The sequence below is a fragment of the Sorangium sp. So ce367 genome, assembly GCF_051520455.1.
Taxonomy (GTDB): domain Bacteria; phylum Myxococcota_A; class Polyangia; order Polyangiales; family Polyangiaceae; genus Sorangium; species Sorangium cellulosum_B.
In genome coordinates, this window is the sequence record NZ_CP150334.1 from 3647501 (window position 1) to 3762843 (window position 115343).

General features: G+C 71.7%; 81 protein-coding genes, 1 tRNA gene and 1 pseudogene (2 of these 83 running past the window's edge). 42 read left to right on the forward strand and 41 right to left on the reverse strand.

Annotated features, from left to right (window positions below; all coding sequences use genetic code 11):
* On the forward strand, positions 1–1612 hold the 3' portion of the coding sequence (locus WME97_RS14110; RefSeq protein WP_437552413.1) for a transglycosylase domain-containing protein. Its footprint begins 758 nt before the window's first position; only the last 1612 of its 2370 coding nucleotides appear in the window; its start codon lies off the left edge, out of view; the stop codon is at positions 1610–1612.
* Between the two features lie 24 nt (positions 1613–1636).
* Here the strand turns inward: WME97_RS14110 and tadA are convergent, their stop codons facing one another.
* From tadA to WME97_RS14125, 3 genes are all read right to left on the reverse strand, one after another.
* A complete protein-coding gene (tadA, locus tag WME97_RS14115) occupies positions 1637–2170 on the reverse strand; it encodes a tRNA adenosine(34) deaminase TadA (protein ID WP_437552414.1) in 534 nt (177 codons plus the stop codon).
* A 34-nt stretch (positions 2171–2204) separates the two neighbouring features.
* A tRNA-Arg gene (locus WME97_RS14120) sits at positions 2205–2278 on the reverse strand.
* A gap of 657 nt (positions 2279–2935) precedes the next feature.
* A complete protein-coding gene (locus WME97_RS14125; protein ID WP_437552415.1) occupies positions 2936–3565 on the reverse strand; it encodes a hypothetical protein in 630 nt (209 codons plus the stop codon).
* Positions 3566–3589: 24 nt separating this feature from the next.
* Between WME97_RS14125 and WME97_RS14130 the strand changes: the two genes are divergently transcribed.
* The 5 genes from WME97_RS14130 (at position 3590) to WME97_RS14150 (ending at position 11355) form a co-directional block, all read left to right on the forward strand.
* Complete coding sequence (locus tag WME97_RS14130; RefSeq protein WP_437552416.1) at positions 3590–4444, forward strand: redoxin domain-containing protein; 855 nt, start codon at positions 3590–3592, stop codon at positions 4442–4444.
* A gap of 38 nt (positions 4445–4482) precedes the next feature.
* Positions 4483–5886, forward strand: a complete 1404-nt coding sequence (locus WME97_RS14135; protein ID WP_437552417.1) for a VWA domain-containing protein — start codon at positions 4483–4485, stop codon at positions 5884–5886.
* A 16-nt stretch (positions 5887–5902) separates the two neighbouring features.
* On the forward strand, positions 5903–7435 hold the full coding sequence (locus WME97_RS14140) for an acyl-CoA carboxylase subunit beta (protein WP_437552418.1): 1533 nt from the start codon (positions 5903–5905) through the stop codon (positions 7433–7435).
* Between the two features lie 90 nt (positions 7436–7525).
* Positions 7526–9961 (forward strand): S8 family serine peptidase, encoded by a 2436-nt coding sequence (locus WME97_RS14145; protein WP_437552419.1) that lies wholly within the window; start codon positions 7526–7528, stop codon positions 9959–9961.
* Positions 9962–10086: 125 nt separating this feature from the next.
* Positions 10087–11355, forward strand: coding sequence for a pyridoxal phosphate-dependent aminotransferase (locus WME97_RS14150; protein WP_437552420.1), 1269 nt, complete (start codon positions 10087–10089; stop codon positions 11353–11355).
* Here WME97_RS14150 and WME97_RS14155 read toward each other — a convergent pair.
* The 6 genes from WME97_RS14155 to WME97_RS14180 all read right to left on the reverse strand — a co-directional run bounded on the left by WME97_RS14155 (position 11342) and on the right by WME97_RS14180 (position 19143).
* Complete coding sequence (locus WME97_RS14155; RefSeq protein ID WP_437552421.1) at positions 11342–13021, reverse strand: L,D-transpeptidase; 1680 nt, start codon at positions 13019–13021, stop codon at positions 11342–11344. The genes WME97_RS14150 and WME97_RS14155 overlap by 14 nt on opposite strands.
* A gap of 94 nt (positions 13022–13115) precedes the next feature.
* A complete protein-coding gene (locus WME97_RS14160) occupies positions 13116–13274 on the reverse strand; it encodes a hypothetical protein (protein ID WP_157906653.1) in 159 nt (52 codons plus the stop codon).
* A gap of 191 nt (positions 13275–13465) precedes the next feature.
* Positions 13466–14200 carry an AgmX/PglI C-terminal domain-containing protein gene (locus WME97_RS14165; RefSeq protein ID WP_437552422.1) on the reverse strand — a complete coding sequence of 245 codons (735 nt, stop codon included), beginning with the start codon at positions 14198–14200 and terminating at the stop codon, positions 13466–13468.
* Between the two features lie 86 nt (positions 14201–14286).
* The gene (locus WME97_RS14170) at positions 14287–15120 is read right to left on the reverse strand and encodes a metallophosphoesterase family protein (RefSeq protein WP_437552423.1); all 834 of its coding nucleotides are present in this window, start codon (positions 15118–15120) and stop codon (positions 14287–14289) included.
* Between the two features lie 76 nt (positions 15121–15196).
* Positions 15197–17365 carry a DUF1565 domain-containing protein gene (locus WME97_RS14175; RefSeq protein WP_437552424.1) on the reverse strand — a complete coding sequence of 723 codons (2169 nt, stop codon included), beginning with the start codon at positions 17363–17365 and terminating at the stop codon, positions 15197–15199.
* Positions 17366–17448: 83 nt separating this feature from the next.
* Entirely contained in the window at positions 17449–19143 is a 1695-nt protein-coding gene (locus WME97_RS14180; protein ID WP_437552425.1) for a hypothetical protein, read from the reverse strand.
* 254 nt (positions 19144–19397) lie between these two features.
* Here WME97_RS14180 and WME97_RS14185 point away from each other — a divergent pair, with 254 nt between their 5' ends.
* On the forward strand, positions 19398–19769 hold the full coding sequence (locus tag WME97_RS14185; protein ID WP_437552426.1) for a hypothetical protein: 372 nt from the start codon (positions 19398–19400) through the stop codon (positions 19767–19769).
* A gap of 83 nt (positions 19770–19852) precedes the next feature.
* Here WME97_RS14185 and WME97_RS14190 read toward each other — a convergent pair whose 3' ends face one another.
* Together WME97_RS14190 and WME97_RS14195 are read right to left on the reverse strand one after the other, a co-directional pair.
* Positions 19853–20374: a hypothetical protein gene (locus WME97_RS14190; protein ID WP_437552427.1), complete on the reverse strand. Its 522-nt coding sequence runs from the start codon at positions 20372–20374 to the stop codon at positions 19853–19855.
* Between the two features lie 148 nt (positions 20375–20522).
* Complete coding sequence (locus tag WME97_RS14195) at positions 20523–21248, reverse strand: hypothetical protein (protein WP_437552428.1); 726 nt, start codon at positions 21246–21248, stop codon at positions 20523–20525.
* A 112-nt stretch (positions 21249–21360) separates the two neighbouring features.
* Between WME97_RS14195 and WME97_RS14200 the strand changes: the two genes are divergently transcribed.
* From WME97_RS14200 to WME97_RS14210, 3 genes are all read left to right on the forward strand, one after another.
* A complete protein-coding gene (locus WME97_RS14200) occupies positions 21361–22365 on the forward strand; it encodes a beta-ketoacyl-ACP synthase 3 (protein WP_437552429.1) in 1005 nt (334 codons plus the stop codon).
* 170 nt (positions 22366–22535) lie between these two features.
* Entirely contained in the window at positions 22536–24722 is a 2187-nt protein-coding gene (locus tag WME97_RS14205) for a glycoside hydrolase family 3 N-terminal domain-containing protein (protein ID WP_437552430.1), read from the forward strand.
* 204 nt (positions 24723–24926) lie between these two features.
* A complete protein-coding gene (locus WME97_RS14210) occupies positions 24927–28850 on the forward strand; it encodes a DUF2169 domain-containing protein (protein ID WP_437552431.1) in 3924 nt (1307 codons plus the stop codon).
* Positions 28851–28860: 10 nt separating this feature from the next.
* On the opposite strand, the gene WME97_RS14215 is transcribed toward WME97_RS14210, so the two are convergent.
* Genes WME97_RS14215 through WME97_RS14225 form a run of 3 tightly spaced genes read right to left on the reverse strand, consistent with a single transcriptional unit; the run spans position 28861 to position 32109 of the window.
* Complete coding sequence (locus WME97_RS14215) at positions 28861–29271, reverse strand: PAAR-like domain-containing protein (RefSeq protein ID WP_437290455.1); 411 nt, start codon at positions 29269–29271, stop codon at positions 28861–28863.
* Between the two features lie 28 nt (positions 29272–29299).
* Positions 29300–30175, reverse strand: coding sequence for a DUF3540 domain-containing protein (locus WME97_RS14220; RefSeq protein WP_437552432.1), 876 nt, complete (start codon positions 30173–30175; stop codon positions 29300–29302).
* On the reverse strand, positions 30172–32109 hold the full coding sequence (locus WME97_RS14225) for a pentapeptide repeat-containing protein (protein WP_437552433.1): 1938 nt from the start codon (positions 32107–32109) through the stop codon (positions 30172–30174). The genes WME97_RS14220 and WME97_RS14225 overlap by 4 nt, the downstream gene beginning before the upstream one ends.
* A 125-nt stretch (positions 32110–32234) precedes the next feature.
* Between WME97_RS14225 and WME97_RS14230 the strand changes: the two genes are divergently transcribed.
* Entirely contained in the window at positions 32235–32561 is a 327-nt protein-coding gene (locus WME97_RS14230; RefSeq protein WP_437555703.1) for a hypothetical protein, read from the forward strand.
* Between the two features lie 25 nt (positions 32562–32586).
* On the opposite strand, the pseudogene WME97_RS14235 reads toward WME97_RS14230, so the two are convergent.
* Positions 32587–32841 (reverse strand): annotated as a pseudogene (locus WME97_RS14235) (type VI secretion system Vgr family protein); the annotation flags it as partial.
* Positions 32842–33267: 426 nt separating this feature from the next.
* On the opposite strand from WME97_RS14235, the gene WME97_RS14240 reads away from it, so the two are divergent.
* Entirely contained in the window at positions 33268–34128 is an 861-nt protein-coding gene (locus WME97_RS14240; protein WP_437552434.1) for an SDR family NAD(P)-dependent oxidoreductase, read from the forward strand.
* A gap of 59 nt (positions 34129–34187) precedes the next feature.
* Here the strand turns inward: WME97_RS14240 and WME97_RS14245 are convergent, their stop codons facing one another.
* A complete protein-coding gene (locus tag WME97_RS14245) occupies positions 34188–35597 on the reverse strand; it encodes a hypothetical protein (protein ID WP_437552435.1) in 1410 nt (469 codons plus the stop codon).
* A gap of 789 nt (positions 35598–36386) precedes the next feature.
* Between WME97_RS14245 and WME97_RS14250 the strand changes: the two genes are divergently transcribed.
* From WME97_RS14250 to WME97_RS14270, 5 genes are all read left to right on the forward strand, one after another.
* Entirely contained in the window at positions 36387–37217 is an 831-nt protein-coding gene (locus WME97_RS14250; protein ID WP_437552436.1) for a hypothetical protein, read from the forward strand.
* A 209-nt stretch (positions 37218–37426) separates the two neighbouring features.
* The gene (locus WME97_RS14255) at positions 37427–38587 is read left to right on the forward strand and encodes a hypothetical protein (protein ID WP_437552438.1); all 1161 of its coding nucleotides are present in this window, start codon (positions 37427–37429) and stop codon (positions 38585–38587) included.
* A 77-nt stretch (positions 38588–38664) separates the two neighbouring features.
* Positions 38665–38904: a hypothetical protein gene (locus WME97_RS14260; RefSeq protein ID WP_437552439.1), complete on the forward strand. Its 240-nt coding sequence runs from the start codon at positions 38665–38667 to the stop codon at positions 38902–38904.
* A 380-nt stretch (positions 38905–39284) separates the two neighbouring features.
* Positions 39285–40043 (forward strand): SDR family NAD(P)-dependent oxidoreductase, encoded by a 759-nt coding sequence (locus WME97_RS14265; protein WP_437552440.1) that lies wholly within the window; start codon positions 39285–39287, stop codon positions 40041–40043.
* 97 nt (positions 40044–40140) lie between these two features.
* A complete protein-coding gene (locus tag WME97_RS14270; RefSeq protein WP_437552441.1) occupies positions 40141–41136 on the forward strand; it encodes an aldo/keto reductase in 996 nt (331 codons plus the stop codon).
* Here the strand turns inward: WME97_RS14270 and WME97_RS14275 are convergent.
* A complete protein-coding gene (locus WME97_RS14275) occupies positions 41078–41440 on the reverse strand; it encodes a pentapeptide repeat-containing protein (protein ID WP_437552442.1) in 363 nt (120 codons plus the stop codon). The two genes, WME97_RS14270 and WME97_RS14275, sit on opposite strands and share 59 nt — an antisense overlap.
* Before the next feature lie 124 nt (positions 41441–41564).
* On the opposite strand from WME97_RS14275, the gene WME97_RS14280 reads away from it, so the two are divergent.
* On the forward strand, positions 41565–43337 hold the full coding sequence (locus tag WME97_RS14280; RefSeq protein WP_437552443.1) for a hypothetical protein: 1773 nt from the start codon (positions 41565–41567) through the stop codon (positions 43335–43337).
* Positions 43338–43356: 19 nt separating this feature from the next.
* Here the strand turns inward: WME97_RS14280 and tssI are convergent, their stop codons facing one another.
* From tssI to WME97_RS14295, 3 genes are all read right to left on the reverse strand, one after another.
* A complete protein-coding gene (gene tssI / locus WME97_RS14285) occupies positions 43357–46290 on the reverse strand; it encodes a type VI secretion system tip protein TssI/VgrG (protein ID WP_437552444.1) in 2934 nt (977 codons plus the stop codon).
* A 147-nt stretch (positions 46291–46437) separates the two neighbouring features.
* The gene (locus WME97_RS14290; RefSeq protein WP_437552445.1) at positions 46438–47829 is read right to left on the reverse strand and encodes a sigma-70 family RNA polymerase sigma factor; all 1392 of its coding nucleotides are present in this window, start codon (positions 47827–47829) and stop codon (positions 46438–46440) included.
* A 273-nt stretch (positions 47830–48102) separates the two neighbouring features.
* A complete protein-coding gene (locus tag WME97_RS14295; protein ID WP_437552446.1) occupies positions 48103–49746 on the reverse strand; it encodes a ribonuclease J in 1644 nt (547 codons plus the stop codon).
* A gap of 176 nt (positions 49747–49922) precedes the next feature.
* Here WME97_RS14295 and WME97_RS14300 point away from each other — a divergent pair, with 176 nt between their 5' ends.
* The 9 genes from WME97_RS14300 to WME97_RS14340 all read left to right on the forward strand — a co-directional run bounded on the left by WME97_RS14300 (position 49923) and on the right by WME97_RS14340 (position 61818).
* Positions 49923–50465 carry an SPW repeat domain-containing protein gene (locus tag WME97_RS14300; protein WP_437552447.1) on the forward strand — a complete coding sequence of 181 codons (543 nt, stop codon included), beginning with the start codon at positions 49923–49925 and terminating at the stop codon, positions 50463–50465.
* Between the two features lie 373 nt (positions 50466–50838).
* Positions 50839–52920 (forward strand): hypothetical protein, encoded by a 2082-nt coding sequence (locus WME97_RS14305; protein WP_437552448.1) that lies wholly within the window; start codon positions 50839–50841, stop codon positions 52918–52920.
* Positions 52917–53531 carry a hypothetical protein gene (locus WME97_RS14310; protein WP_437552449.1) on the forward strand — a complete coding sequence of 205 codons (615 nt, stop codon included), beginning with the start codon at positions 52917–52919 and terminating at the stop codon, positions 53529–53531. Before WME97_RS14305 ends, WME97_RS14310 begins: the two co-directional genes overlap by 4 nt.
* A 429-nt stretch (positions 53532–53960) precedes the next feature.
* Positions 53961–54338, forward strand: coding sequence for a hypothetical protein (locus WME97_RS14315; RefSeq protein ID WP_012235248.1), 378 nt, complete (start codon positions 53961–53963; stop codon positions 54336–54338).
* 16 nt (positions 54339–54354) lie between these two features.
* Positions 54355–56814, forward strand: a complete 2460-nt coding sequence (locus tag WME97_RS14320) for a SpoIIE family protein phosphatase (protein WP_437552450.1) — start codon at positions 54355–54357, stop codon at positions 56812–56814.
* 240 nt (positions 56815–57054) lie between these two features.
* On the forward strand, positions 57055–58644 hold the full coding sequence (locus tag WME97_RS14325; protein ID WP_437552451.1) for a YifB family Mg chelatase-like AAA ATPase: 1590 nt from the start codon (positions 57055–57057) through the stop codon (positions 58642–58644).
* A 170-nt stretch (positions 58645–58814) separates the two neighbouring features.
* On the forward strand, positions 58815–59852 hold the full coding sequence (gene recA, locus WME97_RS14330; RefSeq protein ID WP_437552452.1) for a recombinase RecA: 1038 nt from the start codon (positions 58815–58817) through the stop codon (positions 59850–59852).
* A gap of 185 nt (positions 59853–60037) precedes the next feature.
* Positions 60038–60517 (forward strand): single-stranded DNA-binding protein, encoded by a 480-nt coding sequence (locus WME97_RS14335; RefSeq protein ID WP_437552454.1) that lies wholly within the window; start codon positions 60038–60040, stop codon positions 60515–60517.
* 575 nt (positions 60518–61092) lie between these two features.
* The gene (locus tag WME97_RS14340; protein ID WP_437552455.1) at positions 61093–61818 is read left to right on the forward strand and encodes a hypothetical protein; all 726 of its coding nucleotides are present in this window, start codon (positions 61093–61095) and stop codon (positions 61816–61818) included.
* A gap of 95 nt (positions 61819–61913) precedes the next feature.
* Here WME97_RS14340 and WME97_RS14345 read toward each other — a convergent pair whose 3' ends face one another.
* On the reverse strand, positions 61914–62756 hold the full coding sequence (locus WME97_RS14345; RefSeq protein WP_437552456.1) for a hypothetical protein: 843 nt from the start codon (positions 62754–62756) through the stop codon (positions 61914–61916).
* Between the two features lie 63 nt (positions 62757–62819).
* Positions 62820–63263: a ferritin-like domain-containing protein gene (locus WME97_RS14350; RefSeq protein ID WP_437552457.1), complete on the reverse strand. Its 444-nt coding sequence runs from the start codon at positions 63261–63263 to the stop codon at positions 62820–62822.
* 303 nt (positions 63264–63566) lie between these two features.
* On the opposite strand from WME97_RS14350, the gene WME97_RS14355 reads away from it, so the two are divergent.
* Positions 63567–63830: a hypothetical protein gene (locus WME97_RS14355; RefSeq protein ID WP_437552458.1), complete on the forward strand. Its 264-nt coding sequence runs from the start codon at positions 63567–63569 to the stop codon at positions 63828–63830.
* A gap of 226 nt (positions 63831–64056) precedes the next feature.
* Here WME97_RS14355 and WME97_RS14360 read toward each other — a convergent pair whose 3' ends face one another.
* From WME97_RS14360 to WME97_RS14385, 6 genes are all read right to left on the reverse strand, one after another.
* Positions 64057–65826: a metallophosphoesterase gene (locus WME97_RS14360; protein ID WP_437552459.1), complete on the reverse strand. Its 1770-nt coding sequence runs from the start codon at positions 65824–65826 to the stop codon at positions 64057–64059.
* A 96-nt stretch (positions 65827–65922) separates the two neighbouring features.
* The gene (gene mfd, locus WME97_RS14365) at positions 65923–69717 is read right to left on the reverse strand and encodes a transcription-repair coupling factor (protein ID WP_437552460.1); all 3795 of its coding nucleotides are present in this window, start codon (positions 69715–69717) and stop codon (positions 65923–65925) included.
* Positions 69718–70002: 285 nt separating this feature from the next.
* The gene (locus WME97_RS14370) at positions 70003–70926 is read right to left on the reverse strand and encodes a transposase (protein WP_437555388.1); all 924 of its coding nucleotides are present in this window, start codon (positions 70924–70926) and stop codon (positions 70003–70005) included.
* Positions 70927–71185: 259 nt separating this feature from the next.
* Complete coding sequence (locus WME97_RS14375; protein WP_437552461.1) at positions 71186–72019, reverse strand: hypothetical protein; 834 nt, start codon at positions 72017–72019, stop codon at positions 71186–71188.
* 35 nt (positions 72020–72054) lie between these two features.
* Positions 72055–72654 (reverse strand): 6-bladed beta-propeller, encoded by a 600-nt coding sequence (locus WME97_RS14380; protein ID WP_437552462.1) that lies wholly within the window; start codon positions 72652–72654, stop codon positions 72055–72057.
* Complete coding sequence (locus tag WME97_RS14385) at positions 72651–72833, reverse strand: hypothetical protein (RefSeq protein ID WP_437552463.1); 183 nt, start codon at positions 72831–72833, stop codon at positions 72651–72653. Before WME97_RS14385 ends, WME97_RS14380 begins: the two co-directional genes overlap by 4 nt.
* A gap of 353 nt (positions 72834–73186) precedes the next feature.
* Between WME97_RS14385 and WME97_RS14390 the strand changes: the two genes are divergently transcribed.
* Together WME97_RS14390 and WME97_RS14395 are read left to right on the forward strand one after the other, a co-directional pair.
* Positions 73187–73984, forward strand: coding sequence for a TetR/AcrR family transcriptional regulator (locus tag WME97_RS14390; RefSeq protein WP_437552465.1), 798 nt, complete (start codon positions 73187–73189; stop codon positions 73982–73984).
* Positions 73985–74253: 269 nt separating this feature from the next.
* Complete coding sequence (locus WME97_RS14395; RefSeq protein ID WP_437552466.1) at positions 74254–78387, forward strand: hypothetical protein; 4134 nt, start codon at positions 74254–74256, stop codon at positions 78385–78387.
* A gap of 24 nt (positions 78388–78411) precedes the next feature.
* On the opposite strand, the gene WME97_RS14400 is transcribed toward WME97_RS14395, so the two are convergent.
* The 6 genes from WME97_RS14400 to WME97_RS14425 all read right to left on the reverse strand — a co-directional run bounded on the left by WME97_RS14400 (position 78412) and on the right by WME97_RS14425 (position 87392).
* Entirely contained in the window at positions 78412–79773 is a 1362-nt protein-coding gene (locus WME97_RS14400; protein ID WP_437552467.1) for a hypothetical protein, read from the reverse strand.
* 228 nt (positions 79774–80001) lie between these two features.
* Positions 80002–81057 carry a hypothetical protein gene (locus WME97_RS14405; RefSeq protein ID WP_437552468.1) on the reverse strand — a complete coding sequence of 352 codons (1056 nt, stop codon included), beginning with the start codon at positions 81055–81057 and terminating at the stop codon, positions 80002–80004.
* A 321-nt stretch (positions 81058–81378) separates the two neighbouring features.
* Positions 81379–82977, reverse strand: a complete 1599-nt coding sequence (locus WME97_RS14410; RefSeq protein WP_437552469.1) for a thrombospondin type 3 repeat-containing protein — start codon at positions 82975–82977, stop codon at positions 81379–81381.
* Between the two features lie 23 nt (positions 82978–83000).
* Entirely contained in the window at positions 83001–84452 is a 1452-nt protein-coding gene (locus WME97_RS14415; protein ID WP_437552470.1) for a hypothetical protein, read from the reverse strand.
* On the reverse strand, positions 84452–85519 hold the full coding sequence (locus WME97_RS14420) for a PEGA domain-containing protein (RefSeq protein ID WP_437552471.1): 1068 nt from the start codon (positions 85517–85519) through the stop codon (positions 84452–84454). Before WME97_RS14420 ends, WME97_RS14415 begins: the two co-directional genes overlap by 1 nt.
* A 220-nt stretch (positions 85520–85739) precedes the next feature.
* Entirely contained in the window at positions 85740–87392 is a 1653-nt protein-coding gene (locus WME97_RS14425) for an FAD-dependent oxidoreductase (RefSeq protein ID WP_437552472.1), read from the reverse strand.
* A gap of 814 nt (positions 87393–88206) precedes the next feature.
* On the opposite strand from WME97_RS14425, the gene WME97_RS14430 reads away from it, so the two are divergent.
* Positions 88207–90039, forward strand: coding sequence for a PE-PGRS family protein (locus WME97_RS14430; RefSeq protein WP_437552473.1), 1833 nt, complete (start codon positions 88207–88209; stop codon positions 90037–90039).
* Positions 90040–90105: 66 nt separating this feature from the next.
* Here WME97_RS14430 and WME97_RS14435 read toward each other — a convergent pair whose 3' ends face one another.
* Entirely contained in the window at positions 90106–90492 is a 387-nt protein-coding gene (locus tag WME97_RS14435; RefSeq protein WP_437552474.1) for a KGG domain-containing protein, read from the reverse strand.
* A gap of 986 nt (positions 90493–91478) precedes the next feature.
* Between WME97_RS14435 and WME97_RS14440 the strand changes: the two genes are divergently transcribed.
* The gene (locus tag WME97_RS14440) at positions 91479–92504 is read left to right on the forward strand and encodes a phosphatase PAP2 family protein (protein ID WP_437552475.1); all 1026 of its coding nucleotides are present in this window, start codon (positions 91479–91481) and stop codon (positions 92502–92504) included.
* Positions 92505–92634: 130 nt separating this feature from the next.
* Here the strand turns inward: WME97_RS14440 and WME97_RS14445 are convergent, their stop codons facing one another.
* The gene (locus tag WME97_RS14445; protein WP_437552476.1) at positions 92635–94608 is read right to left on the reverse strand and encodes an ABC transporter ATP-binding protein; all 1974 of its coding nucleotides are present in this window, start codon (positions 94606–94608) and stop codon (positions 92635–92637) included.
* A 305-nt stretch (positions 94609–94913) separates the two neighbouring features.
* Between WME97_RS14445 and WME97_RS14450 the strand changes: the two genes are divergently transcribed.
* Both WME97_RS14450 and WME97_RS14455 read left to right on the forward strand, forming a co-directional pair.
* Complete coding sequence (locus WME97_RS14450) at positions 94914–98069, forward strand: ATP-binding protein (RefSeq protein ID WP_437552477.1); 3156 nt, start codon at positions 94914–94916, stop codon at positions 98067–98069.
* Positions 98070–98154: 85 nt separating this feature from the next.
* Positions 98155–98535 carry a response regulator gene (locus WME97_RS14455; RefSeq protein WP_437552478.1) on the forward strand — a complete coding sequence of 127 codons (381 nt, stop codon included), beginning with the start codon at positions 98155–98157 and terminating at the stop codon, positions 98533–98535.
* 55 nt (positions 98536–98590) lie between these two features.
* Here the strand turns inward: WME97_RS14455 and WME97_RS14460 are convergent, their stop codons facing one another.
* Positions 98591–101110: a hybrid sensor histidine kinase/response regulator gene (locus WME97_RS14460; protein ID WP_437552479.1), complete on the reverse strand. Its 2520-nt coding sequence runs from the start codon at positions 101108–101110 to the stop codon at positions 98591–98593.
* Positions 101111–101640: 530 nt separating this feature from the next.
* On the opposite strand from WME97_RS14460, the gene WME97_RS14465 reads away from it, so the two are divergent.
* From WME97_RS14465 to cheB, 7 genes are read left to right on the forward strand one after another with little or no spacing between them, the layout of a single operon-like run.
* Positions 101641–102024 carry a response regulator transcription factor gene (locus tag WME97_RS14465; RefSeq protein ID WP_437552480.1) on the forward strand — a complete coding sequence of 128 codons (384 nt, stop codon included), beginning with the start codon at positions 101641–101643 and terminating at the stop codon, positions 102022–102024.
* Positions 102025–102028: 4 nt separating this feature from the next.
* Positions 102029–104203 carry a chemotaxis protein CheA gene (locus WME97_RS14470; RefSeq protein ID WP_437552481.1) on the forward strand — a complete coding sequence of 725 codons (2175 nt, stop codon included), beginning with the start codon at positions 102029–102031 and terminating at the stop codon, positions 104201–104203.
* Entirely contained in the window at positions 104200–104637 is a 438-nt protein-coding gene (locus tag WME97_RS14475; protein ID WP_012235290.1) for a chemotaxis protein CheW, read from the forward strand. The genes WME97_RS14470 and WME97_RS14475 overlap by 4 nt, the downstream gene beginning before the upstream one ends.
* The gene (locus tag WME97_RS14480) at positions 104627–107173 is read left to right on the forward strand and encodes a methyl-accepting chemotaxis protein (protein WP_437552482.1); all 2547 of its coding nucleotides are present in this window, start codon (positions 104627–104629) and stop codon (positions 107171–107173) included. Before WME97_RS14475 ends, WME97_RS14480 begins: the two co-directional genes overlap by 11 nt.
* On the forward strand, positions 107170–109533 hold the full coding sequence (locus WME97_RS14485; protein WP_437552483.1) for a HEAT repeat domain-containing protein: 2364 nt from the start codon (positions 107170–107172) through the stop codon (positions 109531–109533). The genes WME97_RS14480 and WME97_RS14485 overlap by 4 nt, the downstream gene beginning before the upstream one ends.
* Before the next feature lie 10 nt (positions 109534–109543).
* Complete coding sequence (locus WME97_RS14490; protein ID WP_437552485.1) at positions 109544–110374, forward strand: CheR family methyltransferase; 831 nt, start codon at positions 109544–109546, stop codon at positions 110372–110374.
* Positions 110371–111405 carry a chemotaxis-specific protein-glutamate methyltransferase CheB gene (gene cheB, locus WME97_RS14495; RefSeq protein ID WP_437552486.1) on the forward strand — a complete coding sequence of 345 codons (1035 nt, stop codon included), beginning with the start codon at positions 110371–110373 and terminating at the stop codon, positions 111403–111405. Before WME97_RS14490 ends, cheB begins: the two co-directional genes overlap by 4 nt.
* Before the next feature lie 19 nt (positions 111406–111424).
* On the opposite strand, the gene WME97_RS14500 is transcribed toward cheB, so the two are convergent.
* On the reverse strand, positions 111425–112627 hold the full coding sequence (locus WME97_RS14500) for a putative sensor domain DACNV-containing protein (RefSeq protein WP_437552487.1): 1203 nt from the start codon (positions 112625–112627) through the stop codon (positions 111425–111427).
* Positions 112628–112699: 72 nt separating this feature from the next.
* Positions 112700–113674 carry a Ku protein gene (locus tag WME97_RS14505; RefSeq protein WP_437552488.1) on the reverse strand — a complete coding sequence of 325 codons (975 nt, stop codon included), beginning with the start codon at positions 113672–113674 and terminating at the stop codon, positions 112700–112702.
* A 269-nt stretch (positions 113675–113943) separates the two neighbouring features.
* Between WME97_RS14505 and WME97_RS14510 the strand changes: the two genes are divergently transcribed.
* Positions 113944–114543 (forward strand): cysteine hydrolase family protein, encoded by a 600-nt coding sequence (locus WME97_RS14510; protein WP_437552489.1) that lies wholly within the window; start codon positions 113944–113946, stop codon positions 114541–114543.
* A gap of 67 nt (positions 114544–114610) precedes the next feature.
* On the opposite strand, the gene WME97_RS14515 is transcribed toward WME97_RS14510, so the two are convergent.
* Together WME97_RS14515 and WME97_RS14520 are read right to left on the reverse strand one after the other, a co-directional pair.
* The gene (locus tag WME97_RS14515; RefSeq protein WP_437552490.1) at positions 114611–115156 is read right to left on the reverse strand and encodes a DUF3341 domain-containing protein; all 546 of its coding nucleotides are present in this window, start codon (positions 115154–115156) and stop codon (positions 114611–114613) included.
* A 34-nt stretch (positions 115157–115190) separates the two neighbouring features.
* Positions 115191–115343 carry the end of a BON domain-containing protein gene (locus tag WME97_RS14520; protein WP_437552491.1) on the reverse strand. Its footprint extends 288 nt past the window's final position, so 153 of the gene's 441 nt are visible here — the last part of the coding sequence; the start codon falls outside the window, past its right edge; its stop codon occupies positions 115191–115193.

Consider the following 115343-nt stretch of genomic DNA (forward strand, 5'->3'; position numbering starts at 1 on the left):
TGCGGTTCGAGAAGCCCTTCTGCGGGCGGCGCAGGGCATCGATCTGGCGCTCGGCAAGGACGCCAAGGTCGACGTCGCAGGTGTCACCGCGCGCCTCCGGCGCGACGCCGATCACCTCAACCTGGGACCGGGGCACCTCGCCGTGCGGCGCGAAGCAGGCTCGCTCGTGGTGGAGCTCTCGCCTGGAGAGGCCGCGATCGCGGCCGCTGGCGCCGACGCCCAGCAAGCGCTCACCTTTCGCCTTCGCGTGCCGCTCAGCGACGCGAAGGAGACCCCGCAGGAGATCGTCGCCGACGTGCAGGGCGGACCCATCTGGCTCTCCACCCTCGGCGTCCATGAAGGGGACATGGGCCTGTTTGATGTGGCGCGGACGTCGATCGTCAGCCGCGCGCGGGTCGTCCTCTCGGCCGACGGTCAGACGCTTGGCGTCGACGGCGAAGGAAGGTTGAAGAACCTCTCTCTGCGGAGCGCGGCCCTGGCAGACGAGCCCATCGCAGGCCTCGACCTGGCATGGCGAGCGAAGGCGAACGGCAAGCTCGACGGGTCCAAGCTCGTCGCCGAGGACGCCGAGGTCGACCTCGGTGCGCTGAGGCTGATCGCGCGCGGCGAGTACGAGCACGCCGGGAACTCACACCGGGTCCGCGGCACCTTCGAGGTGCCCCTCACGGCTTGCCAGTCGATGCTGGATTCGGTGCCCAAAGGGATCGTGGCGAAGCTCCACGGAATGAGGCTCGCCGGCTCGTTCGGGATCGAAGGGAAGCTCCGGTTCGATACCGCGAACCTCGACCGGAATTTTTTGCTTGACTGGGGCGTCTCCAACACCTGCCGCGTGACGGAGATGCCGCCGGAGCTCAGCGTCGATCGCTTCAAGCGCGCGTTCCGGCGCCTGGTTTACGGGCCCGGGGGCAAGCGCGTCGACATCGAGTCCGGGCCAGGGACCGCCGATTGGGTCCCCTACGAGGACATCTCCCGCTTCATGGAGGTCGCCGTGCTGACCACGGAGGACGGCGCCTTCCACCGGCACCACGGGTTCGACGAGGAAGCCATCAAGAACTCGATCCGCGAGAACCTCCGGAAGAGGAGGTTCGTGCGCGGGGCGAGCACCGTCAGCATGCAGCTCGCCAAGAACCTCTACCTCGAGCGGACCAAGAGCGTGGCGCGCAAGCTCCAGGAAACCTTGCTCACCATGTACCTGGAGCAGGAGCTCACCAAGGAGCAGATCATGGAGCTCTACCTGAACGCGGTGGAGTTCGGGCCGCTGGTCTACGGCATCGGCGCCGCCGCGCGGCACTACTTCAACGCGTCGGCGGCGCAGCTCTCGCTCGGACAGGCGCTGTACATCGCCTCGATCCTTCCAAACCCGAGCGTGCAGCACTTCGATGCGAACGGCGAGGTCACCGCTGCGTGGAGCGGGTACCTGCGCAAGCTCATGCAGATCGCGCACAGGCGCCATCGGATCTCCGACGAGGAGCTGGAGAAGGGGCTCCAGGAGGTCGTGGTGCGAGGCTCCCCTGCGCCTCATCTGGCGCCCCATCAGCCCTCCGAGGACGGCGGTGAGGCCGGCGAGGGTAGAGCGGGAGAGGACGAGGGGGGCGCCTGGGCGGCGCCTTGACGCCCGCCCGCGCGGGCCGGGCCGTCAGCGCTTCGACGCGGCGGTCCGGAGCTTCGCGAAGAACGCGCGAAGCACGCCGGCGCACTCGTCTGCCAGCACGCCCGACGTGACCGCGAAGCGATGGTTGAGCCGGTTGTCGCGCCCGATCGCGAAGAGCGTGTCGACCGCTCCCGCCTTCGGGTCCGGGCAGCCGTAGACGAGCCGCGCAATCCTGGCATTGACGAGCGCGCCGGCGCACATGGGACACGGCTCCAGCGTCGCGTAGACCGTCGCCCCTTCGAGCCGCCAATGACCAAGCCGCCTGGCCGCCGCCCGCAGCGCGTCCACCTCGGCGTGACCGGTCGGATCCTGATCGATCTCGCGACGATTTCGTCCGCGCGCCAGCACCGTCCCCGACGCATCGACGATGAGCGCCCCCACGGGGACGTCACCGGCACCTGCCGCAGCCTCGGCCTCCGCGAGCGCCTCGCGCATCCACAGCGCGTCGACGCTCGCTGGGTCCTCCGGCTGTGCCACAGGGGAGAGGAGCAAATCCGCTCCGTCATCCATGACATCCATGAGAGGCTCAGGACCTTTTACACGACCGATCAGGCGCGCCCAGGAAGATTCGAACTTCCGACCCCCGGCTTCGTAGGCCGATGCTCTATCCAGCTGAGCTATGGGCGCTCTGGTGAAGGCAAGTGCAAGGCGTGGCTACGCCACCGCACTCCCGCGTCGCGCTCGGTTGCGCGAAGTGAGTGCCGGCGTTTATACGCCCCTGAGCGAGCTGTCAAAGGAAAAGTGATCGAGGCCTGAGGGCGCCTGCTCGGAGCGCAGGACAAAAACAGGGCGCGCGGCGACTCCGTCACGGAATGGCCGCGCGCTTTCACACGCTCTCGAAGGGCAAGCGAAGCTCTGAAAGCGCACCACGAGACGAGCAGGCCAAGCTGACGAAACGGGAAGAAGCCGTAAGCCAAGCAGCAGCGGCGCCATGAAGAGGCGGGATGGCGCCCGCTGAACGACCAAGCACAAGCTAGTGAGGCCCGTTACGAGGGGAGGAGGACCGAGACACGCTGCAGCCCACAGCGCAGAACACGGCCAATTCCGCCTGGAGCAGCCTCTGTGCCATCTCGCAGCCTCCTCCTCGGCGCGTCCTCGCGCGCGCGTACGTCCAGCGGAATACTCACGTTTCGCCGCGGTTTCTTGGGCTGTCATGGATCCGTGTCCGACGAGGTGCTCGGGCAGCGGTGTCGCGTGCCATGCCGTGTTTCGCAATCTTTGCGGACCAAGAGCCCGGCCAACGGACGCTGTGACGCGTCGCGCTGTCGAGGGCCACGCGGGCGCCTATCGGGGGCCGCCGAAGAGGTGGTCGTGTGGGGCGTCGGCATGACAGCGCTTGCAGAGGGGCAGGGCGCCGCGGTGGGTGGAGGTGCCCTGGGGCGTGAGGACGAGGTACTCCCAGTTGCCGCCGTCGGGGTCGTAGCCAGCCGGTCGCTTCACCATGGCCAGGAGCGTATCCGGCTCCGATGCGCCCGCCCGGTAGTGGAACTCGACAACGGCCGCGCCAGAGGGGAGAACGCGATCTGGACCGAGCTGCGGGTAGGGCGCAGCGGCCGCGTTGACCCTCACCTCCGCCTCCATCTCGCCGGTGAAGTGCTGGGAGCGAGCCCGACCCGTGACAGGCTGGAAGCTCGCGAGCTGCCCGGCGAGCTCCCACGCCGAGGGCGCCCCGGCCGGAGGTGCAGCGGGCGCCGGGGCGGAGGCACGCCCCTCGGGGACGGAGCTGGAGCCGCGTCCGATCCACTCCGTGGTCTCCGCGATGTGAACGGGGGACGGGGACGGCGGGGGCGGCGCACAGCCCAGGGGCAGGGGGGCCCACCCGGAGCGGACCCGCGCCTCCGTCGAGAGCGTCATCGAGGCGAGCGACGCCGCAGCGAGCGCGCACCACGCAGAGAGGCGGGTTCGGGACCGCACCGGTCGAGATGCTACACTGCCCGGATGTACCTGGCCTCTTCCAGGCGAGGCCGCGCATGGCGCGCCCTCTGGGCCGCCACGCTGGTGTCGCTGTCGGGCGCCGCGCTGCTGGGAGGCGCCCCGCACGCAGCCGCCGAGGAGGCGTCCCGCCGCGCCTGGCTGGGCGTGGAGCTGGAGCCAGGGCCGGCCGGGGGGGTGGTCGCGAAGCACGTCGTCACCAGCTCGCCGGCGGCCAAGGCGGGCATCGTGGACGGGGATCAGGTCATCGCGGCGGATGGCGTCCAGATCGACGAGCCAAAGCAGCTCGTCGCGCGTGTCGCGCTCGCGGGGCCTGGGAACGTGGTGAACCTCCGGATCCGGCGCGGCGGACGAGAGCGAGACGTCGCGCCGACGCTGGTGCCGTTCCCCGGGCACGATCAGATCCTTCGCCTCGACAAGATCGGCACGTTCGCGCCAGCCTGGAAGTCGCTCACCACCGTCGGAGGGACCGTCCCGGCGAACATCGGGACCCTGCGCGGAAACGTGGTGCTGCTCGATTTCTGGGCGACCTGGTGCGGGCCGTGCCGCTTGATGGCCCCGCAGCTCTCGGCGTGGCACGCGGCGTACGCCGCGCAGGGGCTGCGGGTCGTGGGCGTGACGACCGACGACGTGGGCGTCGCGACGAAGACAGCGCAGGCCCTCTCGATGCGCTACGCGGTCGCGGCGGACGTGTCGGAGTCGACCTCCGCGGCCTACGGCGTCAAGGCGCTCCCCACGATGTTCGTGATCGACAAGAAGGGCGTCATCCGGGACGTGGTGGTCGGGTACGACCCGACCCGGCACGCCGAGGTCGAGAAGCTCCTCAAGGCGCTGCTCGCGGAGGCCGCGCCGGCGCCGTAGCCTGCGCGGGCCGCGCGGGCTGGACCGGTACGCTCGCCATGCTCCTCTCCATCGACGAGTTCCTCTGGGCGCTGCGCCGCGACGGCTTCGCCGTCTCGACGGCGCAGGCCATCGATGTCACGCGCGCGTGCGCCCTCGTCGGGTTCGGCGACCGAGGGACGCTGCGCGACGCCATCGGCGCGGTGGTCGTCGAGCGCGCCGCCGATCTCCGCCGGTACCGCGCCTGCTTCGATCGCTTCTTCTCTCCGGCGGGCGCGCACGTCGGCGATCTGTGGGGGCGCCTGCGGGAGCGAGGGTTCTCGGGTGGGGAGCTCTCCGCGCTTCGCGATCTGCTGAGCGCGGCGGCGGAGCGGAGCGGCGCCTCGGGGGACGCGATCGCGTTCCAGGCGCTCGCAGGGACCGCGGGGGAGCTCGACCGCGCGCTCCAGGCGGCCGGGATCGCGCGCGTGCTCGCGCCGATGACGAGCTCGCTCCAGGTCGGGTTCTTCGCGCAGCGGGTGATGGATCAGCTCGGGGTGCCGGCCGTCGCCAGCGCGCTGCGGCGGATCCGGAGCGCGCTCGAGGAGGCGCTCGGCGAGGAGCGGGGGAGGGCCCTCGCGGAGGCGCTCGCCGCCGAGCTGGAGCGGATGCGGCACCGCGTGCGCGAGCACGTGACGCTGTCGCTCCGGCGCGTCGAGGGCGAGGAGCCAGCTGCGCAGGGCCGCATGGATGTCCCGTTCGCTTCGCTCGGCGAGGGCGAGATGGAGGAGGTGCGCCGCGCCGTGAAGGAGCTGTCCGTGCGGCTCCGGGGCGCGGAGCGGCTCCGGAGGCGCCGCGCGCGGCGCGGGAGGATCGATCCCCACCGGACGCTGCGGCGCAGCCTCCAGACCGGCGGCGTGCCGTTCCAGCCGGCGCGTCGAGCGCGGCGGCGCGACAAGCCGCGCCTGATGATCCTGTGCGACGTGTCGGACTCGGTCCGCGTCGCCGCGCGGTTCATGCTCGAGTTCGTCTGCGCGGCGCAGGAGCTCTTCGACCGGACGCGATCGTTCGTCTTCGTGAGCGAGCTCGCCGAGACGACCGAGCTCTTCGAGGCGTTGCCGGCGAGCTCGGCGCTCGAGCGGATCCAGCGCGGCGAGGTGGTGAGCCGGGCGCACAACTCGAATTACGGGCGCGCCCTGCTGGCCTTCGAGGAGCGACACGGGCGTGACGTGGACCGGCGGGTGACCCTGGTGATCCTGGGCGACGGGCGCACGAACTACTTCGCCGACGAGGCGGAGGTCGTGAGGAGGCTCCGTGACCGGGCGCGGGCGCTCCTGTGGCTGTGCCCCGAGGGGCCGGGCGCCTGGGGGACGGGAGACAGCGCGATGCCGCGCTACGCCGCGGCGGCGACGAAGGTGCTGGTCGCCCGGACCGCGCGGGAGCTCGAATCGGCGGCGCGGGAGGTGGTCGCCCGGCGCGCTTAGGGCTATGGGTCGCGCCATGTCGCTCGATCAGAAGCTGCGGGATCTCACGGCGCGCATCGAGAAGGGAGGCGCGCAGAAGTACCACGACAAGAACGCGGAACAGGGCAAGCTGTTCGCGCGGCAACGCGTCGCGCTGCTCGTCGATGAAGGCAGCTTCATCGAGGACGCGGCGCTCGCCAACGCGCTGGATCCCGAGCTGCCGGCCGACGGCGTCATCACGGGCACCGGGACGGTGGGCGGGCGCCCCGTGTGCGTGATGGCGAACGACTCGACCGTGAAGGCCGGCTCGTGGGGGCGCCGCACCGTCGAGAAGATCCTGCGCGTGCAGGAGACCGCGCGGCGCCTCCGGTGCCCGCTGCTGTACCTCGTCGACTCCGCGGGGGCGCGCATCACCGACCAGATCGAGATGTTCCCCGGGCGGCGCGGCGCGGGCCGGATCTTCTACAACCAGGTCGAGCTGAGCGGCCTCGTCCCGCAGATCTGCCTGCTGTTCGGCCCGTCGGCGGCGGGGGGCGCCTACATCCCGGCGTTCTGCGACGTCGTGTGCATGGTCGAGAGCAACGCGAGCATGTACCTGGGCTCTCCGCGGATGGCCGAGATGGTGATCGGCGAGAAGGTCACGCTCGAAGAGCTCGGCGGAGCGCGCATGCACTGCTCGGTCTCGGGGTGCGGCGACGTGCTCGTGAAGACCGAGGAAGAGGCGATCGCCTTCGCGAAGCGCTACCTCGCGCTGATGCCGCAGAGCTCCGCCGAGACCGCGCCCCGCGTCGAGCCGAGGCCGGAGAAGCCGGGGCAGCGGCCGCTCGAGGACGTGATCCCCGCCGACGAGAACAAGCCGTTCGACATCATGGCCGTGATCGACGCGATCATCGACGAGGGCAGCTTCGTCGAGATCAAGAAGCTCTACGCCCGAGAGATCGTCACGGGGCTCGCGCGCGTGGAGGGACGCGCGGTCGGCATCGTGGCGAACCAGCCGAAATACAAGGGCGGCGTGCTGTTCGTGGACTCGGCCGACAAGGCGGCGCGGTTCATCTGGCTGTGCGACGCCTTCAACATCCCGCTCCTGTACCTCGCCGACGTGCCCGGCTTCATGATCGGGACCGTCGTCGAGAGGCAGGGGATCATCCGGGCCGGGGCGAAGATGATCGCCGCCGTGAGCGAGGCGAGCGTGCCGAAGCTGTCCGTCGTCGTGCGCAAGGCGTACGGCGCCGGGCTCTACGCGATGTGCGGGCCGGCGTTCGCGCCCGACGAGTGCATCGCCCTGCCCTCGGCCTCGATCGCCGTGATGGGGCCGAGCGCCGCGGTGAACGCCGTCTACTTCAACAAGATCCAGGCGATCCCGGCGGGGCCCGAGCGCGATGCGCTCGTCCAGAAGCTGCGTGACGAGTACCGGGCCGACGTCGATCTGGAGAAGCTCGCCAGCGAGCTCGTGATCGACGCGATCGTCCCGACGGCGAACCTCCGCCGCGAGGTGGCGCGCCGCTTCGAGCGGTACGCCGGCAAGGTCGAGGAGAGGCCGCGAAAGAAGCACCTCGTGCCGCCGGTGTGAAGCGGCCCGCGGCGCGCTCCGGAGAGCGCGCGGTGACGGCAGTGCCCTTCGAGACCTCGGCCGCGCGCGGACGTGGTGTAGACTCGCGGCGTGCTCGCCCGCAGGTTTCCGCTCTCCATCGCGCTGCTCGGCCTCACCCTCGCGGCGGGTGAAGCGCGCGCCGACGTCTCGGCCCCGGCGGTGGCGCGCCTGCTCGGCTCGCGCCTGGGTCGGCACCCGCTCGCCGATCCGCGGGGGCGCATCCCCGTGATGGTGCCGCTGCCCGCCGGCGCCGACGCGCGAGCGCTCGGGCTCCTCCCGGTCGCGCCGGGCTTCGGGACGATCCGGCTCGCGCCCGGCGACGTCGGCGCCTTCTCCGTCGCGCACCCGGAGCTCAGGCTGCTCACAGGACCGCCGCGGCGGCCCCTGCTGGATCGGTCGAAGGGGTGGATCCGCGTCGAGCCGTACAGGAAGGCGACCGGCGCGGACGGCGAGGGGGTGGTCGTCGGCGTCGTCGATACCGGCCTCGACGTGACCCACCCGGACTTTCGAGACAAGGACGGCAAGACACGGATCCGATGGATGCTGCAGGCCGGAAGCCCGAAGGGGTTGCACGCGGCGCTCGAGCACACGTACGGGTGCGACGATCCGGACCAGTCGGCGTGCGCGATCTTCTCCGACGCCGACATCGACGCCATGCTCGCGCAGAGCAAGCCCGGCATCCTCCGCGATATCGCGGGGCACGGCACGCACGTGGCATCCATCGCCGCGGGCAACGGCGGGCCGATGGTCTCGGAGCGGCCGCGGTACATCGGCGTGGCGCCCGCCGCGACGTTGATCATCGCCGCGCCGGCGCGGCCCGGCGAGGGCTTCGACGATCCGGACATCCTCAAGGCGGTGCAGTTCATCTTCGACCGCGCCGAGGAGCTGAACATGCCGGCGGTCGTCAACCTGAGCGTCGGGAGCGATTTCGGGCCCCACGACGGGACGAGCCCGCTCGAGGCGGGGCTCGCCGCGATGGTCGGCAGCGCTCATCCGGGGCGGGCGATCGTCGTCGCCGCCGGCAACAGCGGCGCGACGTACGAGATCGACGGCGAAGGACCGCTCGGGATCCACACCGAGGCCCACGTCTCGGCGCACGCCGAGACGCGGGTGCCCATCCGCACGCCGAGCGCGAAGCGCGGCGAAGGATACGTCTGGATCACCTTCCGGCCCGGGGACGAGGTGTCGGTCGGCCTCGACGGGCCAGGCGGCGAGGCGTGGATCGGCCTGATCGAGCCCGGAGATGACGCCGGCTACACAGGTGACGACGGCGAGACGACCGGCGCGGTCATCAACCGGCTCGCGAACGGGAAGTCGCCCATCACCGCGGCGACGAACAGCGCCGTCGTGGCCTTCAGCGGGGCGTGGAAGGCGGGCGAGTTCGCGATCCGCCTGCGAGGCCAAGGGGACGCGCAGCTCTGGGTGACGGGGCTCGGCGACGTCTCGCCGTCGCACGATCTCGGGCTCCTGTTCCCGCGCGCCATCAAGCAAGGGACGATCAACGTGCCCGCGAGCCACCCTGGGCTGCTCGCCGTGGGATGCACCATCAACCGCGTCCGCTGGCAGCCGCAGGGGAGCTCCACGAGCGTGCGCCTCACGAGCCTCGACGGCGTGGACATCGAAGAGGACAGCGCCTGCTACTTCAGCGCGGCTGGTCCCACGCCGTTCGGCGTGGCCAAGCCGGAGATCAGCGCGCCCGGCGGCCTGGTCGCGGCCGCCATGGCCAGCGGCGTCGACCCGCGCGACGATCCCGGAGGGCTGTTCGATACGCCCGGGTGCCCCGGTGACGAGCCTTGCTTCGTCGTCGATGACCACCACGCGATCGCGTCAGGGTCGTCCATGGCGGCGCCGCAGGTCGCAGGGGCGATCGCGCTCCTCTTCCAGGTCAACCCGAACCTGAGCCAGGCGGAGGTCACGGAGGCGCTCCAGGCAGGCGCGCGGTATCCGAGGGGCGCGGTGCCGCTCGACGCGCAGCTCGGTCCCGGCGTGCTCGATCTCGAAGGCGCGCGCCTCGCGCTCGAGGCCGCCGAGACCGGCGGGAACGAGCCGGCGCTCGACAAAAGCTGGTACGTCCTGTCGAGCTCCTACGCGAGGCCCGACCCGTCGTGGCCGGTCTGGGGGACGATCGAACTGCGACGCTCTGACGGCGCCCCGGTGAGGGGTGTCGATGAGAAGCTCACGGTTGCCGTCCGCGGCGGGGTGATGCACACGCCGCTCCGGGAGGTGCGCCGCGGGCTGTGGCAGTTCGCGGTCGCCGCGCCGCGTGGCTCCGGAGGGGCGACGCTGGCCGTCGACGTGCTCTACGACGGCGCCTCGCTCGGCGCGCGCGAGCTCCCGGTCGGGAGCGACGTCTGGATGGCGAACGGAGAGCTCGAGGCGACCAGCGGCGCGTGCACCTGGGCCGCGGCTCGCCCGGACGGCACGCCGCCGTCGAGCCGCGCCGCCTGGGGCCTCGCGAGCCTCCTCGTGGTGGCGTCCGCGGCGCGCCGTCGGCGCCGCGGCTGAGCACCCCCGCTGCCCGCGCGCCCTTGCGTCGCCCGGGCGCGCGCGGCTGCAGTCCGGCGTCGTCCGTGTCACGGTGGCCGACCGGCGGGGCGGGGTAGAGCACGACAGCGATGGAGCAGGGACGCATGGAGAAACGGGTGATCCTGGATCGACCTCCCGCGGCAGAGACAGACGCGGGACACGCGCGCGCGCCCCGGCCGCTGCGGTTCGCGGCGCGCACAGGCTGGGATCTCTCGGGCAACAGCCTCGCGTCCGTGCTCGCCGAGGCGCGCGGGGCGGGGCGCGCGCTCGTCGATTTCACCGAGTCGAACCCGACGCGCTGCGGGATCGCCGAGACGGCTCACCTCATCGGGCCGCTCGGCGAGCCGCGCGGCGCGCGGTACGCGCCGCTGCCGCTCGGCGATCCGGCGGCGCGCGCCGCGGTGTCGCGCTACTACCAGGAGCGCGGGCTCGACGTGGATCCGTCGAGCGTCGTGCTGACGGCCAGCACCAGCGAAGCGTACGGCTGGCTGCTCAAGCTGCTCGCCGAGCGCGGCGACGACGTGCTCGTCCCCGTGCCGTCGTACCCGCTCCTCGAGTACCTCGCCTGCCTCGAGGACGTCGCGCTCACGCCCTACCCGCTCCTCAGGGAGGAAGGATGGCGCATCGACCTCGGCGCGCTAGAGCGCGCTGCCGGCGAGCGGACGCGCGCGGTGGTGCTCGTCCATCCGAACAACCCGACCGGCTCCTTCGTGCGTCGCGACGACGCCGCCGCGCTCGAGGCGTGCGCCAGGGAGCGCGGGCTCGCGCTGATCGTCGACGAGGTCTTCGGGGACTACGCCCACGGAGACCTCGCCCCGGACCGCTTGCCGAGCTTCGCCGGCTCGCGGCAGGCGCTGACGTTCGTGCTGAGCGGGCTCTCCAAGGTGATGGCGCTGCCGCAGCTCAAGCTCGGCTGGATCGCGGTCTCGGGGCCGCCGGAGCTCGCCGCCGCGGCGCTGGAGCGGCTCGAGGTCATCGCGGACACCTACCTCTCGGTCGGCACCCCGGTGCAGCTCGCGCTGACGGAGATCCTCGCCTCGCGGGCGCCCGTCCAGCGCGCGATCCTGTCGCGCGTGCAGGCCAACCTGGCCGCGCTCGACGCGGCGATCGCCGCGCGCGCCGGGGGCGCGGTCCGGCGGCTCCCGATCGACGGCGGCTGGTACGCGACGCTGGAGGTCCCGCGCGTGCACGACGAGGACGGCTGGGTCGAGCTGCTCGTGCGCGACGAGGGGATCATCGTCCACCCCGGCTACTTCTTCGATATGCCGCGCGACGGCTTCCTCGTGGTCGGCCTGCTGCTCGATCCGGACGTGTTCGCGGAAGCCGCGCTGCGGCTCATCGGCCGGATCGCGCGCGCGATCAGCGGTGAATGAGGACCACCGTGGAGCGGCCGGCGTCGCGGGAGGCCCGCAGGCCGTGCCAACCCTCCGGCACCGGCGGGTCGGTCCAGGCGAACATCTGCTTGGCGTCGATGGGGGAGAGGTTGACGCAGCCGCCGCTCTTCGGCTCGCCCCAGGCGTCGTGCCAGTACGCGCCGTGCAGCGCGTGAGGTCCGCTGAAGTTCTGCACGAACTGCACCTCGGAGTGGACGATCTTGTCGTTCGTGCTCGAGACCATCGTCGCCGTCACGAACTTCCCGTCGATGCGGAAGCGCCCGGTCGGCGTCGCCGCGGTCTCGATGGCGGGGATGCCCTGCCTCGGGACGCCGCCGCGCCCCGGTGAGATGAGCGTCGCGAAGACCGGGGTGAGCTCTTCGTAGGCGACGAACCAGCCGCCGAGCACGCTCACCTCGATCCACTTGCGCGGCGACGACGGATCGCCGTCGCCCTCGAGCGGCGAGCGCTTCGCCGCCTCGATCACGACGGCGTCGTCCGCGCGCACGTAGACCCCCGGCTCCTGCGTCTCGAGGAGCCGCTCGCCGTCCTCGACCTCGGCGCGACCGGTGAGCCCGACCGAGGCGAGCCGCGCGAACGACGCGCCGGTCGCCTCGAAGCGGCCGCCGGCGCCCCGCTGGTACTTCGGCCGATCGGTCTTGCGGAAGAACGCGAGCGGGAGCGAACGCCCGTCCTTCAGCCAGACGCCCTGGAAGCTCGAGCGCGGGTAGGGCTTCAGGCGATCCTTCGGCATGTACGCCTGGTCCGAGGTCACCACCCAGGTCCGATCCTGCGCGTCGAACGCGCGGGTGAACGCCACCGTCGAGCCGTTCACGATCCGGTCGCGCCCCTCGCGCACGAGGCCCCCGAATGGAAACAGCGCCGGGGCGGCGACCCCCGCGGGCTTCAGGTCGACTCCCACGAGGGCCTCGTCGATCTCGCGGATGGCTTCCTCGCCGGCGCCCTCGGCGGCGCGCACCTTCGCGATGTTCGCGAGGTGCTCCTCGAGGTCCCACTCGGAGCGCCGCTGCTCCTTCGCGCTCGGGAGCTGCGGGTAGCGCGGCGCGCCGGTCGACTCCGCGTAGTCATAGGGCCACGGGGAGTCGACCCTGGGTGCGTGCGGCCGCAGCGCGGCCACGACCGGGTCGTTCGGGTCGACCGCGGCGCTGGCGCCAGCGCAGACGTAGCCCCGCGGCTCGATGGCGTACCATGCGTTGCACCCCTCGCCAGGTGTCCGCGCGGCCTCGACGCTGCCGCCGCGCAGCGCGACGGAGCCGCCGAGCCCCAGGTAGCCGCTCCAGCCCCGCGTCGGGTAAGGGCCAGGGCTGATCCACGCAAACCGCGCCTTGGAGTAGATGCGCGCGCCCTCCGCCGCCGCGCTGGCGGGCGGCGCCGTTGCCGCCGCGCTCGCCGCGGGCGGCGCGTCGGCCTCCGCCTGGGCCGGCGCCTTCGTGACGTGCGCCGCCTCGACGAGCGCGGCGCGCGGCGCGGCCGCTCCCGAGGACACGCGTGGCGCGTCCGCCTCGGGGGGCGTCCGCAGGGAGTCCGTCTCGAGCGAGGCAGGCGCCGCATCGGCGGGGCTCTCTTCGGAGCAAGCTGCGGCGCCCCCCGACGCGATCGCGCACGTCAGGGCCGCGAGGAGGAAGGAAGGCGGTGAGCTAGCCATGCAAGCGGGAGAGACTAGTTGCCGGTTGCGACCGCGGACAAGCGAACGACAGCCGCGCCGCCCGCGGCTGCCGGCCGGGGAGCCGCGCTCGCCGCTAAAGCCTGCCGAGCACGGCCACCACGAGCAGGATGACCCCGACGAGCGCCGCCGTGATCATCGCGAACCTCATGAGGCGCGGCTTCAGCCACTTCCACAGGACGAGGCGAGCCACCTTCCACAAGAGCACCAGGATCTGCCGGAGGACCTTGCCCACGACGAGAGCGTAGCGCAGTCCCGCGGCGCGCGCTGCCAGCAAGGGCGGTAGAATTCGCGGCCAATGGACGAGCCCTGCGGCCCTCGCCGCCTCGGACAGGGCGGGACGCAGCGCGCCGCGCCTGCCGGGCACCTCCGCCAGCGGCCAGCCCGGCGTGCGGGCGATCGCTGCGTGCGGTGCGCGGCGTCACGTCAATCGATGTCGACGCTCACCTTCGATGCATAGCTGCCAGGAGAGGGAAAGGTGATCTCGCGCAGCGCGCCGGCGACACACTCGGCCGCCTCCTCGCCCCGTTCGTCGTTGCTGGACACGCCCACGCTGAGCGGCTTGCCGTCGGTGTCGATGTAGAGCGTGGCCTTGATCTGGCTGGCGCCCGCCTGGCTCCGGCACGACGCGAGCGCCGGCCTCGCCTTCTTGTACGGCGTCCCGAGCTGGTCGGGCGTCCAGGGCACGGGCAGGCGCTCGTCGCTGCTCGGCTCGAAGGTGAAGCTGTTCTCCGCCAGGCCCTCTCCGCCGACCGGCTTCGGCCACCTCGTCGCCTTCAGGACGCTCAGCATGCACGCCTCGGTCTCGCGATCGCCCAGGTTGGAGTCCTTCACGAACGCCCAGCGCGCCGTGCCCTCCTCGGTCACCCGGACCTTGAAGCGGATCTCGCCCCCGAGATAGGGGATCCGCTGGACGCCTTTCTGGTAGCAGCGCGAGAGCCGAGGCGACACGCGCTCGAACGCCGCTTGCACCTTCTCCTCGTTCATGCCGCCGATCTCGGAACCCGAGCTCATCCTCGGGCTCGACGTCTCGACAGGCTCGGCGTCGACCATCACCGGCGCCACGGACGTGGGCGCGGCGCCGCCGCAGCCCAGCTGGGCCGCGAACGTCGAGAGAGCAACGACGGTGATGGTACCCCTGAGTAAGCGCGTGAATTTCATGATCGAACGAGGACTCTATACGAGCCGCGTCTTGGGCGAAAAGAGCGCGATGAGGGGAACGCGCGCTGCAGTGCGTGTGAGAGATTCTACGCCAGCGCGAACGCCGACGCGCCGCTCCGAACGCGCGCCCGCTCGGACAGTAGGCGTCCGCAACGCACACGGTAGAGGCGTAGCGGTGAAGGTCCGTCCACGAGCGCCTGAGCGCAGAAGATGCGAGGCGGCGCGCCTGAGCGCACCGGCGCGTCGTGCGCTCGGTGCGTATGGCCGTGGATCACGTGAAGGTGATCGTGCTCGTGGAGCAATGCCATGAGCTCAGCGCTGTTGATGAGGCCGTCCAGCCACTGCATCGCGCCGATTGGATGGCGGAGCGGCGGGTGGTGCTGGGCGAGCACGAGCGCGTCGCCCGAGCGGCGCGCCTCGACGGCGAGCGAGGCGATCCACGAGAGCTCGCGGGCCGCGATCGCGCCCGCCGAGCGGGTCACCGGCTGCATCATGGCGGTCGAGACCGCGGCGACGACAGCCCCAGGCAGAGCGACGGCGGTGCCCTGCCTGCTCGTCGCCGCGAAGGGGCGGAGGCAGCCCTCCAGCGCGCGCTCCCACGCGCCTTCGGTATACGCGTCGTGGTTGCCAGGCACCAACGTGACGCGGGCCGGGTCCCAGCCGCTCTCCGCCAGGACGGCGGCGAGCACCTCGAACTGGGCAGGAGTCCCGTCTTCCGTGAGGTCGCCGGTGAGCACCAGGTGGTCCGCCCCGCTCCGCCCTGCCTCGATGAGCGCGGCCAGCGTGCGACGGCGGCGTTGCGCCGCGTCGATGGGGCGGCCGAAGCTCAGGTAACGAAGCCGCCACCGCTCGGCGCCGCGGCGCCGGTCGTGATCCGCCTCGAGGAGATGGAAGTCCGTGAGGTGCGCGATCGTCGTCATCGACGCGATCGTGAGCCCTGACCGACGTCGTTCTCGCGACATCGACGCAAGCTCTCGGCGACGCAAACCGCGATCGTCACGGGGCGGGCGTGGCGCTGCTCGGGACGGGGAGCGCGCCTTCGGCGAGGTGATCGCTCTCCTGGTTGCCCTCGAAGCTGTTGTCCTCCGACACCGACGGCGCCTGCGCGCCCTGCACGACGAGGCCAAACCGGTTGCCGGTGGACTCCGAGCTCGCGAGCGCGCCGTGGCTGTCGCTGAACAGCAAACCGGCGCGCGCGCAGCGCTGCACCTGCACCGAGCTCACCTGCGCCGTCGAGCCCAGGACCACGAGGCCGTCGCCCAGGTCCGGCACCGATTCCGTCTGCCCACCGGGGCTCAGGGCCGAGAACGTGCCGCCCTCGACCCCGAGGATGACCGTGTCCTCCACCGTGCTCGGCGAGGCCAGCAGCAGGCCCGCCACGCGGCTCTCCAGAACGGCCGACCTCCGGACGAGGACCTGCTCCGCCCCGGCGCTCAGCAGGCCGACGCCGCCCGTGCCGTCGCGCTCCTCCGGCAGCGAGCGCTCGATGAGGCTGTCCGAGATCTCGAGGGTCGCACCCCGGGACGCGGACACGCCTGCGACGTGGGGCTCCAGAACATACGTCGACGCAAGCGCGGCGCGGCCACCCTGCACGAGCACGCCGGCGGCGCGATCCCGGTGCAGCGGGTTCGCGCGCGTGCCCTCGATGACCACGCCGCTCGCCGAGAGCGTCCCGCCCGAGACGAACAGTCCGGCGTCGCCGGCCTGGCGCACGAGGCTCGACGACAGCGAGAGCGCTCCGCCGCGCAGCTCGACGGCCACGCCGAGGTGACCGCTCTCCGAGGCGGACGCGCCGTCGAAGAGGTTGCCAGAGGCCTCGACCTCGGTGCCGGCGTCCGCCACGGCGAGCAGCGCGTCGCACGCGCCGGACAGCACGCTGGACGCGAGCGACGCGCGCGCGCCCTGCTCCACGGCCAGGCCGCCGGCTTCGGGCGCCGCGTCCGCCGGGGCGGCGATGAGGGTGCGCGCCGCCACGAGCTCCGCGCCGGCGCCCGTCACCAGCGCGCCCAGGTGATGGTGGACGAGCGCGTTCGCGTCGAGCCGGAGCGTGCCGTTCTCGAGGTGCACGCCGACGCCGTCGCTCGCCGCCGACCGCAGCGCCGCGGCCTCCAGCAGGTTGCCCTCCGCGACCACCTCCGCCGCCTCGGAGCTGATCCGCAGGTTGACCGTGCCGCCGACCAGCGCGTTCTCGGTGAGCCGCGCCTCGGCCCCGGAGACGACGAGCACGCTGGTCCAGACCTCGCCCGCTCCATCGTCCGCCCACGACGACTGGACGAGGCTGCGCGACAGATCGAGGCTCGCGCCAGGGAGCGCGACCACGAGACCATTGCCGCTCTCGCCCGTCACCCGGATGTCGCGCACCGAGACCGCCGCTGCCTGGATCAGCACCCCGATCGAGGCGCTGAGCACGCTCACGCCGCGCACGCCGGCGCGGTCGACGTCGTGGATCCAGACCGCGCTGACGTTGCCGCTGGGATCGCTCTGCTCGCCCCGGAGCACCACCCGGGAGGCGCACCTCCCGACGATCTCGATGGGCTTCGTGATCTCGATCGGCTCGTCGTACTCGCCCTCGGCCACGACGACGCGCCCGTCCGCCTGGACGCCCGCCAGCGCCTCCGCCAGCGTCGTGAACGGCCGCTCCCGCGACCCGTCGCCGTCTCCGCCCTCGTAGCCAGGATCGACGTGGAGATCGCCGGGCGTCTCGACGATCTCGCCCCACGGCGCCGAGCCGCAGCCGTCCGGGCCGTCGATGGAAACACAGCCCTTCTGCGGGACCGCGAATGTTCCCTCCGGGCACCTGGCCATGGTGGGATGGCAGGCACCGCCCTCCACGAACTCCGCCGCACAGCCGGGGATCCCGACGTCGATGCAGCCCTCGTCGTGCTTCGGGATCGTCCCGGGCGAGCACTTCGCGAGCGCGGGACGACAGAAGCCGTCCTCGTCGACGAAGGCGTCGGCGCAGCCCTGAATGCCCACCTGCGCACATCCGCTGGCGCCGCTGATCTGCCCCGGCGCACACCCCGAGCCACCGGCGCCCTCCCCCGGGAGGTGGGTATACGGCGGCAGGTCGGTGCTCTCGCAGCCGAAGAGCGAGACCGCGCACAGGCTGGAAGCGAGAGAGAAAAGACACCAGAGCGCCGAGTGTCCAAGCTTCGTGCGCAACACCCCACCAACCTAGCAGATGCTCCGATGCGCACGCCGGCAATGCGCGCCTACCTCGCCGTCTCCAGCCGCTCGAGACCGGACATTCACGGGCGTGACCCGGACAGCCGCACGTCGGCTCGCGCCCAGGCGCGCTTGAAGCGCGCGTGTGCGGCGTCCGCTTCCTCTTCCTTGCCCTGTGCGCGGAGGCTGCGCTCGAGCCCGGACAGCGACCAGCCATTCTGCGGGTTCTGGCGCAGGTCCTCCCGGTACGTCGCCTCCGCGTCGCGCGCGCGGCCCGCCGTGAGGAGCACCGCGCCGAGCGTGTGGCGGACCGGCTCGGGCCAGTCAGGCGGCTCGAAATAGCGCAGCTCGTCCTCGATGCGCGCGGCGTCCTGGAGCACGCGAGCAGCGGCGCCGGTGTCGCCGCGCTCGGACGCGATCTGGCCCTCGAGCACGAGCGAGGCGATCTCGAGCAGATCCTTCGCGCGGTTCCTGCCGATCGTCGCGTCCTCCCGGCTCTCGGACGCTATCGCCCGGAGCACCGCCGCCTCGCGCGCGGCATCGTCATGGCGCCCCGTCGCGGCGAGGGCGCGGCCGCGCGCATAGCGCCATATCCCCGTCGTGTACCGCAGCTCGGGCGGCGGCGCCGGCTCCGCGAGGGCGTCGTCCCACCGTCCGAACCGGACGAGCGCGAACAGCAGCGCAGGGCGGAACATCTCGAGCATCGGCATGTGTCGGACGTTGTGGTCGGGCACCGCCTCGGCCAGCTCTCGCGCGGCGCGCACCGCGACGGCGCTGCGCCCCTCCATGCTCGCCGAGACCGAGAGGAAATGGAGGTTGTGCGGGAAGTACATCATCGGATAGATGCCCTCCGGCCGCCGCTCGCGGATGTACCGGCGATCGGCCAGCACCGCCTGCTCGTTCGCGTCAGAGGCGTCGGCGTAGCGACCGACGCGCATGAAGATGTGCGACGCCATGTGCACGAGGTGCCCAGCGCCAGGGGCCAGACCGCCGAGCCGCTCGGCGCTCGGCAACGCCCGCTCCGGCGCGCGCGACGCTTCGACCGCGTGGATGTAGTAGTGATTCGCGCCGAGGTGCTCGGGATCTCGCAGGAGGACGCCCTCCAGCGTGGAGACGATCTCCTCGGTCCCGGGCTGCGGCCGGCCATCCTGCGTCCAGAGATCCCACGGGCGCAGATCCATGAGCGCCTCGGCGAAGAGGACACCCGCGTCGAGGTCGTCGGGGAAGCGACGGGCGAGCTCGCGCATCGCGCTCGCGTAGGCGCGGTCGAGGTCCGCGCGGTCGCGGCCCGACGTTGAAGCGTGGCGCTCCGCCAGCGCGTCGATGTACGCGCGCTCGCGCTCGCTGGCGGACGCGGCGAGCGCGCGCGCCTCCTCCACGGCCTCGAGGGCGGCCCGCTCCCGCGCCGCGTCGGTCGGCTGGTTGATGTTGGGGCCGAGCGTGAGCGCGATGCCCCAGCGGGCCATGGCGAGGCCGGGATCGAGGCGGGCGGCCTCCCGGAATGCCTTCCTCGCCTCGTCGTGGTTGAACGCGTAGACGAGCCGCAATCCCTGATCGAAATAGCGTTGCGCGAGCTGCGATGACGTCGTCACCGGGTGATGGAGAGCGCCGATGTCCTCGAACAGAGGGACGCGCTCGGCGTCGGGCGCCTCCGTAGGCCCTGGGTCGGTCGGCGGCTCCACTCCGGGCGAGGCGGGGCGTGGCTCCGCGCCGCACGCCGCGAAGACGGCGGAGGCGCAGAGCAGGGGCAGGATGAAGAGCGCGCGTCGAGCTGTCATGGGCAACCTCCCTGGAGCCCGGATCGCCACGGGCTCCGACGGTCCAACATCCCCTCGCGGGGTCGCTTTGCCTCGGGCGCCGCCCTCCGGCGCGATCGCGGAGGTCGAGCCGAGCGAGGACCATGCACGCGCGGTTCCCGCCGCGCGGGAAGGCAGCGCACAGAAGGCCCGAGCGTGGCCGGGCCTCCGACGCGCCCGCGCCGTCAGCGCGGTGCTCGATGGACGGACGGCGCGACTTGCGGCAACCTCGGGACATGACGACGTGCAGGGATGAAGCTCTCCGCTGGGTTCACCGCTACGCGATCGGCGGGGCGGCGTTCGCCGCGCTTCCGCTCCCGATCTCGACCTCCGCCGGGCTCGTCGCGATCGAGACGCACATGATGGCGATGGTCGGCGAGATCTACGGCGAGAACATGGGATCCGTGGTGACGACCGCCGCCGGCGGGAGCTTCGCGATCCTCGGGCAAGGCCTGAAATTCCTGGCCACCCGGGCGGTCGGCTTCGTCCCCCTGATCGGGCCGGCCATCAAGATGGGCATCGCGGCGCTCACCATCGAGGCGATCGGCCGGGGCGTGGTGGGGCACTTCGAGCGAAAGTACCCGGGCAAGATCTTCGAGAAGGCGTGAGCCGGCGTGGCGTGCGCGGCGCGCGTGCGAGGCGCGCCGCGCGCCGCGCCGCCTGGTGCGCCGCGCGCCGCTATCGACGTCCGTCAGTTCTCGCAGCCGCTGCAGGCGAGGGGGCAGGTGCCGTTCACCGTCGCCTGACAGTGAAGGTCGGGCGCGCCGGCGCTGTCGCCGTAGTCGCAGCAGATCTCGCCAGCGTCGCAGCATCGCACGCCGCAGCAGAGGCCTTCTTCGCAGCCGAAGCCGGGGGCGCACGCATTCGCGCACTCGCCCTGGATGCAGACCTGAGCCTCGGTGCAGGTCGTGCCGCACGACCCGCAATTGCTCGGATCGCCGGCCAGGTTGACGCACTCCGATCCACAGCACGAGAGCCCGGGCTCGCACGTGCACATCGTGCCGCCCTCGCCGCCCATGCCGCCTTCGCCCCCCGAGCTCGTCGTCGCGACGGTGGAGGTCGCTCCGCCTTCCCCGCCCGCGCCCCCGCTGGAGGAGCTCGATGCGGTGACATAGATCGGCCAAAGGTCGACGGTGCCCGGGTCAGCTTCACATCCAGCGACGGCGAACAATGCGGCCCACGACAGCAACGCGATCACCCGATGACAGGGCATGAGCACCTCCAAGCCGAAAATCACACTACCACGGAGGGGCGCGGCCACACGAGGGGGGCATGGCACACGGCGCGGCGCCGGCTGTATGCACTGCGTCGTGCGCCGCGTCGCGCGCGTCACGACGATGAACGCAGCGGCGCCTGCGACATCAGGGGGTGATGAGCTTGCAGTCCGACAGGAGCCCCGTGTACCAGTCATCGGTCCTGTCGAGCCATGCGCCCTCGCTGGACCAACGGATGCCGGGCCGCTTCATCCTGCCTTCGACGGTGTAGGTGCACTTCAACGCGAACCGCGCGGACGGCAGCTTGCCTGAGGTGAGCGCGGGCTCGCTCCAGAGGCCGGCGGCGAGGAACTGGACGCGGTCCGTGGTCGTGTAAGGACGGAGCAGCTTTTTGTCGTCCGCATCCCCCTTGGACCAACCCTGGGTGGGCGACTCGAACGCGCAGTGCCGGCCGCTGATCTCCTCGGCCGACCAGCAGGCGAGATCCTTGATGTCGGTGGACACGAGGGTGACCTCGACCTGGGACTTGTCCCCGGGTTTCCACTTGGGGCCGGCGGTGCCGGCCGCAGGCTCACGCCCGAAGTAGGCGAAGGCCGCGGCGAGGCCGCCGATGATGATGAGGAACAGGATCATGCTCTTGCCGAGCGAGCCGCCCTGCGGTTGGGCGGCGGCGCGAGGCCGCGCGCCGGGCTTCTTGCCGGCCGGGCGCCGCGCTGCGCCAGCCTGCTTTGCAGGACGCGAGGCTCTGGCGGGCGCCGCGGCGTCGGCGCGGCCCTCGCCGTCCTCCTCGCTGCGGGTGTCCTGCGCGTCGGCCTCGCCGGGAGGCGCTTCGTCCGTGTCGGGGCGGTCTCTGTCTTCGGAGCTCGTAGCCATCGAGGCGCTTTATGTACCGGAGCGCGCCCGCGACTCAAGCATTCCGTGGACCGAACGGCAGGGCACGATCGCCCGTTCCAACGAGCAGCCCTTGATGTAGGCTGCGGCCGCGATGACGTTCGATGCCAGAAATCCACGCGCGCGCATCCTCGGCACAGGCCGCTCCCTGCCGCTCGCCGTCCCGACGAGCGAGGCGCAGGCGGGCGCGCCGCCGGCGGACGGCGCGGCGGGCGACCCGGGCGCGAGCGACGAGCGGCGCCGCGTCGCGCCCGGTGAGCGGACGAGCGACCTGGCGGCGCGGGCGGCGAAGGCGGCCCTCGAGGCGGCCGGCGTCGGGCCGCGGGATCTCGAGATGATCATCCTCGCCACCTCGAGCGGCGACGCGCCGATGCCGGCGACCGCGGTGTACGTGCAGCAGAAGCTCGGCGCCGAGCACATCCCGTCGTTCGACCTCTCCGCGTCGCTGACGGGCTTCCTCTACGGGCTGTCGGTGGCGAACCAGTTCGTGACGGCGGGGACGATGAAGCACGTGCTCGTCATCGGTGCGGACCTGCTCTCCCGCCGCCTGGATCCGCGGGACAGGGCCTCGGCCCAGCTGTTCGGCGACGGCGCCGGCGCGGTGGTGATCGGGCCGGCGACCGGTGACGGGCGCGGGATCCTGAGCGTCGGCTTGCGCGCCGACGGGAAGAGGGCCGATGTGCTCCAGGTGCCCGGCGGAGGATCCGCGGAGCCGCTCACGGTGGAGCGGCTGGCCGACCGGCGGCAGTACCTGCGCGTGAAGCAGCCCGAGCTGCGGCAGGCCGCGGAGGAGCACCTCGGGGCCCACGCCCTCTCGGCGATCACGGCCGCCGGGCTTGCGCCCGCGGACGTCGACTGGGTGATCCCGCACCACGCCGACCCGCACCTCGTCGCCCTCCTCGCCGAGCGCCTCGGGTGCCCGCCCGAGCGCGTCCTCGGCGCGGCCGACGGCGCCAGCGCGGCCGGGACCTGCGCGGGCTCGGTGGCCATGGCGCTCGACGAGGCGCTCCGCGATGGCCGGATCCTGCCCGGAAATCACGTGCTGCTGTGTGCGCTCGGCGGCGGCCTCACGTGGGGCAGCGCCGTGCTCCGCGTCTGAGTCGACGAGGGCCGCGGTCTCTGGTGGCGCGCGGCCCGGCCGGCACACGGCCCTCGAGGGAGCCCGCGCGCTGCGCTCGGTGGTAGTGGGGGGATTCCCCGCGCCGCCACCGAGCGACGAGCGCGACGGTGGACTTGTCGCCGTGCGCTCCCCATCGTGCAGGAGAACCCATGAACGACGCTCCTCTCTACAAAGATGCCAAGCAGCCCGTGGGAAAGCGGGTGGAAGACCTCCTGAGTCGGATGACCCTGGACGAGAAGGTGGGGCAGCTCATGCAGCTCGACGCCCAGGGAGATCTGGAGGACGCGATCGGGCGGATGAAGGTCGGCAGCCTCCTGCACTGCAACGGGAAGGACGCTGACACCGCGATCCGGCGCGCGCTGGACACCCGCCTTGGCATTCCGGTGCTGATGGCCGACGACGGGATCCATGGCCATTCCTTCTGGGCGGGCGCCACGATCTTCCCCACGCAGCTCGCCATGGCCTGCAGCTGGGATACGGGGCTGCTGGAGCAGGTCGCGCGGGTGACCGCCGCCGAGATGCGGGCCACGGGCCTCAAGTGGACGTTCTCTCCCGTCCTGTGCCTCACACGCGATCTCCGCTGGGGCAGGGTGGGGGAGACCTTCGGCGAGGATCCCTATCTGATCGGCGAGCTCGCCTGCGCGATGATCAAGGGCTATCAGGGCAAGGGCCTGGACGATCCGGACGCGGTGCTGGCGACCGCCAAGCACTACGCGGGGTACTCGGAGACGCTGGGCGGCCGCGACGCCTCGGAGGCGAACATCTCGCGGCGCTATTTGCGCTCGTATTTCCTGCCGCCCTTCGAGCGGGCCGCGAGGAGCGGCTGCATGGCCTTCATGACTGGATATCAGTCCATGGACGGGATCCCGGCCACCGCCAACCGCTGGCTCCTGACGGAGGTCCTCAAGGAGGAGTGGGGGTTCGAGGGGATCCTCGTGACCGACTGGAACAACGTGGGCAATCTCGTGCTCGATCAGAAGGTCTGCAAGGACATGGCCGAGGCGGCCGCGGTGGCGGTCCGGAGCGGAAACGACCTGATGATGGCGACACCGCAGTTCTACGAGGGCGCTCAGGAGGCGGTGCGCCTCGGGCTCCTCGCCGAGGCCGAGATCGACGCGGTCGTGCGGCGCGTCCTGTCGCTCAAGTTCTCCCTGGGGCTCTTCGAGGACCCGGGGTACAGCAGCGAGCAGCGCATCCAGGAGATCATCGGGTGTGCGGCCCACCGGGACCTGAACCTGGAGGTCGCGCGGGCGTCTCTCGTGCTGCTCAAGAACGACGGCCTCCTGCCGCTCGCGGACGCCGCGGCGTCGAGGCCCTTGCGGCGGATCGCGGTGATCGGCCCCAACGCGGACGACACGATCGCCCAGCTGGGCGACTGGTCGCTCGGCTCGGGCCAGATGAGCGGCGGCAACGGGCCGCAGCACCCCCGCTCGAGCATCGTCACGATCGTGGATGGGATACGGGAGCTCGCGCCGCCGGGGTGTGAGGTGGTCTATGCCGCGGGCTGCTCGGGTCTCAGCGAGGACGAGTCCGGCATTCCCGCGGCGGTCGAGCTGGCCCGGGGCGCAGACGCGGTGGTGCTTGTCCTGGGGGACAGGATCGAGCTCATCGGCGAGACGAAGAGCACGGCGACCCTCGAGCTCATGGGCGGACAGAGGGCCCTGTCGGACGCGATCGCCAGGACCGGCGTGCCCACGGTCGTTGTCCTCGTGAACAGCAAGCCGCTGGTCCTGCCCCGCTCGGCGCTCGGCGCGGCGGCGATCCTCGAGGCGTTCAACCCGGGGATGATGGGCGGGCGGGCCGTGGCCGAGGCGGTGTTCGGAACGATCAACCCCTCTGGCAAGCTGACGATCTCGTTCCCCTACCACGTGGGCCAGCAGCCGATATTCTACAACCAGGCCCGCGGTCAGCACGGGAATCGCTACGCCGACCTCACGCAGGAGCCGGCGTTCGCCTTCGGCTTCGGCCTGAGCTACACGCGCTTCACCTACGGGGAACTGAAGGTCCTGACGCCGAGCGTGGAGCGAGGCGGCACGGCGTCGTTCGAGGTCACGATCACCAACGCTGGCGGGCGCGATGGCGTCGAGATCGCCCAGCTGTACATCGAAGATCTGGTGACGTCGTCCACGTGGGCGCAGAAGGAGCTGAAGGCCTTCCGCCGCGTGAGCCTGGCCGCGGGGGAGGCGCGCAAGGTGCGCTTCGACGTCCCCGTCTCGGAGCTGTCCCTGGTCGACGCGGAGGGGCGCCGCGTGGTGGAGCCGGGGGATTTCCGTGTCCACATCGGCTCGTCGTCCCGGCCGCAGGACCTGCTCGGCGCCGGCTTCGCCGTGGCGTGACGCGACGGCAGAGACACGGGAGAAGGGGACCGCCAGGGCGCGAGGAGCGCCAGGGATCTCGCGCCGGGTCGCCCAGGTTCGTCTCTCAACATAGCTTCTGAGGCTCACTGCTCCTCACTCCATGCGGGTCGAAGCGCGGAGCAGCCCCGCGTCGCCGAGGGGGGCGCATCCGCCGGCGCTCTCGGCTAGTGTGCCGGGCCGTTCATGCAGCCCATCTCCCTGTCCCCCCTGGCCGCGTCGGCGTTGCTCTGGCGAACGGCGAACGGACCCTGTGTGACCGTCGCCGTGAAGGCGACCTTCCAGCTCTCGCCCGACGGCGTCGCCGCGCTGGCCGCGCCGCTGCCGCTCTTCGACGACGTCTTCCACGAGCAGAACGCGGGCCGGAGCCTCTATGTCGCCTCGGATGCCGTGCCCCACAAGCCCCGCGCCGACGTCCTGCTCAGCGGCAGCGCGTACGCCCCGCCCGGCCAGCGCGTGAGCCACCGGTGGGTGCGCCTCGCCGTCTTCGAAGCGCACGCGCACGGGCACGCGCCCGTGATCGACAAGCGGCTCCAGGTCGTGGGCGAGCGGCAGCGCGATCCCGCGACCGGCCAGGCGACGGCGCCGGCCCCATTCTCCAGGCTGCCCGTGCGCTACGAGCTCGCCTTCGGCGGCGCGCGCTGCCCCGAGAACCCTGTCGGAAGGGGGGCCGACCCCGCCGACCTCCGGCTGCCGAGCATCGTCAACCCCGCTGCGCCCGACGCCCCCGACGGCTTCGGGCCCATCTCGAGCGCGTGGCCGCAGCGGCGGCGGGCGCTCGCCGCGTGGGAGCCGGCGAAGCTCCTGCTGCCCGTCCCGGAGCTCCCGATCGCCATGGACTGGGGCTACTTCAACGCGGCCCCGCGCGACCAGCAGATACGCTACCTGCGCGGGGACGAGTGGATCCTGCTCGAAGGACTCCACCCCACGGCCGCCCAGGTGCGCTCTCGCCTGCCCGGCGTGACGGCGCGCGTGCTCCTCCGCGCGCCGCGGCTCGCCGACCCCGCCGGCGTCGAGCTCACCGTGCGCTGCGACACGCTCTGGATCGACGCCGACGCGCTCCGGTGCACGCTGACCTGGCGCGCGTCCCTGGCCGTCGCCGAGCGCGCCCTGGAGGCCGTCGAGCGCGGCAGGATCCTGGTGACGCTGGCGCCCCTCGACGAGCGCGCGGCGTGGCCTGCGCCCGAGCCCGCCGCCGCGGCCGCGCCGGCGGTCGGCGCGACGACAGCGCCGCTGCCGGAGGGCGTGAGGCCGCCCGCGGGCGCGCGGCTGTCGCTCCCGATTCCCGAGCCGGATCCGTCGGTCGCCCGCGGCATGAGCGCCGAGGAGTGGGCCGCGCGCGGCGCGGGCGCGGAGGCGGCGCGCCCGTCGCTCGACCTGACGCAGACGCGCCCCCTCGACCCCGCTGCCTTCGCCGAGGCCCTCCGCGCGTTCGACCCGGCGCCGCCCGGCGCCGTCGCCGGGGAGGCCTCGCAGGCGGGTCCCGGCGCCGGGGAGGCGGCCGGAGGCGCGGGCGCGCCGGCGCCGCCGGTGTCCGTGCAGCCGCCGGTGTCCGTGCAGCCGCCGGTGCTCGTGGACACGCGCGAGTTCAATCTCCAGGACGTGCTGCGCGGCGCGCGCCAGGAGGACGCGCCGTTCCCGATCGCGCCGCCCCGGCCCGCGGAGCAGGCCGAGCCCGCGCGGGCCCCCGCCGAGGTCTCGCTGGAGGCCCTCCGGCAGGCCTTCCCCGCCATGGCCGCGCACATCGCGGCGCACGCCGGCGCGCCGCTGCCCACGGCCACGCTGCCGCTGCCCGAGCCGGAGCCGTCGAAGCCGACCAGCGAAGATCTCGCCGGCTCGCCCGACCTGCCGCCGCCCGCGAGGACCACCGAGCACGTCCCGATCCTGAACACTACCCCGTTCGCCGCATTCACCATCCCCTGGCAGGCCCGGCCGCCGAGGGACTCGCTCACCGTCGTGGTCAAGGGCACCTTCGACCTCGTGCCCGGGGCGCCGGCGGCGATCGCGGCCGATCAGGAGCTCCCCGGCGGCGACGTCCACGTCGACGACGACCCCGCGAAGAGCCTCCGCTACCCGTCCGATTTCGCGATCTTCAAGCCGAGAGCCGACGTCCTGCTGGTCGGGCACGCGCACCGCGCCGGCGACGGCGACGCCACGGCGCTCGTCCGGCTGCGCCTGGGCGACGCGCTCGACCGTTCCGTCGCGGCCGTCGGCCCGCGCCGCTGGGACGCGCTCGGCGCGCCCACCGCGCCCGGGCCGTGGGACCGCATCCCGCTCCGCTTCGAGAGCGCCTTCGGCGGCGCCGGGTTCGGCCCGAACCCCGTCGGGACCGGGTACGGCGCGCAAGCAGGCGGCGCGCTCCCGTCGCTCGAGCTGCCGGATCGGGTGATCCGCTCGGCGGGCGACAGGCCCGCTCCGGCGTGCTTCGCGCCGATCGCGGCGACGTGGAGCGATCGCCTCGAGAAGATCGGGTCCTACGGCGAGCGCTGGAGGAAGACGCGCTGGCCGTTCTTCCCCGACGACTTCGATTGGACCTTCTTCAACGCCGCGCCCGCGGAGCAGCAGATCGCCTATCCCCGGGGGGACGAGCCGTTCGAGCTCTGGTCCGTGCGCCCGGAGGGCGAGGTCGTCCGGGGGCGGCTGCCCGAGCTGCGGGTCCGCGTGTTCAAGCAGGCGACCGAGAAGGCCGGCGGCGGGTTCTCCGAGGTCCCGATGCGTCTCGACACCGTGTGGTTCGACGCCGACGCGCTCCGGCTCGTGCTGGTCTGGCGGGGCCTGCTCGACGTGGCCGACGAGGACGCTTCCGAGATCGCGTCGCTGTTCGTCCTGAGCGAGCCGATGGCGCAGGGCGGGGCGAAGCGCGAGCCGACGGCGAGGCGCGACGCGCGAGCGCGCTTCTTCGCGGAGCTCGCGGCGCGCGAGGCGGCCGAGGAGCCGGCGGCAGGCGAGGAGGGGGCGGCGAACGACACCGCGGCCGAGGAGGGCGAATCGGCCCTCGAGGCGCGCATCGCCGAGGCGCTCGCCCAGGCGCGCGCGCGGCGGCGCACCGCGGCCGGGAGCGGCACGGCGGTGGCGGGGGCTGCCGCAGCGGGGGCTGCCGCGGCGGAGGCTGCCGCAGCGCCGGCGCAGGCGGAAGACGACGTCTCCCCGCGAGAAGACGCTGCTCCCAGCGATCCCGTGGCGGCGCCGCCGACCGCCGGCCGCGACGCCATCCTCGAGCTTCTTCGCCTCGGCGAGCCGCTCGCCGGCATGGACCTGACCGGCATCGACCTCTCCGGCGCGGACCTCGCCGGGGCCGACCTGGGCGGCGTTATCCTGAAGCGGGCGAACCTCCGGGGCGCCCGCATGGACGGCGCGCGACTCGTCGAGGCCGTGCTCGCGGAGGCCGACGCCGAGGGCGCGCGCTTCGAGGGAGCCGACCTCACCCGGGCCGACCTCACCGGCGCGAGCGTGAAGGCCGCGCGCTTCGCCGGCGCCGTCCTGGAGCTCGCGGCCGCGGCGGAGGCGCATTGCGAGGGCGCCGTCTTCGAGGGGGCCCGGGCGCCCGGCGCCAGCTTCGCGGGGGCCACGCTCACGAGGGCCTGCTTCGATCGCGCGGACCTCACCGGCGCCGAGATGATGCAGGCCGCCCTCGACGAGGCGAGCTTCCGCGACGCGACGCTCGATGATGTGAAGATCTATGGTGCTACAGGGGCGCGCGTCACCCTGGACGGGGCCTCGCTCGCCGACCTCCGCGCCGACGACGTGGTCCTCCGGAACGGGTCGTTCCGTCGCGTGCGAGGCCCGGGCTCCGTGTGGGAGGGCGCCGACCTCACCGAGGGGGTCTTCGCGGGCGCGGCGCTCCCGGAGGCGAGCTTCACCCGGGCGACGCTCGACCGGGCCACCTTCGAGGGCGCCGACCTTGTCGACGCCCGCTTCCGCAAGGCGCGGCTCCGCGGCGCGCGGCTGCGCCAGGCGAACCTGATGCGCGCCGCCTTCGACAGCGCCGACCTCGAGGGGGCCGACCTGCGCGGCGCCAACCTGTATCAGGCGGAGACATGGAAGGCGCGCACGGCCGAACTCCACATCGCGGAGGCCTTCACGGCAGGGACCAAGCTGGAGGAGCGATGAGCGGCACGGATCACACCGCCACGAACACCTTCACCTGCGAGGGCGCGACGTGGGCGCCGGCGGGCATGTTCGCGTTCGAGCCGTTATGGGCCGACATCGCGGTGTGATAGACGATCTTCTTCCCCTTGGCGTAGACCTTCGAGCTCGCGCGCTTGAAGGTCACCTGCCCTCGGTTCACGTTCGAGACCATCCCGCCGAGCGTGCCGGCCTCATCGCCCTTGCTGCTCGGCATCTTCGATGCCTCGGTCACTGTCTCCTTCTTCTGGACGAGCACCTTGGAGACGGTCGACTCGCAGCCGTTCAGCGTCCCGATGTTCGGGAACGGTGTCGGCACGGGGGGCGCCGGCGGCGCTGGCACCTTGCACACGTCCGGCATGGCGAAGCACATGCCTCCGGCCTTCGTCGCTGCAGGCATCTTCATCTCGGGATCCCTCCACTGCCACGCTGGCTCATCCGAGCAGCACGCGCTCGCCGTCGATCGATGTCTCCTTCTTCGAGACCATCGATGTCCGCTCGCTGACGAGCTGATACGCCTCGCGGATGAGCGAGCGCGCGCGCCTCGCCCGGGTCTGGAGCAGCCCGTCGACGTCGCGGTAAGCGTCCTTTGCCCGCTCGATCAGCCGCTCGGCCTGGATCTCCATCCGGCCGGCGGTGGCGGCGATCTGCGCGGCGGTCGTGGCGATCCGCTCGGCGAGCACGGTCGCCTCGGTCGCGTGGAGCGACGCCCTCTCCGAGGTGACGTCGACAGCCGCGGCGGACACGCGCACGGCTGCCCGCTCCACCACGAGCGCCGGCTCGCCGCCCTCGCCGACCTCGCTCGCCACGCGCCGCCCCGCCCTGTGCCGGACATCGCGCCGCGCGCGGAGCTCCACGTCCGTGGCCGCCTCCACGACGACCTTCCCCCGCGGCGCCGCGAGCGTCAGGTCCCCCGCGGGGGCGGCGACGCGCGCCGCGCCCGTCGCGGCGTCGTACGTCACGGCGACAGCGCCCGACGCGTCCCGGATCGCGATCGTGCTCCCCTCGGCCGACGCCGTGGCCCCCTCGGCCGTGTGGATCACGGGCCCTCGGGCGGCGAGGAGGATGCCAACGATGTAAAAATCTGATGTGGTTGCGTGTTTTGAGACGAGCACCCGGTCGCCGGGGGTGGCCTGGTAGCCGGGCACGGCGAGCCGCGCGCGCGCGGTGGCGCCCTCGACGCCGGGGGCGCCGGGCCGGACGAGGCGCACGACGGCGCGCGCGGCGTCTTCCAGGTCGACGAGGGTGGCCTCGAGCACGCCGCCCGGGGAGGGCTCGTGTTCGAGGGCGACAGCGTCGTTCGCGTTCATCGGGTCTCCGTCCGGAAGTCTTCCGCGCGCGCGCGGTCAGGGTCGGTGTTCTTCATGTTGCGGGTGCGCGCCCCGAGCAGCTCGGCGTCATCGAGCCTGGCCCGGTGCAGGTCGGCGCCCTCGAGGTTGGCGTTCACGAGGTGAGCGCGCTCGAGGCGCGCGTGCGAGAGATCGGCCAGCGAGAGATCGGCGTTCGCCATCACCGCGTCGCGCAGGTCCGCGCCCGGGAGCCTCGCCGCGCCGAGGCTGGCCTCGCGCAGGTGGGCGCGGCGCAGCACGGCGTCGTTCAGCGCAGCGTCGGAGAGGTCGGCGCGGGAGAGATCGGCGCCGTCGAGGATCGCTCTCTTGAGGTTCGCGGCGGGGGCGCGCAGGCCCGCGAGCTTCGCGCCCTTCAGGTCGGCGCCTTCGAGGCTGAGCTGAGAGGCCTCCACCGAGGTGAGGTTGGCGCCGCGGAGGTTCGCGCCCGACAGCGTGGCATTCGTCAGGACGCAGCCGCGGAGATCGGCGCCCTCGCCGTTCGCGTCGCAGAGGAGCGATTGTTCGAGCACCGCGCCGGCGAGCTGCATGGTGCGGAGATCGGCGCCGGAGAGGTCGGCCGCGAAGAGCCGTGTCCGGCGGAGGTCGGCTCCGGTGATCGAGGCGGTGGACAGGGCGGCTTCCGAGAGATCGGCGTCGGAGAGATCGGCCTCGGTGAGGTCGACGTCGGCGAGCTGCGCCCCGCGGAAGGTGGCGCCGCCGAGCTTCGCGCCGGCGAGGCAGGCGCCGGAGAGGTCGGCGTCCGAGAGGTCGGCGTCCGCGAGGTCGGCGCCGCGCAGGTCGGCCTCGGCGAGATCGGCGCCGGAGAGGTTCACGCCGGCCCACGACAGGCCGCGGAGAGCCGCCTTGCCGAGGGACACGCCGGCGAGGTCGAGGCCGCGCAGGTCGACGCCCGCGAGGCGGACGCCCTCGAGCGAGCAGCCCTCGAGCTTCGCGCCGGCGAGAGACGCCTCGTCGAGGGTGGCGCCGGCGAGGTTGGCGTTGCGGAGATCGGCGCCGTCGAGGGAGGCGCCGGTGAGGTCCGCCCGGGCGAGCGAGGCGCCGCGGGCCCGCCAGCGCTGGAGCTGGGCGCCCCGGAGCGAGGAGCCGTCGAGGACGAGCCCGTCGCAGCTCGCGCCGGAGAGGTCGGCCCGGGCGAGGTCGCACTGGACGAGGCGCGCGCCCTCGAGGGCGGTGCGGCGGAGATCGATCGCGGTGAGCCGGGAGGCGTGCAGCTCGGCGCCCGCGAGGGACGCCGGGGGGCCGGAGGCGGAGAAGTCGAGTCCGGTGGCGGCGGCGCGCAGGAGATCGGCGCCGCCGAGGAGGAGGCCTATCGTGACGGCGGCTCGGAGATCGACGTCGCGGAGCGAGGCGCCCGTGAGGTCGGCGGAGGAGAGATCGGCGCCGTCGACGGCGGTGCGGTCGAGGCGGGCGCCCTGGGCGTCGCAGCGCTGGAGGCGCGCGCCGGAGAGGACCGCGTCGAGGAGCTCGGCCTTGTGGAGGCGCGTGGCGCGGAGATCGGCTCGCTCGAGCAGGGCGCCGGAGAGCTTGGCGCCGGTGAGGTCGACCTGGTGGAGGGAGGTGTTGGAGAGGACGGCATCGCGGAGATCGGCGCCTGCGAGGCGGCACGCCTCGCCGGGAGGGCCGCCGAGGAGGGCGCCGGTGAGGTCGGCGTCGGTGAGGTCGGCGCCCTCGAGGTTCACGTTGCGGAAGATGGCGCCGGAGAGCGTGGTGCCGGCGAGGTTCGCGCCGCGCAGGTCGACGTCCTGCCAGAGGGCCTGCGAGAGATCGGCGCCGCGGAGATCGATGCCGGCGGCGACGGCGCCCGAGACGCGGCTGCCGGCGAGCTCGCCGCGCTGGCTCTTCTGCAAGAGCTCGGCAGGCGTCGGGGGTGAGCTGTGGTTGCGCTCCGCGGGCATGGTTCGGGCGAGGCTAGGCCATCGCGCGGGGGGTGTCACCGAGGTAGCGTGCGCGCTGGCACGGGTTCGTCGGAGTTGTCCGGGAGGGGCCGTGGCAGGGGAGCGGGGGAGAGGAGCGGAGAGGCATGATCAGCGTCGCGGTGAGGATCGAGACGGAGTGCGGCACCTGCAGGATGCCGATACCGGTCAACACGCTGGCTCGCGAGGTGGGCTGCCCGAGCTGCGGGAGGTCGGCGCAGGTGAGCGGCGATATCTGGCAGGCGCTGCTGCGCGATCCGGTCTACGACGGGCCGAGGATGCTCCGGAACGAGGGGCGGCGGAGCCGGGCGGGCGGGCTGTCGGTCGCGTATACGCGGCTTGGCCCGTGCTGCCAGGGGTGCGGGAAGGAGATCCCCGTCGCGAGCATCGTGGAGGTGCGAGGGTCAACCGGAACGCACGCGGCACGAAGGTGAGCGTGTACGCCATGTGCAGCGTCTCGGTGTGGAGCGCGTCGCGCACGACGGAGATGACGCCGAAGAGCCGCCGCTCCTCGCGGTCGCCCCTCAGGAACACGAGCGCGGCGGGCTCGGCGAGCAGCGCCTCCTCGTCGAGCCCCTCGGGGCTCTTGCACACGACGTGGAGCTGGAACTCGAACGGCTGCGAGATGACCTCGCGCCCGGTGAGGTCGTGGAGCTCGACCGCGTCGGCCGAGAAAGCACGCGATTCCAGGCGAGCAGAGAGGATGTCCTTCATGAGCGTCCTTCGGGTGAAGAGACGCTACCATCGCCCGTCGGCAAGCTCTCTTTCAAGCTGCTCGTGCAGCGGAGCACCGCCGCGTCGCCGCGCTCGGCGCCGCTCGCGGCAGCCCCTCAGCCCCTCCAGCGGTACCTTTCGCGCTTGCCTTCGCAACAGCATCCGGAGCTTGCTCAAGGCGGTCTCCTCGATCTGCCGGACCCGCTCGGCTCGTCGTTCCAACCATAGGACCCGCTCTGCGCCGGGTTCGCCGTGGCGTAGGGCGTGTCGGCGGCGACCGGTGACGCCTCCGGTTTGAATTTCAATCCAGGCTGGATGGCATCTTACATTTATGTCCAGAATTCCAATTTTCTCCGGGTCGTGTATCACCGTCGACGGGGCAACGAACGCCAGGTGAGGCCTCGGCGCCCGAGGAGGGAAGGACCGATGACGGCGAAGCGGGTGGCGCTGGTGACGGGCGCGAGCACGGGGATCGGCCGGAGCGTGGCGGAGACGCTCGCGAGGAACGGGTGTGTGGCCTTCGCGGGCATGCGCGATCCCGACGGCAGGAACCGAGCGGCGCGCGACGAGGTGGCGGGCCTGGCGACCGCGGGGATCCCCATCGAGGCGGTCGCGCTCGACGTGACCGACGACGCCTCCGTGGCCGCGGCGGTCGCGACGGTCATGGAGAAGACGGGGAAGATCGATGTGCTCCTGAACAACGCGGGAGGCTGCCTGATGGGGCTGGCCGAGTGCGGCAGCGTCGAGCTGCTGCAACGGCTCCTCGATACCCACGTCCTCGGGACGCAGCGCGTCTGTCGCGCCGTGCTGCCGCACATGCGCCGGCGAAGGACCGGGGTGCTCGCCTTCACGTCCAGCCTCGGCGGGCGCATCGTCATACCGACCACGACGCTCTACTGCGCGGCCAAGGCCGGGATGGAGATGATCGCCGAGGGCTACAAGCGCGAGCTCGCGTCGTTCGGGATCGACGTCGTGATCCTGGAGCCGGGAATGGTCCAGACGAAGATCTTCGACAACATGTGGCTGGACGACGACACGGCGCGCGCCGCCGAGTACGGGGCGCTCGGCGGCGTGGCGCGCGCCACGCTCGAGATGGTCAAGACCATGAAGGGACCATCCCCGGAAGAGCTCGCGGGCGTGCTGCTGAGGCTACTGGAGATGCCGCACGGGCAGCGGCCGCTGCGCACGACGTTCGGCGCGGACGCGGCGCTGGCCAACCCGGTGAACGCCGCCGCGGACGAGGCCACGCGGGCGCTGCACGCCCTGTACGGGGCGGACGGGGGATAGACGATGTGCAGCCGTTCGAGGCGCGCACCGCCGAGGCCGACCCACCCCGGCCTGTCTGACTAGAGCGACTTCAGGTATTCCACGAGGTCACGCTTCTGGCTGGAGTCGAGCCTCAGATCGAAGCGCTCGTTGTAGCTGCGCACGACGTCCAGCAGCGTCTCGAAGCGGCCATCGTGGTAGAAGCGACCCTTGTTCTCCGGCTTCATGAACAGCCCTAGCTCTCGGACGAAGAGGGCGGCCAGGTTCATCGTCTTGTACGAGTTGCCGGGCGCGCGGTTCGCCTGGAAGGCGTCGATTTCCATCTCCTCGGGGGTGTGCAGGTTCCAGCCAGCGTCGGTCCAGAGCGGCTTGTTGTGGCAGTCGGTGCACTTCGCGTCGCCGGTGAACAGCTTCGCGCCGCGCTCGGCGGCCTCCCTGTCGAAATCGAGCCCGGGCTCCGGCTTCGGCGCCGGGAGCGCGAGTTGATAGAAGTGCAGCGCAGGGAGCTTCGACGTGACGAGATCTTTCTTCGGATCCACGACCACATTCCAGATCCCGGTGGCGGCGGCGTTCGGGTACTTGTCTTTGTCGTTGAGCCTGGGATCGAAGAAATTACCCTTCCCATGGAGCTGGGTCACGGCGACGTACGCGTTCCAATAGGGCACCGAGCCCCAGTTGCCCGTCCAGGTGTGCTCGTTGACTCCGCCCATATCGAACGCGTTGGGGAGCAAGGTCGCGGCGGTCTTTCCGTCAGGCCGGAACGCCTTCCCGTCGAGGAGCAACTGGGCGTCGTACTTGCCCGGCCCCCAGCTGCGCAGAACGCTCCTCACGCCTTCCTCATCGACGCCCTCGGGCGCCTTCGGCAGCAGAGCGACGATCGGCTGGAGCGTAGGGGCCGTAGCGATGATGGCGCCGACGTCCAGATCGCGGTTGGCCCAGCCGTCGAGGCGCGTGCCGATGCCTGGACGCACGGAGTCGTTGACCGTCGAGTGACAGAACGCGCACTGGAGCCCGATCGAGATCAGCTTGCCGCTGTCGTCGAAGAAGCCCGTCACCCCGAGGATCGCATCGAGCTGCAAGAGGCTCAGCGTGACGGCGGGGTCACGGAGGTTCACCTGGCCGCGCGCGAGCTGATCCCGGAGCCGCGACGGGAGCGCGTCCGCGTCCACCTTCAGCCCGAAATCCAGCGCCTGGGCCGGCGTCACGCGGGCGATGCTCTCGTGCAGCCGGAGCTTGCCGCCCCAGAACTCCTCGTCGCCGAAGGTGTCGAATCGGAAGATCTCCTGTCCCCGCTGGAGCAAGTTGCGCGTATTTCGTTCTATGGTGGCGTCGAAGTTGTTGAATCGCGCGCGGCGGGGCAGTTCGTCCTCGGCGGAGGCGACGTGCTCTGCCCTCTCGTCCCGATCGGCCGAGCTGCAGGCGAGCGCGGCCACGCCGAGCGGGACCGTCGCTCCAACGAGCACCAGGAGCGTGGTGAGATGTGTCGTCATGGTAAGACCTTTCGGTGTCTTCGCGTCATACTGCGAATCCAAAAGTGGTTTGTCTGCCTTCATGGGCAAGTAAGAGAGTCCATGAACGTTTCGTCGGGTGAGCTGCTCGTGTGCGGGTCGTGAGCCGGCGACAGGCGTTGAAGGCAGAGGTCTCGTGGCGTTTGTGGGTGTTGTTTCCCGTTCGTGCCAACTGGGGATTCGATGAAAATGGGAGATGATGGATCGAGCTTCAGGCGATGGACGTCTTGCGCCCTGCACACAAGGGGCTGCATTCGGCTTGATATCGGCAGCCTGGGTGCGGTCACGCCCCCGTTGTCGCTTGCCGTCCCCGCCGGGCCGCGCCTGGAAGGGAAGTCGCTCTGCCGCGCTGATCGCCGGCGAGTCCACGAGCGGCGCCGCGGGGGGCCGGGTCGGGGCGCAGCCCACGAGACCGACGACCGCGAGCCAGGCGAAGGACCAGAGAAAAGCGAATTCCGTACGCTCTCACGGCATCCCGGCTATCGTAGGCGACGCCCGGCCGATGTCGATCCCACACGACCGCAAGCGAACGCGCCACGGTCCATTCGCGCTGGCGCTCCTCCTGCGCGGCCTGCCCGTCCTTCTCCTCGCGGGGTGCCCCGCGAGCCCGACCAGCAACCCTCGCGGCCGGACCGCGCGGCGATCTCCGGGAGCAAGCCCGTACCTGCGCAACATGCTCGGCCAGGGCTACCGCGCCGAGGGGCGCGCTCCCTGAGAGCGGCGGTCACCCGCTGCGGAGCTGGTGTCATCCCGGAGCCTTCGGAGCCCACCATGTTGAACGTCCTTCTCCGCCTCTCCCCGCTGCGCCCCGCCGTCCGCCTCGAGACCGTCGAGCGGCGCGACTTCACCGAGCCGCGCCTGCGCGAGCTCCACGCCCTCTCGAACGCGCTCATGGCCGAGGACTTCGGGCACTTCTGCGTCCACGCGAAGACCAACGATGTCGTGCACGTCTTCCGCCGCGCCGACACCGGGGCGATCGTCGGCTTCCAGTTCTGGAAGACCGCGCCGCTCGCCTTGCCCCGCAGCCGGGCCATCGTCGGCGGGAAGCTCAGGATCTCGCCGGACTTCCGGACCCGCGGGCTGCACCTCGTCTCCGGCCTCCTGTTCTTGATCGAGACGAAGCGCCGCGCCCCGCGGACCCGCCTCTACCGGCTCTCGATCGCCAGCCTCTTCGGGTTCGTCTCCATCACCGAGGCGCTCGCGCGCTACGAGCTCTTCGATCCGAAGCGCCGTGGCGCCGCGGAGGACGAGGCGGTGCGGGAGGCGTTCCTGAAGCTCGCCAGGGAGAGCAACTACCACGTCGACGACGAGACCGGGCTCTTCCGCGTCAACATCTTCATGACCGAGGAGACGGTGAGCCGGTATCCGCCGCGCTACTTCGAGCGCCCGGCCGCGCGGCGCTACGCCGCGGCCAACCCCGGCTTCCGCACGAACGGCTGCTACGCCGGCTTCTGGTTCCGCTTCACCAGCGAGAACCTCCTCGCCATGACCCGCGCCGTCATGCGGAGGCTCTTCCGGCGGGACACCCCCGTGGATCCACCCGGCCCTATCGAGCCTCCTCGGCCCGGCTCCTCAGGATCTCCTCCATCGGATTCACGATGAGGCTCACGTGCGCCTCCGCTTCGAATTCCTGGAAGCGAGCGCCCCTCAGGATCTTGGCCGCCCGCCTCGAAGGGCGGCGGCGTGCCAGAGCGCTCCCCATCAGCGCCGTAGGCGAAATCGGCCATCCGGTGAGAGAATCCCCGGAGCCTCCTTCGATCCGCCACATCTCGCGCGCAGCCCGGCCACGGCGCCGCGCCACGCTCCGTCCCATGACCGACCTCTCCTCCACCGCCGGCGTCGTGGTTCGCCCTGCGGCGGCGGGCCGCCTGCGCCGGCTCGGCGCCGCCGCGCTGTCGCTGCTGGTCGCCACGGCCGTATGGCTTCCGTGCCTCCACCTCTTCTTCCGGAGCGAGCCGGGCGAGCACCGCGCCTCGGGCGCGCTCTCGCCGCGTGGCCAGGCGCTGCTCGCGCATCAGCTCTCGCTCTGGGAGAAGGACAGCGCCGCGCAGGACGCGGCGCTCGCGCGGATGCGGGCCGCGAACGCCGAGTGGGACTTCATGGGACGGACCTTCCTCGTCCTCGGCCTCGCCAACGCCGCGCTGCGGGATCCGGGCGCCCAGGCGCGCCACCTCGCCGTGATCGACCGGATCGTCGACGAGACCCTCGCGATCGAGCGCGAGCGGGGAATGCTGCACTTCATGATGCCGTACGCCACGCGGCGTCCGTTCGTGCAGCAGCCTGCGCGCAGCCTCTTCGTGGACGGCGAGATCGCCCTCATGCTGGGCGCGCGCGCCCTGGTGGCGCGACGCGCCGATCACGAGGCCGAGCTCGACGCGCGCGTCGCCGAGATGCGGTCCCGCATGGAACGGAGCCCCGTGCTGTCGGCCGAGAGCTACCCCGACGAGTGCTGGACCTTCTGCAACACGCTCGCCCTCTCCGCGATGCGCATGGCCGACGCGCTGCACGGCGAGCGCCGCGGCCTCGATCTCGGCCGCCGCTGGCTCGCGACGGCGCGCGCCCGGCTCCTGGACCCGAAGACGGGGCTGCTCGTGTCGAGCTACACCCACGACGGCAGGATCCTGGACGGCCCGGAGGGGTCGTCCCTCTGGCTGGTCGCGCACGCGCTGCTCCTGATCGACGCTGATTTCGCGCGCGATCAGTACGCGCGGGCGCGCCGCGAGCTCGGGGCGGAGCTCCTCGGCTTCGGCTGGGCGCGCGAGTGGCCCCGCTCGTGGGCCGGCCCCGAGGACGTGGACTCGGGCCCGATCGTGCCGCTCGTCGGGGCGAGCGCCGGATCGAGCGGCCTCGCGCTGCTCGGCGCAGCGGCCTTCGGCGACGCGCCGTACCTCGGGGGGCTGCTCACGTCGCTCGACCTCGCGGCGTTCCCGATCCGCGAGGGCGACCGGCTGCGGTACGCCGCAAGCAACTAGGTGGGCGACGCGGCGCTGCTCTACGCGCTGAGCTTCGGCCCGCTCTGGGAGCGGATCGCCGGCGCGGGAGGTGCCCCGTGAGCCGACAGCTGGCCCTCGGCGCCGCGATGCTCCTTGCGGCCTTCATTGCCTGTCACATGCTCGGCCTGCGCGAGCATGTGTCGGTGCTGAGCGGCACGCCCCCGCCCGCCGGTGGGGGCGATCCGTCGCTTGGCGTCGCCTACGCGCTGGCGTGGTTCGGCGGCGTGATCTTCGCGCCCATCCTCGCGATCGCGGCGGGCGTGCTCGCGGTCGTCGACCGGCTCCGGTCGCGGTGACCCGCGCCCCCTCGGACGGCTCGCCGCCGCGCTGAGCGGCTGCCTGCGCCGCCTCGGCGGGCTCGTGCAGGGCACCCTCGCGCGCCGCGCGCTTCGCTCCGCGCGCCTCGGCGATGGGCGAGCTGCTCCGCCCGCAGCACGCCGCCAGCAGGCTGTGCTGCCTGCGAAGCAGACACGCCGCCCGGCGTGCCGGCGTGCCGGCGCGCGCGGCGCTGCCAGGAGCGCCCGGCGGGCGCGGGCAGGGCGACGCGGACGCCGGCGCGCGCCACCCCCTCTGCGAACACGGGGCAAGCGCAGGGTGGAATGAAACGTGCTCAGGCGCGGCTCCCTCGGCGCGAGAAGACACATGACCTCGTGTCTGCCGATGGAAGGAGCTGATCGTGGATCTCGAACTCACCGGCAAGCGGGCCATCGTCACCGGCGGCAGCCGCGGTATCGGCAAGGCGATCGCGCGGGAGCTCGCGCGGGAAGGCGCCGACGTCGTGATCGCCGCGCGCGGCAAGGACAAGCTGGAGGCGACCGCCGCGGAGCTCTCGGCGGAGACGGGCCGCCGCGTCGTCCCGCTGGTTGTCGACACCGCCAACGAGACCTCGGTCGACGCGCTCGTCGAGCGCGCGGTCGCCGCGCTGGGCGGCGTGGATATCCTCGTCAACAACGCGGCCGTGCCGGGCGGGATCTCGACCGCCACGCGCCTCGACCAGATCGTCGACGCGCAGGTGATCGAGGACATCAACATCAAGGTCGTGGGCTACCTGCGGACCGCGCGCGCCGTCGCGCCGCACCTCATCGCGAACGGCTGGGGCCGCATCATCAACATCGGCGGGCTCGCCGTGCGCAAGGCAGGCCGCCCGGTCGCCACCCTGCGCAACGTCGGCGTGGCGGCGATCACGAAGAACCTCGCGGACGAGCTCGGCCCGAAGGGGATCAACGTCACGGTCGTGCACCCCGGCGCGACCCGCACCGAGCGCGTCCGGCCCGAGCCCGAGAAGGACCTCGCCGCCTCGGTGAGCATCGGCCGGATCGTCGACGCCCGCGAGGTCGCGTGGGTCGTCGCGTTCCTCGCCTCGCCGAGGAGCGTCGCGATCAACGGCGACGCCGTCGTCGCCGGCGGCGGCAGCGTCGGGCCGATCTATTATTGAGGCCTGAACCGACGGGCCCGCGCCACGCTCGGGAGCTGAAGACGAGGGCGCCAGCTCGAGGCCTCACGCCAACCTAGCCAAAGCACCACGGAAAATCATGAGCATCCCGACGACCCGACTCGGCCGTACCGGCCTCACCGTTTCTCGCCTGTGCCTGGGCACGATGACGTTCGGCTTCCAGACGGACGAGGAGACCTCCCGCGCCATCCTCGACAAGGCCGCTGCGGCCGGCGTCAACTTCCTCGACACGGCCGACGTGTATCCGCTCGGCGGCGGTTTGCCGACGGCCGGGCGCACCGAGGAGATCGTCGGCCGCTGGCTCAAGGGCAAGCGAGACCGCTTCATCCTCGCCACCAAGTGCGTCGGCCGGGTCGGCCCGAACCCGTGGGATCAGGGCGCCTCCCGCAAGCACATCCTGGACGCGATCGACGCGTCCCTTCGCCGGCTCGGCACCGATTACGTGGATCTCTATCAGCTCCACTCCGACGATCGCGACACCCCGATCGACGAGACGCTGGAGGCGCTCGACATCGTCGTTCGCTCGGGCAAGGCGCGGTACATCGGCGTCTCCAACTACCTGGCATATCGCCTGGCGCGCGCGCTCGGCCGCGCCGACGTGCGCGGGCTCGCGCGGTTCGTGTCCGTGCAGCCGCGTTATGCGCTGTTGTTCCGGGAGATCGAGCGCGAGCTGCTCCCGCTCGCGCAGGAGGAGGGCCTCGGCGTCATCCCGTACAACCCGCTCGCCGGCGGGCTCCTCACGGGCAAGCACCGCCGCGGCGAGCCGACGACGGGCACCCGCTTCACGCTCGGCGCGGCGGCGTCCATCTACCAGGAGCGCTACTGGAACGAGCGCGCGTTCGCGACCGTCGAGAAGCTGCAGGGCATCGTCGCCGAAGCAGGGCTATCGCTGACGAGCGTCGCGGTCGCGTGGGTGCTCGCCAACCCGGCGATCACGTCGGCGATCATCGGCGCCAGCCGGCCGGAGCAGCTGGACGCGACGATCGCCGCGGCCGAGCTGGCGCTCGATCCAGCCCTCAAGGCCCGGCTCGATGAGGCGACCGCGGAGTACCGCCGCGGGGACTCGCCGCGCTGAGCGGGGGCTGGCGGGCTCCCGCCAGGAGGCCCGAGGCCGTCCCGACGCCCCCGGTCGGGGTGCGCGGCGCGCCAGAACCCCTCTGGATGGCATAGCGGTTCACGTCGCGGAAGACGGCGCCGGAGAGGTTCGCGCCGCGGAGATCGATGTCGCGCCGGAGGGCCTGCGAGAGATAGGCGCCGCAGAGATCGATGCCGGGCGCGGCCGCGTCCGCGATGTGGCTGCCGGCGAACTCGCCGCGCTGGCTCTTTTGCCGGAGCTCGGCTGCGGTCGCGGCGGAGCCGTCGTTGCGCTCGGCGGACATGGTCGCGGCGAGGCTAGGCCATCGCGCGGCCTGTGTCGCTGAGGTAGCGTGCGGGCTGGACGTGAGCTCGCCGGGGGTGCCGGGGGCGTCGGCTGGGAGCGGGGGAGGGGAGGAGCGGAGAGGGATGATCAGCGTGGCGGTCAAGAGCGAGATGGTGTGCGGCACGTGCAGGATGCCGATGCCGGTCAACACGCTGGCTCGCGAGGTGGGCTGCCCGAGCTGCGGGAGGCCGGCGGCGCTCGGTGTCGATCTCTGGCAAGCGTTGCTCCGTGATCCGCTCTACAACGGCCCAAGATTGCTCCCGAACGAGGTGCGTCGCAGCGCGGCCGGCAAGCTGTCGGCCGCCTACATCCGGCGCGCGCCCGCGTGCCAGGGCTGCGAGAAGGCGATCCCCGCGTCGAGCATCCAGGCGGTGGTGGATCAAGCGATGCTCCGTTGCGATCGCTGCGCGGTGCAGACCTGGGTCCGGCGGGTGCCGCCGGAGCTGGCCGGAGCGCTCCCTGACATCACGCACCTGGTCGGCGAGGAGCCGGACCGGCTCGCAGGAGCCCCTGCGCCCCAGGCGGAGCCGGCGACGTTTCCGTGCCCGCAGTGCGGCTCGCCGGTCGCCTTCGACGGGGTGAGCCGAGCGTGTGCGTGCCGCTTCTGCAGCGCGAGCGTCCACGTCCCGGATGAGTTCGTGTACCGGGGACGAAGGCGGGTGGTGGCGCACTGGTATCTCTGCTTCGCGCCGTCCGTCGTCGTGCGCACCCCCGCCGCGCAGGCCGTCGCCGCGGGGCTGTTCGACTGGGAAGGGCTGCCGGAGGCGGCCGTCGACGCGGAGGGGAACCTCTACTGCGCAGCCACGCAGTCGCGCTGGTACCTCGATCAAGCCGGCAGAACGCAACACAATATCGACAGGGTCCTGTGGTCCATGGACCCCTCGCTGGGCATCCGTTGGCTCCAGCGCGATCGACCGGATGAGGTGCGCTTCCTGGGATGCGCGAAGGACACGCTCCTCGTGATCGACGCCGGAGGTGCGCCACCGCTCCGGCTCGCGTCGGCGACGGGTGCGCCCCTGGAGAGCGCAGGCGTCGTGGCGCCGAGCATCGAGCTGAGTCTGACCGAGCAGGGCTGCCTGACCTGCGATCACGACGGCTCGCTGCTGCTCCACAAGGACGGCAAGCTCCAGCGGATCGGGCCGGACGGAGCGGCGATGCGCGTGTGGGCCGACGGCGCCACACGGAGCGACACGGGTGAGGACTCCTACTGGAGCTTGACGTCGCTCGCCGATCATCCGGTGACGCTTTCGTCCATGGCGAGCACGTCTATACATTCCGGTCCGGATGGTTCGCTCTACCTGCTCGACGGGAACCTGCTCGCTCGCTTCGAACGAGGCGGGCGCAAGGTATACTGCGTCGAGATCGGCGGCGGCTCCGCGGATCGGCAGCGTGGTGCGCTAGGCGCCGATCGCGACGGGAATGCTTATGTCATCCGCGGCGATCGACTCGTGCGGGTCGGCGCAACGGGCAACGAGAGCGTGATCCTGTACGCGGAGCGCGACGCCCTGCCGCGCGCGGACATGAGCATCGCGGTATGTCCAGACGGGTCGTTCTGGCTGTTCGGCAAGGAGGGACTCGCCTGGAAGTTCGACCCGAGGTGCAAGCTCCTCTTCGCCAGCGAGAAGGAGCCCAGGCCGAAGAACCCGACCATGCGCGAGGTCATGGATCAGCAGCTGGAGAACGGCCTCGCGATGATCAATGTGCAGGTGGAGGCCATCCGCGAGGATGCGATGCGAAGCGCCAGGGAGATGGACAGGCTGGAGAACGAGAGGCAGGCGCGCCCGTACAAGTACTCTTGGATCTTCATGATCCTGTTCATCGCCGCGCTCACCGTGGTCAAAGAATGTCGCTTGTAAGCGGCCACGCAGCTCCGCGTCATCCGAGATCGATCCGGCGCGCGGTGACCTTCACCGCGCCTTTCCCTACCGTGACCTTCGTCGAGCCGGCCTGCATCTCGACGGTGCCGCTGGTCACGCTGCACATCGAGCCTCCCTTGATGAGGCGCGCCTGGCTCCCTGTGACCGCGAGACGGCTGTCTTGGTTTCCGACGGTGACCGTGGCGGAGTCCGCGTTCAGGCTCCACTGGCCGCCCTTGACGAGCGCGGTGCTGCCTTCCACCGTGACCTTGCCTGCGCTCTTGAGGTTCATCGCGCCGCTCGACTTGATGTTCGTCGCGCCGCTCGACTTGATGTCGACTGTCCCGCTCGACTCGGCGAGGAGCGGACCTGTGGCCCGCATCTCGAACGAGCCGCCGGCTTTCATGCCGAGCCTCGTGCCGGACTCTATCTCCACGACATTGCCGCTGTCGATGGTGAGCGCCAGGCTGCTCTTGAGCTTCATGAGACCGAGCGACAGCAGGTCCACGCACGCATCGGACGTGACCAGAGCGCTGCCCCTGCCTGCGATCTCGACGGCGCCGCCGGACTTGAGCACGGCGACCGCTCCGCCGGCGACAATGGCATGGCCAGTGGACGACATCGTCGCATTGGCATTCCCGCACACGAACGCGCTCACGTTCGCGGTGATGGCGGAGGTGACCGCGGCGGAGTTCAAGTTGATCGGGGCTCCAGGCGCGGGGACAGGAGAGGGAACCCGGCCAGCCGATGCGAAGCCGTTGGCCAGGAGCGCCATGCCTTTCGCGGTCGCAACGCTGGTGTGATCCATGCTCCGTTGGGCGATCTTCGTGGTGGAGCTGATGAGGTCTTGCCGGGCCTTCCTGGCCGCGCTGCCCGCCTTGGCTGTCTCGATCCAGTCCCCGGCGGTTCGCCAGGTCACCGCGTCGTCGCTCTCCGCGTTCAGCGTCTTGTACGAGTCGGCCAGGGCCTTTGCGGCCTTCGCCTCTTCCGTCGCCTTTGCGATCCTCTGGACGTCCTCGGGATGGCTGGCATCCCACTCCTCGCGTGTGGTCGGCCGGCTCGCGCCCTTCGCGTTGTCACCCTCGGGGCGCGTCATGAAGTCGATGGTTTGCATCCTGCTAGTCACCGAGCGTTCGAGGGCGTCGACACGCGCCTGCGCTTTCACGGCTTCTTCGTCGAGCCTTGCGTGCTGAAGGCCGTGCCATTTCGTGTTGGTGTCCACGACGCTCTTGGCGACGCCGAGCACGCCGTCCAGCAGCTTCTGCCCCTTCTCTCCCTTGAGCGCCTCCATGACGCTCGCCGCTCCAGCGTGATTGACGATATTTCCGGAAGCCAGGACGGAGGCGACGTCGGACATCACCGTGCTCACGGATGTGAGCGTGCTCACGCCTGCGTTGGCGACGGCCGTGTAGGCCTCCTTCGTGGTGATCGCAGCGCCAGCCTCGGGGGTGTTCGGAGAGCCGAGCTGAAAGGTGGCGCCGCCGTAGGGGGTCGAGAGCTTGATGCGCTCCTCGCCCTCGTTGTCGTCGATGTTGATCTCGTTTCCGCCGCCGGTGCGGATGACGTTCCTGCGGGCGTTCTTGGCGTCGACGGTGCTGGGCGTGTGGGGGTTGGGGACGGCGCCTGCGATGATGGGCCTGTCGGGGTCGCCGTCGATGAAGGTAAGGATGACCTCGACGCCGCTGCGCAGGGGGAAGTGGAAGCCGTATCCGGCGCCTGCGTGGGGCTGTGCCATGCGGATGAGGCGCGAGGCCTTGCCGTCGTCGGCGGCGCTGGTGTCGAAGAGGAAGCGGACGCGATAGCGGCCGGTCTCGTCGACCTCGGCGTACTGGCCCTTGGCGGCGGCGTCGATGACGCCGGTGATGACGCCGTGGACCCTGGGCTTCGGGGTGAGGCGCGGCGGGCGGTAGGCGGTGGAGAAGGGGATGGCCCTGAACTCGTTGGCATAAGCGCGCTCGTTGCCGGCGCCGGCGTTGAGGGTGGCCTGCTGGAGGCGGTGGCGGACCTCGACGAGCAGGAGCTCGACGTCGCCGCGGGGGTGTCCCTCGAGGGTGAGCCGAGCGCCGGCGGCGAGGGCCTGGACGTCGCTGGCGCCGTCGAAGACCTTGCGGCCCGCGCGCAGCTCCTCGGCGCGGATCGCGGCGATGCGCTCGGCCTCGTCGGGGGTCTTGAAGTGGGCGCCGTACTCGACGATGTCGCCGCCGGACGCGGCCGAGACCGTCGCTGCCGCCATGAGGGGTACGTGCGGTGTGCGGTAATTGTAGTCCTTGACGACGTAGCGGCTCGGGATGGTGCGTGTCGTGCCCTCGAGGCGGTAGACGCCGAGCTGATCGCCGCGCGGGTAGAAGTGGGCGCGGCCGCCGCCGGCGATGGGCTGAAAGCCGCTGTTGGCGTCGGAGAAGACGATGACGTCGCGGCCGTCGCGGTGCTCGAAGAAGAAGGAGATGCCGAGGTGCTCCGCGAGGCGGGAGACGAAGTGGAGGTCCGTCTCCTTGTACTGCACGATATACTCGCGCGGGGGATAGTCGGAGACGAGGCGGAGCTCGAAGTCGTCGCCCTCCTGGAGTCCGGCGCGCTGGAGCTTGGTCTTGATGACCTCCGGGACGGTGAGATCCATGAAGATCTCCGAGGTCTCGGTGAGCGTCATCCGGAAGGCGCGCGGGACGAAGGTGAGGGTGTAGGCCATGTGCAGCGTCTCGGTGTGGAGCGCGTCGCGCACGACGGAGATCACGCCGAAGAGGCGCCGCTCCTCGCGATCGCCGCGGAGGAACACGAGCGCGGCGGGCTCGGCGAGGAGCGCCTCCTCGTCGAGGCCCTCGGGCGTCTTGCAGACGACGTGGAGCTGGAACTCGAATGGCTGCGAGACGACCTCGCGCCCGGTGAGCTCGTGGAGCTCGATGGCATCTGCAAAGAAAGCACGCGATTCCAGGCGGGCGGAGAGGATGTCCTTCATGAGCGTTCCTCGGGTGAAGAGACGCTACCATCGCCCGCAAGTGCGCTGTCGCGCAAGCGGCCCGTGCGGCGGAGGGCCGCCGCGACATCGTCGCGTCCGCCCATCGCGGCGCGACGGCTGCCCGGGTCAGCCGCCGCGCCGTGCCCCTCAACCCCCGAGCGGCGTCTCCAGCGCCTGCCTCCGCGACAGCGTGCGCAGCTTGCTCAGCGCGCTCTCCTCGATCTGCCGGACGCGCTCCCGGCTCACCGAGAACATGCCCCCGATCTCGGCGAGCGTGTGCGGCTGCCCGCCGTCGAGGCCGAACCGGAGCCGCAGCACGTCGCGCTCGCGCGGCGTCAGCGACTCGAGCAGCGCAGAGACCTGCGCGTGCAGGCGGCGGTGGACCAGGAGCTCGTCCGGCGCGGCGCCCTCGCTCGCGAAGAAGTCACCCTGGCGCGCGCCGTCGTCGTCCCCCACCGGAGCGTCGAGGTACACCGGCGGCAGCGCCATCTCCCGCAATGTCTGGAGCTTCTCCATCGACAGCCCGCTCCGCTCGGCGACCTCCTCGGGCGCCGCCTCGCGCGCGTGCTCCTGCTCGAGCTCCCGCCGCGCCTGCAGCGCCCGGCGCCGGGTCTCGGCGATGTGGACCGGCACCCGGATGACCTGGCCCTGATAGAGCAGCGCGCGAGAGAGCGCCTGCTTGATCCACCACATCGCGTACGTGCTGAACCGATAGCCGCGCCGGTAATCGAACTTCTCCGCCGCGCGGATCAGCCCGAGATTGCCCTCCTGGATGAGGTCGAGCAGCGGCACGCCCCTGTGCCGGAGCTGCCGGGCCGCCGCCGCCACGAGCCGCAGGTTCGCGCGGACCATCTCGGCCCTCGCCTCGGCCGCCGCCCGGCGAGCTGCGCGCATCGCCGAGAGGGTCCCCTCGATCGCCTGGCGCCCGAGCCTGTCGACCGCGGGGATCGCCGCGCTCAGCGCGCCCTCGATCCGCGCCTCCACCAGGGGGCCCAGGCGCACGTCGGAGAGCCCGGCCGAGAGCGCGGCGCGCGCTCGCTGCCCGCTCGCCTCCGTCCGCCCGGCCTCCGCCAGGGACCGCGCGAGCCCGAGCAGCCGCGCCATCCTCACGGACGTCGCGTCGCTCGGCGCGTCCTCGGCGTCCGCGTTCAGCAGCAGATCGCTCATGGCCACCCGCCCCGCCCGTACATCGTCCGCCAGCGCCGCGAGCGCCCGCAGCGCGACGGGCGACGCGACCCAGGCCTCGATCATCGCGCGCTCCGCCGACTCGATACGACGGCCGAGCTCCACCTCGAGCTCGCGGCTCAGCGGCGCGCTTGCCGAGATCTCCTGGAGATAGACCGCGGCGACGTCCTCGCTCGGCCGCGCCGACGGCGCGGCCCGCCGGCTGGCGGGCGCCGCCCGCCGCGACGACGGGGGAGGGCGGGTGTCGGCGCCGATCGGCTCCTCGGCCCGCGTCTCGGCGACAGCGTCCCTTCCCTCCATGATCGTCGTCTCCGCCTCGCCCAGAAGGCGCGAGCTCGTGGGACTCTCGTTCATCTCGCCTGCTCCACCATGATGCCGCGTCGCGCGGTGATCGGCTCGGGCGCTCGCCGGGACACGCGGCCTGAGGGCAACCCCCCAGGATGGACCATGGAGCGACTCCGGTCATGCGGCGACAGAACAAAGGGGCTCCGCCGGTCCGCGCGATCCAGCGCCGGCGACAGCCGCGCTCACTCCAGATCGCCTGTCAGCGCGGTCAGGCGCCTGGGCCGCGCGGGCCGCTCGGGCCGCCCGGGCCGCCTGGCCCGCCTGACCGAGAGGCGCCGGATCTCACAGCAACACGGCCAGCGGGAGCACGGCGGGGCGCCGCGAGGCCTCGCGCCGGAACACCCGCCGCACGCCGCGGCTGAGCGCGTCCTCCAGCGCCGGCGCCAGCGTGCGCGCCGCGGGGGACAGCGCCGCGAGCGCGTCGCGCGCGCTGTCGAGCGCGGCGGCGTACAGCGGGCCGCCCTCCTCGAAGTGCGCCACGCCGCGCCCGAGGAGATCGGGGCCGCGCAAGATCTCGCCCGTCTTGCGGTCGGCCACCACAAGGACCATCACGAGCCCCTGATCCGAGATCTGCTCGCGCTCGCGGAGCACCAGCTCGGAGACGTCGAGCCCGCCGCGCGCGTCGAGCCACACCCGCCCGCTCTTCACCGTCTCGCCGAGGCGCATCCGGCCGTTCTCGAGGATCAGCGAGTCGCCGTCCTCGACGACGAAGACCCCCGACGCCGGCACGCCCATCCGGAGCGCCGTGCGCGCGTGGGCGAGCAGCATCCGGTACTCGCCGTGGATGGGGACGAAGTGCTCCGGCCGGACGGCGTCGAGGAGGACCTTCTGCTCCTCGGCCTGCGCGTGGCCGCTCGCGTGGATGGGATCGAGGCCGCGATCGAGCACCACGGCGCCGCGCTTCGCCAGGCGGTTGGCGAGCTGGCTGACGGCGATCTCGTTGCCGGGGATCGCGCGGGAAGAGAAGATCACCGTGTCCCCCGGATCGACCCGCAGCCGGTGGTGGTCGCCCATGGCCATGCGCGCGAGGGCGCTGTTCGGCTCGCCCTGCGCGCCCGAAGCGAGCACGACGAGGCGCTCGGGCGGGAGCGAGGCCGCCGTGGCGTCGTCGACGAGCACGCCGGGCGGGACGCTCAGGATGCCGATCTCCTGGGCGATCCGCGTGTTGGTCGCGAGGCTGCGCCCGGCGAGCACCACCTTGCGGCCGAGCTGGGCGGCGAGGTCGAGGACGCTCTGGACCCGGTGGACGTTGGAGGCGAACAGCGCGACGAGGATGCGCCCCTTCGCCTCGCGAAACCGCCGGGTGAACCCCTCGGCCACCGCGGTCTCGCTGACCGACCAGCCGTCGCGCTCCGAGTTGGTGGAGTCCGAGAGGAGCGCCGCCACGCCGGCGCGGCCGTACTCGGCGAAGCGGCCGAGATCGAGCCGCTCGCCGGCCACGGGGGTGAGATCGATCTTGTAATCGCCCGTGTGGATGAGGATCCCCTCGCCCGTCTCGATGGCGTAGCCGACCGCGTCGGGGATGGAGTGGGTCACGCGGAGGGGCTCGGCGCGGAACGGGCCCGCCGCGAAGTGCTGTTGCGGCTCGACCTCGCGGAGCGGCACGTCGATGCCGTGCTCGGCGAGGCGCTCGCGCACCAGCCGGAGCGTGAAGCGCGTCCCGTACACGGGGACGGGGAACTCGCGCAGGAGCGACGGCAGCCCGCCGATGTGATCCTCGTGGCCGTGCGTGAGCAGCACCGCGTCGACCCCGCCCGCCTCGCGGACGTAGCTGAGGTCGGGGATCGCGACCTCGACGCCGAGCACCTGGTCGTTGGGGAACATGACGCCGCAGTCGACGAGCACGCGGCGGCCTTCCTCCTCGATCAGCATCGCGTTCATCCCGACCTCGCCGAGGCCGCCGAGAGGAATAATCCGGACTCCCATGGGCGCAGCCTAGCATCGCGGATCGCACGAACAGAGGCTTCCGTCGGGCGCGCCGCGCGCGCGGACCGACCTGCGCGGGGCGCGGGGGGGCCGAGCTCAAGAGAGCTGGGCCCCGCGCCGCGCAGGAGGCCTGTCCCCGGTCTGTGGATTGCCTCTGCGCAGGGCGGGAGGACCTCATGGCACAATCCGACGTTTCGCTGGGCGCATCCGAGCTGCCGACGACCTACCTGCCGCCGGACGACGTACCGACTGCGGAGCTCGCCTCGCTCGCCCCGAGCGCGCGGGAGGCGCAGCGGACGACGACGATCCCCTCGAGGCCGCTCCTCGGCGCCGCGCCCCTCGCGCGGATCGTCCCCGAGGACGTGCACTCCGCCCTCGATTACTCGAACGGGCTCATCGTCGCTCTGGCCGGGCTCTCCGCGCGGACGAAGGCCGCGAGGATCGCGGGCGTCGCGCTCGGCGCGTCGGTCATTTTCGTCTCCCTGCTCACCGACTACCGGCTGAGCCTGTCAAAGCGGATCCCGATCGAGGCGCACGAGGTCATCGACCATGCCTTCGGCGTGTCGGCGATTGCGGCGCCGTTCGCGCTCGGCTACGCGAAGCGCGACCCGCTCGCCGCGGTGATCCACGTCGCCGCGGGGGCGGTCACGATCCTGGGGTCGCTCCTCACCGATTATCGCGCGGTGAGGGGCGCCGGGCGCCGGCCGAGGCGGGCGTAGCCGCGCGCGCAGCCGGCCAGCGCCGGCACCTTCCCATGTGCCGAGTCGCCCCACCCTCGGTCCCACCAACGCTCCCCAAGACTCCACGGGAGCCGCTGTATCCAGGCAAGGGGACGCGCGATGACCGTGCCACCGCGAACGTCACACACAGATATACCGTCGCAGCGCGGCGGAGAGGTTCTCTTGCTTTACTGCTCGAAGTTGCCCCGGATCAGCAGAGAAACCGCCATGGCGCCAAGGTCGCCAAGAAGCGAGAGGAGGGCTGTCGCAGGCGCCGCGACGCTTCTCGCGCAGGGGGCCGAGGCGCGGAGGACCGGGACCGACGGTGCCGAGGAATACGCATGCCAGGCGCCGTCGTTGGCTCGGGCGACCGATGAAGCACCGACCATCAACCCTCCTCCTGGCCGCGCTCCTCGCCGCGGCTTGCTCGCGCCCTTCCAGAGAGGCGCCGGCCGTCGAGCGCAGCGCCGAGGTCGCCGAGGTCGCCGGGGCGGCGGCGCCGGCTCCGCCGGCCTCTCCGCCGCCGCAGAAGCTCAAGGCCGTCACGCGGGTCGGCAGCGCGCTCGCGCGCGCGCCGCAGGACGACGCGCTCTATCTGGCCGACGAGGACCACGCCGTCCTCCGGCGCATCCCGCTTCCCGTCGACGTGAGCACGCCGCCTGTCGAGATCGCCATGCCGGGGCGGCCGGCGCAGGTGCTCGCGCTCGCGGATCGCGTGCTCGTCACGATCCGCGATCCCGGGCTCCTCCTTATTCTGCGGCCCGATCCGGCGGCGGGGCTCGTGGAAGCGGCCCGCGTGCCGCTGCCGGCCGACGCCTGGGGGCTCGCGATCACGCCGGACGAGCGCACGGCGCTCGTCACCAGCGCATGGGCGGGCAAGGTCTCTGCCGTGGATCTCGCGACCGCGACGGCGACATGGTCCATCGATGTCCCGCGCGAGCCCCGCGGCGTCGTGATCCGCGAGGATGGCGCGGCCGCGTACGTCACGCACCTCACGTCCGCCTCGCTCACCCGGATCGCGCTGGGTGGCGCTCCCGAGGCCCGGCCGGTCGCCCTCTCTCCGTCGCCTTTCCGCGCTCCTCATGGCAAGTCGCTCTCCGCGTCGCTCGGCTACGCGGCCGCGCTCTCGCCGGATGGCCGCCGCCTCTTCGTCGCGCGCCACGCGCTCGGTGCGCTCGGTGAGCAGGCGTGGTTTGGCGCCTCCACGGTCGACGTCCTCATGACGAGCGACGAGGCGCCCCTCGCGCCTCGGCGCCGCCAGGGCGCGCCGCTATGGCGGGCGAGCGCGCTCGACGATGCCGCGTTCGACGACGCGGAGCTGGAGCTCCCCAACACCTCGCTCGCCCCGTTCGTCCAGCCGCGCGCGCTCGTGTACCGGAAGAGCACCCGCACCCTGCTCGTCGCCAGCGAGGGCACCGACACCTTGGTGGAGCTCGACGCGCTCGCGGTCGATCCGGCGCTCCGGCCGCTCCGCACCTACGATCTCGGCCGCCATGCGGGCCCCGACATCTACGTGGCGACCCTGTGCGGCGCGCCCAGCGGCGTCGCGCTGTCCGCGGACGAGTCCATGGCGTGGGTGTTTTGCCGTTCCACGGACGCCCTCGCGATCGTCCGCCTCGACGAGCACCGCGACGACGCTCCGTTCGAGCTGAGCCCCGTGCCGTACATCGCGCTGGCCGACGCGCCGGTCCCGCAGCAGGCCGCCCTTGGCCGGAAGCTCTTCTACAACGCGGTGGACTGGGGCACGAGCGGCGGCCTCGGGTGCGCTGGCTGCCACCCGGACGGGCGCGACGACGGCCATGTGTGGCACGAGGCCCACGTGATGGACATCGGCGGCGAGAGCGTCAATTTCCTCGGATCCGCCGAGAACCAGCCGTTCGACGTGGAGCCGCGCGGCGGCGTGCCCCGGCAGACTCCCATGCTCGCGGGCCGCGTGTCGGCCGAGGGGCCTTATGGCTGGAACGCCCAGAGCGAGAACCTGGCGGAGCGCCTCCGCGAGGGGTTCGGCCTTCACCGGTGGGGGCCCGGTGGTCTAGGCAACGGCGAGCTCGCCCTGAGGGCGCGCCACCTGGCGGCGTTCCTGCGCGCGGGCCTCGTGCCGCCGCCCAGGGACGCGCGGAAGCTCACGCCGCAGGAGGAGCATGGCCGCGCCCTCTTCATGAGCGACACGGCGCAGTGCGCTCGCTGCCACGTGCCCGAGACGGAGCACACCGACCGCATGGGCTACCCGATGCCCGGGTTCGCTGCGCGGCCCGGGTTCGCGGAGGAGAAGGCGGGCCAGGTGTTCAAGACGCCCTCGCTGCGCTTCGTCGGCGGGACGGCGCCCTATTACCACGATGGATCCGCGAAGACGCTCGAAGAGCTCATCGACGAGAACCAGGACCGGATGGGTCGCACCAGCCACATGTCGAGGAATGACAAGGCGGCGCTCGCCGCCTTCCTGAGGACGTTATGAAGAAGAGAGCGGTGATCGGGATGGTCCTGCTCGGCGCGCTCGCGCCGGCGCAGGCGGCGGAGTCGGTGCTCGCCCCGGCGCAGGCGGCGGAGTCGGTGCTCGCCCCGGCGGAGGGCGCGACGGCCGGGCCGCAGGCGGGAGCCGCGGCAGGCCCGGCGGACGCGGGAGGAGGCGCGGTGGCGCCGCAGAGGCGCGCGCTCGAGGCGACGCCGCCGCCGCCCGAGCGGACGGCGCGGCCGGCAGCGGCCGAGTGGGACGCCGCGGAGCAGGTGTCGCTCGCGCGCGTCGCGAGGGGCGGCGCGTGCAAGGCGCGCCGGCAGCGCGAGTGGCTGCGGATCGATTGCAGCGTTCCGTCGGTGGTCGCCGTGAGGTCGCTCGGCGCCGGCGCCGGAGGCGAGTCTGTCTCGGTCGGCGAGCACAGGGCCGACGAGGACGGCCCCTTTCCGTCGAGCGTCTCGGTGATCTTCCCCGTCCGGATCGGCGACAGGAGGGTCATCGAGATCCTCTCGATCGAGCAAGGATACCGCTTCCAGACCGGGCTCACGACGAGCGTCATGATCTCCGAGCAATGGCTCGAAGGCGACGCCGGGCCGCTCGTCAGCGCGCTCTGAAACCGCGCCGGCGCGACCGTCGACGCGCTGCACGGCGCCTGCCCTGCGAGGCGCCACGCGCCCGGACGACATCCACATGAATTCCGAGGCATCCCGCGCTCCGAGCCGGGAAGCCGCAATCGCGCGGGCGCTCTGCATCGAGAGCCTGTTCGCGAAATGTTGCGATGCTCACCGCGCGACGCCGCACCCTGTGCGCCTCCCACCTGCTACCCGCACTCACGCGTGGCGCGTGGCGCGTGGCGCGTGGCGCGTGGCGCGTGGCGCGTGCCGAGATCGACGACCCGCGCGGCTTGCGGGAAGGGATTGGATCCGGCGCGACTACGTCGTAGTGTGGAGAGCTCGCATCGACCATCGCACGGGCCGTCGGCTGCAGCATCCAGAGGAACGATCCGGCGGTCGTCGCGCGCGTGGTCGAGAGATGGAGAAGAGATGAGCTGCTTGAGCGTGGATCCTGTCGTCACCGACAGCTTCGGGATCGAGCCAGCCTTGAGGGACGACACCCTCAGCGTCAAGCTCACCGGCACGGGGGACATGGCGGCATCTCCGCCGCTCAGCAGGTACGTCAAGGCGCTGGAGGGCGAGGTGATGCGCCTCTCGGTGAGCACCGTCGAGTTCGACGTGCGCGACCTGCGCTTCATGAGCTCGAGCTGCCTCAAGGCGTTCGTCGGCTTCATCTGCGGCCTGATGGGCCATGGCCTCAAATGCAGGATACGGTTCGTCACGGACGCGAAGCGGACATGGCAGCGTCGGAGCCTGAAGCCCCTGGATCGCATATGCCCGGAGCTGGTCTCGATCGCGGATGCATGATCGAGAGCCCGAGGCCATGACGAGGAAGCGTCGGACGCTCGCGTTTCTGATCGACAATGTCGTTGGCGACTACCAGTCCGAGCTGCGCGCCGGGGTCGAGCGCGGCGCCGCGGCGCACGACGTCAACCTGCTGACGGCGTTCAGCGACCCGGCCATGGCTCGCCGGCCGGAGGTGGCCGACCGGGGCACCTTCTATCACCTCATCGGCCCTGAGACCGCCGACGGCGTCATCGTCGCCTCGTCGACGCTCTCCCCTTACGGCGGCATGGAGGTCATGCGATCGTTCTGCCGGTCCTTCGCGCCGCTGCCGGTGTGCAGCATCGGGACCGCGATCGACGGTGTGCCGAGCCTGATGGTCGACAACGCGCTCGGGAGCGAGATATCGGTCGGGCACATGGCGGACGAGCACGGGTGCCGGCGCATCGCGTACATCGGCGGCCCGAGCAGCAGCGAGGAGGCCGCGCTGCGCGCCGGCGGGTACCGGAGGGCGCTTGCGGCGCGGGCGCTCCCTTGCGACGAGCGCCTCCTCGTGTTCGGTGGGTTCACGATCTCGACGGGGCGCGCAGCGATGCGCGAGCTCCTGGCTCGCGGGGTGGCGTTCGACGCCGTGGTGGCGGCCAACGACAGGATGGCGCTCGGGGCGATCGAGGTGCTCAAGGCCGAGGGACGCCGCATCCCGGAAGACGTCCTCGTGTGCGGGTTCGATGACGTCGGCATCGCGCGCTTCACGAAGCCGTCGTTGACGACGGTCCGCCAGCCGATCGAGCGGCTCGGGGGGATGGCCGTGAGCACGGTCCTCCGCATGATCGACGGCGAGGCCGTCGAGCCTTTGCAGCTCGCGCGGGTCGAGCTCACGCAGCGCGAGTCCTGCGGCTGCGGGTACCGCGCGGGCGACACGTTCCTGCAGCCGGTCCCCTCGGTGCGCGGCTTTCCGCGCGCCATCGCGGATCAGCGGGCGTCGCTGGAGCGCGCGCTCGCGAGCACCGTGGCGATCCCGAGCGGCGCCCTCGACGGCTGGGCGGGCGACCTGCTCGCCGCGATCGAGGCGGAGCTCGCGGGCGACGAGGGGCGCTTCCTGCGCGCGCTCCAGGCGCTCCTTGACGGGGCGAGGCGCGAGGGCGTGCTCCTCGAGGAGTTCCAGGCGGTGATATCGCTCTTGCGCTCGCGGGTACAGGGGTCGCCCGTGAGCGGCGACGCGGCGCTGGAGCACCTCTGGCACGCAGCGCGCATCCTGATCGGGAGCGAGTGCGTGCACGTCGAGGGGGAGCAGCGGCTGAACGTGGAGCTCGCCGCGATCGATGTCACCTACGGCGCGCGGGGGTTCTCCGCGTGCTTGAGCTTGCCCGTGCTCAAGGGGTTGCTGGCGTCGGAGCTGCCGAGGATGCGGTTCTCGGACGTCGCGGTGTCGCTGTACGACGACGCTCACCACGCCACCATGAAGCCGCTGTTCGTGATGGAGGACGGCCATGAGGTGGAGGTGCCGGCCGTGAGCTTCCCGGCGCACCTCCTCGCGCCCCCGGGCTTCCTGGACGCCGACGAGCGCATCAGCAGGATCGTGCTTCCGGTCGCGTTCGGCGACGAGGAGAGGTTCGGCGTCGCGGTGCTCGACCACCGCGCCAGCGGGATGATCTACGAGGTGCTGCGCCTCCAGCTCGGCTCCGCGGTCAAGGCCGCGGCGCTGCACCGGCAGGTCGTCCGGGAGGTGGAGCTGCGCGAGCGGCTGGAGCAGGAGCGGGTCCGTCAGGAGAGCCAGGTTGCGGCGCGCATCCAGACAACGCTGGTGCCGAAGCAGCTCTCTATCGAGGGGCTCGACCTCTGCGCGGTCATGAAGCCGGCGGCCGAGGTCGGCGGTGATTACTACGATGTGATCCCGGCGAACGGGGGCGGGTGGCTGGGGATCGGCGACGTCGCGGGGCACGGGCTCGCGGCGGGTCTCATCATGCTGATGATCCAGAGCATGGTATCGGCGCTCACGTGCAACGACCCGGCCGCGAGCCCGGCGAAGGTCATCACGGCGCTCAACAAGGCAATCTACAAGAACGTCCGCGATCGTCTGGAGCGCGACGAGCACGCGACGCTCCTCTTGCTCCGGTACGAGCGCAACGGGCGCGTGACGTTCGCGGGCGCGCACGACGACCTGGTCGTGTGCTCGGCGCGGACGCGGCGCTGCGGGTGCATTCCGAGCTCAGGCGTCTGGATCGGCGCGCTGCCCGAGATCGGGGCGCTGACGCGGGATGCCGAGCTCTACCTTGGGGATGGGGATGTGCTCGTGCTCTATAGCGATGGCGTGACCGAGGCGCGGAACGCCCATCACGAGCAGTTCGGGCTGGAGCGGCTCTGCGCCGTCATCGAGGCTGTCCAGGCGGAGCCTGTCGGCGTGATTCGCGACCGGATCCTCGATGCGGTCGAGGGGTGGTGCCCGAGCCCGGACGACGACATCACGATCGTGGTGGCGAGGTATCGCGCGCCCGAGTAGCTGCGGCGGGGCGGCGCTCGCTCTGGCGGAGCCACACGCACAGGGACTGCGCACAACTGCCCTGGCCTGTCGACGTGGCAACGCTCGCTCCCCGGGCACCTGCCGGTGATCCTCTCGATTCCGGCGACTCCCTCTGGCGGCCGCCACCCCATCCGCCGCGTTCGCCACCCCTCCCGCCGCGAAATTCCCTGAGTTCGCCGCCCTCTCCGCCTGGCACGCCTTTCGCGAAAGGGCTCCGGCATGCAGGCCACGGCGCTCACGTTCTCTCTGCTCGGGCTCGACGCGCACCCCATCCGGGTGGAGGTCGACTCGGGCCGCGGTCCGTCGTTCTTCCAGATGGTGGGCCTGGCCGAGGCGAGCGTACGCGAGAGCCGCGTGCGGGTCCGCGCCGCGCTCCAGCAACTGGGCATCGAGCTTGACGAATATGTGATCACCGTGAACCTCGCCCCGGCAGATCTCAAGAAGAGCGGTGGCGCGTACGACCTCGCCATCGCGATCGCCGCGCTCGCGGCGCTCGGCAAGGTGCCCGCCGAGGGGCTCGACCGGATTGGCCTGCTCGGCGAGCTGTCGTTGAGCGGCGCGGTGCGCCCCGTGCGCGGCGTCCTGCCCGCGCTGCGCGGCGCGGCGGCGCAGGGGGTCACGCGCGCGATCGTGCCCCAGGGCAACGCGCGCGAAGCGGCGAGCGTGGCTGGTATCGACGTCCTCATCGCGGAGCACCTGGGCCAGGTCGTCGCGCACCTCCGCGGCAACAAGGCCCTCCCGGGCGCGGGGACCCTGGCCTCGATTGACGCGGAGCCGAGCGCTGCAGCCGCAGATCTCGCGGAGGTCCGCGGCCAGCACGGGGCGCGCCGCGCCCTCGAGATTGCCGCTTCCGGGGGACACAACCTGATCATGGTCGGCCCGCCAGGCAGCGGAAAGACCATGCTTGCTCGGCGCCTGCCAACGGTCTTGCCGCCGATGTCCTACGACGAGGCGCTTGATATCACCGCGATCCACTCCGTCGCCGGGCTGCTCTCCCCGGACAGGGGCCTCGTCGCGATTCGCCCGTTCCGCGCCCCGCATCATACCGTGAGCGCCGCGGGCCTCGTCGGCGGCGGGGATCCCATCCGCCCCGGCGAGGTCTCCCTGGCCCACCATGGGTGCCTGTTCCTCGACGAGCTGCTCGAGTTCCGCCGCGGCGTCCTCGAGTCGCTCCGCGAGCCGCTCGAAGAGGGCACGATCGCCCTTTGCCGCGCCCGCGCCCGCGTCGTTTTTCCGGCGCGTCCGATCCTGGTGGCCGCCATCAACCCCTGTCCGTGCGGCTTCCATGGCGACCGCGGCAATCGCTGCGCCTGTTCCCTCGATCGCGTCCGCGCCTACCGCGCGCGGCTGAGCGGGCCGCTGCTCGATCGCATCGATCTCCACATCTCCTTGCCGCCCGTCGACGTCGCTCACCTGTGCGCGCCGCTCGCCGATGGCCGCTCGTCGCTCGACGCGCCGGAGAGCTCCGCTGCGGTGCGGGCGCGCGTGGTCGAGGCCCGGGCCGCGCAGCGCGCGCGCTTCGAGGCGGGGGAGGTCGCGGCGACGCACAACGCCGAGCTCGGCCCGCGCGATCTCGCGCGCGTCGCCATGCCGGACGCGACCGGCGCCCGCGTGCTCGCGTCGGCCGTGGAGCGGCTCGGCCTCTCCGCGCGGGCGTATACCAAGGTGCTGCGGGTCGCCCGCACGCTCGCCGACATGGACAGGAGCTCTGCCGTGCGGCCAGCGCACGTGGCCGAGGCGATCGGCGCGCGGCTGTTCGACCGCGAGGCCGCCTGCGGGCCGGCGCCCGCCACCACCGCGGGCGCCTGAGCTCGCCGCAGGGCCAAGGATCACCGCGCCCGCAGCGATGCGGGCGCGATCGCGGCCGCCCCGACGGCCGCGCTGCATCGTCTGTCCGCGCGCTCGGGGGCGCGCACGTTCAGCACGCAACGGTTGAACCGCAACAAGCAACGAACGCACGTCGAAAAGGAGAGACCGAGATGATGACCGAGATCGCTGAGAAGCTCCGCACCGTGAAGACCGTCGTCGGCACCATCGAGAAGCAGTTCGGGAAGGGCGCGATCATGTCATTGAACGACGAGAACCAGACCCGGGACATCGGCCTGATCCGGACCGGATCCCTGTCGCTCGACGCGGCGCTGGGGATCGGGGGATACCCGCGCGGGCGCATCGTGGAGATCTATGGCCCGGAGTCGTCGGGGAAGACCACGCTCACGCTGCACGCGATGCGGGAGGCGCAGCGCGCGGGCGGCGTCGCCGCGTTTATCGACGCCGAGCACGCGTTCGACGTCACGTACGCGCGCTCGCTCGGCGTCGACATCGACAGGCTGCTCGTCTCGCAGCCGGACAACGGCGAGCAGGCGCTCGAGATCGTCGAGATGCTCGCGCGCTCGAGCGCCGTCGACGTGATCGTCGTCGACTCGGTGGCTGCGCTCACGCCCAAGGCCGAGATCGAGGGGGACATGGGCGATTCGCACATGGGCCTCCAGGCGCGGCTGATGAGCCAGGCGCTGCGGAAGCTCACGGGCATATGCCACCGCACCGACACCACGCTCATCTTCATCAACCAGCTCCGGCAGAAGATCGGCGTCGTCTTCGGCAATCCCGAGGTGACGACCGGCGGCAATGCGCTCAAGTTCTACGCGAGCGTGCGGCTCGACGTGCGCCGGGTGGGGCCCGTGAAGGTGAGCGACGAGGCCATCGGAAGCAGGACGCGCGTCAAGGTGGTCAAGAACAAGATGGCTCCTCCGTTCAGAGAGGCCGAGTTCGACATCCGGTGGGGAGCGGGCATCGACGGCGCGGCGGATCTCATCGACTTCGCCTGCCAGCTCGGGGTCGTGGAGAAGAGCGGCGCGCACCTGTCGTTCGCGGGCGAGCACATCGGGCAGGGGAGGGAGCGCGCACGCGAGGCGCTGCTCGGCAAGCCGACGCTCGCCTCGTCGCTCCGCGCCGCCGTCGACGCGGCGGCGCCGGCGCGCGCCAACGGCAGCAACGGCAGCGCGGCGATGGATTGCTGATCTCGGGGCGGCCGGCGCGCCCGGCGGCTCGCCGCCGCCGGCGCGGCCGCTCTCGCCGCGCGACGACGCCGCGCCTCGCGAGAGGCGCAGGGCGGCGGGCGCCGGCGGATGGTGAACGACGGCAGAGACGACACGGACAAGAGAACGACAGCAGACGACAACACAGAAGCGAACTGGAGCATGTCATGAACGAAGGACTGAACAAGGTGATCCTCATGGGCAATCTCGGCGCGGATCCGGAGCTGCGCTACACGGGCAACGGCACCCCGGTGCTTCACCTGCGCATGGCGACGAACGAGTCGTTCGTGGACAGGAACAAGGAGCCCAAGGAGCGCACCGAATGGCACAGCATCGTGTTCTGGGGGCCGCGCGCCGAGGCGCTGGCCAAGGTGCTGACGAAGGGGGACGGCGTGCTCATCGAGGGCGGGCTGCGCACGTCGAGCTACGAGAAGGACGGGATCAAGCGCTACCGCACCGAGGTGATCGCGCGGGATCTCCGCTTCGCGGGGCGGCGGGCCGCGTTGACGGAGCCCGCGCCGGGTCCGGATGACGACGGCGAGCCGACGCAGCCCGGGGCGGGCGTGCCGACCACGGCGCGGCTCGGGAAGAACGGCGCGCGCGGGAGGCCCCCGGAGGTGCCTGCGCTGGATGAACTGCCGTACTGAGGCGGTCCGTCCGGACGGGCGCGGGGGCGAGGCGGCTTGTCTCGAGCCGCCTCGCGGCGCTCCCAGCATGCTTCGTCTCACCCGGTCGGCGACATTCCCCTCCTGCGGTCGCCACTGCGGCCCATCGAGCCCCAGCGCTCAGCGATTGGCGTGCTGCTGGATTCCGCCGAGGCCAGCTTCCAGACCGACGCGTCACGATGTCTCCCTTCACGGACGCTGACGCTGCGCGCCAGCGTTCGCGAAGGGCTCGACGCGCTCAAGGCGCTCGAGGCGCGCGAGGCGCGCGAGGCAAACGACGACCGATTCGATGACTTCAGGTCACCATCATGCGGTGGACAGTATCCGGCAGTGCCGTCTGAAGAGCTCTTGTGTCCTACATGAGCACAGAAAAATGATTGAATGGATGGAGAACGTGATCGAAGTGTGTTGACGAATGCCGTGTGTTGGAAGTAAACACTGGATGCTAGGCTCGACGCGACCAGGTGCGATTCTCTGGCTGTACACGATCGACCTCCTCAACCGAATCTGCTCGGCCTGCGGAACTGCAACGTGGTAACCGTCAACCGAGGTACTTCATGCTCAGCAATGCGGCTCGCTTTCTGATGGTATCTGCTGCTTCTATCGTCGCGCTCGGCTCTGCCCCGGCCGACGCGTGCTCCCTGCTCTCCGCCGGAGCACTCGACTTCATCGCTGCCGGTACGCCGTCGGCGACCGGCGCCGTCTTCTTCACGAACATTCAGAAAGAGGAGTTCTGGTTCGACCCGGACCCGGTAGTGGACGCGGCGAACGACACGGCCAACATCTCCTATTACTGGGGTTCGACGAGCCCGAGCTCGGAGAAGTACTACTCCGAGTTCACCAAGACCCCGAGCCTCGTCTCGCTGGTCACGAGCGTCAGCAGCATCGCTGCGGGCGACGTGCTCGTCCTCAACAAGACGGCATCGTACGGCGGGCACACAATGATCGTCACGGGCCCGGCGGTGCAGCTCACGAGCCCCATGAACCCGGTCCATGCGACCACAACGCAGTGGGCGTTGCCGATCGCTGACTCTACCACTTCGGTCCACGGGTGCGGCAGCATCTACAAGGACAGCCGGTGGACGGGCACGTGCACCAACTTCACCGCGGGGCCGGGGACGGGCTACATACGCCTCTATTCCGATACCGCCACGGGGAACCTGATCGGCCACTCCTGGAGCGTCACCTCGGGCGCCACCGTATACTGGACGACGGGGAGCGGAGCGCGGCCCTTTGTGATCAGCAGGCTGAACTCCTGCCCGCTGCCCACTCCGACCCCCTGAGCCGGCGCGGCCGCGGCGCAGCGGCGCAGCGGCGCGTTCATCGGGCGATCCTGAGGGCGCGCGCCCTCAGGATCGCCGTCTCCCCCCTTCGGCGTTTACGGTGTTCCGCCCTTCTCGGCCGCCGCGGGCACGCGGCAGAGCTGGGCGATGCCCTTTCCGCTCAGCTTCTCGCGCGTCAGCTCGAACTGCGGCACGTACATGCAGAAGCGGCCGCCCTTCTCGGTCGCGATGCTCGTTCGACGCGAGATCATCTCCTCGAGCTCCGAGCGGCTGATGGCCTTGTCCGTCTTCAGCGTGTCCGAGACCTTGAGATCGACCGCGTTCGGGCAGCTGACGCTGGCGGCGACGGTGAGGTTGGGCTTCACCTTCTCCTGACCTTCGCGATAGTCAGCACCTGGCCCGGCCTGGCCGCCCGCTTGCGCCCTGCCGGCCTGGGCGCCTTCGTGGGGCTGGCTGCCGGCTTGAGCGCCGCCGGCATGAGCCTGGGCCTGGCTGCCGTCGGTATGGCCCTGCTCTCCCGCGCCGCCCCGTCCCAGGTTGCCGCTGCCGGGCTGGCCGCTGCCGGTCTGGCCGCCCGACGGCTGCTGCGACTTGCCCGCGCCCGCCGCGACGGGATCGATCCGACCGTTCACGGAGGCCGTGTAGGTGCACCCTTCCTCGACCGGGAACGAGATCTGCTCCTGGAGATTCATCGCCTGTTTCTTCTGACTCTGCCCCTGCTGCTGCGTGCGCTGTGCGCCGCTCGGGCTGGGCTTGTCGCCCTGATGCAGCGCGCCGCCCTGCGCCGCTCCCGGCGAGCCCGATTCGCGTTGCTGCGACGAGCCCGATTCGCGTTGCTGCTGCGAGCCCGTGCCGCCCGTCTGTGCTGCCGCGAGCGCCGGCACGACCGCGAGCGCTCCCATGGCGAGCGCGAGCTGGATGGACCGATTCGATTTCATATTACCCCCAACCGTAGAATCTGCTTCCGATCGTACTCACCACCGCCGCGGGCCGACCGCCCACTAGGCGGCTTGTTCCCAGACCTTCCTTGACAGCGCGTCCTTGATCCACGCGAGGTGCCGCTGCTCATCAGTGTAGTTGCGCTCGACGATCGCCCGCGCCTCGGCCGTGAGCGACTCGTCCAGCGCCGCCTGGTATTGCCGGTTCGTGAGCTCCTCGTTGCCGCGCATGGCGAGGAGCGCGCTCTGGTCTCCCTGGCTCGTGATCGCCGTGAACCCTTCGATGAGCTTGCCCTTGAGGTCGCGGGTCTGTGCCGCGATGCCGCCGAGCGACGTCACATGCGCGGTCAGATCCACCACGTGGCGCGCGTGATCGTCCCTGAAGCTCGCGAGCCTCTCCCTGGTATGAGCGTGCTCGCACGCCTCGATGGCGCGGTCGTAAGCGGCGATCGCGTCGCGATCGAGCTGGATGAGGTCGTTGAGCACCTCGATGACGTCTCTCGCCATGATCGACACTCCTTCCGGGATCCCGCTCCGCTCGGACCCCACCGCCCACCACCTGGGGCATTTGCGTGGGGGCGCAAGCCATGCGCACGTCGTCACCGGAACTTGTGGTCGCCGTTGCCGCGCCCGGCTCGGCCGCCGCTCGAGGCTGCCGATGGCGGCCGTGGCGGGCGGTCCGGCATCCCGAACGGCCCGGCAACCTCGACCTGGCACGGACCGTGATACACGCCGAGAGACGGGAGACCCTGACAGCTTCCGTGGACCGGCGCCGCCAGCGCCGGCGCCCCGGGGAGATGGGATGTGCCTATGAAACGCTCTCTTGGCCGCTCGATGCGTGCCGCGCTCGCGCTGCTACTCGCCGCCTCCGCGGCTTGCGCCGAGGGGCTCGCGAACGCGCCCAGCATCAACCGCGAATGGACCGCGGACGACCGTGGTCAGGATGCCATCGCGAATGGCCCGGGCTCCTGCCCCAGGGAAGGCCCCGATCCGCTCTCGCCCCCCGGCGAGCTGCGCGAGATCTGTCCCAAGTCCGCTCCGCCGAGGCTGCCCAACGCCGCCGCGTCGCCCTGAGCGCAGCCGGCTCGCGCCAGAAGACCTCGCTGCGCCCGCTGACCTCACGTTCGCGCGCGCAGGCGCGCGCGGCGAGCTCGGCACGAAAGAGGTCCTTCTGCGGTCGACCGCTTCCACGATTGGACCGCCCGGATGTGGTTGTGTGCTGCCAGCGCGAAGGCAGAATGTCCCGGCCGAGGCGAACTGCCTCATGCAGAAGGAACGATCGCCAGGGCTCCGTCTGCCTCTACGGCTCGGGCGCGCCGGCTCCCGCCGCGGCGCCGGCTGCGGGGGGGCGACTCCGCCGCTCGCCCGCGGGGCACTCGTGGTGCCCGGCGCCTGCCGCGTCGACCGTGAGTTGGCCGGTCCGTCGTGGCTGCCGCGCGGTCGGGATGGTGATGGGCTCCTCGATGAGCTCCGGCGCCACGGCGCCGCGGGCGGGGACGAAGCGCGGCTCGCCGGGCTTGCGGTCGTCGGCCACCTTCCACGCGCGCGGCACCTGCCTCAGCCCGACGGGATAGAGGGTGAGGCCGTCGCGGTGGACGTGAATCCGCAAGAAGTTCTTGTAGTCCTGGATCCGGAGCGCCGAGAACGCTTCGTTGCCGTGCCGCCGCGCGACGTTGAGCGAGATCAGGAGATACACGCCCATGATCGTCGACCCGACCACGGCGCCGGTGGCGCCGACGAAGAGCGTCACGCCGAGGAGGCTCCACATGGACGGGAGGTCCCGGACGTCGACGCCGAGCAGCGCGCCGCCGAGGTGCGCGAGCCCCAGCGCCGCCCCGAGGTGCGCGAGCGCGTGGAGCGAGCCCGCGAACCGGCGATACCAGGTCTTGTAGGTGTCGGTGAAGACGATGAACACGAGCACGACGACAAGGACCCACCCCACGGCCCCCGGCCCGGGACGGGGCAGCGTCAGGGAGGAGAGCATGTAGACGAAGGCGGCGGCAGGCCAGAAGCCGAGGTTGTGCCGAGCGAACCAGAGGTTGCGCCAGGCGAGCCGGCGCGACTCCGACTCTGACGGAAACGAGGCGCGCAACATATAAGGGCGCTGGTCGGCGCCCGCGCCGGAGCGGACCACGGCGACCGGCTCGCCGTGGGTCGGGTGGAGGAACGCGCCGCCGCCGCCGGCGATGACGTTTTGCCGGCCGTCCGCGGACTCGTGGCGGCGATAGTGGTGCAGATCTCCGGCGATGCGCGCGACGATCTCGACGCCGGGCCGCGCGTCGGCGAGCTGCTTCTCGAAGAAGGCGAGGTTGCTCTGGAGCTCTGGGTTGTAGATGGCGCCCTTCACCCAGTCGGGCTCGGCGGTGCAGAGGATCACGCGATCGCCGTCGCGCATGTCGTGCGTCGCCAGCTTGCAGAAATACTCGATCTGCGGCTGGTCGATGTCGGACTCGAGCTGGATGTCGACGCCGAGCAGCCAGAAGCCGTGGGGCAGCTTCAGCGCGAAGTAGCTCCGCGACTGGAACGTCTTCCAGGCGCCGAGCGTGCGTTTCTGGCCGAAGAGGCGCATGAAGCTCATCAGCCCGTCGTACCAGTCGTGGTTGCCAGGGATGGCAAACAGGTGCGGCGCCTCCGTGACATCGGCCTTCGGGAGCGCGGCCGCGTAGGGCTCGACGAGCCGCGTCCAGTACGCCTGACGCGTGGCCGAGGGGTAGACCTGGTCGCCGCCCATGATGAGGACCTCTCCGCGCCTCGTCTCCCGGCCGCCCAGCGAGAGGACCGGCCGCGCGAGGAGGGTGGCGATCGCGTAGGTGGGGTTGAAGCCATCGCCCGTGTCCGCCACGTAATCGATCCAGAGCTCGTCGCGCATGACGCCGCTACGGACGGCGTAGTCGAAGGGCGGCTGCGGCCCCGCGATCGCCTCGAGGAGGCGGAAATCGCCGCGTGCGCCCATCAGGCGGGAGACGGTCATGTCGAGCGCGGAGCGGGCCAGCTGGAAGGGGCTGTACCAGCAGGTCATGACGCTCCGCTGGAGCGCCGCGAGCCGCTCGCGATCCGGGCGATCGATCATCCGTCCCTCCGCTCAAGGGAGGTTATCACCGCCGGAGCGCCGCGCCGCCTCGCCCGCGCGCTTCCGCGGGGCGCGACGACGTCGTGGGCGCTCCCGCTAGGCGAGATCACCGCCCTCCTTGAGGCAGCCGGCGAGCTCGCTGAGGAGCTTGTCGGTCGCCTCCAGACCGCTCGTGAAGGCCTCGCCCTCCTTGGCTCGGCGGGTGAGCCGCATGTCGGGCGAGAGTCGGTAAGGTGAGCTCTTCGGCTGGACCAGCTTGAGCACCTTGGCATGGTCGAGCGGGGTGTCCTCGCGCAAGTGCAGCGTCACGCCCTTGGCGCTCGCCTCGCATGCCAGCGCCTTCAGCCGGCGCAGCTCGGTCTTGAGCCGCATGAGATGCACGAACCGGCGCGCCTCGAGCGGAGGCGGGCCGAAGCGATCCTCCATCTCGACCGCGAGGTCCTGCACGTCCTCGGTCGAGGCGGCACCGGCGAGCCGCTTGTAGAGGGAGAGGCGTACGCCTACATCGGAAATGTACTCTTCTGGCAGAAGCGCGTCGGCATCGAAGGAGAGCTCGGTGTCGACGTCGTGGACCACGGGTTCGCCGCGCAGCTCGTGGACGGCCTCGTCGAGCATCTGGCAGAAGAGCTCGAAGCCAACCTGGGCGACGGTGCCGCTCTGCTCGGCGCCGAGGAGGTCGCCGGAGCCGCGCAGCTCCAGGTCGAGCGAGGCGATCTGGAAGCCGGAGCCGAGCTCGGTGTGGCGCTCAAGGGCCTCGATGCGGGCGCGGGCCTCGTCGGTCATGGCGTTCGGGGGCGGGACGATGAGGTAGCAGTAAGCGCGCTCCTTGGAGCGGCCGACGCGGCCGCGCAGCTGATAGAGCTGCGAGAGGCCGAACATGTCGGCGCGGTCGATGAGGATCGTGTTGGCGCGGGGGATGTCGAGGCCGCTCTCGATGATGGCGGTGGCGCAGAGGACGTCGTAGCGCCCCTCGACGAAGTCGAGCATCGCCTGCTCGAGGTTCTGCTCGCTCATCTGGCCGTGGGCGACGCAGATGCGGGCGCTCGGGACGAGCTCGGCGAGGCGGGCGGCGCGCTCGTAGAGGCCCTCGACGCGGTTGTAGACGTAGAACACCTGGCCGCCGCGGCCGAGCTCGCGGAGGACGGCGTCGCGGAGGACGGCCTCGTCGTGGCGGGTCACCACGGTGCGGATGGCGCGGCGATCGACGGGGGGGGTCGTGATGATCGACATGTCGCGGAGGCCGGTGACCGCCATCTGGAGGGTGCGGGGGATGGGGGTGGCCGAGAGCGTGAGGACGTCGACGTTGGTCTTGAGCGCCTTGATGCGCTCCTTGTGGGTGACGCCGAAGCGCTGCTCCTCGTCGACGACGAGGAGGCCGAGCCGCTTGAAGTGGACGTCCTTGGAGAGGAGGCGGTGGGTGCCGATCACGACGTCGACGCTGCCGTCGCGGAGGCCGCGAGAGACCTCGTCCTGCTCCTGCTTGGTCTGGAAGCGGGACATGACGCGGACCTCGATGGGGTAGGAAGCCATCCGGGATCGGAAGCTGAGGTAGTGCTGCTGCGCGAGCACCGTGGTTGGGCAGAGGACGGCGACCTGCCTGCCGGCGTTTGCGGCGCGGAAGGCGGCGCGGATGGCAACCTCGGTCTTTCCGAACCCGACATCGCCGCAGACGAGGCGGTCCATCGGACGGCCGGACTCGAGGTCGGCCGTAACCTCGGTGATCGCCCGGGCCTGGTCGGGTGTCTCGTCGAAGGGGAAGGTCGCTTCGAAGGCGCGGTAATCATCGTCCGGCGGTGGAACCGGCTCCGCCGTGGCGGCGCGGCGCTCGGCGTAGAGGCGGAGGAGCTCGTCGGCCATCTTGCGGACGCTCTTCTCGACCCGCGCCTTTGTCTTGGCGAACGTCTGCCCGCCGAGCCGGTCGAGCTTGGGGGTGCCTTCGCCGCCGCTGAATTTCTGGATCTGGTTCAGGCGGTAGACCGGGAGGTAGAGCTTGTCGCCGCCGGCGTACTCGACGGCGATGAGATCGACCGTGGTTGAGCCGACCTGCTTGTGGACGAGGCCAAGGTACCGCCCGATGCCGTGCTCTACGTGGACGACGTAGTCGCCGACGCCGAGGTTGCGGAGGTCCTCGAGGAAGGCCTGCGACGGCTTCGTGGAGGAGGCGGCGGCGCGTGCGGCGCGGCGGTGAGCGCGGGCACCGAAGATTTCCTCCTCCGTGACCAGCGCGAGCCCCTCGGCAGGAGCGATGACGCCGCGCGCAAGAGAGCCCGTCACGACGAGGGCCGTGTCGCGCGGAGACGCGGAGCTGCTGCCATCGAAGAACGCGGGGTCGAACGGACCCAGGTTGGCCTTCACCCGCACGTCGCGATGGCGGAGCAGGGCGACGAGGCGCTCAACCTGGGTCTGCGCGCGTGCAGCGATAAGCACTCGTAGGCCTGCTTCTTGCCAAGCGACCACGCGACGAACGAGCGGATCGAGAGCGCCGTGCTTGCCGCGTGACGCACGGGCGGTCTTGATGGCGCGCTCAAGGTCCGACTGGTCGCGCGTTGCGAGCGACGGGATGTCCTCAGGGACGACCTCGAAGCGCTCCAGCGAGTTCCGGTTTTCCGCAGCCCCCTCAACCCCGGTGCGGTGCAGGGCAAGCACGACACGCGCGCCGAGCCACGAGGCAACGTGTGCCTCGTCCTCGTAGAAGGAGGTCAGCGGGAAGTGCGGCTCACGGTCTTTGTGGCTCCGATCGGCCGCAGCGCGACCGAGCTCGTTGCGCACGGCGGCGGTGACGGAGGATGGGTCCTCAAGGAGGATGAGCGCGTCGTCGGGCAGGTACGACGTGAAGGAGGCGAGGTCGATGAAGGCAGGCAAGTAGCCTTCGGCCCCGAAGAAGGCGCGGCCGCTCGCGACGTCGTCGACCAGGGCGCGCGCCTTGGTTGAGGGGAAATCAATGACGTCACACGCGGCCCGTACCCGCTGGCGGGCCCGCTCGACATTGGCAGGCGTGAGGATCGCCTCACGCGCCGGCGGGATCCAGACCTCCTTCACGTCGGCGACCGTGCGCTGGTCGTCGGGGTTGAAGGTCTTGATCGATGCGACGATGTCTCCGTAAAAGTCGATGCGCACCGGCAGCTCGGCGGAAGGCGCCCAGACATCGAGGAGGGCGCCGCGGACGGCGAAGGTGCCGGGGTCTTCTACGAGGGGGCTGCGGACGTAGCCCGAGGCACCGAGGCGGGCCGAGAGCGCGTCGCGATCCATCTCCTGCTCGGCGATGACGAGCTCGGCGTGTTCGGTGATCTCGTCCCTGGGTACGACCTTGCGGGCGAGCGCGGCGATGGGGCAGACGAGGACCGACCAGGGGAGGTCCATGCCGAGGTGGAAGAGCGTGGCGAGGCGGGTCTGAGCGCCCCGGCGGTCCGGGTTGACATCCGCGTAAGGGCTGGCCTCGTTCGGCAGGTAGAGAAGGACGCGGCCGAACGTGGTCGAGCCGGCGGCCTCGGCGTCATCGGCGTCCCGATCGACGAGCAGGAACGAGGTATCGGCCGCCAGAGCGCGGGCGCTGTCGACGTCGGGAGTGAGGGCGATGATCCGGCGCCCGGCGGCGGCCGCGACGAGGCGACGGATGACGAGGGCACCGGCCGAGCCGGCCGAGCCTGTGACATGACGGGTGCCCGGAGGCGCCGCGGCGAGCTCTGCGGCGAGCTCACGGGGCGTGACGACCCTGCGGTCCGCCGGGAGGTCGAACGACGGGAGCGGCTCGAAGTCGGCCGGCGTGGAGGCGGGTGGGCCGCTGGCAGCGGTATCGTTCGAGGCGCTGTCGTCGACATGGCCTGAGAGCTCGGCGATCGTGGCGCTGAGCGGGGAGCTCGAGGTGGAAGTGAGGGAGCGCTCGGGGGGCATCGGCGCAGCGCGGTCTAGCATAGGCGGCGCGATTCGACCCGCGGTCTCGACCCGACCGTGGTTCGCGCCGCGCGCGGGGCACAACCCCCGCCGCGCGCGGGGCACAACCCCACCCTGCCGCGGCCGGGGACGCAACCCCACCGTGCTGGGAGCGTATTTCGTGGACGTCGCAGCGGGGGCGCTACGAGCCGCGCGCGCCAGCTCGGTTCCGGTCCCGAATCGCCTCTCTGATACTCCTGGTTTCCGATCTCAGAATAATGGTGTCGACGTGCGCTGGTCCTGCGCCTATGCGGCTGCGGGCTCGCCCTCGTTAACGGTCACCCCGTGGAACACGCGCATCCACCACGTGCCCGCAGGGAAAGTTACGCCGCGTACACCTGCACGCCATTGATTGATCGAATGTCGGTATGCGATGCGAAAGGCTCGTACGGCCGCGAGGGCGGCGTTCTTTGCGTCTGTCTGTCGGCGGCCGACTGCGAATGTTGGATTGAGATCGCGGAGTGGCTCGATGCTCGTTGCTCGCTTGTAAGGAGAAATATTGGTCGCGCGCGCAGCCCCGAGGAAGCCAAGCCTTTGTCGCTGTAGGGCGGCGTGAGCCTGTCTCTCGTGCAGATCGATCCGTCCTGTGATCTCGCGGCGAAATTTGTCGGCGTTGGAATCGCTGATCGACGGTGGAAGCGTGATCGCAAGTGCTACGTCGGTTGGCCATTCGGGGTTCTGTGGATTGAAGTATATTTCAGGGCGTCGGGCGCGCAGCACGCCGCGACCGATGTCGCCGACGAGCACCTTGGCTCCTGGCCACTCATGTGCATGCGGTACGAGACCAGCAGCGACCGGATTTGCGAGCGTATAAGCGATCTTCTCCACCAGGGCGTCCCGTGTTGCTAGCCGTACCACGCTCGTTGCTCGATCGTCCCACACCGACCCCTCCCACGCGCGCAAGATCTTGGTCCCGAGAGCGACAAGTCGATGGAATCTCTGAAGAAATCGTGGTAGTTCGCCGTGTGTGTCTGTGACAACGATATGAATGTGTGTGGACATCACGCACAGGGCGTGTACAAGGATACCATAGCGATGGGCCGAGACCGCGAGGGTATAGATCACGAGCCGTGTGATCGCGGAATCGGGGCGGAAGAGAAAATGCCTTCGCAGTACACGGCGGGTGAGAAGATACGTAGCGCCGGGGACGATCGCACGAGGCTGGCTCATGCCTGACGGGTATGTCAAGCGCCGTGCCAGACTCAAAATCCGCCGATTCTTGAGGATCGGGGTGATCGAGCCGGTGGCGGCCGCCATCCTCTTCGCCACCTGCGCCACCCAATGGTCAGGTCGGGGGGGCAGAGCAGAGCGCAACGTCAGTCGAGCGCGATGTCAGCGCGACGTCGCAACGTGGCTCGGTAGAGGGCGGCTGCTGCGAAGGCGATGCATCGTGGGCCGGTAGCAAAACCAAAGAAAGAGCTCAACAGTTCTACAGATGGACCCCGCCTCCCAGCGATACCCCCCACGTAGTCGCCCCTCGCTGCCCGGTCAGCCCGGACGGCGCATCCAGGTTGACGGCAACCTGGGAGCGTACGAACACCGGCTCGAATTCGACATTCGCATACAAGATCGCTGCCCACTGTGAGAAATCTCTCCCTGCGAGCGGCGCCGACTGCGCGAGCATCTGCACTCGCACTCCGGGTGTCAGCGGACCCATCCGCAAGCCCGCGTGAGCGGCGGCTACGACCGCCAGCCGAGACGGGTTGGAGTTCACGGAAACGAGCACGGCTGGATCCAGCTCAGCGCCAACGATCACCGGCATGGACAGCTCCGCCCGGCTGCGGAGCAACAGCGCGATCGGGATCGCGTTCGGTGCCCACATCCAGTAATCCGCGAACCCGCGCGCGGCCGTAGCTACCGCGTAGTTGTATTCGACCTCCGTATTCTTCGGGATGGTGCCAGGGAACGTCGTCACCGGCGGTGCAACCCCGACCCCGGCATAGATCGAGCGGTTTCGCTCCTCGAGAAGCGCCGCCTGCACGGTCACGAACGGATTCCCGAAGCGAAACGACGAGCGCCGCGCCTCGCCCTCGATCCGAAACGTGGTCCAGGCCGAGGTGACGTCCGTGGTTGCGAGCAGCCAGCTGTTCAGGCGAACGCCCGCCGCCACCTGCGGCGCGACATGAATCGTAGCCACCGTCCGGTCCTGCGGCGAGGCTGTGAAAATGCCGTACAGCGCAACGTGGCCGCGGCCACCAGGTCGCGACGGAATGTCCCCCGTCGTCTGTGCCCAGCTCGGCGTCGCCCCGACCGAGGCAACCACGGTGACTGTGAGCGCGAGCCCGCGCGCTCTCCTCCTCACTTCGTCCTCCGGAACTTCTGCACGCCGCGACCCCTCAGGCTGGTGACGTAGACGCTGCCGTCGTGCCCCACGGCGATCCCGTGCCCCCAGTCGATCTCCCCGGGACCGTCCCCCGATGTGCTCCACCGGTCCACGATCTTCCCGTCGAGGCTCATCCGCAGCACATGCCCCCGCGGCCGCGCTGGATCCTGATCGCCTCCGTCTACAACGTAGATGTGCCGGTCGGGCCCGAAAGCGATTGCCCACGGTCGCCCCAGCGCGGCGCTCTTCCACTGCGCCAGGTAGTGGCCGTTCGCGCTGAAGACCTGAACACGCGCGTTCTCCCGGTCCGCCACGTAAACGCGCCCCTCGTCGTCGGTGACGATGCCGTGAGGCGTGTCGAGTTGTCCCGGCCCGAAGCCCTTCTCGCCCCACTCCATGACGAACTCGCCGTCCTCGGAGAAGCGCGCGATCCGCGCATGGTTGTAGCCGTCCGCCACGTAGATGTCGCCGTCCAGGCCGAAGGCCACGTTGGTGGGCCGGTCGAGCTGCTCGGGGCTCGTCGCGCACCCGATATCCGCGAGCAGGACGAGGATCCACACACCGATGCCCTTCATGGCGCCTCGCCCAGGGTCATGACCACATCCCCCTCCGCCGTCAGCTTGAACACCCGGTTCTGCTCGGAGTCCGTCACCCAGACGAAGTCGTTGCGATCCACCTCGATCCCGTGTGGATAGAAGAACAACCCCTCTCCCCACGCGTCGAGCAGCTCGCCCGTCTCTGGATCGAACGCCAAGATCGTGGGTTCGCGGATCGGCGCGTCGTTCCCTGACGTACGCCCGGCCGCATGGCTCACCAGCACGCGCCCTCGCGCGTCAACCGCCACATCAAGCGCTGGGCCGAACACCATCCCGTCAGGGACACGCGGCCACCCGTCCACCACCGCGTACGGCCCTGCAGGTGCGTCGTCCGCCGTCGGCGGTCGCGACGTGCACGCCCCCGCAAGCGCCAACCCTATCAGCCAGCGGCCCCCGCGCTGCGCCCCGGAGACCGACGTTGCGTTGCGAAGCAGCCATCCCATGACCCAGGATAACAATGTTATCCTGGTGGCGTCAACGGGCGAGGCGCGGACGTGGCAGGATGGTGGGCATGGGTGTGATGGATGCCGATGAGCCGGTGGAGCGCGTGTTCATGGCGCTCTGCGAGGGACGGCTGACGCGGGACGAGCTGACGGCCCGCAAGATCGCCGCATTCCTGGGCCAGACGACGATGGTGCTGTATCACCACTTCGGCTCGCTCGACGGATTCCTCATTCGCGTCGATGGCCTCGGGTGGCGGCGGCTCGCGGAGCGCCTCGACGCGCGAGCGCGCGCTGGCGCCGATGCGCGGGCGCTTGCCGTCGGCTACGTCGAGTTTGCGCTGTGCCATCCGGATCTGTACTGGCTGATGGCTGAGCGCCGCTTCGACCGCGCCCGCCTGCGCGAACAGGGGCGCCTGCGGCTCGCGCGCCCTCTTTGGAGCTCATTCGTCGAGCTCTTGCGCCATCACGGCAGCAGGCGGCCCGAGGAGGATACCTATGTGCTCTTCGCGGGCCTCCATGGCATCGCGATGCTCGCGCTGAGCGGGCGCGCCAACCTGGGTGAGGTTTCGTCCGGGAAAATTGCATCGGGATTGATTTTTTTCAGCCTGGGTGGAGCCCCGCATGGGGCTGGTACCCCACTCAACCCTGGTGAGGATCCCAACCTGGGTGAGCGGCCCGCCCCCGGTGAGGATCCCAACCTGGGTGAGGGGTCCGCCGCCAACCCGGGTGAGGGCCCCGTCGGAGATGCGGAGGTGGCCTTCGCCGCGGCACGCCGTCTCGCGGACCTCGTGCTCCCCGCCCGTCCACCCGAGCCGCCCGCCTCCCAGGCGAGCCGCGACCGCGGCGGCCCCGGGCGCCGCACCTGAGCCGTCCGCCCAGGCGCCTGCCGGCCCCAGGACGCTCCGCGCTCGACGCACCGGCCTCTGGCACACGGCTCGCCGGCCAGGAAGAAAGGGAAATCGCGTCGACGTGCGCCTTCGCGCCGGGCGCATCCCTCGCGCGGCGCGGGGCTTGCGCTGGCGTTGCGCGAGACCGACCCCAGCACATCGCGTTCGTTCACCGGACAGGCCTCGCAATGTCGGGGAAATCGGCACGTCCTGCGAGCTCGCGGCATCTATCTCCTTTCGGAGGTCTTATGCGCGCGCGACGCACGGTCGCTTGGTTGCTCAGCGGGGGGCTCCTCACCGCCGGCGCCGGTTGTGGCAGCGACGAACCGGAGGCGCTCGGCGCAGCTCGGCTCGCGGCCGTCGCGAGCGCCGACCGCACCGTGCACGCGGTCGACGCGCTCGGCGCTCAGCACCAGGCCGCCATCGCCGCCAACGCGGACGCGAGCATCCTCATCGCGACCTACACCGATCCGCGCGGCGCCCTCGCGGATCCGATCAGCCTGTCCGGCGTTGCGCGCTCCGCCGACGGCGGGAGATCCTTCGCCGAGGTCCTCGGCCCGAGCGGCGCGGGGGCGCTGCCCTCGGTCGCCGGCGGCCAGGTGCTCGGCGCCCCGCGCGTCGTCCACGATCCGACCCGCGACGTGTTCGTCAGCTCCTCCACCTACGTTCGCCCCGCCGACGGCCTCCAGGGCCTCTGCCTCCATGCCTCGAACCCCGGCAGCCGCACGGCCGGCTCCTCGTGGTCCGCGCCGGTCGAGGTGACCCCCGCGTTCGTCGCGGGGGAGAGCGCCGAGCAGGCCTCCATCGACGTCAACGCGGCGACCGGGCGCCTCTCCGTTACCTGGGTTCAGCGCGGCGGAGCGTCTCCGAGGATCCTCTACAGCCACTCGGACGATCTCGGCCAGACCTGGTCGCCCGCGGCCACGATCGCGCAGGCGCCCACCGGTGGCGATCTCGACGGGCCGAGCGCGCGCATCCTCCCCGGGGCGACCGACAGGGACTCCGTCGTCTACGCCGTCTTTCGCGCCATCGAGCCGGGGACCTCGCTGCGCAACGTCGGTTGCCGCCGGTCGATCGACGGAGGCGTCACCTGGGAGCCGCTCACCCTCCTCGACGAGGCCAGCTACCCCATGGAAGACCAGATCCTCGGCGTCGACCACGGAAGGAGCGCCCCGTCGATCGACGTCGACCAGGCCACGCGGCAGGTCTACGTCGTCTACCAGCGGAGCGGCGCCGACGGCACAGGGGACATCGCCCTGCGCTCGTTCACGGAGCAGTGCACCGCAGGCCCCGGCGTCCTCCTCAACAGCAATCCAGGGCGCGATCGGGCCCAGTTCTTCCCCTTCGTGGCCGTCGACCGAACGACCGGCACCGCGCACGTCGTCTACTACGACCAGGATGTCGACAGCTCGGGCGACCTGACCGAGATCGTCCACACCGCGTCGAGCGATCAAGGCGCCTCCTTCAGCCCGCCTGCGCCGATCTCCGACCGCCCCTTTCACGCGGGCCACGGCAACGACGCCTCCCGGCAGAACCTCGGCGACCGCATCGGCGGCGTCGCGCTCGCCGGTGAGCTCTACAGCGTCTTCAGCATGACGGCCACCCCGCCGCGGTTCGACGAGGGGCAGCCGTCGTCGACCTCCCTGATCGCGCCCAACGTCCACCTCGACGTCCTCGACGAGCTCGCCCGCGTCCCGCCGCTGCGGGCGGCCGGCGCCCGGATCGCCGACGCCGCGTGCGGCGCCCTCGCGAACGAGCGCGTCGATCCCGGGGAGCTCGTCGACGTCGGCGTCTACCTCGAGAACCACCTCGCCAACCCGATCTCCGGCAGGACGACCGTCTCCCGGATCACCGCCGCGCTGTCCACGGAGACGCCCTCCGTGACCCTGGTGAGGGCGAGCGCGCTCTACCCGGATATCGAGCCCCTCCGCACGGTTGCGGGCGACGCGCCGTTCGTCCTCAGGACGGGCCGGGACTTCGTTCCGGGGGCGCCGATCGATCTGACGCTCACGGTGAGCTCGGCTCAGGGCACGGTCGAGCTGCCGATCCAGCTCGAGACGGGCTCGCCGGGCGCCGCGGAGGTCCTCCTCCGCGAGGATTTCGACGCAGCGAGCGCGCCGGCGCTGCCCTCCGGCTGGCAGTCGGTGCGCGCCGGCGGGACGGCCTCCGCCTCGCCGTGGACCGTCGCGCAGACGCTGACGCCCGGAAACAACGCGGCATTTCACGACGAGGAGGCGGCGACGTCGCTCGTCGCGCTCGTGTCGCCCGCCGTGACCATCCCGGAGAGCCCCGGGAACTCCCACGTCACGCTCGACTTCGATCTCACCTACGAGCTGGAGGACGATCCGCAGAAGCTCATCCAGGCGTTCGACGGTCTGACGCTGCGCGTGGAGGATCTCACGGCCGGCGCCGCGCCCCGGGCGGTGCTCGCGGAGGCGTTCGCCGAGCGGATCGTCACCGGCGGGAGCCACCACTTCCCAAAGCACCTTCCAGCCCGCGACGACCCGGACTACCTGGCGGACAACGCGGTATGGTCCGGCAGCTCCGGCGGGAGCAAGCGCGTGTCGATCCGCTTCCCTGGCGCGGGGCTGCGCGGGCGGACCGTGAGGCTCCGCTTCGACTACACGCAGGACGACAGCCGGGTCTGCACGGATATCGGGCGCCCCGGGCCGTGCGGCGTCGCGGTCGACAACATCGTGTTCGCGGCGGTGCCGGTCGTGTCCAGGGCCTGCGGGGCGGATCTGGCCATCACCCAGACGGCCGCGCCGGATCCTGTATCGCCGGGCGCCCAGCTCACGATGACGATCGACGTCGCCAACGAGGGGCCGGGCGATGCGAGCGACATCGTCGTGTCGTCCATGCTGCCCGCCGGGGCGAGCCTCGTCAGCGCCTCGGGGACCGGCTGGACGTGCGACCTGACCGGCGGAGAGCTCGTGTGCCGGCGCGCCTCGCTCGCCGCGCGGGAGAGCTCGTCGATCGCGGTCACCCTGGTCGCGCCCACGCTCCCGCCGTCCACGGTCGACGAGGAGATCGAGAGCACGGCGAAGGTGAGCGCGAGCGAGCACGATCCGGCGCCGGAAAACAACGAGAGCGGCGTGCGCATCGACGTCTCCGTGCCAGCGCGCCTGATCGGCTATCTCACCGTCCTCGGCGAGCGCATCGCCGGCGAGGATCTCGCCTATACGGCGCTCATCACCAACATGGGTGGGCGCGTGCAGCCCGACAATGCAGGCTTCGAGTTCGTGGACGTGCTCCCGCCCGAGCTCCTCCTGGAAGGCGCGTTCGCGGACAGCGGCGCGGTCTCGGCCGATCCCGCCACCAACACGGTGGGCTGGGACGGCGAGGTCGAGCCGGGGGAGTGGGTGGCGCTCACGATGGAAGCGATCCTCCGTCCCCTGACCGATGGACTCGTCGTCACGAACCAGGGCACGCTCTTCTTCGACGCGGACTCCGACGGCGTGAACGAGTCGAGCGCGATGACGGACGAGCCCCTGTTCGCCGGCGCGGCCGATCCGACGGTGCTCACGGTGAGGCCCGCCGTCTGCGGCGACGGCGAGCTCGGGCTCGGCGAGCAGTGCGACGACGGCAACCTGCGCAACGGCGACTGCTGCTCGGCTCTGTGCACCGCCGAGCCGCCGACCACGATCTGCCGCATCGCGACCTCGCTGTGCGATCCCGGGGAGTATTGCGACGGCGCAGGGAGCTGCCCCGCGGACGTGAGCCTGCCGGACGGCGCCAGCTGCGATGATTTCGATGTCTGCAATGGCAGCGAGGTCTGCTTCCAGGGACTCTGTCTGAGCGACATCCCGCTCTACTGCGATGACGGGGATCCGACGACCACGGACGAATGCCATCCCTTCTTCGGCTGCCGGAACACGCCGAACAGCGCCGCCGCGGGAGGGGGCGGAGGCGGCGACGACGGAGGGACTGCAGTAGGCGTGGGCGGCGGCGGCGCAGTGGGTGGCGGCGGCGCAGGCAGCAGTGGCGCAAGCGGCGGCGGCGCAGGCGGCAGCGGCGCAAGCGGAGGCGCAGGCGGCAGCGGCGCGGGCGGCGGCGGCGGCGACGCCGGAGGACCGGCCGAGGGCGCTGGAGGCAGGGGCGACGGCGCCGGCGGCGATTGCTCCACCGATGCCGGCGGGGCGGGCGGCACAGGGGTCGGCGGTGGCCGAGATGCGGCGGGTGGGGGTGGGGAAGGGGGAGGGGGCCAATCCGAGGGAGGAGCGCCCCCGGGCCACTGCTGCTGTTGTTTGGGCGTCAGCTGCGCGTATGCCGTCATCGGCGGCGAGACCGGGCACGCGTCAGGAGCGGCCCGCGCGCTCGCGCTGTGCGGCGTCTTCGTGGCGCTCGGCAGCGCGCGCCGCGCCCGCCGCCGTCGCTGCTGACGGCGGCGCCCGCGCGCCTTGCGATCACCTGTAGACGAAGACCCCCTTCAGATCCTCGGTCTGCGAGATGGGCGTGCCGTCCTTCTTCGAGGTGGTCCTGAACTGGTAGATCATCCCCGGGATCAGCGCGGGACCGTCGTACTCGACAGAGACGTTCTCGCTCCCCGACACCCTGGGCACCTCCAGGTCCTCCCAGATCTTGGCGCCGAGCGCGTCGAACAACCGCACCTCGTACAGATCTTCGCTGGAGTCGTCCTCGAAGACGAACGTCGGTGTCCCGCTCACCTCCTCCATCGTGCTCGCGCCGGGCGAGACCACGGCGAGCGCGCCCGTCACCTTGAACGACTCCGCGACAGGCAGATCCTCGCCGGAGACCGTGATGCGCACGATCTCGGTCCCGCCAATCGACGTGTCAGGATCCCGCACGAGCGCGTCGTCCTCGAAGGCGGCGAGGACCACGTAATCGCCGTCGGGCACCCCGGCGATCGAGAAGTCGCCGGTGACGTTGCCTTGCCGGAGCCCTCGCGGGGTCTCGCCACGCGTGGTCGCCTCGTCAAAGGTATCGGCCACGACGAGGATGACCGAGGTCGCGCTCCCCCCTGGAGCATTCACGATCTCGACCTTGCCGCTCACCACCGCCGTGGCGTCTCCGGTCGCGTGAAGATCCACGCCCGTCGTCTCCTTGCCGGCGCTGACCGTCGCGCTCGCCGTGTCGAGCGCGAGGTCGGCGGCGTAACCTTTCACCGTGACGTCGCCCGCAGCCACGTTGTAGATGGTGTAGCTGCCGTCGAGATCGGCCGCCCCGGTCGCGCCGCCCGCGACCAGCAGCGTCCCGCCGGGCTGGTCGGCGTGGACGACCCCGGAGATGGAACCGAGCCCCTCGCTGTCCGAGAGCGGCAACAGCGAGATCTCCGTCGCCGCCGACTCGATCGCGGGCGGTTTGCCCGCCGCGGTCGAGAGGTCGATGGGCAGCGCGACCCGCGGCGCCTTCGGGAACGTCTCGTACGCCTGCGCGTCGGCGCGCAGCGTGATGTTGGCCTCGACCGGAGCGCCGCTCGCATCGCGCCGCGCGGGCACGACGAGCTCATAGGTCCCGTCGGCCCCCGTGATCGCCACCCGGGAGATCACCGCGTCGCTCGGGTCCCGGGCGAGCACGCGCGCGCCTGCGATGGCCTTGTCGTCGAGCGAGTCGTAGACGCGCCCCCTCAGGGTCACCGGCTCGAAGCAAGCGGGCTCGGCGCCCTCCACCTCCTCGCACACCTGCGGGGCGGCGCACCCTGTCTGCGCGGCCACCGAGCAGCTCTGCGGCTGACCCTCGTCGTCGCCGCCGCACCCCATCCCCATCAAGGCGCACAGCATCCCAACAGACATCGAGCGCATCACCATCGACTCGTCTCCTTTCAAACCACCTCTTGTCGCTGCAGGCTCAGCTTCTCAGCTCGCGCGCGGCCAGCGCCGCGCCCTGCGATCCTGTCGCCGCTCCGAGCAGGGACAGTGAATCACGCAGGCGCGGCGGGCGCCGAGCGGGGGGAACACATCCCTCCGGTTCTTCTGTGTCTTTCGTGGTTCAATCCCTGTCCTCGAATCCAGGGAGAACCCGGGCAAGCGTAGGGGCTAGTTCAAGATGACCTGGCAGCAGCCGGTGATGCAGTAGTAGCCTGCGGCACAAGGCTCCTGGCCGGCGAGCCCGCACGGCTGAACCCCCGCCGCGCACTGGCCTTGGGGCTCGCCGGTGGGCCCGCCGCCGCTGCCGGTCGCGTCTCCGCCGCCGCCTGTCGCGGCGCCGCCTCCAGCGCCGCCGCCGCCCCCTGCGCCGGTGCCGGACTCGAAGCAGTCGTCTGGCAGCGTGTCCTTGCCCAGGCACAGCTCGCAGCGGCCGCACTCGTTCAGGCAAGCATCCACGGGCGTGCAGGGCTCGCAGCGGGTCGGGTCGGACTCGTGGCCGCGCGAGCAGGAGCCTTCACCGGTGCCATCGGCGTCGGAGCCGAGCCAGACGTACTTGCCGCCGCCCGCCGGCAGCTCGCAGCAGCCGAAGCAGTCGCAGCCGTTCGGCGTGAGCGGACCGCAGATCGTATGGCACATATCGGACTGCTCGTCGTTGAGATCGCTGCAGCTCTTGCCACTGGCGCCCGGCGTCGAGGCCCCGCTGTCATAGGCGCACATCGTCCCGTTGTTGGACTCCGGGTGAAACCCGGGCGCGACCTCGTGCGGATCGCACTTGTGGTTCCAGTGGCAATCGTCGTTGCCGGAGCCGGAGTCCTGGTCGAAATAACAGTCGACGGTGCACGCCGGCCCCGCCTGGCCGGGGATCCCGCCGTAGTAGCTGCCCTCGGTGTTGTCGCACGGGCCGAGGCAGTCCGGATCCTGCGCGTCGAGGAGCCCATCGTCGTCGTTGTCGACGAGATCCCCGCACGCGTACGTCTTGCCCTGGCACTCGACGATGCTCGTCGGGGTCGCCATGCCGCCGCCCGCAGCGCCGGTGCCGGCCCCTCCGCCGCTCGCGCTGCCGCCGCCGCTCGCGCTGCCGCCGCCGCTCGCGCTGCCGCCGCCGCTCGCGCTGCCGCCGCCGCTCGCGGTGTCGCCGCCCCCCGCGCCGCCGGACGGGGCGGCGCCGTCAACGGTGCTGTCGCTACAGCCGGCGCTGAGGGTGAGTCCAGACAGGGCGGTCACCAACGAGAGAGAGAGAGAGAGAGCTAGGCGCATGGTGTCTCCAGAGGTGGCTCAGGCGCTCCCGTCCGCAGCGCGCGCTGCGGAGCGGGACTACCGGCGCGTTCATCCGGAGCAGTTCCGCCGCGGTCAGGTCACGGCTCAGAAAAAGACCCGTCGCGAAAAAAACGCGGAGCCATCGCGACACCGGCGTGTGGTCGTGGGGTGATAACCCACGTTGTGCTCGCAGTTTCTCTTCTCTTCCGGGGGGCAACCGAGCGGGCACGCTCGTCGTTCTCATGGGGTCGCGTGGCCGCTGCGCGTCAGGGCCGCGCGCAGCGGCGGTCAGGCCGCGTGATCGCGCCGCCTTCGGGCGCCCAGGCCCAGCGCGCCCGCGAGGAGCGCCACGAGGCCGACGAGCGCGCCGCCACGCTCGCCTCGCTGCATCGCGCAGACCAGCCCGGACGAGACCTCCGGCTCCGTGGACCCGCCGCCGCTGCTGCCCGCACCGCCGCTGTCGTCGCAGGCGTCGCCGACCCCGTCGGCGTCGCCATCCCCCTGATCCGCGTTGGCCGCGAGCGGGCAGTTGTCGTCGCCGTCCGGGACGCCGTCGTTGTCGTCGTCCGCGTCATCGACGTCACAGGCGTCGCCTTGATAGTCCTCGTCGTTGTCGGCCTGATCCGCGTTGGGGACGGAGGCGCAGTTGTCCTGCTCGTCCGGGACGCCGTCGTTGTCGTCGTCTTCCTCGCAGGCGTCGCCCTGTCCGTCGCCGTCGCTGTCGGCCTGATCGGGGTTGTACTCCTCGTCGCAGTTGTCCGCCGCGTCGCTCAGGCCATCTCCGTCCAGGTCCTCGCAAGCGTTGCCAACGCCGTTGTCGTCGGCGTCCGTCTGATCGGGGTTCGGCACGTGCGGGCAGTTGTCCGTCTCGTCCGGTATGCCGTCGCGGTCACCGTCGACGTCGGCCCCGAGGTCGCAGGCGTCGCCGCGGCCGTCGCCGTCGCCGTCGGTTTGATCCTGGTTGGACACGTGCGGGCAGTTGTCCTCTGCGTCCACGACGCCGTCGTTGTCGTCGTCGTCCTCGCAGGCATCGCCGGTGCCGTCGCCGTCCGTATCTTCCTGGAACAGATTGGACACGACAGCGCAGTTGTCCTCCACGTCGACCACGCCGTCGTCGTCGCTGTCGGGATCGCAGGCGTCCCCGAGGCTGTCCCCGTCCGCGTTCTCCTGGCCAGGGTTCTGATCTACAGGGCAGTTGTCCTCTGCGTTGCGCAGCCCGTCGCCGTCGGTGTCGATGTCGGGCTCGCAGAAGTCGCCGATGCCGTTGCCGTCGCCGTCCTCCTGGTTCGGATTGCGCGTGGCAGGGCAGTTGTCGCAGAGATCGCCGATCTTGTCGTCGTCTCTGTCCTGCTGGAGCGAGTTCGGGACGTCGCGGCAGTTGTCGACGTCGTTGTCGATGCCGTCGCCGTCGTCGTCACCGGCCTCGCAAACGTCGCCGGTGCCGTTTCCATCGGAGTCCAGCTGATCGGCGTTCGCCGTGAAAGGACAGTTGTCGTCGGCATCCAGGACACCGTCGTCGTCGTCATCGTCGTCGCAGGCGTCGCCGGTGCCGTCCGCCTCCGCATCCGACTGGTCCGGGTTCATCCCGACAGGACAGTTGTCACACGCGTCGCCGACGCCGTCGGAGTCCGAATCCCGCTGATCCTGGTTGGGAACGGCCTGGCAGCCGTCGCACGCATCGCCGACCGCATCGCCGTCGGCATCCGCCTGGTCCGGATTCTGGGTCTGCACGCAGTTGTCCGCTGAATCTACGACCCCATCCAGATCGGTATCAGGGTCCTCCGCCCACCCCGCGGCCGGCAGGATCAGCCCGAACAGGCCCGCCACGATCCCCACCGAGAACCGTCGCCCGCGCGACCGCACGCCCCTCGTCCCCGCACGTTTCATCGCGCCTCCGTCCTTCATGGCCTTCATGGCGACAGCTTGGTCACGAACACATCCGTGCCCTCGCCTCCCTCGATCCGCTTTTCCCCGAACGTCACTCTCCCGGTGAACGCGCCGGTCACGTAGACCTGCCTGTCGCGGTCGATGGCCACGCCCGTCGCCCGGTCCGCGCCGGCGCTGCCGAAGCGGTGGCTCCACCGGTAGCCGCCTTCCGGATCGAGCTTGGCCACGAACACGTCGTCGTCCCCCGCGCTCGTCACCGACCCGTCCGCCAGCGTCGTGTCTCCGCGGAACCCCCCCGCGACGACCACGTCTCCCGCGCCATCGACGAGGAGCTGCCCCAGCGACGCGCCGTCCTCGCCGATCACCCGGCTATAGATGTGCTCGCCCGTCGAATCGAGCTTGGCCACGAACACCGCCTGGTGCTCTCCGGCCGTCCGAGGGCCCCCGCCGAGATCGAGCGTCGCGCCGAACTCCCCGCCCACGATCACGTTGCCCGCCCCGTCCACCGCGACCGCCTTGGCCCGCTGCGGCCCCGCGTCGCCGAAGCGCTTGCTCCAGGTGTGCCCGCCGAACGGGTCGAAACTCGCCACGAACACGTCGAAATCCCCGGCGCTCTCCAGCGGATCGCCGCCCAGATCGAGCGTGCCGGCGAAATCTCCGATCACGATCGCGTTGCCGCGCGCGTCCATCGCCACGGCGCGGGCCTGCTGATCGAAGCCGTCGCCGAACCGATGGCTCCAGAGCAGCACGCCGTCGTTGTTGAAGCTCGCCAGGAACACGTCGCTGCCTCCGGCGCTCTCGAGCCGGTTCTTGCCGACGTGCAGCGCGCCCGAGAAGCGGCCAGCCACGACGAGGCGATCCGGCGCCGCCGCGACGCTCGTCGCCGCCTGGAAGCCGATGCCCCCGAGCGGCTGCAGCCACAGCTCCTTCCCCTCCGCGTCGAGCCGCGCGACGTAGCCGTCTCGCCCGCCGGCGCTCGTCCGCGGCTCGCCGCCGAACTCCAGCGTGCCGGAGAACTCCCCCGCGACCAGGAGGCCCTCGTTCCCGTCCGGCACGAGCGCGTTCACCGTCTGCGGATCGAACGCACCGAAGCGCTTCAGCCCGAGCCCCGACCCGTCGCTCGCGGAGAGCCGGGCCCAGAAGACGTTCTCCTCGCCGATCGGGGTCACGCTCTCGTCGTCGAGGGCCACGTCCTCCGCCTTCGTGAGCCTTCCAAGGAGCGCCGCGGTGCGGTCGTCGGCGACGGCCACGCTCGCCCCTGCACGCTCCCCGTCGCCCCCGAGCGCGCGCGCCCACTGCACCTCGCCGCCCGACTGGGGCGCGCCGCCGCCGCCTTCGCCGCCGGCCCCCACAGGGGTCGACAGGCTGAGCTCGGGAGCGCAGCCGAGGACCGCAGCGCCGAGCGCCGCAGCGCCGACCGTCACGACGCCGAGCGCCGCGCCGGCTGTCGCCGAGTAGAACCGTCTCACCCTCATCAGAACACCCCCTGCCACATCACGCCCTGCGCCGTCGGCGTCGCGATCGGCACGAGCGACGACGCCCGCTCGCCGCCCGCCCTGGGCCGCAGGAGGATGCCGCCCAGCGCCGCGCCCACGCCGGCGACGCCGACCGCGCCGAGCGTCACCGACAGCCCCAGGCTGCGGTTCCACCGCGCCCGGAGCGCCTCCATGCTCTCGAAGTCGTGGACGCCCCGATCGCAGACGGACCCGGGGCACTCGTCCTCGACCCGAGCCCGCGCGGCCAGGTGGTCGGCAGCGAACACCGCGCCCCCCGCGAGCGCCGCGAGCCCCACGCCGCCCGCCGTCCATGCCCACAGCGGCACGGGCGCGCGGGGCTCCGCCGGCGCGTCCGCGGGCGGCAGCTGCCCTCCGCCCACGTTCGCGCCCATGCTCCCACCTGCGGCTGCGCCTGCCTTTGGCTCGGTCGACTGCCCCGGTACGAGGTGGATGCGGACCTCCACCGGCGCGCGCTCCGCCTGCTTCAGCGTGACCTCGCGCCGCGCCGTCTGGAAGCCAGGCGCCGTCACCACCACCTCGTGGCGACCGGGGTTGAGCTTGCGCGGGTAGGGGAGCGCCGCGCGGGGGATCGGCTGGCCGTCCACGCGCGCGTCGACCTGGTCCAGCGCCGCGCCCTCGACCCGGAGCTGGAGCGACGGGATGCGCGCCTCGAGCTGCTCGACCATCGCCGCGGCGGCCGCCCGCGCCTGCGTGAACACCGGCGGCTCGTCGCTCCCGAGGGGCAGGTGGACGACCTCGTAGGCCGTCTCCCGGGCCTCGATCAGGCGACCGAGCGCCTCGTCGGCGCGCGCGAGATCGAGCCCCGTCGTGGGGGCGCGCACGAGCGCGTGGGCCGCCTGGAAATCCTCGCGGGCGCCGGCGACGTCCCCCGCGTCGCGCTTCTTGCGCCCCTCGATGAGGAGCGTCCGCGCGGTCTGCCGATCGGCCGCCGAGGGCTCGGCCCGCGCCGGCAGCGCCCCGGCGACCGAGAGGACAGCCAGGGCTATGCCTGCGGCGCGGGAGGCACGGGGGCGCAACAATTTCATCTCATCACCAAGCCGCCCGGGACTGTCCCGGACTACTCGATCATGATCGCACGCCGCTCGCGCGGGGGTCAACTACGCCAGCGCGCGCGCATCGTGCTCATGGGGCCATCGCGCGCGCATCGCGTAGGGCGTCGATCGTGTTGATCAGGTCGATCACGTCGATCACGTCGATCCACGTCCATTGCGCTCATCGGTTGTTGGCGCTCGCGACTCGCTCCGTTCACGTGGCCGGGCGACTCTGGGGCAGGGGCACGACCGCAGGCTGGTCGGCGACCCGCTCCCGCTCCCTCGGAGGCGAGACCGATCCTCCGGCGCTGAGAGGCGCCTCGCTCGGCGCGATCGGCGTGAGATCGGCCGTCGCCGGGCCCCGGAGGACGCGGCCCATGGCGTCGAAGCGGGCGCCGTGACAGCGGCAGTCCCAGCTGCGCTCCGCGGAGTTCCACGAGACCACGCCGCCGAGGTGGGTACACATGGCCGACATCTCGTGGATCTGCCCTTGCGGATCGCGGTAGACGGCGAGCTTCTTCAGGCCCCTACGCACGACGGCGCCTGCGCCGGGCGCGATCTGCGCCACGTCAGGGACATCTCCCTTGCCGAGCCATGAGGCGTACTGGCACGCGACATTGAGGTTCTCCTTCGCGTACTCGGAGACGGCGGCCAGGCTCAGGTTGACGCGGGTGGGATCGAAGAGCGACGCCATCCGGCTCTCGCGGCCCTGCACGAGGTCCGAGATCACGAGGCCTGCGATCGTCCCGTGCGTCATGCCGTTGCCACAGTCGCCCGTGGAGATGAAGATCCTCGATCCCTTCTTGATGCGACCGATGTACGCGAGGCCGTCGACCGTCTCCATCACCTCGCCGGACCAGCGGTGCAGCACCTCGCCGGCCTGCGTGAAGCGCTCTCTCGCCCACGCCTCGAGCCGCGCGTGGCGCTGGTCCGCGTCGCTGGCCTGTCCGGTCTTGTGGTCCTCTCCTCCCACGAGGAGCACCTCGTCCGGGCCGTCTGCGCCGTTGATGTTGGCGAGGCGGACGTAATGGAACGGTTCGGCCGTGTCCCAGTAGAGCCCCGGTGGGACGGCGCCCCGCGGGATGCGCAGGCCGACGACGTAGGTCCGGTAGCCGGCTTGCTTCAGGTGCACGGAGAAGCGCGGAATGAACGGGGAGTTCGTGGCGAGCACGGCCTCGCCGGCGATCACCCGGTGCCCGCGCGCCGTCTTGACGACCACCCCGTGAGGCACGGCGTCCTCGTCGACGTCGACCACGTGCGCGAGCGTGTAGAGCCTGCCGCCGTCGCGCTCGATCGCCCGCGCCAGCCCCGCGAGGTACCTGCGGATATGAAACTGCGCCTGATCGGGGAAACGGACCGCGGGCCCCGTATCGAAATCGAGCAGCGGCGCGCGGTCGACGTAATGGGTCGAGCCGAGCCCGGCGCGGTGCGCGGCCTCGATCTCGTCCCGGAGGGTGGCCGGGGGCGACCCCGGGGCTGCGAAGAGATAGCCATGGACGCGCCGGAAGTCGCAGTCGATCTTCTCTTCCGCGACGACCCGCTCGATCGTCTCGATGGCCGCCGTGTGGCTCCTTGCGGCGAGGCGCAGGCGGCTCTTGCTGTGGAGCTTCGCGAGCGAGGCCCAGCGCCGGTCGAGCGCGTGCGTGATGTGCGCGGTGGTGAGCCCTGACTCGCCTCCGCCGATGGCGCCGTTGTCGAGGACGACGACGCGCTTTCCGGCCTTCGCGAGGAGATACGCCGTCGTCAGGCCGGCGATCCCCGCGCCAACGACGCACACGTCCGCCTCGTGGTCGGTCGCGAGGGGGGTCATCGGAGGGATGACGGCGTGGGTCCAGGCGGTGTTCTTATCGTAGGCTCGCTCCGTCATAGGCGCTCCGCGTCTGGGCGCCGAACGCTTTGGCTCGGCGCTTCGTCTCGGTGATGGGTCATGGGGTCTGCCGCCCGGGAGGCGTGATGATCCGCCGCGCCAGACGCCCCGGATGCGGCCTCCATGGCCGCCGCGCCGCCGGCGCGCGCGGGGGGACGCGCGCCGGCGGCGCTCTTCGTTCGCGCGCGAATGCGCGCTCGGGCGAGGTCGTCAGACCCCTCCCGCAGGTTGGCGGAGAGGTCGTTGAAGCGAGCGGGCGACAGGCGGGGGAGCGGCCGAGCGCCGTCCCGACGCTTGCCCGCGCGGCGCTTGTCGCCGCTGCACGCGAAGGGAGCGAGCGTGACGAGCGTAGAGAGAGTCGTGGCGCTCCTGAGCCAAGCCACCCACATCACTCGCGGGACGATGCAGATCGCGTACCGCGCCCACCGCCGCCCGGCGCGGCTTGTATGTTGGACGTGCCGCGGGGCTCACGGTGAGGCATTCTGCCACGATGAGGCAAACCTGCGACGCGCGCGGCGCGCGTCCGAGGCGATCGCGGGCCGCATGCAAGAGAACGGTTGGTCAGCGGGGAGCGCCGTTCAGGCGAGGCGCGCCGTCCAGGCGGGACACGCCGTTCCGGCGGATCCAGGGGTAGCCGATCGTTGCCACGAATTCGCCGCGACAGCTGCTTGATTCAATCCGCGCGCACGCGTACTTGACGTCCACGACACAGCAGATTGAGGACGTTCGACAGCCCACAGTGAGGGGTGCCGGATCGGCCTTGGCTCCACCGAGCGCCCGCGGCTCGGGCTCTTCGTCGAGACATGGAGGATGGATGAAAGCGCACCTGGTGACGAACGTGGCTCGGATTGCTCTTCTGACGAGCATGGGGCTCCCCCTGGGCTGCAACGGCTGCGACTCGGAGCCTGAGGACGGCGTCACCTCGTCTACGAGCGGCGTCGGAGGCGCCGGCGGGCAAGGCGGCGTCGGAGGCGCCGGCGGGCAAGGCGGCGAAGGCGGCGAAGGCGGCGAAGGCGGCGAAGGCGGGCAGGGCGGGGCCGGAGGCGGCGGCGGGCAAGGCGGTGAAGGCGGGGCTGGGGGACAAGGCGGGGTCGGAGGCGCCGGCGGCAGCGGTGGAGTCGGAGGCGCCGGCGGCAGCGGTGGAGTCGGAGGCGCCGGGGGGCAAGGTGGCGAAACGGGCGCCGGTGCATCAGGTGGAGTGGGGGGCGCAGGCGGCGACGGCGGCGCGGGCGGCAGCGGCGGCGGCGAGCCTCCGGCGTTCCTCGGAGATGCCCTGTGGGGGCTCGGCGCCGGCGAGGCGAAGAACGAGCGAATCGAGGCGATCGCGGCGGATCTGCACGATAACGTCGTCCTGGTCGGCGGCTTCGAGACGGCGATCAACTTCGGTGGCGAGGCGGACGCCCTCGTGAGCGACGGTGGTCTCGACCTCTTCGTCGTGAAGCTCGACGCGGCGGGAGGCCACGTCTGGAGCAGGCGTTTCGGGGGCAAGTCCGATCAGGTCGCGTTCGCGGTGGCCACGGATCCGAGCGGCAACGTCGTCGTCGCCGGGGAGTTCGAGGGGACCCTCAACTTCGGCGCGGACGCGAGCACGGAGCTCGTGAGCGCCGGCGGGAAGGACCTCTTCGTCGCCAAGCTCGACGCCGGCGGCAACCACCTCTTCAGCAAGCGCTTTGGCGGCGAGCTCGATCAGGGCGCCACGGCCGTGGCCGTCACCGAGGCGGGCGAGATCGTCGTCCTCGGCATGGTCGACGGCAGCATCAATTTCAGCGAGGCGCCCGGGACCGCGCTCGAGGGGAGCGGCGGTCCCAACGTCGTCGTGGCGAAGCTCGACGCCGGCGGCGGGCACCTCTGGAGCCGGCGGTTCGGGTCCGCGGAGAGCTGGCAGCGCTTCCGCAGCATCGCGGTCGGCGAGTCGGCCCTTTACGCGGCCGGCGCGTTCGGCGGAAGGCTCGAGATCGACGGCCACGTCGTGGAGAGCGCCGTCGACGGCTCGCGCGACGACGAGCCGATCTACGGCATCGATGGGCTCGTCCTGCGGTTCGATCTCGCGTCGGGCAGCCTCGTCTGGGGCCGGTCGCTGGGCGCCGCCGGCGAGCAGTTCGCCAAGTTCATCGGCCTCGGGCTCGACGGCCATCCGGTCGTCCTGGGCAACTACAGCGCTCCGTTCCGCGTCGGGCCCACGGCCATCGAGCGCGCCGCGGTCGGGGATTACGACCTCTACCTGGCCCGGCTCGACGCAGAGACCGGTGAGCCGCTCGCCGCCCGTGGGCTCCCGTCCGCGGGCGACGAGTTCGTCTGGGGCTTCTCGCAGGACCCCTGGGGCAACCACGTTCTGAGCGGTTACTTCACGGAGGCGCTTGAGCTCGGCGGGGCGCCCGTGGAGACCGTGCCGCCCGAGTCGGGCGATGCGTTCGTCGCGAAGCTCACTCCGGACTTCTCCGAGGAGCTCTGGTCCGACGTCTACCGCGATGGGGTCTTCTGCTTCTCGACGGCCCAGGCCGTCACCGGAAGCGGGAACACCGTCGCCGCTGGCCTCTTCCACGGCGAGCGGATCGAGCTCGGCGGCGGCCTCCCCGCCATCGAGCACAGCGCGTCTGTGGGCGATCGCAGCAACGGCGACGTCTTCCTCGTCACCCTGTCGCCGTGACGGACGATCGGGCGCGCGGACACCCCCGCGCGCCCGATCACCGGCGGCGATGTGCCGCGGCGCTGCTCAGTTCGGCTCGTGGCGCGGCTCGGCGGCGTCGGCGTGACGTGCGGCGCTGCCGCCCTGCTCGCCCTCGCGCGCGCTCTCCCCCGGCGCGTCGCTCTGTCCGTCGCCGCGCGACTCGCCGCCCTTGCGGCCGATCTGCGCCATGTGTCCGCGGTTCTGGCTCACGGCCGCGCCGCCCTTGCGGCCGATCGCGGCCATGTGCTCGCGATTCTGGCTCACGCTCGCGCCGCCCTTGCGGCCGGCCGCGCGGGCCTCCTCGGAGCTGAACTCGTGGGCCGTGCCCTTCTCGTGCGCGGCCTTGCCGCCCATGCTCGCGATCGCGCGTTGCTGCTTCTGGTCCATCGCGGCGAACCCACGACTGCTGCTCTGACCGTGTTGCTGTGCCATGAGTCGTCTCCTTGGTGTCTGGGCGCATCGCTCCAGCGCCCTCACGGGGTGACCCAGGCGTGGTGCCCTGTGGGATCGTCGCTGAACGATGTCGGCTCCTCCGGGGGACTGCAACGTGAGTGCCATGAAGAGGGATCCATGGACACGCGACGTCACCGGCGCGGATCCAGCGGGACTTCCGTGGATCCTCCTGAGCGCTCGGGAGCGTCCAGGGTGCGCTCCAGCAGGGTGAGGTGAGCGCGATCCTCCGGGCGCGCCCGGGGAAGACGCGGTTTCTGCGCCGACGTGCGCAGCGCCGATTGTGTCGCGTTGCGTCCAGCGCCGCTCAGCCCGGCGAGAGCGGCGTTCCAGCGGACGCCCCGCCGCGCGGCAGACTGCCCCACCGGTCGTGAGCGCGCGGGCCATCGCGCCTCGTCCGCGCCGCGCGGTCGAAATCCACGGCGTCCTCTCGTGTGGACGACTCCAGCGCTCGCGACGTCGCCGACGTCACCGCCGCCGGGACGCCGCGACGATCGTGCTCCGGTGTCCAGCGTGCTTGACGGCGCGCGTTGTCGATCGCCATCGCGGATCCCCCGACCGGCGTTGTGGGCGCATCCGTCCCGTAGAGCCGGGGGCGATGCCGTCGCGCAGATTCTGCGCTTGCGGGAGCCCGGCAGCCCAACCTGGGACGCGATAGTGTCGTCGTGACGCGTAGACCCTGCGCCGCTGCGTCGCTGCGTTCGCACGCGTGCGGTCCGCCGAGGCGGCGGTTGGGCTGTCGCGGGGCCGCCATGCCGGGGGCGTGGAGGCCCCCTACCGCTGTCAAGCGGCGCGAACCGGCCCGTCAAAAACTCGACGTCCGTGTGGCCCCCGAGTTGCTGCGCCTGTTGCCTCCCGGTCGCTGGAGCGTCACCGATGTCACGGTGACGCCACGCGCGAACACGTGATACAGAGCGGCCCGGCGTCATCAGCCCATGCGCACCATCCCATCCCTGGAACGTCCCCGAATGCAAGAGAGGCTCACAACGGACTGCGATGAGGTCGCCGGCTCCGGCGGCCTGGTCGACGTCGAGCCCGAAGGCGCGCTGTTGAAGGACGCTCTGCGCGGCCTGGTCGGCGTGTTTGCTCTCCACGACGCGATCCTCATCGGCTATCTCGCCTTGACGACGATCTTCCTGCTTGGCGCGCCGCCGACGGAGCTGCGAGCGCAGTGCATGAACCGCAATCTGGCGGGCATCGCCGCCCTGGTGTCCGTCTGCGTGCTCGTGCGCCGCGCGACGTTTCTGGCGCCCTTGCTCCGGAGCGTCCTTTATCGACTCTCGCTCGTCGGCGCCTTCCTCCTCAACTACCTTTCGCTTCGGACCCTCTTGCCGGCGGTCCGGAGCGATAGCGTCGACGCGGAGCTCCTCCACCTCGACCTCCTCCTCTTCGGCGTCGAGCCGGCGCTCTGGATGGAGCGCTTCAACACGCGCCCGATCGTGGAGTGGTTCTCCTTCTTCTATTTCAGCTACTTCTTGATCTGTTTCCTCTCGATGGTGCTGGCGGTATGGGTCGCCCGACCAGGCCGGGGGACGACGGAGTACGCGGTCGGCACCACGATCGTCTACTGTGTTGGCCAGCTCGGTTACATGGCGGTCCCTGCGTACGGCCCCATCCAGGCGCTGAGCCACCTCTATCAGGGGCCGCTGGACGGCGGCTTCTTCTGGGGCTGCGTGAGCAGCGTCGTGCAGGCCGGCGGCGCGATGAAGGACGTCTTTCCCTCCCTGCACACGGCCGCTCCGCTCTGGTTCGCCCTGTACACGTTCCACCGCGCCCGCACCGACCGGCGCCTCTTCTGGCTCGCCGTGGTGGCCGCGTTCTTCTCCATGAACATCATCGTCTCCACCATGCTCCTCCGCTGGCACTACGCGGTCGACGTCGTCGCCGGCGCCGTCCTGGCCGTGGGCACGGCGTGGCTCACGCCGCGGCTCGTCCGCTGGGAGGAGGGCCTCCGCGCCCGCATGGGTCAGCCTCAGCCGTGGAGCTTCCGGTAAGCGCGCCTCTCCGGCGCCGGCGCGCTCCAGTCCCGCGCGCCTCGGCGTCGGGGGAGGCTCATCTCAAGGAGCCGGCCTTGGCCTGAGCTCGGCACGAGCGCCCCGCGGCCTGCTCGATCCTGGCGGCCGCTCAGGCGAGCGGTGCCTCCCACGCTTTCAGCGGAGCACCCCGCGGGAGCTCGTCGGCGCGGTCAGCCGCCGGCTGGAGCCGCGGCGCTTCGTGGACGCGGGCCGGCGGCGCCTCCATCGCCGCAGGCGCCTCGGCGGCGCTCTCCGGCAGAAATCCGTCCGACTGTTTGCTCCAGAGCCGCTTGTAGGCCCCGTTTCGCGCGAGCAGCTCGGCGTGCGTGCCGTCCTCGATGATCCGGCCGTCCTCGAACACCAGGATGCGGTCGAGGTGGACGACGGTCGAGAGGCGATGGGCGACGACGAGCACCGTCTTCCCCTTCATGACGCCGTCCATCGTGTCCTGGATGGCCTGCTCGGTGATCGAGTCGAGGCTCGATGTCGCCTCGTCGAGGAGGAGGATCGGCGCGTCCTTCAGGATGACCCGCGCGATGGCGATGCGCTGCCGCTGGCCGCCCGAGAGCTTGACGCCGCGCTCGCCGACCATGGAGTGATACTGGTCCTTCATCTGCACGATGAAATCGTGCGCGTGCGCCTTCCGCGCGGCCTCGACCACCTCCGCGTCGGTCGCGTTCAGCCGGCCATAGCGGATGTTCTCGAGGAGCGTCCGGTGGAAGAGGCTCGGGTCCTGCGGGATCAGGCTGAGCTGCGCGTGAAGCGCGTCCTGCGTCATGTCCCGGATGTCCACGCCGTCGATCAAGATGTGACCGGAGTCGATGTCGTAGAGACGCAGGATGAGGCTGACGAAGGTGGATTTGCCGGAGCCGGAGAAGCCGACGAGCCCGACGCGCTGGCCGCGCGGGATCGTCACGTCGAGGCCCTCGAAGATCGGGTGACCGGGCGTGTACCCGAAGGTCACGTTCCGGAGCTCGATCCGGCCGCGCTCGAGCGTCGGGGCGACGGCCTCGGGGCGGTCGACGAGCTCGTGGGAGCGGACGATGGTGTTCACCCCGTTCGCGACGTTGCCGACGAACTCGAAGAACTCGAGGAAGCGGCGGCTGAGGTTGCGCGCCTCGTTGATGATGAGGAGCGACAGGCTCGTCGCCATGACGAACTCGGCGACGCCGATGTCGCCGCGCTCCCAGAGCCTGAGCGACTGGTAGAGCGTCCCCACCTTGAGCAGCGCGGCGGACGCGAACTGGAACCAGCGCACCCGCTCGGAGTACCAGTTCGATCTGCGCACCGCGCGGAGCTCGTGCTTGAGCTGCTCGTCCAGGTACGCGCGCTCGAAGCCGAACCGGGCGAAGAGCCGCGCGCTCGTGAGGTTCGTGACGGAGTCGACGAGCTTGCCTGTTGTCTCGCTCCGCGCGGACGCGGCGCGCACCGCGTGGGGCTGACACCGGGTCGCGAGCCAGTAGGAGATGCCGACGAACAGCGCCGCCCAGGCCGACACGACCGCGGCGAGCGCCGGGTGAGCGCTGTAGAGCAGCCCGATCGAGACCGAGAAGACGATGGCGATGGGCCAGAAGTCGAAGAGGATGGCCCACAGGGTCTGCGAGACCCCCATCGACGTCTCGCTGATCCGGTGGGCGAGCGCCCCGGCGAAGTTGTTGCTGAAGTAACGATGGGAGTGGTGCTGGAGGTACGCGTACAGATTGCGGGTCACGTTCTGGCGCTGCCACGGCCCGACGAGGATCTGGCAGAGGCCGGCGATCCGGCTGAACAGGAACTCGCCGGCGATGAGCGCGATGAACAGCGCCAGCGCGTCGCGCAGCCGCCCGCTCAGCGCGGCGCGGCCAGCGCCCGACGCCTGCGTCACCCCCTGGATGACCTGCCCGATGGCGTACGGGATCATGATCCCGCACGAGGCGTGGGCCGACTCGAACACGAACATCGCCAGATACCAGGCGCGGTAACGACCGACGAAGTGAATGATGAACCGGAAGGGCGTGTCCGGGAGCACCGGAGCGCCGGGGGCGCGCTGCAGAGAGGTCTTGGGTTCCACCGAGATGTCCTGGGGCGCCCTGCGCACCCTCATCAGCTGACGGTCATCGCGCGCTCCGCCCTCACGTGCCAAGTGCACTAACCGGGCCAGCTCTGCCCTGGCCGTGACCGTGGAGGAGCGGTGGGAGGGGGCTGCTGCCTCAGCAGCAGCGGGTGGTGATCGGCTGCTGCGGCGCACGCAGGGGGCGCGCGCTCGAACGATCCGGATCCACGCGCGGGCCCCCGTGGAAGTTCAAGGGGGGTTGCCGCTCGGCCCTTGCGTGGTCGGCGATCTCCACTAAGCGCTTCAGGATGAGCTGTTCTCTGCCTCGAGCAGCCGCGAGCGTGATGCGAGAAGGGATGAAACAGCGGTCGAGCGAGGAGCGCGCAGAAGGGCGCGACTTCATCGAATGCCTGGAAGACCTCGCGATCGTGCGACCTGTGGACGACTCCGAAGAACATCTCCTCTGGGACACCGAGCTCCTGAAGCAGGAGCTCGCCCGCGCGAGCCCTGGCCGCGAGTCGGGGCTGATGCGGCTCCTCGCGGCGCGGGTCGCGATGAACAGCTCTTTCCAGTTCTTCGGCCTCCTCGACGCCCACGGTACGAGCTGGGAGTCGAACCACACCTCGACCAGCGGCGCCGGCGTGGAGCGGAGGGAGGTGCACGGCGTGCCCTTCTGGGAGTGCCGCTGGTGGCAGGGCTCGCCGGAGATCCAGGAGCGCCTGAAGGACGCTGTGCGGCGCGCGGCGCGCGGCGAGTTCGTCAGGTACGACGTGGAGGTCCTCGGGGGGAACGAAGGTGAGAAGCGCATCACGATCGATTTCAACCTGAACCCCGTGAAGGATCGGCAGGGCAAGGTCGTCTTCATGATCGCCGAGGGGCGGGACGTCACCGAGCAGCGGCGGCTCGAGCGCGAGGTCGCGCAGCACCGGGACGAGCTCGCGACGCTCGACCGCCTCAAGACGGAGTTCGTGGCCAACGTGAGCCACGAGTTCCGTACCCCGCTCACCCTCATCCTCGGGCGCGTCGAGGACGCGCTGTCGAGCCCGGCGGGGTCTCTCGGGGGCGACGGCCTCGCCGCGGCCCACAGGAGCACGCTCCGGCTCCTCCGGCTCGTGAACACGCTGCTCGATTTCTCCCGCATCGAGGCGGGGCGGCTCCAGACGTCGTTCGCGCCCACCGATCTCGCGCGGCTCACGGCGGAGCTCGCGAGCTCCTTCCGCTCGCTGATCGAGGGCGCGGGGCTGTCGCTCGTCGTGGACTGCCCGCCGCTGCCCGAGCCCGTCTACGTCGACGCGGCGCAGTGGGAGAAGGTCGTCATGAACCTCCTCTCGAACGCCTTCAAGTTCACGTTCGAGGGGGAGATCGCGGTCTCGCTGCGCGCTCACCCGGACCACGTCGAGCTGACGGTGCGCGACACAGGCACCGGGATCCCCTCGGAGGAGCTCCCGCGCATCTTCGAGCGGTTCCACCGCGTGCACGGCGCGCGCAGCCGGAGCATCGAGGGCACCGGGATCGGGCTCTCCCTCGTCCAGGAGCTCGTCAAGGCGCACGGGGGCTCGCTGCGCGCCTCGAGCGCGGTGGGGCAGGGGAGCGCGTTCACCGTGGCGATCCCGAGGGGCCGCGCGCACCTCTCGCCGGAGCGCGTGGTCGCCGCCGGGGAGCCGGCGCCCTCGGCGGCGAGCGCGAGCCTCCACGTACTCGAGGCGTCCCAGTGGTCTTCACCCCAGTCACCCGGGCGCGAAGGAGCGGCGCTCGCGGGCCCGGAGCCGCGCGCCGACGCCGCGCCCGCGCAGGTCGCCCCGGGCGGCGGAGAGGGCCGGATCCTCGTCGCCGACGACAACGCGGACATGCGCGAGTACCTCGTCCACCTGCTCACGCCGAGGTGGAGCGTGGAGGCGGCCCCGGACGGGCGGGCGGCCCTCGAGGCCGCGCTCGCGCGCCCGCCCGACCTCGTTGTGAGCGACGTGATGATGCCCGAGCTCGATGGCGTCGCGCTCCTCCGGGAGCTCCGCGCGGACCCGAGGACGAGCAGCGTCCCCGTGGTGCTCGTGTCCGCCCGGGCGGGGGAGGACGCCGTCGTCGAGGGCCTCGACACGGGGGCGGACGATTACCTGGTGAAGCCGTTCTCGCCGCGCGAGCTCCTCGCCCGTGTCCGGACGCAGATCGAGATGGCGCGGATGCGGCGGCGCGCGGTCGAGGCCGCGGAGCGGGAGCGCGCGCAGGAGCTGCCCCGCTTCCTGGACGCGGCGAGCGTGGTGCTGGCCGAGTCTCTCGACTATTCAACGACGCTCGCGCGGGTGGCGCAGCTCGCGGTGCCTGTCCTCGCCGACTTCTGCGTCGTCGACGCGCTCGACGAGGAGGACGGCGCCTTCCGGCGGGTCGGCGTGGCGCACTCGGACCCTTCGCTCGCCGCCGTGGCCGAGGAGGCGAAGCGCTTCGCGCCCAAGCTCGACGGCAACCCGGAGCACCCGCCGACCAAGGTGCTCCTCGAGCAGAGGTCGGTGCTCGTCGAGCACTTCACGGACGAGCAGATGCGCGCCATCGCGCAGAACGAGGAGCACCTCCGGGTGATCCGGGCCATCGGGGCGCACTCGTTCATGTGCGTCCCGCTGGCGCGGCGCGGGCGGCTCTTCGGGACGCTGACCTTCATGGTCGTGCGATCCGAGCGCCGGTACAGCCAGGCGGACCTCGCGGCGGCGGAGGAGCTCGGGCGCCGCTGCGCGCTCGCGGTGGACAACGCGCGCCTGTACAGGGACGCGCAGAGCGCGATCGCGCTGCGGGACGAGTTCCTCTCGATCGCCTCCCACGAGCTGAAGACGCCGCTCACCCCGCTCGCGCTGCAGATCCAGACCCTGATCCGCCGCGCGCCCGAGCTGTGCCCCGACAGGGAGCGCCTTCCGTGGCTCATGGACAGGCTCGGGCTCGTTCGCCGGCAGAGCGAGCGGCTCAGGCGGCTCGTCGAGAACCTCCTCGACATCTCCCGCATCTCCGCGGGTCGCCTCGCCCTGGAGCTCGAGCAGGTCCGGCTGTCGGACATCGTCCGGCAGGTGGTGTCTCGCTTCCAGGAGGGCGGCGAGATCGCGGAGGCGGGCTCGCGGGTCACCGTGAGCGCGGCGGACGACGCCGCAGGGAGCTGGGATCGTGTGCGGCTCGAGCAGGTCGTCGAGAACCTCGTCTCGAACGCGCTCAAGTATGGTCAGGGAAACCCGATAGAGATCACCGTCGCCTCGACGGGCTCGATGGCCACGTTGACGATCGCGGACCACGGCATCGGGATCGCGCAGGAGCACATCGGCCGGATCTTCGGGCGGTTCGAGCGCGCCGTGTCGGCGCGGCACTATGGCGGCCTGGGCATGGGGCTCTACATCACGATGCAGGTGGTCGAAGCGCTGGAGGGTTCGATCGAGGTGAGCTCGGTCCTGGGAGAGGGCTCGACCTTCAAGGTGACCCTGCCGCTCGCCGGCCCTCGGGCCTCGGGCCGGCAGGGTCTGCCGGGATTCGAGGGCGCCTGAGGCGCCCGGCGCGAGGGGGCCCCGCGGGCCGGCCCGAGGTCGTGGCGTCCTGGTCGCTGTCACCCTGCGAAGGGAGCGAGTGCGCATGACGACGAGCCGTCCCAGCAAGCGCATCCTGATCGTCGATGACGACGCCGCGATCCGCCGGACGTTGAGCGAGCTCCTGGAAGAGGAGGGGTATGCGGTCGCCTGCGCCGCGAACGGGCGCGAGGCCCTCGCATGCCTGCGGGACGACCCGTCGTCCATCGCGCTCGTCCTGCTCGACCTGATGATGCCGGTCATGGATGGGTTCCAGTTTCGCGCCGAGCAGAAGCGCGACCCGACGCTCGCCGCCACGCCCACCGTGGTGATGACCGCGCGCGGCGCGACGGAGCGCGCCGGCATCGACGCGGACGCGATCCTCAGCAAGCCGTTCGACGTGCTGAAGCTGATGGACACCATCGAGCGGAGCTGCCGGAGGGGGTGAGCCGGCGGCGCGCCGCGCCGATCGTGCGGGCGGCCGACGGCGCACGGCAGGCGGCCTAGGAGCCCGCCCTCGTGCCACACATGGTCGTGAGCACCGCGAGCAGCTCCGCCGGCTCGATGGGCTTCGGGACATGGGTGTTGAACCCTGCCCGCAATGCGCGCATGCGATCCTCGGTGCGCGCATAGGCGGTGAGCGCGATCGCCGGGGTGCGCCCCCCGCTCGCCGCCGGGAGCGCGCGGATCTTGCGGATCAGCACGTAGCCGTCCTCGCCGGGCATGGCGACGTCGGACACGAGCACGTCGGGCTGCAGCGCCTTCACCGCGAGCAGCGCCTCGGCGGCGGACGACACGGCCGTCACGCGCGCGCCGCACTGCTCGAGCATCGTGACGAGGAGCTCGCGCGTGTCGTCCTCGTCCTCGACCACGAGCACGTTCAGCGCCGCGAGCTCCGGCGGGCGGTCGCTCTCGGCGGAGGCGGACGGCAGCGGCGCCAGCCGGCGCCCCCGGGCGTGGCTCGGCGGCGCCGCGAGCGGCAGCTGGACGACGAACGTGGCGCCCCGACCCTCCCCGTCGCTCAGCGCGTGGGCCGTGCCGCCGTGCATCTCCACGAGGCTCTTCACGATCGTGAGCCCGAGGCCCAGGCCGCCGTGCCTGCGGGTCGTGCCGCTCTCGGCCTGCCGGAACTGCTCGAACACGTAAGGCAAGAACGCGGGCTCGATGCCCTGGCCGGTGTCGGACACGGTGATCTCGGCGGACCCGTCGGCGCGATCGAGCCGGATGCGCACCACGCCGCCCCGCGGCGTGAACTTCACCGCGTTGTTGAGCAGGTTCCAGACGACCTGCTGCAGCCGGCCCGCGTCGCCCGCGACGGCGCCCACGCCGGGCTCGAGGTGCGACTGGAGCTGCACCCCCTTGGCGTCGGCCGCCGGCCGCACGACCTCGATGGCGGCGTCGATCACCGGCGCGAGCTCGATCGGATGGACGTCCAGCCGGAGCTTGCCGGCCATGATGCGCGAGATGTCGAGCAGATCGTCGATGAGCTGCGCCTGCGCCTGGGCGTTGCGCTCCACCGTCTCCAGCGCCTTGTCGCGGCGCTCCTCCGGGAGCTTGCCGGTGCGCAGCATCCGGACCCAGCCGAGGACCGCCGTGAGCGGCGTGCGGAGCTCGTGGCTCATCGTCGCCAGGAACTCGTCCTTCAGGTGGCTCGCGGCCTCGGCCTCCCGCCGGGCGGACTGCGCCGCGGCGAGCAGGTCTTGCCGCTCCTCCTCCGCGCGCTTTCGCGCCGTGATGTCGAAGAACGAGGAGACGACGCCGGCCATCGAGCCGTCCGCGCCGCGGAGCGGCTGCGCGTTCACCGAGAGCCACACGACCGAGCCGCCCTGCCGCTCCAGCCCGAGGAGGACGCCCGACTGGGGCGCGCCGGTCCGGAGCGCGATCTGCGAGGGGACCATCTCGAAAGGGAATGTCGAGCCGTCCTCGCGGACGAGCCGGCATGACGGGCCCAGCATCGTGGACCCGACGAGCTCTGCCATGGGCAGGCCGAGGATCCGCTCGGCGCTCGCGTTCGCGGTGCGGATGACGCCGCGCTCGTCCTGGAGCGTGATGCCCTCCTCGAGCGCGCTGATGATGACGCGATAGCGCTCCTCGCTGTCCCGGAGCGCCCGCTCCGCCTCGATCGCGTCGGTCTCGTCGCGGGTGATCAGCACCGCGCCCGCGGGCGAGCCGTCGGCGTGCCTGAGCGGCGATGCCGTCCCGGCGAGGGCGCGGATCGAGCCGTCCGGGCGCGTGACGAGCCAGCGCGCGTTCTCGACCTTCTCGCCCCGGAGCGCGCGGTGGAGCGGGTCCTCGTCGGGGCGCAGCGGCCGGCCGTCCAGCGCGAGCAGCCCTCGGGTCCGGAGCGACTCGAGCGCGTCGCTCTCGTACACCCCGTGCTGCCGCTGGGCCTCGCCGTTGCAGATGCGGAGCGCCCCGCGCGCGTCCGCGGCCATGATGCCGTCGCCGCTCTGCTCGATGAGCGCCCGCAGCAGATCGCGCTCCACCGCCGCGATCCGCTCGGCCCGCTCGGCCCGCTCGCGGAGACGCTTCGTGCGAAGGAGCGCACCGACGCGCGCCGACAGCGCGGCCGCCGGGCAGGGCTTGACCACGTAGTCGTCGGCGCCCGCGGTGAGCCCCTCGACGAGGTCCTCCTCCTGCCCGGCCACGGTCAGGATGAGGATCGGGAGCCCGACCGTGGCGGCGCGCGACCGCAAGAGACTACAGATCTCGGTGCCGGACAGGCCCGGCATCACCTGGTCGAGCACGAGGACGTCCGGCAGATCGCCCCCCGCCACGCGCTCGAGCATCGCGGCGGCGTCCGTGAAGACCTGGGCCTCGTACCCTGGCGCGAGGGCGCGCGCGGCCATCTCGGCCTCCAGCAACGAATCGTCGAGGATCCACACCACCCCACGCTGCGCGTGCTCGCTCGGCGGAGGCTCCATGCCCACCTCCCGGACGCCTCGCCCGGCGGCCGGCGCCGGCCGCCGGGGCGGGCCGTTCGCGTCGCGCGCGGCGTCGGCGAGCACGAAGTCCATCGTCATTGGCCGATTCATGGTTCTCCAGGAGCAGCAGGGGCCGTGAGGCATATCGCCACAGGGCGGTGCCTCTCGGGACGGGACGGGGTGGGGCGCGGAGACGCGTTGGTTCCGCAAGCATCTTTACCGCCCAGTCTCATCTGAGGGAGAGCCCGCGACGATGCAAGCCTAATACGATGAAAGGCGCCCTGTTGCCCTCTTCTGCCTGTGTGCGTCGGTTGCTTCCGGTTGCAGCCGGTTGCAGCCGGTTGCGTCTGGCGCGTCTGGTCGCGTCAGGTTGCTTCTGGTCATTGCGCCACGCATCGCCCAGCGCTCGCCGGGTTCCATCGACGTCTGTACATGGCGATGGCGTTCGCGTGCGCCGACGTTCGCTGGCACACTGGCGTTCCTCGACGCGCGGGCGGCGCCTGGCCGCCCGAGCGTGGCATCCGAAGCTCGGGACGTGTCCGACGGGATTTCCCTGATTCTGGCACGGACGCACAAGCGCGATTGACACCCCGCATTCGGAAAGGCTATTCCCTCGACCGAGCACCGCTGTGGCAGAGATCCTCGTCGTCGATGACAGCCGGGTGATGCGCGAGATGGTGGTGGCCTGCCTCCGGGCAGAGCAGCACGGGTTCGCGCACGCGGCGAGCGGGCTCGAGGCGATTGAGACGCTCTCGCTCAGGCCGTTCGATCTCGTGGTGCTCGACCTGAATATGCCCGACATCGGGGGACTCGAGGTGATCGAGTTCATCCGGGGTCAAGACAGGCTGCGGAGCCTGCCGATCCTGGTGGTGACGACCCGGGGTGATGAGGAGTCCCGCGCCCGCGCGCTCGCCGCGGGGGCGTCGGAGTTCATGACGAAGCCCTTCACTCCCGACGCCATCCTGGCCAGCGTGCGCGCGCTCCTGCAGGACGGCGTCGCCAGCGCCGGATGACCGGATGGGCGGCGCGCTCGATGTAAACGAGTTCGTGGCCGGCTACCTCGTCGAGGTGGAAGAGCACCTCTCCGCGTCGACGGCCAACCTCCTCGCCGCCGAGGCGGCCCTCCGCGGCGGCGAGTCGAACCCCAAGGCGATCCGGGAGCTCTTCCGCGCTCTTCACACCATCAAGGGCCTCTCCGCCATGGTCGGCGTGGAGCCGATTGTGGATCTCGCCCACGCGATGGAGACCGTGCTCCGGGCGGCGGATCGCGCGGCCGGGAGCCTCTCCGCCGCGTCGATCGAGGTGCTGCTCCGCGGGCTCCGGTCCATCGAGGAGCGGGCGCGGGCCCTCGCCGAGGGCAAGCCGGTGCTGCCGGCGGCGCCAGAGCTCCTCGCCGCGCTCAACGCGCTCGATCTCGCCGCCGCGCCGTCGCCGCCCGTGCCGATCATCGGCGCCGATCCCGAGATCCTCGCGAAGCTCGGGCCCGGCGAGCGGGTGCAGCTCGCGCAGGGCGTGGCCGGCGGGCGGCGCGCGCTGCGGGTCGACTTCGTCCCCTCGCCGGCGCGCACCGCCGAGGGGGTGAACATCACGACCGTCCGCGAGCGCGTCGGCAAGCTCGCCGAGATCGTCAAGGTCATCCCGCTCTCGGTGCCGGCCAGCGAGGGCGCGCCGGGCGGCATCGCCTTCGCGCTCCTCGTCCTCACGAGCGCGACCGACGAGGAGGTCGCGCGCGCGGCGGCGGCGGATGGCGTCCGCGCGCTCACCGTGGAGCCCCCCGTCCCGCCGGCCGTCGCGGCGCTGGCGGAGCGCGAGCCGGACGAGCCGGCGGACCGGGAGCCCCAGCTCCGAGGCGTCGTCCGCGTCGAGGTGGCGCGCCTCGACGACGCGCTCGACAAGCTGTCGGCGCTCGTCGTGACGCGGTTCCGGCTCGCTCGGGCGGCCGCCGAGCTGCGCGCCCGCGGGGTCGACACGCGCGATCTGTCGGAGATCCTGCGCGAGCACGACCGGACGCTGCGCGACCTCCGCGGCGCCATCATGCGCGCGCGCATGATCTCCGTGACGGAGCTCCTCGAGCGCGTGCCGCTCGTCGTCCGCGGCCTCGGCCGCGCGACCGGCAAGCAGGTCCGGCTCGAGATCGACGCCGGCAAGGCCGAGCTCGACAAGGCGGTCGCGGAGCGCGTCTTCCCTGCGATCGTGCACCTGCTCCGCAACGCCGTCGATCACGCGATCGAGCCGCCCGCCGAGCGGCGGCGCCTCGGCAAGCCCGAGGAGGGCGTCGTCCGGGTCTCCTGCTTCGAGCGCTCCAGCAACCAGCTCGAGCTCAGCGTCGCCGACGACGGCCGCGGCATCGATCGCGCGCTGGTCGCGCGGCGGGCCGGCCGCCCCGCGCCCGAGAGCGACGCGGCGCTGCTCGACCTCATCACGCTCCCCGGGCTGTCGACGCTCGACCAGGCGACGAAGACCAGCGGCCGCGGGCTCGGGATGGACATCGTGCGCCGCATCGCCGTGGAGCAGCTCAGCGGCGAGCTCTCGGTGAGCACGTCGCCCCGCGCCGGCACCACCTTCACCCTCCGGATCCCGCTCACGTTGACCATCGTGGACGCCTTCTCCTTCCTGTGTGGTGACCAGCTGTTCGTGACGCCCGTCGCGGGCGTCGAGGAGGTCGTGGAGATCGACGCCGCGCGCATCATTCGCGGCCCAGCGCCGGGCGAAGCGCGGGGCGGGACGATGTTGCCAGCCCTGGGCGAAGCGCGGGGCGCGGCGATGTTGCCAGCGCCGGGCGAAGCGCGGGGCGGGACGACGTCGCCAGCGCCGGGCGAAGCGCGCGGCGGGACCAGGCTGCCAGCGCCGGGCGAAGCGCGGGGCGGGACCATGTTGATCGAGCGCCGCGGCGAGGTCGTGCCCCTCGTCGATCTCGGCGCCCTCTTCGAGCTCGGGGCCTCGCCGGCGCGCAGGGCGCTCGTCGTCCGTCGCCACGGCGCGCCCTTCGCGTTCGGCGTGACCCGCGTGATCGGCCAGCAGGAGGTGGTCGTGCGGCCGCTCGAGGACCCGCTCGTCCGGGTGCCGGGCGTGTCGGGCTCTACGGATCTCGGCGACGGGCGCCCCACGCTCGTCCTCGACCTCGTGACCCTCAGCGGCAGGGTCTCCGCTGGCCGCGGCGGCCGCGGCGCGCTCGCCCGGGTGGCCTCGTGAGCGATCTGCACGTGGTCCTGAAGGTGGCGGACACCGAGTACGTCATCTCGGCGGCGGACGTGCTCCACATGGAGTCGTTCGCCGGGGCGACCCGGGTGCCGGGGGCGCGATCGTACGTCGGCGGCCTGGTGCAGATCCGGGGCCGCGTGGTCCCGGTCGTGGATCTGCGCGTCCGCTTCGGGCTCCCGAGCGCGGAGCCGACGCTGGACTCGCGCGTCATCGTCGTTCAGCGCGGCGGCCGCACCGTGGGCCTCCTGGTGGACAGCGCGCGTGAGGTCGTCAACATCGCCGAGGGCGAGCTGAGGCCGCCCCCCGAGGTCATGGCGGAGGAGAGCGCCGGGTTCGTCAGGGCCGTCGCGAAGCTCGGGGAGCGCCTCGTCATGCTCGTCGACGTCGGCAGGATCATCGGTGAGGAGCAGGATCATGGCATCTGATGCAATCGCGGACATCGACGGCGCGCTCGCGCGGGCGGAGCAGACCGAGCGCGCGCTCCGTCAGGCGGTCGCGACCGTCGCCGGCGTCGAGCAGGCGGCCGCGCGGCTCGCCGCCCTCGGCGCCGAGCAGGCCGCGGCTGGCAGGGAGCAGGGGGCCATGGCGGGGGCGCTCGCGGGCGAGCTCGAGGAGGCCGGGTCGGCCGCCCAGGCGCTCGCCCGCTCCGGGCAGCGGGTGGGCGACGCCGTCATCGAGGTCGTGAGGGGGACCGAGGGCATGGCGAGCGGCATCGGCGCGCTCGCCCCCGCGCTCGCCAGCGTGAAGGGCGACGCCGAGACGCTCGCCGCGTCGGCGGAGACGACCGCGGCGGCGCTCGAGGAGATCGCCCGCTCGGTGAAGGCGGTGAGCGCCAGCGCCGAGGAGCTCGCGTCCTCCAGCGAGGAGCTCCTCGGGTCGGTCTCCGTGACGAGCGGATCCGCCGACGAGGCGGCGGCCCGCGGCGAGAGCAACGCCGCGGCCATCGAGGAGATCGGGGCCACCATCGAGGAGATGTCGAAGGGCGTCGCGCGCCTCTCGAGCGACGCCAAGGGGGTCGGGGCGCAGATCTCGACCATGGCGGGGACCGTCGTGGGCGTGAGCGGCTCCCTCGATCGCGTCGCGAAGGACGCGATCGAGATGGCGAGCGCGGTCGAGGAGACCGCGGCGACCGCCGAGCAGATGGCGCGGTCGATCCGCGGGGTGGCCGAGAGCGCGAAGGCGCTCGACTCGAGCACGTCGACGACCGCGAGCACGATCACGGAGATCGCGAGCTCGGTCGAGGAGGTCGCGGCCACCGCCGAGAAGAACGCCGCGACCGTCGAGGCGAACGCCGTCGCCGCCGAGGAGCTCGCGCGGACCGCGCAGCAGGTCGCGCAGAGCGCCGAGCAGATCAGCGGGCTCGCGGCCGGCAACGCCGCCACGTCGTCGCAGGTCGAGGCCTCGACGCGGCGGATCGTCGCCATCGTCGAGACCGCGCGCGCGACCGCCGAGCAGGGGGTCGCGACCGCGCGCCAGGGCGCCGCGACGGTCGGCAGGTCCATCGCCGGGCTCGGGAGCATCCGGCAGGCGATGGCCGACTCCGCGTCGGTCATGAAGGAGATGGGCAAGCGGGCGGAGGAGATCGGCGACATCGTCCAGACGATCAACCTGATCGCCGACCGCACGAACCTCCTCTCGCTCAACGCCAGCATCGAGGCCGCGCGCGCGGGGGAGCACGGCCGCGGCTTCGCCGTCGTCGCCGAGGAGATCCGCAACCTCGCCGATCGGGCCGCCGTCTCGAGCGCCGAGATCGCCAAGATCGTCCGCGCGCTCCAGGCGAGCGCCCGGGAGGCGGTGGCCGCCTCGAGCGAGGGCGTGAAGGTCGCGGACGAGGGGACCCGGCTCGCGAGCGACGCCGATCGGGCGCTCACGTCCATCCTTCAGGGGGTCGAGGAGCTCGGCCGCTCGATCCGCGACATCGACCGGGCGAACGCGGACCAGGTGCAGGCGGTGGCCTCCCTGACCCAGACGGCGTCGCGCATGAGCGACGAGGGCAGGGCGGTCGCGCGCTCCGCGGCCGAGCAGACCAAGGCGATCCAGTCGCTCGCGCAGGGCAGCGCGGAGATGCGGCGCATGGCCCGGCAGACGAAGGACGCGACCGCCGAGCAGGCGCGCGCGCTGCGGGACGCCGTGAGGGCCAACGCGCAGCTCACGTCCACCGCCGAGCGGGTGTCGCGGGCGATGGACGAGCAGGCGACGGGGGCGTCGCAGCTCGCCAAGGTCGCCGCGCAGATGCGCGCGCTGACCCAGCAGACCAGCGTCGCGATGGTCGAGCAGACCCGCGCCCTGGCCGGGATCACCGCGCTCACGCAGGAGGTCTCGGGCGCGTCGCAGCGCATGGTCGCCGGCCTCGCGGAGCAGGCGGGCGGCGCGACCGAGATCTCGCGCGCCATGGACGACATCCGGCGGCTGTCGGTCCAGTCGGCGCGGAACATCGGCGAGCAGGCGCGGGCGGCGAAGCAGCTGGAGGCGTCCGCCCGCCAGGTCGCGCGGCTCGCGGCGGCGGTGACCGCCGCCACGGCGGACCAGGGCAAGGCGACGGCGTCCCTCGCGAAGGAGGGGGAGTCCGTGCGCCGGATCGCCAGGCAAACGGCGCGGGCCGTGGCCGATCAGGCGGAGGCGATCGCGGCCCTCGCGTCGGGCGCGAGCCGGCACACGTCGTCGCTCCAGGCCGCCGAGAAGGGGATCGGTGAGCTCTCGACCCGGAGCGAGCAGCACGCCGCCTCGCTCTCGCGGCTGCGCGACCCGGTCCGGGAGCTGCTCGCCTCCACGGCCAGGCACGCGAGGGACACCGGCGCGATCGCGAGCGACGCAGGCCAGGTGCTCGAGCAGCTCGGCAGGATCCGGCAGGCGAGCGCGGAGCACGCGGACGCGGTCGCGGGCGTCGTCGCGACGGTCGCCCACGCCGTCGCCCACATCAAGACGAACGGGACGCCGCACCCCGCGCCGGAGACGGCATGATCGCCCGTCGACACGCGCCCGCGCTCGCGGTCTCGGACGCGGAGCGGCAGCGCGTCGAGCGGGTCGAGCGGCTCGCCGCCTCGGGGCCTCCGGGGGCGCCTGAGCTCATCGAGATGCTCGCGGATCCGAGCTGGACCGTGCGGCGGGCCGTCGTCGCGTCGCTCGCGGCGCTCGGCGACGCGGCCGTCCACCCCCTCTGCGCGTGCCTCTCCGCCCGGCGCGACAGCGAGGCGCGCATCGCCGCCACGGTCGACGCGCTCGTCGCGTCGCTGGGCGACGTCGACGCCGCCGTGCTCGCGCTGACCCTGGATCCTCGCCCCGCGCTCGTCGCCGACGCGGCGCAGATCCTCGGCCGCCGCGGCAGCGCGAAGGCCATCCCCCGGCTCGCGGAGCTCACGTCGCACCCCGACGACAACGTCGCGGTCGCCGCGATCGAGGCGCTCGGCCGGGTCGGCGGCAGGTCCGCCGTCGACTCACTCGTGGATGCCGTCTCGAGTGGAAATTTCTTCCGTGTCTTCCCGGCGATCGACGTGCTGGGCCGGAGCGGCGACCCGCGCGCGACCGACCCGCTGGCGGTACTCCTCGAGGATCCGCGCTACGTGCTCGAGGCGGCGCGGGCGCTCGGCCGCACCGGCAGCCGCGGCGCCGTGGCGCCGCTGGTGCGCCTCCTCGGGCGGCCGAGCGACGGCGTCGTGCGTGTCGCCGCGGCGGCGCTCGCCGAGCTGCGCGAGCGGTACCGCGAGCGCTACGCGACGGTGGCGCCGATCGACGAGGCGCTCCGGAGCGAGGCGCCGGCGCCCGGCGTGGCGCGGCGGCTCTCCCAGAGCCTCGCGGGCGCGGATCCGGCCGAGCAGGCCGCCCTCTGCAGCGTGCTCGGCGCGATCGGGGGCGAGGAGGCCCTGCTCGAGCTGACGCGCCTGCTCGACGCCGATCCTCCCGTCGCGAGCGCCGCCGCGGACGCGCTCGGCCAGCTCTCGCGGAGCGCGGACCCGCGGGTGCTCGCGGCGCTGCGCGACGGCGACAGCGCGCGCAGGCTCCTGCTCCTGCCGCTCGTCCGGGGCGTCGCGGCCGCGGGCGACGTGGAGCGCTGCCTCGCCGATCCGGACGCGGAGGTCCGCGCCGCGGCGTGCGACGCGCTCGCGCGCATCGCGGAGCCCGGCTCGGCGCGCGCGCTGTTCCAGGTCCTCGACGACCCGAGCCCCCGCGTGGTCCACGCCGCGACGGCCGCGATCCAGGGCATCGGCGGCCCGGACGTCGAGGCGCTCGCGCTCGCCGCGGCCCGCGACGGGGCCCCGGCCGCGCGGCGGACGGCCCTCCGGATCCTCGGGCACCTCGCGCCTCCGTCGGCGCTGCCGGTCTTCCTCGACAGCCTCGGCGACCCCGACGTGCGGGCGCGCGAGCAGGCGATCCATGGCCTCGCGTCCCTCGCGGCGCCGGCGGCGCTCGACGCGCTCGTCGCGGTCGCGGCCGATCCCGCGGCGCGGATCCGGGCCGTGGCGATGCGGGCGCTCGGGCAGTCGCGCCGGGATCCCCGCGTGATCGACGCGCTCCTCGCGGGGCTCGGCGACGGCGACGCGTGGGTCCGGTACTACGCCTGCCAGTCGCTGGGGAAGCTCGGGTGGGAGGCGGCGGCAGGGGTGATCGCCGAGCGGCTCCGGGACGAGAGCGGCCAGGTGCGCGTGGCGGCGATCGAGGCGCTGTCGGGGATCAAGGGCGATCTCGCGCTCGCGGCGCTGGAGCAGGCGGCCCGGGACGGCGACACGGACATGCGGCGGTCGGCGCTGATCGGGCTCGGCATCGCGGGGCGGGAGGCGTCGCTGCCGACGTTGCTCGACGCGCTCTCGTCCGCGGACGTGGCGACCCGGCTGGTCGCGGTCTCGGCCATCTCCGGCTTCTCGTCGCCCGAGGTCCTGCCCGCGCTCGTGCGGGCGGCGAGCGACTCCGACGAGAGCGTGCAGGCGGCCGCGACCAGCTTCATCGCCGGGCGGCCCGGCGTCGAGGCGACGAGGACCCTGGTCGCGCTGCTCGTCACGTCGCGGGCGCAGGGGCCGCTCCTCGCCGCGCTCTCGACGCCCGTGCCGGGCCGGATCGAGGGCATCCTCGACGCGCTGGGGACGGCGGACGACGAGCTCTCGCCGCTCCTGACCGCGGCGCTCGCGCGGATGCGGCTCCCCGGGGCGCACGCCGCGCTCCTCGAGGCGCTCCGGCTGCCGCGCGCGCCGGCGCGGAAGGCGGCCGCCACGACGCTCGCCGCGGTGGCCACCCGCGAGGGCTTCGCGGCGGTCGAGCGCGCCGCGCGGACCGATCCAGATCCCGAGGTGCGGCGCGTGTCCGCGTCCGTCCTCGCGCAGTGGGCCTGATCCCGTGGGCATGACGAGCCGCCTCCCCATCTCTCCGCAGGTCTTCGCGATCTTCAGCGCGCTCGTCGCCGAGAAGATCGGCTTCCACTACGACGCGACCGATCGCGAGCTGCTCGGCGACAAGCTGTCGGCGCGCGCCCTCGACGCCGGCTTCGACTCGCTGCTCGATTACTACTACTTCCTCCGCTACGACCCGGGGGGCGCGGCCGAGATGGACGCGCTGATCGACGGGCTGGTCGTGGGCGAGACGTACTTCTTCCGCGAGCTCGCGCAGCTCGAGCTCGCGGTCTCGGAGTTCGTCGCGCCGCGGGTGGCGGCGGGCGGCCGGCCGCGGATCTGGTCGGCGGCCTGCTCGAGCGGCGAGGAGCCGCTCACGCTCGCGATGCTCCTGGCCGAGCGGGGCCTGCTCGACAAGGTCGAGCTCATCGCGAGCGACGTCAGCGCGCGGGCGCTCTCGCGGGCCCAGGCCGGCGTGCACGGGCCGCGCTCGCTCCGGAGCAACGCCCCGCCGCCTCCGTTCGCCGACCGGTGGCTGCAGGTGACGCCCGATCGCGTCGTCGTGAGCGCCGAGCTGAGGCGGGCGATCGACTGGCGGCGGATCAACCTGCTCGACGCGTCCCAGGTCGCGTCGCTCGGGCAGCTCGACGTCGTGGTCTGCCGCAACGTGCTCATCTACTTCCACGACAACACGGCGCGGTGGGTGGTCAAGAACCTCTCGGGGGCGCTCTCCGCGGGCGGGATCCTCCTGGTCGGGGTCTCCGAGTCGCTCTTCAGGCTCGGCACCGCGCTCGCCTGCGAGGAGCGGGGCGGCGTGTTCCTGTACCGGAACGCGCAGCCATGAGGCGCCCCCCGGTCCGCGTGCTCGTGGTCGACGACTCGGCCTTCGTGCGCAAGGTGCTGCGGCAGGTCCTCGGCGCGAGCTCCTCGATCGAGGTCGTCGACACGGCCATGGACGGCCTCGACGCGCTGGAGAAGATCGCGCGCTACAAGCCGGATGTCGTCACGCTGGATCTCGTGATGCCGAACCTCGACGGCCTCGGCGTGCTCGCGTCGTTGCCGCGCCAGGGCGCGCCGCGGGTGATCGTCGTCAGCAGCGCCGACGCGGACAGCGATGTCGGGGTCAGGGCGCTCCAGGAGGGCGCGACCGATCTCATCGAGAAGCCGACGGCGCTCGCGACCGATCGCCTCTTCGGCCTCGCGGACGAGCTGGTCCGCAAGGTGCTCGCCGCCGCCGAGGCGAAGGTCCACCGCGTGGAGCCGCCGCTCGCCCCGCCGCCTGCGCCCGGCGCGATCCCGGCGCTCTCGCGCACGCGGCTCGTTGTGATCGGCGCCTCGACCGGCGGCCCGCTGGCGCTGACGCGTCTCTTCGCGGCGATGCCCGCCGGGTTCCCGGTCCCCATCGTCGTCGCGCTGCACATCCCTCCTGGTTACACGGAATCGCTGGCGCGCCGCCTCGACGACGGGAGCGCGCTCTCGATCGTCGAGGCGTCGGACGGCCTCCCGCTCCGGCCCGGGCTCGTGGCCCTCGCGCGCGGGGGGACGCACATCGAGGTCCGGCGCAACCTGACGCGCGCCAGCGTCTGCTTCCCGGCGACGGCCGGCGCGTCCCTCTATTGCCCGTCGGTGGATCTGCTCTTCGCGAGCGCCGCGGCCGAGTTCGGGCCGGGCGTGCTCGGGGTCGTGCTGACGGGCATGGGGGACGACGGCCTGGAGGGCTCCCGGGCGATCCGCGCGGCGGGCGGGAGGATCCTCGCGGAGGCCGAGTCGTCCTGCGTCGTTTACGGCATGCCCCGCCGCGTGCTGGAGGCCGGGCTGGCCGCCACCGCGGCGCCGCTCGATCAGATGCCTGCGGCCATCCTGCGGCATCTTTGAACTCGCAGGTCGCGCCTCGTCAAAGCGGCCAGTAGACGACCTTCCCCTCGATCTCCTGGAACGTCGCCGCGTTGCCGTCCTGGGAGACGATGAAGGCGATCCGCTCCGGGTACCCCGCGACGAACGCCGCGGCCGCGCGGTGGCGGGTGCCTCGCGCGTCGAGGCTCAGGCTCGCGTCCATCCGCTGGTCGGGGGTGGCGGCGAAGACCTCGGAGATGATCGCCCGCGGAGGCGGCAGCTTCGCGCCGAACGCGAGCACGTCGAGGGCGTGGCTCATCACGACCGCGCCGTCGACGGTCGTCAGCCGCACGATGATCTCGAGCAGCCGGCTGACGCGCTCGGATCTCTGCAGCGCGTGCTCCGAGTCGCGCGGCGCTGGCCTCCCCACGGACGGCGGGCATGGCCCGTCCGGCAGGTAGGCCTCGTGCGCGCCGGCGAGGTCGAGGATGGCCGAGCCGAGGCACAGGGCAGGGGCCAGCCGCTTGACCTCGGTGTCGAGCTGATTGCCCTCTTCCCCGAAGAGCTGCGGCAGGCCCTCGCCCGGCCCCAGGACGACGAGGAGCCCGCCGCGACCGAGCTCGACCATCCCCTCGACGATGCGCAGCAGGTAGCCGCGCACGTTGCGGGCGAGCGCGCTCGCCTGGTCCCGCGCGACGGTCCGCTCGATGGAGTCGAGCAGCGGCCGGTTCTTGGGCATCCACGTCCGCACGGCGCCGCGCTCGTAACGGACGACCTCCCATTCGCCGCGGTACACGGCCACGACGCCGGGCTTCGGGGCGACGACGCGCACGAGCTGATCGAGCGCGAACGACGGCCGGCCGTGCGGCACCGCGATGCCGGCGACGGCGAGCGACCCATCGAGCGGCACCACGGCCAGGAAGGCGCGCGGCCACGCGCTCGCCGGACCGAGGTTGGCCAGGTGCTCCGCGTCGAACGCCACCGGGGACGCGAACCGCACGAGATCCCACGCGGGCTCTCCGGACTCGAACTCGGCGAGGCGCTCGGCGAACACGACGCCGATCGGGTTGAGCCGCCCCTCCTCCGTCGCCATGGACGCGAAGAACAGCGTCTCGATCAGCTGCGTCAGGATCGCGGCGAAGGAGGGCGGCGCCTCGTCGGCGGCGACGCGGGCGCCGGGAGCCAGCTTCTGCGCCGCGAGCGGGGGCTGCCCCTGCAGCTCGAGAAAAGCCGCCGTGACGTCCGCCGGATACTTGGGGCGCATGAGCTCGCTCTACCCTCCTCTGCGCCCCCGGTCAGACCGGCGGGCGGCGTGCAGGCCGCTTCTCCGTGCGCTTTACGCGGCCCGACGCGAGCTGCCGCCCTTCCGCTTCGGGGCCTCCGCCTTTCGCTCCCTGGATTTGCCGCCTTCTTCCGGCGCTTTCCTACCGTTCTTCGCGCCGTCTTTCGCACCGTTCTTCGCGCCGTCTTTCGCTTCGTCGTTCGCGGCCTTCTCGCCCTTCTGTCCGAGGCTCTTCTTGAGCAGCGCGATGAGGTCCACCGTGCCGGTGGAGCGGCGGTGGTGCTCTTCCTCGACAGGCTCCGCGGGCGCCGTCGTGCGGCCGGATTTCACCTTCTTCTCGATGAGCTTCATCACGTCGTCGCGGTACTCGTCCTTGTATTTCTCCGGCTCCCACGCGGTGGCCATCTCGGCCACCAGCCGCTCCGCCATCTCCAGCTCCCGCTTGCCGAGCCCCTTTCCCTGGGCGTCCATCTCGGGCAGGTCGAGCTCCTCGTCGGAGCGGAGCTCGTGCGCGAACCGGAGCAGGTTCAGCATGAGCCCTCTGCCGTGCGGCCTCACCGCGGCGATGTGCTCGCGCGTCCGGATCACGACCTTCGCGATACCGACCTTGCCCGTCTTCCGCAGCGCCTCGCGCAGCAGGACATACGCCGTCACCGGCGATCGCTTCTTGCCGTTCTGGGACGCGGGAGCGAGGAAATACGGTTTGTCGTAGTAGATCGGGTCGATCTCCGAGGCGTCGACGAAGTCGAGGATGTCCACGGTCTGCGTCGCCTCCACGTTCGCGCGGCGCAGGTCCTCGTCGGACAGGACGACATACTCGCCCTTCTCGTAGGGATAGCCGCGGACGATATCGTCCCAGCTCACCGGCTCGCCCGTCTCCCGGTTCACGCGCTCGTAGCGGATCGGCCCCATGGTGCGCCTGTCGAGCTGCGTGAAGTGGAGCTCGTCGGGCTCCTCGGCGGGGTAGAGGGCCACCGGGATCTGCACGAGCCCGAAGCTGATACTCCCTTTCCAGATGCTGCGAGGCATGTGCGCTCCTTCGACCCGGAAGGCGACCCGAGGGCCCGCGCCAGGTCCGTCATGGCGAGCAATGCAAGCCGGCGGCCGACGACGCGCCCTCGCTGATCCTGCGCCGCGCGCCCGTCCTGGCCGCCTGGGGGCATCGCGGAACCGGCGCCTCCAGCCGCGCGCTGCCACGGCCGAGGTCGCGTTTCGCCACGGCGGACCGGGCGCGGCGGTGATCGGCGGTGATCGCTGCCCCACGCGCCCTCGCCGGCAGGTTATAACCGGCGCACGACATGCCTCGGCGTTCCCACGATCTTCACGGTGCCGCGCCGGACGAGAGCCGGACAGCGCTGCTCCTCATCGACGTGATCAACGATCTGGACTTCCAGGGAGGTGATCGGCTGCTCGCCCACGCGCTCCCGATGGCGCACCGCATCCGGGCGCTGAAGCAGCGGTGTCGCGACGCCGGCATCCCGGCGGTCTACGTGAACGACAACTTCGGCCGCTGGCAATCCAACTTCCACCGTCAAATCGAGCACTGCCTGGAAGAGGGCGTGCGCGGCCGCGAGATCGCGGCGCTGCTGCGGCCTGGAGAGGACGATTATTTCGTGCTCAAGCCCAAGCACTCAGGCTTCTACGGCACCACGCTGGAGATCCTGCTCGAGTCGCTCGGCGCGCAGACGCTCCTCCTCACCGGCATGGCGGGGAACATCTGCGTCCTGTTCACGGCGAACGACGCCTACATGCGCGATTACCGGCTGCTCGTCCCGTCGGACTGCATGGCCTCCGAGACCGAGGAGGACAACGGCCACGCGCTCCGGCAGATGCAGCGCTTCCTCAAGGCCGACATCACGCCGTCGGACGAGCTCGACCTCGAGCGGCTGCCCGCCTGACACCGGCCCATGGGCGGCGTCAGGCGGGCAGCTGCCCGAGATCAGGTTGGATGACAGAGCGTCACGCTCAGGCGACGGCTCTCTGCTTCGACGAGATCCCCTCTTCGGTGAGGACCGCGACGTCGGTCGCGCCGCCGCGCTCGAGGATCTGCTTGGCGAGCGCGCGCTCGTTGCTGTCCTCGACGTGGACGGAGATGAGAATGTTGCCGCCCTTGATCTTGCCCTCGTATTGCTTGGCCTCGACCTCGGGGATGCCGAGCCCGATCAGCGCGCCGGTCACGCCGCCGAGCGCGGCGCCTGCCGCGGCGCCGCTCAGCGCGGCCATGATGGGTCCGGCCGCGATGAACGGCCCGAGCCCCGGGATGGCGAGGGCGCCGATGCCGGCGAGCAGCCCGAGGGTCCCGCCGACCGCGCCGCCCGCGCTGGCGCCCGCCGTCGCGCCCTCGGGCGCCTTCGTGTGCTTCTCGTGCGCGAAGTCCCGCGTCCCGTGCTTGTCGGGGAAGAGCGCCGAGATGTCGCCGGTCATGAAGCCGGCGCGCTGGAGGTCGCCGACGATGATGTCTGCCTGAGCGAGCGTGCTCACGAGGCCAAGGACCGCTTTCTTCGTTGCCATGGTGTCGTCTTCCTTTCGGACCGTTCGTACCGGTTCAGTCAACGTCGACTTCGAGCTGGTTATCGACCCTCTGCACACCCGGGATCCCGAGGGCGATGGCGGCGATGTCGGCCTTCTCCTTGTCGCTCTTCACCGGGCCGCGCAGCGTCACCACCTGCCCCGTCGTGATGATCTTGACGTTCTTCGC

Coding starts and splice junctions, on each gene's coding strand:
- WME97_RS14505 (WP_437552488.1), bottom strand. CDS start 113,674: ATGCCTCGCAGCATCTGGAAAGGGAGTATCAGCTTCGGGCTCGTGCAG.
- WME97_RS14435 (WP_437552474.1), bottom strand. CDS start 90,492: ATGGCACAGCAACACGGTCAGAGCAGCAGTCGTGGGTTCGCCGCGATG.
- WME97_RS14185 (WP_437552426.1), top strand. CDS start 19,398: ATGACGACGTGCAGGGATGAAGCTCTCCGCTGGGTTCACCGCTACGCG.
- WME97_RS14215 (WP_437290455.1), bottom strand. CDS start 29,271: ATGAAGATGCCTGCAGCGACGAAGGCCGGAGGCATGTGCTTCGCCATG.
- mfd (WP_437552460.1), bottom strand. CDS start 69,717: ATGCCCCCCGAGCGCTCCCTCACTTCCACCTCGAGCTCCCCGCTCAGC.
- WME97_RS14455 (WP_437552478.1), top strand. CDS start 98,155: ATGACGACGAGCCGTCCCAGCAAGCGCATCCTGATCGTCGATGACGAC.
- WME97_RS14220 (WP_437552432.1), bottom strand. CDS start 30,175: ATGAACGCGAACGACGCTGTCGCCCTCGAACACGAGCCCTCCCCGGGC.
- WME97_RS14135 (WP_437552417.1), top strand. CDS start 4,483: ATGCTCCTCTCCATCGACGAGTTCCTCTGGGCGCTGCGCCGCGACGGC.
- WME97_RS14515 (WP_437552490.1), bottom strand. CDS start 115,156: ATGGCAACGAAGAAAGCGGTCCTTGGCCTCGTGAGCACGCTCGCTCAG.
- WME97_RS14490 (WP_437552485.1), top strand. CDS start 109,544: ATGACGAGCCGCCTCCCCATCTCTCCGCAGGTCTTCGCGATCTTCAGC.
- WME97_RS14140 (WP_437552418.1), top strand. CDS start 5,903: ATGTCGCTCGATCAGAAGCTGCGGGATCTCACGGCGCGCATCGAGAAG.
- WME97_RS14410 (WP_437552469.1), bottom strand. CDS start 82,977: ATGAAACGTGCGGGGACGAGGGGCGTGCGGTCGCGCGGGCGACGGTTC.
- WME97_RS14280 (WP_437552443.1), top strand. CDS start 41,565: ATGATCAGCGTGGCGGTCAAGAGCGAGATGGTGTGCGGCACGTGCAGG.
- WME97_RS14210 (WP_437552431.1), top strand. CDS start 24,927: ATGCAGCCCATCTCCCTGTCCCCCCTGGCCGCGTCGGCGTTGCTCTGG.
- recA (WP_437552452.1), top strand. CDS start 58,815: ATGATGACCGAGATCGCTGAGAAGCTCCGCACCGTGAAGACCGTCGTC.
- WME97_RS14300 (WP_437552447.1), top strand. CDS start 49,923: ATGGCACAATCCGACGTTTCGCTGGGCGCATCCGAGCTGCCGACGACC.
- WME97_RS14155 (WP_437552421.1), bottom strand. CDS start 13,021: ATGGCTAGCTCACCGCCTTCCTTCCTCCTCGCGGCCCTGACGTGCGCG.
- WME97_RS14130 (WP_437552416.1), top strand. CDS start 3,590: ATGTACCTGGCCTCTTCCAGGCGAGGCCGCGCATGGCGCGCCCTCTGG.
- WME97_RS14360 (WP_437552459.1), bottom strand. CDS start 65,826: ATGATCGATCGCCCGGATCGCGAGCGGCTCGCGGCGCTCCAGCGGAGC.
- WME97_RS14380 (WP_437552462.1), bottom strand. CDS start 72,654: ATGAAGGGCATCGGTGTGTGGATCCTCGTCCTGCTCGCGGATATCGGG.
- WME97_RS14305 (WP_437552448.1), top strand. CDS start 50,839: ATGAAGCACCGACCATCAACCCTCCTCCTGGCCGCGCTCCTCGCCGCG.
- WME97_RS14180 (WP_437552425.1), bottom strand. CDS start 19,143: ATGACAGCTCGACGCGCGCTCTTCATCCTGCCCCTGCTCTGCGCCTCC.
- WME97_RS14460 (WP_437552479.1), bottom strand. CDS start 101,110: ATGACGATGGACTTCGTGCTCGCCGACGCCGCGCGCGACGCGAACGGC.
- WME97_RS14480 (WP_437552482.1), top strand. CDS start 104,627: ATGGCATCTGATGCAATCGCGGACATCGACGGCGCGCTCGCGCGGGCG.
- WME97_RS14165 (WP_437552422.1), bottom strand. CDS start 14,200: ATGAAATTCACGCGCTTACTCAGGGGTACCATCACCGTCGTTGCTCTC.
- WME97_RS14195 (WP_437552428.1), bottom strand. CDS start 21,248: ATGGCTACGAGCTCCGAAGACAGAGACCGCCCCGACACGGACGAAGCG.
- WME97_RS14425 (WP_437552472.1), bottom strand. CDS start 87,392: ATGACGGAGCGAGCCTACGATAAGAACACCGCCTGGACCCACGCCGTC.
- WME97_RS14295 (WP_437552446.1), bottom strand. CDS start 49,746: ATGGGAGTCCGGATTATTCCTCTCGGCGGCCTCGGCGAGGTCGGGATG.
- WME97_RS14430 (WP_437552473.1), top strand. CDS start 88,207: ATGAAAGCGCACCTGGTGACGAACGTGGCTCGGATTGCTCTTCTGACG.
- WME97_RS14310 (WP_437552449.1), top strand. CDS start 52,917: ATGAAGAAGAGAGCGGTGATCGGGATGGTCCTGCTCGGCGCGCTCGCG.
- WME97_RS14255 (WP_437552438.1), top strand. CDS start 37,427: ATGACCGACCTCTCCTCCACCGCCGGCGTCGTGGTTCGCCCTGCGGCG.
- tssI (WP_437552444.1), bottom strand. CDS start 46,290: ATGAAGGACATCCTCTCCGCCCGCCTGGAATCGCGTGCTTTCTTTGCA.
- WME97_RS14250 (WP_437552436.1), top strand. CDS start 36,387: ATGTTGAACGTCCTTCTCCGCCTCTCCCCGCTGCGCCCCGCCGTCCGC.
- WME97_RS14400 (WP_437552467.1), bottom strand. CDS start 79,773: ATGGTGATGCGCTCGATGTCTGTTGGGATGCTGTGCGCCTTGATGGGG.
- WME97_RS14440 (WP_437552475.1), top strand. CDS start 91,479: ATGCAAGAGAGGCTCACAACGGACTGCGATGAGGTCGCCGGCTCCGGC.
- WME97_RS14315 (WP_012235248.1), top strand. CDS start 53,961: ATGAGCTGCTTGAGCGTGGATCCTGTCGTCACCGACAGCTTCGGGATC.
- WME97_RS14205 (WP_437552430.1), top strand. CDS start 22,536: ATGAACGACGCTCCTCTCTACAAAGATGCCAAGCAGCCCGTGGGAAAG.
- WME97_RS14485 (WP_437552483.1), top strand. CDS start 107,170: ATGATCGCCCGTCGACACGCGCCCGCGCTCGCGGTCTCGGACGCGGAG.
- WME97_RS14340 (WP_437552455.1), top strand. CDS start 61,093: ATGCTCAGCAATGCGGCTCGCTTTCTGATGGTATCTGCTGCTTCTATC.
- WME97_RS14370 (WP_437555388.1), bottom strand. CDS start 70,926: ATGAGCCAGCCTCGTGCGATCGTCCCCGGCGCTACGTATCTTCTCACC.
- WME97_RS14335 (WP_437552454.1), top strand. CDS start 60,038: ATGAACGAAGGACTGAACAAGGTGATCCTCATGGGCAATCTCGGCGCG.
- WME97_RS14510 (WP_437552489.1), top strand. CDS start 113,944: ATGCCTCGGCGTTCCCACGATCTTCACGGTGCCGCGCCGGACGAGAGC.
- WME97_RS14225 (WP_437552433.1), bottom strand. CDS start 32,109: ATGCCCGCGGAGCGCAACCACAGCTCACCCCCGACGCCTGCCGAGCTC.
- WME97_RS14470 (WP_437552481.1), top strand. CDS start 102,029: ATGGGCGGCGCGCTCGATGTAAACGAGTTCGTGGCCGGCTACCTCGTC.
- WME97_RS14500 (WP_437552487.1), bottom strand. CDS start 112,627: ATGCGCCCCAAGTATCCGGCGGACGTCACGGCGGCTTTTCTCGAGCTG.
- WME97_RS14345 (WP_437552456.1), bottom strand. CDS start 62,756: ATGAAATCGAATCGGTCCATCCAGCTCGCGCTCGCCATGGGAGCGCTC.
- WME97_RS14170 (WP_437552423.1), bottom strand. CDS start 15,120: ATGACGACGATCGCGCACCTCACGGACTTCCATCTCCTCGAGGCGGAT.
- WME97_RS14445 (WP_437552476.1), bottom strand. CDS start 94,608: ATGAGGGTGCGCAGGGCGCCCCAGGACATCTCGGTGGAACCCAAGACC.
- WME97_RS14200 (WP_437552429.1), top strand. CDS start 21,361: ATGACGTTCGATGCCAGAAATCCACGCGCGCGCATCCTCGGCACAGGC.
- WME97_RS14350 (WP_437552457.1), bottom strand. CDS start 63,263: ATGGCGAGAGACGTCATCGAGGTGCTCAACGACCTCATCCAGCTCGAT.
- WME97_RS14240 (WP_437552434.1), top strand. CDS start 33,268: ATGACGGCGAAGCGGGTGGCGCTGGTGACGGGCGCGAGCACGGGGATC.
- WME97_RS14245 (WP_437552435.1), bottom strand. CDS start 35,597: ATGACGACACATCTCACCACGCTCCTGGTGCTCGTTGGAGCGACGGTC.
- WME97_RS14415 (WP_437552470.1), bottom strand. CDS start 84,452: ATGAGGGTGAGACGGTTCTACTCGGCGACAGCCGGCGCGGCGCTCGGC.
- WME97_RS14390 (WP_437552465.1), top strand. CDS start 73,187: ATGGGTGTGATGGATGCCGATGAGCCGGTGGAGCGCGTGTTCATGGCG.
- WME97_RS14395 (WP_437552466.1), top strand. CDS start 74,254: ATGCGCGCGCGACGCACGGTCGCTTGGTTGCTCAGCGGGGGGCTCCTC.
- WME97_RS14320 (WP_437552450.1), top strand. CDS start 54,355: ATGACGAGGAAGCGTCGGACGCTCGCGTTTCTGATCGACAATGTCGTT.
- cheB (WP_437552486.1), top strand. CDS start 110,371: ATGAGGCGCCCCCCGGTCCGCGTGCTCGTGGTCGACGACTCGGCCTTC.
- WME97_RS14325 (WP_437552451.1), top strand. CDS start 57,055: ATGCAGGCCACGGCGCTCACGTTCTCTCTGCTCGGGCTCGACGCGCAC.
- WME97_RS14270 (WP_437552441.1), top strand. CDS start 40,141: ATGAGCATCCCGACGACCCGACTCGGCCGTACCGGCCTCACCGTTTCT.
- WME97_RS14355 (WP_437552458.1), top strand. CDS start 63,567: ATGAAACGCTCTCTTGGCCGCTCGATGCGTGCCGCGCTCGCGCTGCTA.
- WME97_RS14190 (WP_437552427.1), bottom strand. CDS start 20,374: ATGCCCTGTCATCGGGTGATCGCGTTGCTGTCGTGGGCCGCATTGTTC.
- tadA (WP_437552414.1), bottom strand. CDS start 2,170: ATGGATGTCATGGATGACGGAGCGGATTTGCTCCTCTCCCCTGTGGCA.
- WME97_RS14290 (WP_437552445.1), bottom strand. CDS start 47,829: ATGAACGAGAGTCCCACGAGCTCGCGCCTTCTGGGCGAGGCGGAGACG.
- WME97_RS14275 (WP_437552442.1), bottom strand. CDS start 41,440: ATGTCCGCCGAGCGCAACGACGGCTCCGCCGCGACCGCAGCCGAGCTC.
- WME97_RS14450 (WP_437552477.1), top strand. CDS start 94,914: ATGAAACAGCGGTCGAGCGAGGAGCGCGCAGAAGGGCGCGACTTCATC.
- WME97_RS14230 (WP_437555703.1), top strand. CDS start 32,235: ATGATCAGCGTCGCGGTGAGGATCGAGACGGAGTGCGGCACCTGCAGG.
- WME97_RS14420 (WP_437552471.1), bottom strand. CDS start 85,519: ATGAAATTGTTGCGCCCCCGTGCCTCCCGCGCCGCAGGCATAGCCCTG.
- WME97_RS14150 (WP_437552420.1), top strand. CDS start 10,087: ATGGAGAAACGGGTGATCCTGGATCGACCTCCCGCGGCAGAGACAGAC.